The organism is Ruegeria sp. HKCCD7303 (assembly GCF_013111185.1).
GTDB lineage: Bacteria > Pseudomonadota > Alphaproteobacteria > Rhodobacterales > Rhodobacteraceae > Ruegeria.
Map to the genome: position 1 here is coordinate 230,686 of NZ_WVRE01000001.1, position 115,343 is coordinate 346,028.

Consider the following 115,343-nt stretch of genomic DNA (forward strand, 5'->3'; position numbering starts at 1 on the left):
TGCGCGGGAAAGGATGACGGCGTTCTTCAAGTTGGCATTAAACGCGTCGAAGGTGGTGCTTTCTCAAGCTGGGCCAACGCAGAGTTGAGCGTTGGTGACGTTGTTCAAGCGATGCCGCCTATGGGCAGCTTTCACGTGCCAATCGAAGCGGGCGCGGAAAAACAATACCTCGGCTTTGCTGGCGGATCGGGGATTACACCCGTCCTTTCGATTCTGAAAACAACGCTGGCGCGTGAACCCAAGTCCCGCTTCACGCTGATCTACGCCAACAAGGGCATCAACTCAATCATGTTCCGAGAGGAGCTGGAGGACCTGAAAAACCTCTATATGGGTCGCCTGAACGTGATCCATATTCTTGAGACCGACGCGCAGGAGATTGATCTGTTCACCGGGCTTGTAACGCAGGAAAAATGCGGCGAGTTGTTTGAACACTGGATCGACATCAAAAACGTGGATACGGCCTTTATCTGTGGGCCTGAGCCGATGATGCTGGGGATTGCCGCCGCGCTGCGCGAGCATGGGCTTGAGGACAGCCAGATCAAGTTCGAGCTTTTTGCCAGCGCCCAACCTGGCCGGGCAAAGCGCACGGCAAACATGGCAGAGACGGGCACGCAGGCGAACCAGACCAGCGCTTCGATCACGCTTGACGGCTCTACCCAAACCGTGACCCTGCCCAAGGATCAATCCATTTTGGACGCAGCCTTGGAAAACGCCATGGACGCGCCATACGCGTGTAAGGCCGGGGTTTGTTCTACCTGCCGTTGCCGCGTGATCGAGGGGGAGGTCGAGATGCTCGCCAATCATGCGCTCGAAGACTACGAGGTCGAAAAGGGCTATGTGCTGAGCTGTCAGGCTTATCCGGTGACCGACCGTGTGGCCGTGGACTACGACCAGTAAAGGGAGAGGATCAATGACCGAAGCCATGACACTCGACAGCTACCTGGCCGCAGGCGGGGTACTAACCAACCCGACTAATGTGCCGCCACGCTACCGCGCCGAACTGATGAAGCTGATGGCTACCTTTGTGGACAGCGAATTGGCAGGCGCCGCGGGTTTTGCGGATATCATCAATCATGGGCCGGGCATCAAGGAACGGATCGCGGCAGCAAAAATAGTGCTTGAGAAAACCGATCATGCAGATCGCGTTCTTAAAATAATGGGCGAGTTTGGCGCAGATACCGAACGATACGCCACGCACCATCCATGGACCGCGCGACTGGATCGCGATGACGATATCGGCGCAACGCGCAGCGCGCATGACATGCGGCTTGCTGTGTTCAACTATCCGATCTCGGGCTGGACCGACGCTGTGATCATGAACCTTTTGATGAGCCGCGCTGTGGCCGAGCAGCTGGACGAATTTTCGACTGTTTCTTATCAGCCTCTCGCAGAAGTCTTTCGTCAAATCGCCCCTGTCGAAGCGCATCACGGCACCCTGGCGCTAGAAGGTGCCATGAAGCTGGCAGAAGGCGGAGAGGCCAGGCAGATGCAAAGCGCTGTGGATTATTGGTGGCCGCGTGTTGCACTGTCTTTCGGTGGCGATGATCCGAAACGGTTCGCGTTTCTGACATCGATCGGTTTGCGCCACACCCAAAACAGTGCCCTACGCGAGCGCTGGATCAAATCCGCAAGCGCGGTCGTTGAACAACTGGGTCTGTCCACCCCAGCGTAAGACTTGACGAACCTGAATTCGGCCCCTGTTTCAAACGGGGGCTTTTTTTCTTGATATTCATAGCTTTTTTATTTTTTCGAAGTTTCTCAACGGTTTTTGTAACCTTAGGCCGGGCATTTTCGCATAAACCTTTGGCCTAAGCCGGTTGAATTCTGCCAAAAGTCCAATTTTGTTGTTCCTGCAAGCCGCACAGATCAGGGCAACCGCAGTCTCGCGGTGGCTGATATCCATGAAAGGAATGCAAATGAACAAATTTGGTAAACTGGCAGTGTTGGCGGCTTGTGTAACTCCTGGCTTGGCGATGGCGCAGATCAATATAGGCCATGTGCTTGGGTCCTCAGAAGCTGACATTCGTTCGGCGTTGGAGGCCCAAGGATATACCATTTCCGAGGTGGAAACCGAACAGGACGAGATCGAGATCTATGCCTTCCTTAACGGCAAGAACTACGAGATCGAAGTTTCTCCCGAAACCGGTGCGGTTATTGCAATCGAACTAGACGACGAGGACGACAGCTGACATGAAGGGGCGTGTCCGGCTTTGGACGCGCCCCGCATAATCCGAAAGCCAAACTATGACACGTGCCACACTCTTATGGTCCTTATTCGCGGTGCAAGCTCTTTGCAGCGTTTATTTTCTTTTGGATATCGTGTTGGATTTCTGGCCCAATTCCTCGTTCTTTCTGGCGGAAAGTGATCTTGTTGAACTTTTGGTCACGGTTGCACTGATTGGTGGTTTGGCCTTCACTACTATCGAGCTGCGCAGCATGCTGAACCGTCAGTCCAAGCTTGAGGATCAAATGAAAGTCGCCTCGGGCGCGTTCGGTGAGGTGCTTGAGGCGCGGTTTCAGTCATGGTCATTGACGCAGGCAGAGCGGGATGTCGGTATTCTGGCAATCAAGGGATTTGCGATTGCGGAAATCGCCGAAATCCGGGACACGAAACAAGGTACGATCAAGGCACAATGTGCTTCAATTTACCGAAAGGCCGGAGTATCAGGCCGCCTTCAACTTTTGAGCCTTTTTGTTGATGACTTGCTTGCCGACAACCTGATCGCGACTCCAACTCACCAAGCGCGCGAGAAGGATGTAAGCTGACGCCCATGGCGTGGAAATGTTTGTGTCGCTGGCGGTCGCGCATGTCGCAAACTTGCTAGCATGCTCTTCGATGATGCGAGAAAAAACACTATGACTCGGTATTGTATTCCTAATCGACTGGATCGCCGTGCGACCGGGTGTGATCTGGTTACGCCGCGCCAGTAATCGCCCTGTGGGGCGTACTGACGGCATGATTTCAGAAGACAACGGAATACCAAATGACAACCGCGTTACGCCTGGCCATCGATATTGGTGGCACTTTTACTGACACAGTTCTGGTCTCTGGGGATGAGACGATACTTGCGTCAACGAAAACCCTGACCACGCATCAAAATCCCGCCGAAGGCGCCATGGAAGGCGCTGAACGCGTCATGGCGCAGTCGGGTCGGTCACTGATGGAGGTCACCGGGTTTATCCACGGAACCACACTTGCGACAAACGCGCTGATTGAACGGCGTGGGGCGGTTGTGGCCACGATTTGCACCGAAGGGTTCCGAGATATCCTCGATATCGGGTACGAGCGACGCTATTCCCAGTACGACATCAATTTGGAGAAACCTGATCTTCTGGTCCCGCGGGAACGGTCTTTTGTGATCCGCGAACGTATGTCGGCTGAAGGAGAGGTCCTGGTCGCTTTGGATGAGACACAAGTAGAACGCTTGCTGGCTGAACTTGACGCCAGCGGGGCAGAGGCGGTGGCGATCTGCCTTATACACTCTTACGCCAACCCCACGCATGAAAAACGCTTGCGCGATATTCTGGCCGAGCATCGTCCTGATCTTACAATCTCGATTTCGTCCGACGTCAGCCCCGAAGCGCGAGAATTCGACAGGCTCTGCACCACAGTCGCGAACGCGTATATTCAGCCGCTGATGGAGTCATACCTGAGCCGGTTTATTAAGCAGTTTGCAGCTCAGGGTGTGAATTGCCCAATCCTGATGATGACTGCGGGCGGAGGGATGTGCACAGTGGAAACCGCGGCACGCTTCCCCATCCGGCTGGTTGAATCCGGGCCGGCGGGTGGAGCCATTCTGGCTGCTAGGATTGCGGCGCGGTCCGGGTTGGACCAAGTGTTGTCGTTTGACGTAGGCGGTACCACAGCCAAGCTTTGTCTGATCGACAAGGCGCGCCCTCAGACCTCCAGATCCTTTGAAATCGCGCGCGCCGCGCGGTTCATCAAAGGTTCGGGCATGCCTGTGCGTATTCCGGTGATCGAGATGATTGAAATCGGTGCGGGCGGCGGTTCGATTGCAGGCGTCGATCGGCTGGGGCGCCTGACCGTTGGCCCGAAGTCGGCCGGATCGGAACCCGGGCCGGTTGCCTTCATGCGCGGTGGCACAGAACCGACAGTCACCGACAGCGACATCACACTCGGCTACATTGTCCCGGACACATTTGCCGAGGGGCATATCAAGCTCGACCCCAAGGGCTCAAAGGCGGCTCTGAAACGCGTGATTGGTGAGAGGTTGAACCTGGATGCGATTGGGTCCGCAGATGGGGTCAGTCGGATCGTGGATGAGAGCATGGCCAGCGCGGGGCGAATGCATGCCGTAGAAAGTGGCAAAGATCTGGGTCCGCGCACGATGATTGCCTTTGGTGGCAATGGGCCGCTGCACGCCAGCAGGGTTGCGCGCTCTGCCGGTGTGTCGCGTATCGTGATCCCACGCAATCCGGGGGTCGGATCCGCAGTTGGTTTCCTGTTTGCGTCTGTGTCGTTTGAGATCGTCCGCTCTCGCTATTCTTTGCTGGACAGCATGGATATGGACGATGTGAATGCTCTGTTCGACATAATGATTGCCGAGGCAAAAGAGGTTGTCGCCCAAGGCGCAGGTGATGCGCCGACCGAAGTCCTACGCACTGCCTTTATGCGTTACAACGGACAAGGGCACGAGATCGAAATCTCATTACCGGATCGCGCGCTGTCGCCCGAGGATATCGCGCCTTTGACCGCCGCGTTTGAGGAAGAATACCGCAAGCAATTCTCGCGCCCCGTCCCGGGTATGCAGATCGAGATTCTCAATTGGGCTGTTCGTGTCGCCACCCCGGAACGTTCCGTTCCACCAGTTCCGGAAACGCCTGAACCTTCTGTGTTTAAAGTCTCTGAAACGCGACCCGTCACGTGCGACGTAGATGGAACTGCGAAGGACGCGGCTTTTGTCGCCCGCGCTGATTTGAAACCCGGTGACCGCGTTCGGGGACCAGCGCTGATTCATGAACCGCAAACGACGACGCTGGTCTCTGCCGATTTCTCGGCCCATTTGGACGCCATTGGTAATCTTGTCTTGATTCAGGATCAGAAAGGAGGCGCAAAATGAGTGCTGAGCTTTCCCCAAAACTCTCTCCTGCCCGCTTGCAAGTGATGTGGAACCGCCTGCTTGCGGTGGTCGAGGAACAGGGTCAGACTCTGATCCGTGCCGCCTTCTCGCCCATTGTACGCGAATGTGGCGACATTTCCGCCGGTATCTTTGACGTCAATGGCCGTATGCTGGCGCAGGCCGTGACCGGTACGCCTGGCCATATCAACACTATGGCCGAAGCCGTTCTTCACCTGCGCGAGCGATTTTCGGTGCAGGACATGAAACCCGGCGACATCTATATGACCAATGACCCCTGGCTGGCTTCGGGGCACCTGAACGACTTCCTGCTGATGATGCCAGCGTTCAAGGATGGCAAGGTTGTTGGTTTTACCTCCTGCACCTCGCATCTGGTGGATCTGGGCGGTTTGGGTATGGGCCCCGAGGGGTCGGACATCTATGACGAGGGCCTGTTGATCCCGCCCTGCAAACTGGTGGAAGAAGGCACGCCCAACGCGCTGTTGATGGACATCATCCGTGCCAACTCGCGCGAACCCATTGCCAACGAGGGCGACATTTATGCCCTGATCGCTTGTTGTGAGGCCGGGGTGAACCGGTTGGTTGCAATGATGGACGAGTTCGGGATCGACGATCTGGACACTTTGGGCTGCTATGTCATCGACACTTCGCGTAAAGGCGCGCTGGAGGCCATCGCCGAGGTGCCCGAAGGCGTCTATAAGAACGTTCTGCGGATGGATGGGTACGAGAATGAGTTGGAGTTGCACGCCACGCTGACCGTTACCAAGGACGGGATGCACGTGGATTTCACCGGCACATCGGGCTGTTCGAAAAAAGGTATCAACGTTCCTTTGAACTATGCAACGGCTTACACGGTGTTTGCCTTGCGCTGCATCGTTGGCCCGGACATTCCGAACAATGCTGGCTCGCTGGAGCCGTTCACAGTCGATGGACCAAAGGGCTGCATCCTGAATGCGCAACGCCCGGTGCCGGTTGCGATGCGCCATACGCTGGGACAGGTGACACCGGATTTGGTCCTGGGGTGCTTGCACCAGGCACTGCCGGATCAGGTTCCCGCCGAGGGTGCATCGTGCATGTTCGATCTGCCCATGCGTCATGCGCCCGAAGTGGCGGCCAATGGAGGGCGGGAATTTGCGATCGAACCAGTCCACAATGGTGGCACCGGCGCGCGACCCCACGCAGACGGATTGTCTGCAACTGCATATCCTTCTGGTGTGTTCGGTTCGCAAGTCGAGATCACTGAAAGCGTCGCACCAGTCGTGATGTGGCGGCGGGAACTGCTGCCGGATTCAGGTGGAGCGGGTAAATATCGCGGAGGTCTCGGACAAAGGATTGAGATGACCTCGTCCAATAACGCGCCTTTCATCGTTTTCCTCTCGGTCGAGCGTCTGAAGTTCCCAGCCTTGGGCCGAATGGGCGGCCAGCCCGGTGCCCCGGGGCGCATCCGGTTCCGCGATGGCAACGACGATATACCCGGCAAAGGAGAACTGCGGGTGGAGGGCGATGATTACCTGATCTTCGACACGCCGGGCGGTGGAGGCTTTGGCGATCCGTCAGAACGGGATCCAAAGGCCTTGGCGCTGGATCTCAAACGCGGCCTTGTGACCGAAGCAGGCGCGAAAGCCTATGGAGACACGTCATCATGATCCGCGCAGTCGAGCATGTCCGCCAGATGGCAGCTTACGCGCTGGCGGATTTGGGTGGGCCCGAGACCGTGTCTCTGGCCCAAAACGAAAGTGCCTTTCCCGCCAGTCCCGCGGCTGTTGCGGCAGGGCAGGCGGCGTTGGATCAAATGCCACTTTACCCCGACCCAGACTGGCCAGAGCTGCGCAGTGCAATTTCTGAAACCCATGGTGTTGAGGCCGGGAACATCCTGTGCGGCGCGGGATCGATGGAGTTGATCGGATGCCTGATCCGGGCATTCGCCGGGCCGGGCGATCGGGTGCTGGGCACGGATTATGGCTATGCTTACGTTGCTTCTGCAACGGCGCAAGTGCAGGCCGATTACGTGAAAGCGCGCGAGGTGGATTTGACCGTTTCGGTTGATGACATATTGGCCGCTGTCACGCCTCAAACGCGGATTGCTTTTGTCTGTAACCCGGGCAACCCCACCGGGACTCTGATCCCGAATGCCGAAATTCTGCGCCTGCGCAACGCGTTGCCGGCGGACGTGTTGTTGGTGGTCGACCAGGCCTATGCCGAGTTCGCCGATCAGGATCAAAACCCGGACGAAGTCTTCGCGCTGGTAGATCGCGGCGACACTGTGGTCATGCGAACCTTTTCCAAGGCCTACGGATTGGCGGGCGCGCGCGTGGGTTGGGGTCTGTTCCCCGACTCTATCGCCGGTGAGGTGCGGAAGCTGTTGAACCCGAACAATGTCTCGATCCCTTCGCAGGCCATGGCGACCGCAGCGATGCGGGATCAGGATCATATGCTGGATACGGTTTCCAAAACCGCTGCCATTCGGGATCAGTTTGCCAATGGGTGCTGCGCTCTGGGGCTGGCGGTTGCGCTGAGCCATACGAATTTCGTGTTGATCCGTTTTGCCGACGTGGAGATGGCGCAAAAGGCAGATGCTGCCCTGCGTGCCCAAGGGTTACTGATGCGCGGCATGGGGGGCTATGGTCTGGGCGATTGTCTGCGCGCCACCATTTGTGAAGAACCCGTAATGGATCGGTGCCTGACCGTTTTGAAAGAGGTGACGTCATGACCCATGAGACCCGAACACGGGCCAAGATCGGTGTGCTGGTGCCGTTCACCAACACCAACCTTGAGGCAGACATGATGCTGATGCGTTGCCCGGACACGACCGTGCATTTCCAGCGCATGGGCGGGTATGATGTGGATGAAATTCCGGGCTCGGATCAAATGGCGGGTCTTGGGGCTTCGGACATCAGCCATGATCTGAAGATGATAGCAGGTGTGCGGCCTGATGTGGTGCTCTATGGCTGCACGTCTGCCACTCTGACACACGGCCCGTCATTTGATGAGCAATTGGCACAGGACATTAAGGCAGGGTCAGGCGCACTGTCTTTTACCGCCGCCGGATCATTGATCCATGCAATCAAGGCTTTGGGCGTAACCAAAGTGGGGTTCTCGTCACCCTATCTGGGCGAGATTAACTCGCAGGCAGTTGATTTTCTGGCGAAAAACCAGATCACAACAGTCAAATGCGCTGATATTGGTCGTGAGCTTGGGAATTACGGACAGGGTGAACTAACCCCCGACGAGGTGTTCAATCTGGCCTGTCAGGCTGACCACACCGAAGCCGAAGCCATCGTGCTCAGCTGTACCGACATGCGCGCGGTCGAGGCCGTTGACCGGATCGAAGCCACGCTGGGCAAACCCGTGGTGACGTCCAATCAGGCCATGATGTTTGCGCTGATGCGGGCTTTGGGCTTGCCCCGACAAAGAAAACTGCCGGGGCGCTTGTTCGACCTGTTGTAAACAAAGGCCGGGCTGATAACCCGGCCTTTTCTTTAGGGCTCGTCGGAACCGATTTCTTCTTTGCGCTTGGCAATATAAGCGTCCAACTCCTCACGGATCGCGGGGTCCATTACCGGTTCTTCGTATTCGCGCAAAGCCTGCTGCCAGATTTCCGTCGCCCGGTTCAGCGCGGTCTTGGACCCCGCAGCTTCCCACGCGCCATGGTTTTGCCAGTCGGACAGCATGGGAGCATAAAATGCAGTTTCATAGCGTTCCATCGTGTGTTCAGAGCCAAAGAAATGGCCACCAGTGGGCACATCTTTGATCGCGTCCAGCGCGAGTTCGCCTTCGTCAAATTTCAGAGGCTTCAGATACTCCATCATGTTTTGCAGGATTTCCACATCCATGACGAGCTTCTCATAAGATGCCGTCAGCCCACCTTCGAGCCAACCGGCTGCGTGATAGACCAGATTGGCCCCACCTAACACCGCGCCCCAGGTGGCCATCATCGTCTCATAGACCGCCTGCAAATCGACCACGTTCGAGGCGTTGGCGTTCGAAGTTCGATAGGGAATGCCATAACGGCGGGTCAGCTGACCGCTGATCATATTGGCCTTGGTGTTTTCTGGTGTTCCAAAGGCAGGCGCACCCGAGCGCATGTCGACGTTCGACGTGAACGCACCATACATCACCGGGGTTCCCGGATTGACCAGTTGGGTTAGCGTCACCCCGAACAGGGCCTCGGCATTCTGCTGGGCCAAAGCGGCGGGAAGGGTGACGGGGGTCATCGCGCCCATCAAAGTGAAGGGTGTGATCGTCACCGGCTGGCCGTGCTCGGCCATTGCGATCAGGCCGTCGCCCATCGCGTCGTCAAACAGGCGGGGCGAGTTCACGGAAATGATGGTGATCAGTCCCGGGTCGGCGCGCATCTGATCCAACGAGATACCCCGAGCGATGGCCATCATGTTGATGCCATCTATCGCCCGCCCTCGGCCAATCGCTGTGGCGTGAAAACTGAGGTCGCAATAGCTGAGGTTTGCGTTGTAGGTGTCCAGATGTCGATTATTGGCCGGCATTTCCTGCGGAGCCGTAACTTGATTGCCGATCAGGTGTATTGCGTTGAAGTGATGGGCCAACTTGATGAAGTTGCAATAGTCTTCATAGTTGCCCGGACGTCGCCCGTTGATGCAATCGTGAACGTTCGGCGGACCGGCGACGAGGCCAAAATTGACGTTGTTCCCACCCAAAGTGATCCGCTTGTCCGGGTTGCGCCCGGTTAGGGTAAAAGTCTTCGGGACGGTTTTCAGCGCCTCGTTAACGATGCTTTCGTCAATCCGAATGGTTTTGGTGTCTCGGTCTACCAACGCTCCGGCCTGTTCAAAAAGGGCCAAGACGTTTTCACCCATGACACGAATGCCTGCTTCAGAGAGGATACGCATCGAAGTGGCGTGCAGCTGATCCAGTTGATCTTCGCTCAGCAATTCCATCTTGGGCGAGGTGTTGACTACAGCCTGCCAGGGCAGCTGCTGAATTGCCGCGCTGCTGCGATCACTTTTGCCGCGTCGACCGCCTCCCCGCGCGCTGCGTCTTTCTCGTGCCATGTCAGGATCCTCGTTCGGGGTGACGGGCAGCCAGCAGGGCCTTCGAAGCAACGGGATTGTCGGCATGCAAAACGGAAATGGGAGATTTCACAGTGCAGTCTCTTTCTTCAATTCCTAGACCACTTGACGGGCTTTCGGTTCGGCGATGCTAAATCTCGAAACCGCAAAGGCGAAGTTCAACAAATCAACATCCAAACGTCGTGCGCATTCCACCATCAACAGCATACAAAAGCCTCGACTATGTTTTCGGTGCATCATAGAGCAGCTCGGCAAGGTGCGAGAACTTGGACCCCGGCTGGCACAGCCCCCACACGGCATCGCGGATGGTCGATGCGCGGGCGCTGCCCAGCGAGGGGGCAGCAAATTCCATGAACTTTTCGTCCACTTCAGCATCCTCCATGGGCGACTCAGGCCCCCCTCGGGCGTGAACATCGCCCGATTCAAGAATCCGCCCGTCTTTTAGTGTGATGGATACATCTGCCATTCGGTTTTTCGGGAAACGGTTGGAGTGTCGTTCGGTTTCACAAACGGAAATACGATCCACAATCGACGCGACGAGAGGGTCCGACAACCCGGCCCCGGTGATGTGTTCGACGCCTATCCGCCCATAGGCGGCAATGGTGGCGACGGCAAAAGGCAGAGAATACTGCGCTTTTGATGTGTCGTCTGGCATCCCCTGAAACAAGCAGGCGCTTTCATGGAAGGTATTGACCCGGATCGACGCAATATCATTGTGCGACAGACTATGATCCCGCATCAAGGCGCGGGTGGCGTCGATGGGGGCGTGCGCCCATCGGCAGATCGGATAGGGCTTCACATATTGATGCTCCATCTGCCAGAACTGGCCCAGATCCGTCCAATATGGCTCGACATCGTCCGCTTCGATGGTGATGGCGGGTGCGCCGGTAAAGCCTTTTTCGGCTAATACCGCCGAAGAGATCCCGACCAATGCCCCCCAGCCAGAACCGTCATGCAACATAGTAGGATTGGCGATTTCGCGCATCATCTGGCTGCGGGGGCCGTGATATTCTGCGATCCCCATGGCTTGCCGCATCTGGTCCTCACTCAGCCCACGCAAACGTGCAGCGACGGCCACAACGCCCAAGGCGTTCCACGCGCCCGAGGTATGGTAGTCGCTGACGGTGTTGTGCAGCGAAACCCCGGCCCGTCCGGCGATCTCATAGCCGACGGTAATAGCTGCCAGCGCCTCGGGTCCCGTAAAATCTCCTATCGTTTCCGCCACTGCGGCCAGTGCGGGAATGACCACGACACCAATATGGCCCTTTGTTGGGTTGTACCCGTCATGGCCGTCCAAATTGTCTGTCTGAGTTGCAGCGGCATAAGCCGCACCTGCAGCGCTGACCCGACGACCATCAAACATCATGCGCGCGCTGTACGCCGTGTCATCCGCACCGTACAATGCCATCGCAGTTTCGCGCGCAATTACTCCGGCTGACATGGGCCCGGAACCGATTGTGATACCCAATGTGTCCAGCGTCATCCGGGCCGCGGCCCTTAGTGTGCTATCCGGTATATCCTCGGCGCGTGTTTCAAGGGTAAAGTGAGCAATTTTCTGAAATCGGTCCGCCACGGTTCGCCTGCTTGCAATTGAAGTCTGTTACCGGTCTTAGTGGGAATGGTAGGCGCAATTCACTTGTGCGGCACGAAAACAATCTTTGGGCAATGGTACAGGAATTTTTGTGGGTCCAAAGTCAAACATGTCGCTTACGTAACAGTCTTTGTGTCGCAAAAGAACAAGAGGCCGGGTCAGTTACGCCATACTCGACAGGTGGATCGCCCGGGACATTTGCATATGATGAATCTACCGCACCTGTCGTTTCTGCGTTCTTTCGAGGCCGCTGCCCGCCATCTTAGTTTTACAAGTGCTGCGGAAGAGTTGAACTGCACGCAATCAGCCGTCAGCAATCATGTCCGGTCGCTTGAAGAATTTCTGAAGCGCCCGCTCTTTGTGCGCCACCCCCGGTCTCTGTCCCTTACGGATGTTGGCAAAGCGTACTTGCCCTCAGTGCGCCACGCGTTGCAGGAAATTGACGTTGCCACCCAGTCGCTTGTGCTGCGGCCCCATACCAAAACCGTGGTCGTCTCGTGCCCTGTTAGCCTGGCGGGAAATTGGCTGCCCAACGTCATTCAGGGATTTTCAGAAAGCCATCCGGATATTTCCGTGACTGTACACGGTACCATCTGGACGGATGTGGACCCAAATGTTTCGGATATCTCGATTACGATCAATCACATAGATGACGCGTCTGAAGGTCTGGAACGATTATGGGTGGAAAAGCTGACGGTGGTCTGCTCTCCGGGCTATACCGTGGGCAATCAACCATTGAACGATCCCCAACAATTACACGATGCGCAACTGATCCACATTCTGGGTCGCTCGGCATATTGGGACAAGGTGGCCGCTGAGTTCGGGCTTGAAAATCTTGGCCAGAATGAAGGTCCAAGAACCAACGTCTCGAACCTAGCGCTTGAGCTTGCATCAAAATCCTTGGGGTGTGTAGCGATCCCGAAGTCGTTGGCGCAACCTTATGTAGAGCGGGGGCTTCTGATTGAGCCCTTTGATCTGAATCTGGAAAGCCCTTGGGCTTATTATGTCAATCTCCGAGAGGTCAATGCCACGCCTGCGGTTCGACTGTTCCAGAACTGGTTATTGAAAGTGGCAACCGAAACAGAGAGCCCGATGGATTGATTGGCTCACTCTTGGGCCTGTGTTGTCTTTGCCGCCTGCACGTTTCCATGCCAGCCGGGGCTTATGGTTGGCGCAGAAAATTCGACCACAATGGGCCCGTTTTTTTTGCATGTCTTGAGGGGACAACCGTCTTAGGGTCTGTGCGATACCCTGCGCAGTCAACACAAAGCACCATCTGTAATGAGCCAGATATCCGAAGACCGGCCAGATCAAATCCGCATCCGTTTGCGCAGGAAAGATCATTTTTCAGGAAATATTCTTACTCCGTCGGGCTACGTCTCCTGCGTGCGGGTTTCGATGTGCCGACACAACTCAACAGTCGAGGTTGCCAAATTCCTCGCCGCCAGGAAAGAATTCGCCGCCTGAGCCGCGCCGCATCCAGGGAAACCCTTTCATGAAAACCCACGCACAAGCTGTAATCATTGGTGGTGGTCTTGCCGGCACCTCGATTCTGTACCACCTCGCCAAGCTTGGTTGGACCGATGTCATCCTGCTGGAACGGGACGAATTGACCAGTGGTTCAACCTGGCATGCGGCGGCCAACATTCACGGTCTGCACGACAACAACAACATCACCCGTATCCAGCATTACACGATGAACCTGTACAAAGAGCTGGAAAAGGAAACCGGTCAAAGTTGCGGTGTGTTCCAGCCCGGGTCACTATATCTGGCCCAAACTGAAGAACGCGAGCAGCAGTTGCGCCTTCAAGAGGCGAAAGCGCGGTTTTACGGTTTGAACTTCCACGAAGTCAGCCGTGAAAAAGCAAAAGAGCTGCATCCGCTGGCGCAGTTCGATGACATCCGCTGCATCATGTATGAACCCGATGGCGGCAACGTGGATCCTTCTGGTGTACCCCATGCCTATGCCGCCGGAGCGCGTGCCATGGGGGCTACCATTGAACGGTTTTGCCCTGTGACGGGGACCGAACAACAAGCGGACGGCAGCTGGATCGTGCACACGCCCAAAGGCGACATTCACACGCAATGGGTGGTCAACGCGGCGGGCCTTTGGGGTCGTGAAGTGGCAGCACTGGCGGGGTTAACCCTGCCGCTACAACCCACCGAGCACCAGTATTTCGTGACCGAAGCCATTGATGAGGTTGCCAATCTGGGCCGCCGTTTGCCTTCGATCGCGGACCGGGATGGCGAATATTACTTCCGACAGGAGGGCAACGGGCTGCTGATTGGTGCTTATGAAAGAGACATGAAGTTCTGGGCCGAAGACGGCACGCCTCTGGACTTTGCGCATGACCTGTTTCCCGACGATCTGGACCGGATCATGGAAAACGTCATCCGCGCGACAGAGCGTGTGCCGGTCGCAGCAACCGCCGGTGTAAAACGAGTCATCAACGGGCCGATGATCTGGTCGCCTGACTCGAACATGTTGTGGGGGCCGGTGCCCGAGCTGAAGAACTATTTCCTGATTGGCGGTCTGATCCCCGGTTTTTCGCAGTCCGGCGGTTTGGGCCTTTTGGCGGCGCAATGGATGATCGAGGGCGAGCCGCAATATGACATGTTTGCTTGGGATTTAGCCCGTTTTGGCGACTGGGCCGATAAGAAGTTCACCAAAGCGCGCGTGCAGGATTCCTACATCCATCGCTTCAAGATTCACTTTCCCAACGAAGAGCGCAGCGCCGGCCGTCCGGCCCGCGTGCGCCCCGCATACGAGATGCAGAAGCAGATGGGTTGCGTCTTTGGTCTGAACTGCGGCTGGGAACACCCGCTATGGTTTGCCGACGAACCCGACACTGAAGAGACTATCGGCTTTACCCGCCAAAACTGGTTCGATCCGGTTGGGCGCGAGGTAAAGATGCTGCGCAACAGCGTGGGTATCATCGATATCTCGAACTTTGCAAATTACGTGATCAAGGGGCCAGGTGCTTATGACTGGCTGGACCGTCTGGTGGCCAACCGTGTGCCAACCGAAGTTGGGCGCAGTTGCCTGACGCCTCTGATCTCGGTTCGCGGTGGCGTGGCAGGTGATTTTACCATCACCAAGCTAGCTGAAGACGAATACATGATGATCGGGTCAGGAATGGCCGAACGTTACCATCAACGCTTCTTTCAAATGGTCGAAATGCCCGAGGGAACTACACTGGAGGTCGCGACTGATCGTATCGCCGGGTTCAACATAGCAGGCCCGAAATCACGCGAGACACTGGCGCGTCTGACCAATGCGGACTTGTCCAATGAAGCATTCCGTTTCATGCGATCCCAGAAAATCACGGTTGCAGGAATAGATTGCCTGGCCATCCGTGTTAGTTTTACCGGCGATCTGGGCTGGGAACTGCACTGCGCCGAGGCTGATCAGGTCGCACTTTACACCGCGTTGCTGGAAGCTGCCAATGACTGCGGTGGTGGCCCGGTCGGTGGGCGTGCTCTGGGATCATTGCGTATCGAAAAGGGCTATGGGTCCTGGGGGCGGGAGTATTCTCAGGAATATTGGCCGCAAGAAGTTGGATTGGCGGGGTTGATCAAACTGGACAAGGACTTCCTGCACAAGGATGCCTATTTGGCGATCAAGGACAATGCCCCGCGCGAGGTTTTGTCCGTCTTCGAACTGGACGTGGCCGAGGACGCGGACGCGACCGGTAGTGAGCCGATCTTTACACCTGACGGTAGGCCAGTGGGCCGGGTCACGTCTGGGGCGTTTGGCTATTCAGTCGGGAAATCATTGGCTATTGGGTTCCGCAACCCCGAGGTGACGAAACCCGGGGATGAGGTGATCATTCAGGTCATTGGTAAACCGCATACCGGGCGGGTACTGGCCGAAGCCCCGTTCGATCCCAATGGTGGCAGGCTTCGCAACTAGTCCTGGCGCAGGCACAGTCCTAATGGGCCCGCCTAACCCCCGAGGCATGTCAATATTTGAACTCAAAAACAGCGCACTGCGAAAGGCAGCGCGCATTCAAACCGAATTGCGAAGCACATCTGATCAGAGCTTCAACTCTGAGACACCAACCAATCGATGACGTTCTGGACTTCTCGTCTGTCGCGGCTTCCGTCCTGCGCCTCGACAAAATAGCCATGCGTTGGTTTGATGTCTTCGTCGAACAGGCGCAGCACACGCCCCTCTCTTAAGTCCTGATCAATCAACGGCAGCCAGCCCACCACCGCGCCTTGTCCCTCGGCCGCACCTCGCAACAGAATATTTGCATCTTCAAACACAACGCCTATCAGGGGCGATGCGGGCTGCACGTTCATCGCGGCGAACCAGTCCAGCCAACCCCAGTGATTGCGCTGGTGCAGAATAGGCTTGTCCAGCAGATCTGCGGGAGTGTTAATTGGTCCATATTGGTCCAAATATTGCGCGCTGGCGATGGCGACAGGTCGCAGCTCCAGCAACTTGAGCGCTCCTCGTGGCATGTCCACCAATCGATGCCAGCTCAGGACGACATCGGCATGCGTTTGATCCCCCATGCGCGGGCGGTATGAGGGAACAACCTCAAGTTCGATCCCGGGGAAACTCTGCCAAAGATCGCTGATGCGCGGCATTAACCATCGGGCCGTCAAAATGGGTCCGGCTGCTAAACGGACAACCTTGCGTGACGTTCTGCGCAAGCGCCCGACCGTGTCCTCCAGCATTCCAAAGGCGCGCGCTGTTGTCTCGGCTAGACGCTTTCCGTCTTCGGTCAGTTTGACTTCGCGCCCTACGCGTTCAAACAGCAACGTGCCCAGTTGTTCTTCCAATCCTCGGATGTGGTGGCTGATGGCTGTTGGTGTCACAGAAAGGCGCTCGGCCGCAGCACGAAAACTGCCAGTCTTGGCCGCAGCATCGAATGCGCGCAGCGCGGATAGAGATGGAAGCATGGAAGCCTCAATGATGAGTTCAACTCACTAGTTGCTGAGGAAAGACCATTTGTAAATAGGCCACTATGGCTGCAATCATTGTAGGTAGTTAATCTGGACTCATGGAAAATGACCTCTACCGCCCGCAGGCGCGGCCGCAAGCAGCGTCTGAGCCAAACAACCGAACCCGTATCGAACCCGCCCGTTTGGCCGGGTGTCTACGGTGGGCGTTTCAAGCCGCTTTCGCCCGAGGAGGTGGCGCTGGTTGAAGAAACGGCGCTGACGCTGCTGGAAACGCTTGGTCTGAGCCAGGCTATTCCGTCGATGATCGACAAGGTACTTGTAGCGGGCGGCTCGTTGTCCAGCGACAATCGTTTGCTGTTCCCCCGCGCGCTGGTGCAACAATCCATCACTGAAGCAAAGCGAAACTTTTCCCTTTGCGGTCAAACCCCTGAACATGACTTGGACATCAGCCAAGCCCGCGTGCACATGTCCAGTGGCGGTGCGGCCCCCGGCGTGTTTGATCTGGAAACGGGCAACTACCGGGATTCAACCCTGGCCGACCTGTACGATGCAGCCCGCATTGTCGACCAGATGGACAACATCCACCATTTCAGCCGTTCGGTTGTCGCCCGGGATATCGAAGACAATGCGGTGATGGATCTCAACACCGCTTATGCCTGTCTGGCGGGCACGTCCAAACATGTGTCGATCTCGATCAGCGAGCCTGAAAATGTGCCCGCAATTGCCCAGCTGTGTTATGCCGTCGCCGGAAGTGAAGAGGCCTTTCGCGCCCGACCTTTCCTGACCGTGATGGTGTGCCATGTCGTTCCACCCATGCGCTTTGCCGAAGAGGCGTGTGAAGTGCTCGAGGCCGCAATTTTGGCAGGCTTCCCGGTTCAATTGATAAGCGCTGGACAAGCCGGGGCAACCAGTCCTGCCACCATTGCCGGATCGTTGGTGCAAGCTGTGGCCGAAACGCTGGCTGGGCTTGTGTTCGCCCGCCTCGTCGATCCAGAGGTCAAGGCAATCTTTGCCCCAAAACCGCTGGTGGCAGATCTGCGCACCGGATCGATGTGCGGCGGCGGAGGGGAGCAGGCGATCCTGATGGCCGGTGCGGCACAGATGGGGCGGCACTTTGACCTGCCGACCTCTTCCATCGCGGGCATTACCGATGCCAAGTGTCTGGATGCGCAATATGGGGCCGAGAAATCGCTGGCTGTGACCATGGCCGCCCATGCGGGCTCGAACATCGTCACACAAGCTGCGGGAATGCAGGCCAGTTTATTGGGCGTTAGCCACGCGGCCTATGTCAGCGACAATGACATGCTGGGTAACATCCTGCGGACCCTGCGCGGGGTCGAGGCCACGCCAGAGAATATCGCCGCAGATCTGATCGCCGAGGTTTGTCGGGGCGAAGGGCATTATCTGGGCGAACAGCATACATTCAACCGGATGAAATCCGATTACTTTTACCCTGAAATCGGAGATCGCAGAACTCCGCGGGAATGGCACGAAGACGGCAGTCGACCAGTGGGCGACATCGCGCGGGACAAAGCGCGCGAGATTTTGTCCAGCCAGTTCCCACAGCACATTCCTGATGACGTTGACCGGGCGTTGCGCGCGCGCTTCGATATCCGTTTGACTCGAAAGCAAACCGGCAGGTTCTCATGAAAAGTCAAAACCTCAGCGCTCGCGCGCAAGCCGTGATGCCCGGCGGTGTCAGCCACGAGTTGCGCTATAAAACTCCGCATCCGATTTATTTCGAACGGGCCGAAGGGGCCGAGAAATGGGATGTGGACGGCAAGCGCTATATCGATTTCAAACTGGGCGCGGCCAGTCAGATACTAGGTCACGCCCATCCCGAAATCGCGCAAGTTGTCGCCCAACAAATGGCGCGGATGCCCTATACCGCCGACTGCCATCCGCTTGAGGTCGAATGGGCCGAATGGCTGAATCGTTTGTTTCCGTCAGCTGAGCGGGTACGTTTCACTGGGTCCGGTACAGAGTCGACGATGCTAGCCCTGCGGCTGGGCCGTGCGCATTCGGGTCGGGACAAAGTGCTACGCATCGACGGCCATTTCCACGGCTGGCATGACATGCTGATCAAGGGGGCCAAACCAGGCACCAACACAGTGCCGAGTTTGGGCATATCCCACGCCGTCACCGACCTAACAGTGATATCCCCCCCAAATCTGGATACTGTCGCCGAACTGCTGGACAGCGACCTCCAGATCGGAACGGTTTTTGTCGAGGCATCCGGCGCAAATTACGGCTCGGTCCCGCTGCCGGACGGGTTTTTGCAGGGGGTGCGGGCTCTGACCGAAAGAACAGGTCATGTGCTTGTTTTTGATGAGGTGATCACGGGTCTGCGCTGGTCGCCGGGTGGCCGTCAGGCGCGTGATGGGGTGACGCCGGATCTGACAACATTGGCCAAGATCGTCACTGGCGGTTTGCCGGGCGGGGCCGTTGTTGGTCGGGCTGACGTCATGGATCTGCTCAGCCCCGGAAAAACCCGAGACGGGCTTTCACCTCCTGTCAGCCACAAGGGAACTTTCAACGCGGCCCCCTTGGTGGCTGCGGGGGCGGTCAAGGCTATGGAGATCTTGTCGACCGGTGACGTGCAGGCCCATGCCGACGCAATGGCCGTGCGTCTGCGGGATGGCTTCAACGCAGCCTTCCGGGCGCTTGACGTGCAGGCACTGGCCTATGGCGACAGCTCGACCTGTCACCTCTATTTTGGTGGACGATCCATTGAAGGGCTCGATGCCGCGGCAATTCGAAAAACGCCGCCTGCCGTCGTCAAGGGCTTGCGTGACGGGTTGCTGGAGAGAGGCGTGGATTTCATGTCCTTCACTTCCTGCGTCACTGGCCTGCCGCATACGCCTGATCTGATCGACGAGGCGGTCGCACTTTTCAGCGACACTGTTTCAGAATTGGTCCGCGACGGAGTACTGTCATGACATTGCCCACCCATGCCCGCACCGTCATCATTGGCGGCGGCGTCATCGGCTGCTCGATAGCATACCACCTGGCCCGCGAAGGGCGGAAGGACATCGTTGTTCTGGAACGCTCGAAACTGACCAGCGGCACCACATGGCACGCGGCTGGCTTGGTGCGGCGCTTGCGCCCGTCGGCTACCCTTACCAAGCTGATCAACTATTCCATTGACCTTTATGGCGAACTGGAGCGTGAAACCGGGCAAGCCACGGGTTGGGCCCAAACCGGCTCGCTGACGCTGGCCACCAACCAGGACCGGCTGACCAATATCAAGCGCCAGGTCTCGCTTGGCCTTGCCTTTGGGCTTGAGGCCGAGGTTGTGGATGCGGCCCGCGCTAAGGAACTTTGGCCGCTGATCAACGTTAATGATGTGATCGGCGCGGTCTGGTCGCCGTCGGATGGACGGGTCAACCCCTCCGATGTGGCCCTGGCGTTGTCAAAGGGCGCGCGGGCGCGTGGGGTTCAGATCTTTGAAGACACGCGCGTGACTGGCCTGCAAAAGAAAGGTGGACGGATATCGGGCGTTGAGGTCAGCGATCACGTTATTGAAGCCGACGAGGTTGTGATTGCGTGTGGGCTTTGGTCGCGCGAGGTGGCGGCCATGGCCGGGGCGCATATGCCGCTTTATGCCTGTGAACATTTCTACATTCTGACCAAGCCTTTGCCCGAGGTTCAGGCCCTGGGCAAGGGCGCGCACTTGCCAACGCTGAACGATCAGGATGCGTTCCTTTATGCCCGGGACGATGTCGAAGGGCTGTTGGTTGGCTCGTTCGAACCCCATGCCAAAGGCTTGCCGCTAGATCGGTTGCCGGCCGAATTCTCGTTCGATCTGTTGGACGAGGACTGGGACCATTTCATGCCGATGATGGAAAACGCCCTACGCCGCATTCCTGCATTGGAGCAGGCCGAGGTTCGGATGTTGCTGAACGGCCCGGAAAGCTTCACGCTCGACAGTCAATTCATGCTGGGCGAAAGCCCAGAAGTGCCGGGGTTGTTCCTGATGGGTGGGATGAATTCAACCGGCATCGCTTTGGCAGGTGGCGCGGGCAAGGCTATGGCGGAATGGATCATCGCTGGAGAACCCACGATGGAGTTGAACGAGGCCGACATTCGGCGGTTCAGCCCCGAACTGAACGTTTTGGGGGCATTGGAAGCCCGCATACCTGAAGTGCTGGGTCGGCACTATGACAACCCTTTTCCCGGACGCTCGATGCAGTCAGCGCGAGGTCAACGCCGCTCGCCCATTCATGCTGGGTTGGTGGCCGCCGGCGCGCAATTCGAAGCCCGCGGAGGTTGGGAGCGCGCCGTGCACTTTGGCGGTGAGGCCGCCCATCTGCCGCTGACCTTTGGCGTTCCCTCGTGGCGCGAACAGGTCGGGCATGAGGTTGAAGCTTGTCGCACCGGTGCGGCCATTCTGGATCAAAGCGCCTTCGGCAAGATCATGGTGCAGGGGCCGGATGCCTGCGCTTTTCTAAACCGGCTTTGCGCCGCGCAGATGGATGTGCCCGAGGGCCGTATCGCCTACACTCAGATTCTGAATGCGCGCGGTGGTGTAGAAAGCGATTTGACCGTTCAGCGGCATGGGTCCGAAGCTTACCTGTTGGTTGTCGGTGCCAATGAGACCGTCCGTGTGATGCAGCGAATGCGAGGCATGAAGGGCAGCTTCCGCGCTGAGTTCACGGATGTTACCAGCGGGTATGCCATTCTGGGCCTTGCTGGTGCGCGGGCTCGAGACGTGCTTCAGGCCACGACAAACGCAGCTGTCCCGGACCTCAAGCGGTTCTGTTTTGCACCCGTCGAGATTGGTTTGGCCCGAGGTTGGGCAGGTCGGCTGAGCTTTACCGGAGAAGAAGGCTTTGAGCTTTACATCCCTGCCGATATGGCCATGGCCGCCTATGAGGCGCTGGTCGCGGCAGGTGCAAGCCATGCAGGTCTTTACGCAAGTGGATCGTTGCGCATCGAAAGCGGTTTTCGGGCGTTCGGGCACGAACTCACACCGGGCACCACGCCGCTTGAAGCCGGATTAGGTGCGTTTTGCGCTATGGGCACGGGTTTTGTGGGCGCAGACGCCTTGCGGGACCACAAGCCTGAACGGCGCATCGTTTCGATTCTGTTCGACGATCCCGCAGCGATCCCGCTGCACGATGAACCCATTTACTTTGACGGCAAGGTCGTGGGGCAGATCACCTCAGCCGGATGGAGCTACCGGTTTGGTCGTTCCGTGGCGCTTGGCTTGATCAAAGCGCCTTTGGACCTGCTTGAAACGCAAGACTTTTTGGACGGGTTCGAAGTCGAAATCGCGTGCGCCCGTTACACGGCCAAAGCTTCTCTCAAACCCGCAAAGGTAGCTTTTGCATGAGCGATACGATCCAAACGACACGTGTGGCGATCATTGGGGGCGGCATCATGGGCGTGGCCGCGCAGTTTCAGCTGGCGGAAAACGGCTGGACTGACACGATCCTGTTCGAAAAGGCCGAATTGACCAGCGGGTCCACATGGCACGCGGCCGGTCAGATCGCCCATGCGGTGGGCAGCCGCCTTATGGGATGGATCAACAAAACCTCGATCGAAACCTATAAACGGGTCGAGGCCGAAACCGGGCAAAGCATCGGCTGGCACGAAGTCGGTGGCATCCGGATTGCGACCACCGACGATGAAGTCGATTGGATGAAGTCTATCATGGGCGTGGGCAAGCTGTTGGATCTGCCGATGGATCTGATAGGCCCGGAAGAGGTGGCGCAGGTTAATCCCTTCTACAAGGTCGACGACGTTAGAGCTGCGGTGCGCACCTACGAGGATGGTCACATTGACCCCTCAAGCGTGACCATGGCGCTGGCTGCTGCATCCCGGTCGCGCGGCGCCCGGGTTGAACGGCACAACCGGGTACTGGGGGCGTCCCGCAAAGGCGATATGTGGCTGTCGCGCACCGAAAAAGGCGATGTGCTGGCCGAACATGTGGTGATTGCCGCTGGGTCCTACGCCAATCAGGTGGGAGAGTGGTTCGGGTTGAAAATCCCTTCGGTGTCCTGTTTGCATCATTACCTTGTGACCGATACCGTCCCTCAGTTCGCCGACAGGCCCGAGTTGCCAGTGATGCGAGACAATGCTTATGGCGGGTACATCCGGCAGGAGCAGAAATCCGGCTTGATCGGTATTTACGAAGGCCATGTCTGTCCGACGGTCTGGGAAATGCCCGAAGGTGCGCCTTGGGCAGCGGAGAATGAGCTATTTCAAGCCGACTACGACTCGATTGGCGATTTCCTGATGGTTGCTTTCGACAAGATGCCGATCCTGGCCGAGCTTGGTATCAAGCGGGTCGTGCGCGGGGCCATCACGCACACACCTGATGGCGGAATGCTGGTCGGGCCATCGGGCGCGCCGAATGTCTGGCTGTCCTGCGGCTCGTCTATTGGGTTGGCCTGGGGCGGCGGCGCGGGCAAGGTATTGGCCGATTGGATGGTGCACGGAGAGGCCGAGATCAATACGCGTGGTTTCGACCCCCGCCGCTATGGGGACTTTGCGTCGGACAATTTCATAGTTGAGCGCACCAAAGACGAGTTCATGCGCCGTCATGATACGCCTTGCCCGGGTAAGCAGTTCCAAAGCCTTCGACCGCTGAAAAAGCACCCGCTGTATGACCGCCTTGCCGCCAAGGGTGCAGTTTTCGGAGAAGTCGCCGGTTGGGAGCGCCCACGCTATTTCGGAGAAGCAGGCGAGGCTGAACAGATCGGCTGGGGACATCAGCCTTGGCACGCAAACGCGACGGCCGAGGCTAAAGCGACGCGCGATGCCGCGGGTGTCATAGATCTCTGCGCTTTTGCCCAGTTCGAGATCTCGGGCAAGGATGCGGGCGCTTTGCTGGACCGGCTGTCGGCCAACCGAATACCTTCGAAAGACGGGCGGATGAGCCTGAACCATTTGCTGACGGCGCAGGGCAGGTTCGAGACAGAAATCACGATCTGGCGCATGGCCGAAGACCGGTTTTTCACAGGTTCCCCCATTGCCCGCGCCACACCGGATTTCGATTGGATCAAGTCCCATATCCGACCCGGCGAGGATGTGACGATGATCAACCGCTCGGCAGATTGGGGGATGCTGGCGCTGTCAGGCCCCGCGACCCGCCGTATCCTGTCCGAACTGACAGACGTTGATCTGTCCAATCGCGCTTTCCCTTGGTTGTCGGGGCAGGAAATCCGCGTGGCAGGCATTCTTTGCTATGCCCTGCGCGTTTCGTTTGTCGGTGAATTGGGCTGGGAATTGCACGCGCCGCTGGATCAGATTGGCGCAATCTACGACGCGCTTTTCGAAGCCGGGTCCAAACATGGTCTGACCGATCTGGGTTCTTACGCGTTCAACGGGATGCGTATGGAAAAGGCCTATCGCGCCAGCGGGGAACTGACCACGGATGTCGGCCCGCTTGACGTCGGCCTCGAACGCTTTGTCGTGAGCGAAGGACGCGATTTTCTGGGCCGCGATGCGCTGCTCAGCCGAGATCCGGCATGGCAGCTATTCTATGCGGAACTGCATTCAGAAAACATCGACATTCATGGTGGCGAGCCGGTGTTGCTGAAAGGTGAGCCTGTGGGCCTAACCTCATCGGGTGGGTATGGCTATACGATCGGCAAGTCCCTGGGGTGGTTGTTCGTTCGCAAGGGCACCCTGCAAACAGGCCTCAGCGTTCGGATTCTGAATCGTGACATCCCGGTTACGGTACATCAAGATGCGCTCTTCGATCCGCAGAATTTGCGACCGCGATCCGAGGAGTGACACTTGCCGCAACAAAACAATATCATTCAGAAAACGGCGACCGAACTTGCGATTGATCTACGCGCCCGAACCCTTAGCAGTGCCGAAGTTCTGGGCGCGCACCGCGCCCGCATCGAAGACGACAAAGTTGGGGTGAATGCGTTTGTCACGCTGGATTGGGACGCCGCCACTGCCCGCGCCGAAGAATTGGACAAGATGGCCGCGTGCGGGCAGATTGCCGGGCCACTGCACGGGCTGCCCATCGCAATCAAGGATTGCTTTGATACCGCCGGTCTGCGCACCACACACGGGTCAAAAAGCTTTTCTGATCATGTCCCATCCAGTGACGCGCTCCACGTTGCGCGTCTGAGGGCGGCCGGCGCTATTATAATTGGTAAGACAAACACGCCCGAGTTCACGTTTTCTGGCCAGACCACGAACTTTGTATCGGGCACGACGCGCAATCCATTGAACCCCGAAAAGACGGTTGCGGGCAGTTCTGGTGGCGCTGCAGCCGCGCTGGTGACCAACATGGTTGCCCTTGCTGATGGCTCGGATCTTGGTGGCAGTGCCCGCACACCTGCTGCATGGTGTGGCGTTGTCGGTATGCGGCCAACATCGGGATTGGTGCCCATGGATCCAAACCCGGCCCCGTTCGACGGTTTGTCCGTGCCATGCCCGATGGCGCGTACGGTTTCGGACCTCGCTTTGATGCTGAGTGTGATGCAAGGACCGACGCCCAACCAACCTTTGGCATTCACCGGCGCTTACCCGGACCCGGTCGAGCTTGATGCTCCGCTGACTGCCGGACGCGTGGCATTGAGCCTTTCGCCTTTCGGTGCAAGTGTTGACCCATCGGTTCAGGCTGCCTTGGCACCGATCGCTGATCTTTGCCGAGATTTGGGATGGCATGTCGATGAAGACACGGCCCCGGACCTTGTTCCGCTGCTTGCATATGGCGATATCATTCGGGGTCAATGCGCTCTGCAAATTCGCGCGGCGCTCAATCCCGACATGACACAGGCCACCGAAAGCTATCGCACGGCCTGCGCACAGGGCGAAGAGCAAAGCCTTGCCGATCTGATCGCCTATCAGACGATCCGCCGTCATGTCTGGGACTCTGTCGCTACATTCTTCAATCACTACGATTTTGCCCTCTGGCCCACCGCCACCGGCCTGCCGTTCAGCGCCGACCTGCGTGATGGAGAAATCACCGAAGATTGGCGTACAGTGACTCTGACACCGACGATGGAGCTTCCATCGATTTCCATTCCACTGGGCCGTTCTTCGGACGGTATGCCCGTGGGCCTTCACATCACCGGTCCGAAAGGATCGGACGCCCGGCTGCTGCGCTTTGCCCGGCAGATTGAACGTCAAATTTCCGGAGACTGAACATGACCACCATCACTGGCGGAGAAGCCGTCTATCGCGTTCTGAAAGCCAACGGCATCGACACCGTTTTTGGCCTGTTGGGCGGTTCGATGCTCGAACTTTATGACGCCATGTATCAGGGCGGTCAGATCGCTTATGTCGGGGCGCGCGACGAACGTGCCGCGGGCCACATGGCTGATGCCTGGGCGCGGATGACGGGCAAGCCGGGTGTGGTTCTGGGTGCGCAGGCCGGCCCCGGCGTGGTCAACATCGTAACAGCAGTAGCCGAAGCGCAATTGGCCTATTCTCCGCTCGTAGTGATCGCCGGTGCCATCACTCGCGCCGATCAATGCAAAGACACGTTTCAGGAAATCGATCAGGTGGCGCTGTTTGCGCCCATTTCCAAACGCTCGGTGATGGTGACAGACCCAGCGCGGTTGGCGCCGATGCTAGAAGACGCCATCCGGTTGGCCAACACAGGCCGACGGGGGCCGGTGGTTCTGCATGTTCCGCGTGATCTGCTTGCCGCCGATATTCCGGCGATTGAGCCTGCACCGGTGAATATCGCGCGCCCCGGTCCTGCCGCACCCGCCGATATTGCCGCCATTGCCAAGCTGTTGTCAGAGGCCGAAAGACCGGTGATTTTTGCCGGAGGGGGATTCAAATGGGGGGCAGGGCGCGATGCGTTGACGGTACTGGTCGAAAAGCTTGAAATACCGGTCGTCGCCTCTACCGGCCATGCCGACGTCATGCCTCATGGGCATCGTTGGTTTGCCGGGCAGGCCGGCCCACGGGGCAATGTGGTCGCCAGCGGGCTAACCCGTGAAGCGGATGTCATGGTGGTATTGGGTGCTCGGCTTGGGTTCAACTCGACCTTTCATTCCAATGAATATGTGGGTGCTGATACCCGTATCGCCCATGTGGACATCGAAGGCGCGGCGGTTGGGCGGTACTTCCCGGCCGAGATCGCAGCGCAAGGCGATGCCCGCCTGACTGCCGAGGCCCTGATCGATGCCACAATGCGTCCTAATTGCGACCCGTGGCGCGAAGCGTTTCGGTCCGATATGGCCACCCTGGCAGCCGAGCGCGCAGCAGAGGCAGAGCTTGAGAGCTTGCCCATGCACCCACGCCGTGCGCTGGCCGAAATCCGCGCGACGCTGCCGGAAGATGCTATTGTGACATTGGACACCGGTAACACATGTCTTCAGGCGGCAGACCGGTTGGCGCATTACGCGCCGGTGTCTTTGATCACGCCATTGGATTTCGGCCTTGTCGGGTTTGGCCTTGCCGCTGCAATTGGAGCCAAGGCAGCCGCACCGGATCGCCCTGTCGTGGCGATTATGGGCGATGGGGCTGTCGGCTATACGATGATCGAGATACAGACCGCCATTCAACACTATCTGCCGATCACAATCATCGTTCTGGATAACGAAGCTTGGGGGGCTGAAAAAGCCTATCAGCAGGAATTTTACGGAGGCCGTCTGCTTGGAGCCGAAATTCGCTCGCCCCGTTTCGACAAGTTTGCCGAGTTGTGTGGTGGGAAAGGTATATGGGTCGATGGGCCAGGCGGGGTTGGTCCTGCGCTGGAACAAGCAATCGCATCAAATGAAACAACGGTTATTCAAGCCAAAATCGACCCCGGTGCGTTGATGACACTGCGAAAAGATTTGTTCAAATCACCGCGAAACAACTGATCCTGGCACATGCATGCGATGATTGGCACGCGCGGTAGCTGCTCTGAGAGGGGAGGTATCCTGTACCTGACTTACAACTCTGGCGGTTCGCGCCACTTCGTTTTGCCGCCCCATCAAAGTACTTTTTGTGAAAAGTCCCATCAGCCGTGATCATCACCTGAATGTTCCGATTTACAAAAACGGGATTGGCAGAGCACAGTACGAAACAGAGGCACACACAATCAATGATCACGATGGCGCGTTCTTTTGGTAGAGGCGGCGCATTATCATTGGGGTCAGGTACATCGGAATTTGATAGGCTCCGATGAAGGCCATTATCGGGGCAGTGACCTCTGTTGGAAGAGCCACAAAAAAGATCGCGATGTTGCGGTTGCCAGCAATCAATGACACCGCAGTTGCCTGCGCAGCAGGTAGCTTGCCCTGTGTAAAGCGAAACATGACAATCTGTGCGCCAAAGTTGGCCAGACAGGCAAAGGCGATCCAGAATGCAGCCAAAGCTGGGTCCTCCAGCGCCGTTGCGCTGACCGACGGCATCAGGCCGATGACAAATACGGCCAGTGTGAGTGTTCCCATCCCCTCAAGGTTCATCAGCATGGATTGTGAAGGGTTGCGCAAAACCGTGCGCCTTACAAATATGGCTGCGCCAGTTGCGCATAAGATCGTGAGCAACAGTCGCACGCCAGCCCATAAGACAGATTGTACGTCGCCCAACTGCGGCATTACGAGAAAGATGGGTAAGGCGGTCAAAGGTAACAGGGCCGTACCGACAACCATCAGTCGCATCGCATGTTCTGGCGCGTGGCCCATCATCAGGCACATATTCGGACTGCCCGAGATGGACGGCGCTGCCGCCATGATAAGAAGGGACAAAAGCACGGGAGTCCCGATCCATCCGCACACGTATCCGAGCGCAACGATGATCATCGGCGTCACCAGCTGAAATCCAACAACCGTAAACGCAACTTTGTGCAAGTCACTCAGTGATCCCAGAATGGTCCTGGGGTCCATCCTCAGCACAGTCACGAACAGTAAAAGCACCACCAAAGGCGGAAGCAAATCCCGCATTGGCTCCGCCAGAGCTGGTAAAAGTAGACCTGCCGCCAAGCCGCAGATCAGAACATAAGGGCCATGACGCCCGGCCAGATGAAGCGGGTTCAAAACCGCCTTATCCGCCCGGACTTTGTCGCAGGTTTTCGGGCAACCAAGTTGCAAGGTCGGGGAACCAGATCAGGATGAAGACCATCAGAACCATGATCAGGAACATCGGAATGGCGGCCCGCGCAATATAGCTCATCTCGTGGTTGGTCATGCCCTGCATGACGAACAGGTTGAACCCGATCGGGGGCGTGATCTGCGCCATCTCGACAACAACAACGATGAAGATACCGAACCAGATCAGATCGATCCCGGCGTCGCGGATCATGGGTTCGACCACGGCCATGGTCAGCACGACCGAAGAGATACCATCCAGAAAACAGCCCAGAATGATGTAGAAAACCAACAACACCATAAGCAGCTCGAACCGGGTCAGTTCCCAACCGGCGATCAGATCGGCCAAACCGCGCGGCAGGCCGGTAAAGCCCATGGACAGCGATAGGAACGCAGCGCCCGCAAGAATGAGGGCAATCATCGCGCTGGTGCGCGTGGCGCCCATCAGGCTTTCGGTAAAGGTCTTCCAGGTCAGCGACCCTTGTCCCGCCGCCAACAGCAGCCCGCCGATGACCCCAAAGGCCGCGGCCTCGGTTGCGGTGGCATATCCAAGATACATCGACCCAATCACGACCATGATCAAAAGGATTACAGGCAGCAGGAAACGAGAGTTCTTGATCTTTTCTGAGAAACTCAGTTTGGCTTCGGAATTGGGGCTCCAGTCTTTGCTGAGTTTGGAATAGATCGCCACGTAGCCCATGAACATCCCAGCCAGTACCAGACCGGGAAGAATCCCTGCAAAGAACAGCTTGGTGATGGATTCATTGATCGTCACACCGTAGACGATCAAGGTCAGTGAGGGCGGGATCATCAGCCCAAGTGTGGCGGCCCCGGTCAATGTCCCGATGATCATCCGCTCGGGATAGTTGCGCTTGCGCAGTTCGGGGATCGACATCTTTCCAACAGTTGTCAGCGTGGCTGCTGAAGAGCCCGAGACAGCTGCAAAAACCGTACAACCCACGATATTGGTGTGCACCAATCCGCCCGGCAAAGGGGCCATCCACGGGGACAGGCCCTTGAACATGTCTTCCGATAATCGCGTTCGGTACAGAATCTCGCCCATCCAGATGAACATGGGCAGTGCGGTCAGAGTCCACGAAGACGACGCCGACCAGATTGTGGTGATCATTACATCCCCGACGGGACGGGTGGTGAAGAGCTCCATTCCGACCCAGGCAACGCCCATCAAAGCCAAGCCGACCCAAACACCGGTGCCCAGCAAGGTGAAGAGAACAAAAAGAAAGAGAATGATGACAGAGAGGTTTTCCATGATTTACTCTCCGTGACTCTGATCGGCCAGATCGCGGACGATGCGGTGTTCGCCCTTGAAAAGCACGTGGATCAAATGATCAGTCAGAGCAATGGCCAGAATGACCGCGCCTAGCAGCATCGCGGATTGTGGGATCCAAAGGGCGGTTCGGTCCTGCCCTTGACTGACATCGTTGAATTTCCAGCTCCAGTAGACAAAGCGATAAGCGTACCAGCAGAAATACCACATGACGGCAGTGGCGATTGCAAAACACCAGACTTCCAATATGCGGCGGACACCATCAGGCACAGCGTTCAACAGGATTGACACGCGAATGTGGCTGCCCCTGTTTAGCGCATTGGCAAAGGCAAGAAAGGAAGCGGCGGCCATGGCATAGCCAGCATAGTCGGGCGCTCCGGGAAAGACCTCACCGGTCCAGCGGGCCAGCATCTGCACGACGATCAAAAGCAGGATCGCAATGAGGCTGAGAGCCGCAAGCACCCCTGCCGCAAGATATATAAAGTCCAGTACGGACCGAAGCCCTCGCAAAACCGCCATGCTGTCCCCGCTGTGTTTTGATTGGATGCGAAAAGGGCGGCTGGATGACCCGCCGCCCAAATCAAAAAGGTTACTGTGACGCGTTGAACGCGTCGACGATGGCTTTGCCTTCGTCACCGGCAGCTTCCAGCCATTCATTGGTCATGGTCACGCCGATCTCTTTCAGCTCATTCGTCATCTGTTCAGAAGCCGGGCCAACGGTCATCCCGCCATCCCGCAAACCCTGCAGGGTGAATCCGGTGTATTCCTTGGCGCGCCAATTGCCCGCGTATTCTGCCAGTTCAGCGCAGCCCTTGATGACGTTCTTGTTGGCATCAGATACACCAGACCAGACATCAGAATTGACCATCACATAGTTGCGCGGCAACCAGGCATCGACTTCGTAGAAATAGTTCAGGCTTTCCCAAACCTTGCGGTCATATCCGGTCGATCCCGATGACACCATCGAATCCGCCACACCCGTCGCAAAGGCCTGACTGATTTCCGCGGCTTCAATTGTCACCGGCAGCATCCCCGTCAGCTCGGCCAGTCGCGAGGTCGCATTGTTGTATGAGCGGAACTTTATGCCTTTCATGTCAGCGACCGAGTTTACCTCGTTTTTGAAATACAAGCCCTGAGGCGGCCACGGCACAGCGTAAAGCAGTGTTAGGTTCTGTTCAGCCAATACTTTTTCAATAGATGGCTTGGCGGCCTCCCAAAGCTTGGCGCTGTCGTCGAAAGAGGTCGCGAGGAATGGGATTGAGTCAAACCCGAACAGGGCATTTTCATTCTGGTGGCCAGACAATAGACGCTCACCAATCGGGGCCTGCCCGGTCTGGATCGCGCGTTTGATGTCGGCACCTTTGAAAAGCGAGCCGGACGGGTGCGTCACAATCTCGATCTCACCACCTGTACCGGTGGTCACGCATTTGGCGAATTCCGCGCCTGTGGCCGAGTGGAAGTTCGACGCCGAATAAGCCATCGGCATGTCCCATTTTTCGGCCATGGCCGGTGCGGCTGCAGCTGCAGTCAGAGCTGTCGCTGCCAGAAGGTTTGTCAGTTTTTTCATCGTTTTCTCCCTATTGGATTTTGAAACGCCGATGTTTCTCATCAGCTTGTTCTTATGTTGAGTAGCGTGACGGCGCGTAGACGCTGACATCCGCGTTTGGGGTTCTGCCCGCGATCATTTGGGCCAGAAGGCGTCCGGTTTTTGGCCCGCCTGTCAGGCCGATGTGATGGTGCCCAAAGCCCATATAGGCCCCCTTGATGCCGGGTACGTCGCCAATGATCGGGATCGAGTCAGCCGGGGCGGGCCTGTGCCCCATCCATTCCACTTCCTCCTTCCATGTTATGCCCGGGAAAGCCGCCCGGGCATTCTTGCGCATCAATTCAAACGGCGCGCGAGAGGGCGGTGCATCCAGCCCTCCGAACTCTACAATGCCTGCCAAGCGTAAGCGCCCATCCATGGGTGTTGCAACAAACTTACCTGATGCGACCATGACCGGGCTGCGCGGCATGTCAGAAGGTTCCACCAATTCAAGATGATACCCGCGTTCGCTTTCAAGTGGGACAGAAACACCCAATCGCTTCGCTAGAGGTCCTGACCAGACGCCTGCCGTCACGATGGCTGTGTCGCACGCAATGGTTTCGCCACCTGTGCGAACGCCTGTGACGCTTCCGCCTTCGCGCGTGACGTCTTCGACGGTGGCTTGGATGATCCGACCTCCTTGCGCCTCAACATGTGCAGCTAGGTCTTTGACATATCGCCCCGGATCGGTGATGTGACCATGATCTGACAGCTTGGCCGCGAACCCGATATCCTGACTGAATACTGGATCGTAATCGTGGAATGCCTTGCCTTCCAACTCTTCCCACGCAAAGCCATGCTTACGCCGAATGCCCCAACCAAAGGCATCACTTTCGAAATGGGCGCGGTTTTCATAGAGGAACAGATAGTCGCTTGGAACGATCCATTTCTCAGCGCCAGTTCCGGCGGCCAGCGCCTTGTGGTCGTTCAGGCTGTCGCCCACGATGGGCGTCAGGGCCGCAGCGATCCGTTCCACGTCTGCGGCATTTGCGTGGCTTAAGTATTGTCTGAGCCATGGCAACAGCTTTGGTAAGTACCCCCATTTCAGGAACAGCGGCTGAGAGGGGCTTAAAAGCATCTTTGGTGCTTTGCCGAGTAGTCCGGGAACCGTTACAGGCACGATAGAGCATGACGCAAGCACGCCGCCATTGCCGTGAGAGGTTCCTTCGCCAGGCCCGGCCTTATCGATCAAAATCACATCGTGACCGTCGCGCTGCAGCCAGATAGCCGCGGAGACTCCGACAATTCCAGCTCCGATGATGGCTATGGTCTTCTTCTCGCTCACGCCGCCACCGCCTTTGAAACTGCGTAGTGGTTCAGTTTGTCCAAGTCTGGTTTGCCGCCAAGCCCAGGACCATCCGGCACGCAGACTTGCCCGTTCCTGATCTGGAACGGTTCTTCCAATATGTCCTCTTTCAGGAAATATGACGCCTGATAGAACTCACAGCCCAAAGTGATTTCTGGTGTCGCGGCAATCATGTGCGTGCCGGCCAAATGGGCCAGGCCGGCCTCGAACATGTCGCCGCCATAGGCTGTCAGGCCGTGAGCCGCCGCAATACGCGCAACAGTCTGACCGCGTGTCAGGCCGCCGGATTTCATGATTTTGACGGAAACACCGTCGCAAATCCCTTCGCGGGCTGCACGCTCCATGTCTTCGGGGCCAAACACACTCTCGTCTGCCAGCAATGGGACATCGGTCATTTGGCGCAGCTTGGCCATCATGCCGAAGTGATGAGCGCGCACTGGCTGTTCGATGAAATCGGGATCGAACCGGGCGACGTCACGCACCTGTGCCGGTGCATCCTCGATTTTGAGCCCTTGGTTATAATCCACGCGCACCGAAAACTCGGGGCAGTTCTGGGCCAGGTATTCCAGCCGCATGATGTCAAAGGCGTGATCCTTGAACCCGGTCTTGAGTTTCACGATACGGACATCATCGTCCTGCAACCGTGCCAACAGGTCGATGTCTTGCGAAAAATCAGGGTTGGCGATGGAACAGCTCAGGGGGATTGCATCCCGACATTTGCCGCCCAACAAAGACCAAACGGGCACGTTGCTGATCCGGCCTGAAAGATCCAGCAGCGCGGTTTCCAGTGCGGCCTTGGCTTCAGTGCAGTGCGCCACAGCGTAAGCGGCACGCGCCATGATCGCGGATCTATCGCTGACTTTTGCGCCCAAAACAAGTGGGCGCAGATACCGATCGAGCGCAGCAAAGGTTGCCTCTGGCGTGCCGGTAAAAACTGACCAAGGCGATGCTTCGCCAAACCCTTGAGAGCCGTCCTCGGATGTCAGCCGTAGGATAACAATTTCACAAACGCCTTCGACGGATCCAATGCCGTGATCCCGCCGCGAGGTCACTGGCAGCTTGAGGTGCCATAGGTCATAGCCAGTGATTTTTTGTGACAGATCGCTCATTCGGCCCTCTATAGATGTGCGGAAGCCTGCCTTGACCGGCATATCATTTCAAATACTATATCTTCGACAGTTCATCAGAAAAAATGATACTATACCTATGTCATTGCGCTTTCGTCAGCTTCAAGCCTTTCACGCCATCATGGAAACCGGAACCGTGACCGGCGCGGCATCAGTTCTTGGCATCTCGCAACCCGGCATCAGCAACCTTTTGGCGCAATTGGAGCGCGAGGCGCGATTACCTCTGTTCGAACGCAACAAGGGGCGTCTGTTGCCCACGCCCGAAGCCGAGCTGTTGTACCGCGAGGTCGACACGGTTGTGCGCGGGTTGGATCACGTTGCACAGGCGGTGACAGATTTGCAGAACAAGCATCCGGGTCAGTTACAGGTCGCCGCGCCGCATCTGTTGTCCTTCGGTTTCATGCCGCGTGAGATCGCGCGGTTTGCCGAAAGCCGCCCGAACCTGTCCGTTAGCTTTCAGTCGCAATACTCGTCCAAGATTCAAGAATGGGTGACGTCTGGCTTGTTTGAGATCGGCATTGTCGAGATGCCGATCCTGCACGACACGTTGAATTATCAGGTGTTTCAGTTCGAAACTCTAGCAACCTTCCCGGAAGGCAGCCCGTTGGTGGCGTATGACGTTCTGACGCCGGAAACTCTGGAGAACGAGCCTTTTATTGTGATGGGGCCGGAACACCAGACGCATCGTAAAACCCGTGACATCTTTCAGCGTGCCGGGCGCATATGGCGCACACAGATTCACACGCACTTGTCTGAAAACCTACTGAGCTTTGTGAAGCAAGGCATGGGGGTCGCCATGATCGATCCCTTTACCGTTACATTCGATGAAGAGAGCGGATATCAGACCCGCCCTTTCAAGCCAGCGGTCATGTTGGAGCTTGCAATCATCACAGCCAAAGGTCGCCCCTTATCCAGGATCGCTCAGGAGTTTCTGGACCAACTGATCCCGTCAATCGCCTCTTACGCAACCCATTCAGATACTGGCGCAGCAGCTTCGTGAAGTTGTTGGGAATGGATATCGACCAGTGTGGGGCCGTCATGTTCGATAGCTTGCTTCAGGATTTTTGGCAGGTCTTCGGGGTCTTTGACCGTCCATGATTTCACACCAAAGGCTGACGCCACTGCGGCATGATCTGTGCGGTTGAAGTCAACGTTGTAGAATCTTTGACCAAAGCCCGCATCTTGACCTGCTTTGATCCAGCCGAAGACCGCGTTTGAGAAGACAATCGATGTGATGGGCATTTTGTGCCGCACCATCGTTTCAAACTCGCCACATGTGAAGCCGAACGAGCCATCGCCCATGACGGCCAGGGTCTTTACCGACGGACGCCCGACATGTGCCCCCATCGCTGCACCTAATGAATAGCCCAAAGCGCCATGGGCTCGGTTGGTGATGAACTGCCGTCCCGATGTCCGCCACCGGTAATGCGCGCTGAAATAGGGGCATGGGGTGCCGGGGTCAGCCACAACAATTGCGTCGTCATCCAGAATATCCATCAACGCAGCCATGACAGCTTCGGGTCGGATCGGCATTTCACGACTTGCGGCCAGTGGCGCGAAAGCGGCCAGCTTGGCATCCCACGCGGCGCGGGCTTTGTCCGCCCCGCCTTGTGTGTTCAGATCCTTGCGACCTTCTAATGCGCGGGCCAGAGCTTCCAGCGCCAGTCGGGCATCGGCGCAAATAGCCACTTCCGTCTGGTAGTTTGCACCAATCACCATGGGATCGCTGTCGATGTGAATGATCGTGGCATCACGCCCTGGGCTTCTCCACCGTTCGGTTGTGACCGAGCCGGCGCGACAGCCAATGAACAGGACAACATCCGCCTGATCCACGACAGCACGTGTCGCGGGCACACCTCCGTTAGACCCGATAACGCCCAAAGCCAGAGGGTCGGTTTCGGCGATGGAACCCTGGCCGGAAACGGTTGTGGCAACGGGCATGTCCAACAAATTTGCGACCTGTCGCAATGCTTCGGTTGCGCCTGACAGAACCGGCCCGCCGCCACAGACAGCAACAGAGGATTTGGCCCGTGCCAGAATATCCGCCGCCGCTTCGATCGCATCCATGTCCGGGGCTGAGCGTTCGGCAGGATAGCTGCGATGTCTGTCATCCGCCCAGATTTCGGCCTCATCCACCTGCGCTTTTTGCGTGTCGAACGGCAGGGCCAGATGCGTGGCGCCCGGCGTGCCTGATGTCATTGCCCGGAAGGCTGCCCGCACCATGGCCGGAAGCCGCGCGGCGTCGTCCAGCGAGGTATTCCACTTGGCTAAGGGCTTGAAGAGGGCGGGCTGATCCAGTTCAGTTAATGGGTATTTGCCCCGGCTGGTTGTCGCGACGTCCGAGGTGATCGCCAGTATCGGAACAGAACTTTCATTGGCTTCTACAACGCCGGGCAGAATGTAAGTTGCACCTCCGCCCGAGGGACCTTCGCAGACACCGGGCTTCCCAGTCACACGCGCGTAACCGTCCGCCATATAGGCCGCGTGCCGTTCATCCCGTGTCAGAATGTGCTGAATACCGTGATCCATGCGCGCCAGAGCGTCATAGAACGGCAAGGTGGTATCGCCGCACAGGCCGAACATGTGCTTCACGCCGTGCGCCTCGAGCATACGCACCATAGCCTCTGCCCCGGTCAGATAATTCGTCCCTGTCATGATCTACGAGCCTCTCGATTCCACGCTGTACGCAGAACTGTATACAGTTTTGTATATTGATTTCAAGCGCTGCCTATGGCACCTGTGGCAAACAAGAGGAAGGGCAGGTTAATGGCGGGTCCAAGGGTCGACGACATCTATGATCAGGTTAAGGCGATGGCGGTCTCGTTCCGTCTGCGCCCTGGGGATCGCCTGAACGAAGTTGCCCTGTCCAAGGACCTGGGCGTCAGCCGGACCCCTTTACGAGAGGCATTGAACCGGTTGGTTGCAGAACGGTTGTTTGATTTTCGCCCGGGGCAAGGGTTTTTTTGTCGTCCGTTGGATGCGCAAAGCGTGTTTGACCTGTTTGAACTGCGCCAGATTATCGAAACTGCCGCCGCGCGAGCGGCGTGTTCCAAGGCGTCTGATGAAGACCTGCAGAATCTGCGAGATGAGCTGTATTCAACGGGCATCGACATCACCGGCCTGACCGTCGAGGAAGCTGTCAGCCGGGACGAAGCGTTTCACCTTGGGATTGCCAAACTGTCAGGCAATATGGAGCTGTTGCAAACCCTGACGCGGATAAACGAGCGAATCCGCTATATCCGCTGGATTTCCATGAGTATGGACCGGGTGCAACGTTCAAAAGACGAGCATAAGCGAGTTATGCAGGCGTTGATGGAACGGGATGCAGAAGAGGCCGCGCATGTTCTGGGTGCTCATATCACCAAGCGCATGGATCAGGTGCAGGACGCTGTGCGTCACGGGATTTCCAGCATTTATATGGAAGGGTCCGAAGAAATCTCGGCCCGCATAATCGAGGAGGTCGAGGGATGATTGCGCAAGGCGGAAAATCCATCTACGGCGCATCGGTTGGTATTCTGATGCTGGATGCCCAATTCCCCAGAATCCCGGGTGACATGGGCAACGCGCTGACCTGGCCATTCCCGGTGCTCTATCGCATCGTCCGTGATGCCTCGCCGGATCGGGTGGTTCGGCACCGGGCCGAGGGGATGCTGGATTTGTTCATCGACGCGGCGCAGGACCTGGTAAGGGATGGTGTGGATGGCATAACCACCAATTGCGGTTTCCTGTCCCTGTTCCAGAAAGAACTGGCCCAAGCCGTCCCGGTTCCGGTGGCCACATCGTCTTTGATGCAGGTCGAGATGGTGAATCGCATTCTGCCTGCGGGTAAGCGCGCAGGGGTTTTGACCATTTCAGCCTCGACCCTGACGAAAGATCATCTGCGGGCGGCCAACGTGCCGTTGGATACCCCGATTGGCACAACCGAAGGCGGGCAGGAGTTCACCCGTGCGATCCTTGGAAATGAGCTAAGGCTGGATGTTCAGAAAGCGCGTGAAGATAATGTTCAGGCGGCGCATACCTTGGTTGCGGACAACCCTGACTTGGGTGCAATCGTGCTGGAATGCACAAATATGTGCCCCTATGCACGCGATATCCAACAGGCTACTGGGTTGCCCGTGTTTTCCATCGTCTCTTTTATTCAATGGTTTCAGGCCGGTCTGGTTCCGCGGACATATTGATCGAAAATTGGTGCGCGAAGCACTTTGCTCAGTCATGTCAAAGTAGAAAACGCCCGATCCTGAAGGCCGGGCGTTAAAGTGCAGGTTATGTCTGAAAATGGATCAGAGACCCCATTTCTCGCGGTTGGCTTCGAAGAAGCCTTGGGCTTTTTTCACTTCGATCCAGTTGTTCACATAGTTGATCCAGACCTGATCGCCCTGCGGCAGGATCATCGCGATGGGCGATGGCGACCGGGGACCCGCATTCTTGACACGGACCACAGGGAACTTCGCCTCAAGTGTTGAGCCTTCGATGTTCGATGTGATGAACACATCCGCGCGCCCGGCGATCACTTCCTGAAAACCACGGGCCGGGGCTTCCACGACTTTGATCTCAGCGTTCGGGAACCATTCACGCACGCGCTTTTCAAACGTGGTGCCCAGAGTTGTGGCGACCGTCACGCCCGGTTGGTTGATTGAATCATAGCCGTCGAATTTGTCCGCCTTATCCTTGGTCGTGTACGGGAACAATTCCACCGCGATGTAGCTATCCGAGAAACCGGCGACCTTCATGCGCGGCGGAGAGATCGAGGCCGAACCGGTCAGGTGGTACTTGCCCGCCACCACGCCGTTGACCAGCGTTTTCCAATCGGTCGGCACATATTCGACCTCAACCCCCAGATCGGCGGCCAGTTCGTTCATGATGTCGATGTCATAGCCTTTGTAGCTGTTGGTGGCCGGATCGCGCAGCGACATGGGGTTCCAGTCACCGGTCGTGCCCACTTTAAGCACGCCGGAATCCAGAATCTCGTTCAGTGCGGATTGCGCCTGTGCGGCACCTGACAATACCAGACCCAGCGCGGCTGCCGCCGCTGCTTTCAAAAAAGTGTTCATCGCTTTCTCCCGTTGGTGATGTTTATGTCTTGCCGCCGTGTTCATCATTGATTTAACCCGAAAGAGAAAGATAACCTCAAGAAAATATTACAACTTGACTAAAACAGGGGCAGACCAGCTTATGCCAGACGCCGCAATTGAACTTGTGGGCGTGAACAAGTGGTTCGACACGTTTCACGTACTCAAGGATATAAACCTGACGGTCAACAGCGGCGAGAAGGTGGTGATATGCGGGCCCTCGGGGTCAGGTAAGTCAACCGTCGTTCGGTGTATCAACCAGTTGGAAAAACACCAGAAAGGAACCATCCGCGTGGATGGGGTCGAACTGACGGATGACGCAAAATCTGCGGCGACTATCCGGTCCGAGGTTGGAATGGTGTTTCAACAGTTTAACCTGTTTCCGCATCTGACCGTGTTGGAAAACCTGACTCTGGGCCCGATCAAAGCGCGGGGTCTTAGCCGTAAGGAGGCCGAGGAAAAGGCACGTCTCTATCTGGAGCGCGTACACATTCCTGATCAGGCGGACAAAAAACCCATTCAGTTGTCCGGTGGCCAACAACAACGCGTTGCCATTGCGCGGTCCCTGTGCATGGAGCCGCGTGTTCTGTTGTTTGATGAGCCGACCTCGGCGTTGGACCCCGAGATGATCTCGGAAGTGTTGGATGTCATGGTCGAGTTGGCGAACGAGGGCATGACCATGGTGGTTGTGACCCATGAGATGGGGTTTGCGCGCAAGGTGGCCGACAAGATGATCTTCATGGACGCGGGTGAAATCGTCGAAGAAGGCAAGCCCGAACATTTCTTCACCAACCCGCAATCCGAGCGGTGTCGTAAATTCCTGTCGCAAATTCTGCAGCACTGAGAGGGGCTATGAAAAAACTTCTTCTGATAGCGCCCTTGCTGTTGCTTGCGGGTTGTTCCTCGTCCCAGACTTGGGGCTGGTATGTGATTGACCCCACCACGGCATCGGGCTGGACCAACGTAAAATTCCTTGTCTCGGGCATGTGGGCGACGATCCAGATATCGCTGATCGCAGCGGTTCTGTCGATTGTCGTGGGCCTGATGGTGGCATTGCCGGGGCTGTCCGAGAAACGCGGTTGGCGTTTGGTCAACCGGGTCTATGTGGAATTCATCCGCGCCATTCCACTGTTGCCGATGCTGTTTTGGGTTTTTTATGGATTGCCTATCGTGTTCCAGTCGATGGGAATGAACGTCCCAATCGATCCATTCTGGGGCGCGATCATCACCCTTGCGATTTCGGACAGCGCCTTTACCGCCGAAATCTATCGCGCGGGTATTCAATCCATCGCGCGGGGTCAGCGTGAAGCGGCGCAGACCATCGGTCTGAATTACGTGCAGACCATGCGTTACGTGATCCTACCACAGGCGATCCGGCGTATTCTGCCTCCGTTGGCAAACCAGTTCATCTACATCGTCAAGATGAGCGCCTTTGCCAGCGTCATCGGGATGCAGGAACTGACCCGCCGCGCGAATGAATTGGTGGTGACGGAATACCGCCCGCTGGAAATCTACACACTGCTGATCTTTGAATATTTGATCCTCGTGCTGATCATCAGTGCAGGTGTGCGCTGGTTGGAACGCCGCATGGGCGCAGACGAGCGCGGATAAGGAGTAACGACATGAACTGGAAAGACTTCATGGCCGAGACCGAGGCCAATATAGGGACTTTCTCAAAGGAAGTTCCTGAAACCGTTCGGGGCTTTGGTATTATGGGTAAGGCGGCCAAGACCGATGGCGCGCTGAGCGAGAAGAGCAAGGAATTCATCGCGTTGGGCATCGCTGTCGCGACTCGTTGCGACAGCTGCATCGGGTTTCATGTGAAGTCGCTGGTTCGTCTGGGGGCCACGCGCGAAGAAATGTGCGAGGCTTTGGCCATGGCGACCTATATGGGGGGCGGGCCGTCGTATGCGTATAGTGCCAAGGCGCTCAAAGCTTATGATGAGTTTTCCGAATGACATCTTAATGCAATGATCCGGCAATACCTGCCACATCGCGCTTAAAGGTGGGTCACTCGGCTGCCGACTGATCGCTGTGCCCAGTGTTCAAAATGTTCTCTTCCGCAGTTTTGCGGATGATCGCGCCGATCTTGAGCAGGTTTTCACTCAGCGGGTTGGTCTTTCGCCAAACTAGCCCAATTGTTCGCGCCGGCGGGGTGTCCTGGAACCGGGCAATAGCGACATCAGCGGAACGGGTTTCCAACCCAACGGCCATCTCGGGGATCAGGGTGACGCCAATTCCTGCCCCAACCATCTGTACGAGGGTCGAAAGCGAGCTGCCCTCCATAACCTGTTGCGGTTCGATATTGCGGATCGAACAAAAAGACAGGGCCTGGTCACGGAAACAGTGGCCTTCTTCAAGCAGCAATAGCCGCATGGTTCGGAGCTGCGATGAACTTGGCATGGGCAGGCTGGCGTCCCGCGCCGGGCGGACCAGCAAAAAATCTTCGTTGAACAACGAGAACTCTCGAAGACTGGGTTCCGACACCGGCAGGGCAACGACTCCGACATCCAGTCGCGAGTCCAGTATTTCGCGGATCACGGATTCGGTAATGGTCTCTTTGGGCTCAATCGTCAGCTGCGGAAATCGCTGCGACATGGCCTTGATAATCGAGGGCAGAAGATAAGGCGCAACTGTGGGAATTACACCGATCCTTAATCGGCCTGACAGCGGGCCGGACGGGGATTGCACCAGCTTACCCAAGTCCTCGACTCGGGTCAGAATTTCACGGCTGTGCTTCAACACGTCTTCGCCCAAGGCGGTCAAGCGGGTTTCACGCGCCGCCCGTTCGACCAATGGGCCGCCCATGATGGCCTCTAGCTCTTTGATTTGAATGGAAAGTGCTGGCTGCGAGATTGCACTGGCAGCTGCGGCTTTGCCGAAGTGACCATGGGTGGCAAGGGCCTCGAAGTAACGCAGGTGCTTGAGTGTCAGTGCCTTCATTTGAAAAATTAATCACAATGATAGTAATTACAAATTTCCATTTATCGCTTGGGTCGGGTACGAGTCAAGGCATCTGAACCCCTAGGTAAATACTCAGGAGATTTACAATGGACGGTAACCCTCACAATCATCAAACCGGCGGCTGCCCTGTCATGCATGGCGGGAACACAGGTACAGGCAATTCTGTTACCAAATGGTGGCCGGATGCGCTGAACCTGGACATTCTGAGCCAGCACGACACGCGCACCAACCCGATGGATGCGGACTACAACCACCGTGAAGCGGTCAAAGGTCTGGATTTCAAAGCCGTTCGCGCCGATGTCGAAGCATTGCTGACCGATAGCCAAGACTGGTGGCCGGCGGACTGGGGCCACTATGGCGGCCTGATGATCCGTCTGGCGTGGCACTCGGCCGGATCCTATCGCTTGGGCGACGGCCGTGGCGGCGCGGGTTCGGGCAACATCCGATTTGCTCCGCTCAACTCGTGGCCAGACAACGCCAGCCTGGACAAAGCCCGCCGTCTGCTGTGGCCGGTGAAAAAGAAATACGGCAACGCGCTGTCCTGGGCTGACCTGATCGTCCTGTCGGGCACCGTTGCGTATGAATCTATGGGCCTGAAAACGTTTGGCTTTGGTTTTGGTCGCGAAGATATCTGGGGCCCGGAAAAAGACGTGTATTGGGGTTCGGAAAACCAGTGGCTCGCCCCATCCGAAAGCCGCTATGGCGATCTGGAAACACCCGGCACGTTGGAAAACCCCCTAGGCGCGGTGCATATGGGTCTGATCTATGTGAATCCCGAAGGTGTAAACGGTAATCCTGATCCGGCACGTACCGCTTTGCATATCCGTGAAACCTTTGCCCGTATGGCTATGGACGACGAAGAGACCGCAGCGCTGACCTGCGGCGGTCACACGGTTGGTAAGGCGCACGGCGCTATGGCGGGCGACAATATCGGTGCCGAGCCTGAAGCCTGCCCGGTGTCCGGTCAAGGCTTGGGTTGGGACAACCCGGATCAGAACGGCAAGGCAACCAACGCGTTCACTTCAGGCATTGAGGGCGCGTGGACGAAAGAGCCGCTGAAGTTCGACATGGGTTATTTCGATTATCTGTTCGGTTACGAATGGGAACTGGGCAAATCGCCCGCTGGCGCGCATCAATGGCAGCCCATCGACATGCCGGAAGATGAAAAGCCGGTCGATCCGACCGACTCGTCTGTCCGCCGGATGCCGATGATGACAGATGCGGATATGGCGATGAAGGTTGATCCGGCATACAACGCGATCTGTCAGAAATTCATGGCCGATCCGGACTATTTCGCGGACACCTTCGCGCGTGCCTGGTTCAAACTGACCCACCGCGACATGGGGCCACGCGTCAACTATTACGGTCCGGACGTCCCTGCAGAAGATCTGATCTGGCAGGACCCAATCCCGGTCGGTTCGACTGATTATGACGTAGAAGCCGTCAAGGCAAAGATCGCAGACAGTGGCCTGACAGCGATCGAGATGATCAACACCGCTTGGGACAGTGCACGTACCTTCCGAGGCTCGGACAAACGCGGTGGCGCAAATGGTGCGCGCATCCGTCTGGCACCACAGAAAGACTGGGCGGGCAACGAGCCTGAGCGTCTGGCAAAAGTCCTGGGTGTGCTGGAGCCGATTGCCGCGGAAACCGGAGCGTCGGTCGCTGACGTGATCGTTCTGGCAGGTAATGTCGGTCTGGAACAGTCGATCAAGGCAGCAGGCTTTGACGTGGCGGTTCCCTTCTCGGCTGGTCGCGGTGACGCGACGGACGAACAGACTGATGCCGACAGCTTCTCGGTGCTTGAACCACTGGCTGACGGGTTCCGCAACTGGCAGCTTAAGGAATACGCCGTGTCGCCAGAAGCGATGATGCTGGACCGCGCGCAATTGCTGGGTCTGACGGCATCTGAGATGACCGTTCTGGTCGGCGGCCTGCGTGTTCTGGGCGCCAACCATGGCGGATCGGCGCACGGTGTCTTCACCGACCGTGTCGGACAGCTGACCACTGACTTCTTCGTCAACTTGACGGATATGTCGCTCAGCTGGCATCCGGTTGAAGGCGGCACTTATGAGCTGCGCGACCGCGCCTCTGGTGAGGTCAAGTTCACGGCCACCAGTGCTGATCTGGTCTTTGGCTCGAACTCGATCCTGCGCGGCTATGCCGAGGTTTATGCTCAGGACGACAACGCCGAGAAGTTCGTGCGCGACTTCGTGGCAGCATGGACCAAGATCATGAACAACGACCGCTTTGATCTGGTTGCGTAAAGTATGAAGAACCCAGGCGAGGGTGGCCTCGCCTGGATTGCTTTTTCTAGGCCACGCAGTTAGCTTCCCCAAGCAAAGTTGAAGTCGCGGTTACTCCGCGACTTCTTTTGTGGGTGTGTGCTTTTTGAATTGTTGATCAAACAAAGTGCGGAAGCTACCGCTTTTCTTCATCAACTCATCCAGATTGCCTTGCTCAACAATTGCACCATCCTGAACCACGATAATTTTGTCTGCCTCAAGCACAGTCGACAAGCGGTGAGCGATGACGATGACGGTCACGTTCTGCGTCAAGGCATCCAGAGCCTTTTTGACAAGCGATTCCGATTCAGCATCCAAGGCGCTGGTGGCTTCGTCCAACAACAAGATTTCGGCGTTGCGCAGAATAGCGCGCGCGATGGCTATCCTCTGTTTTTGACCTCCTGAAAGGAAGGTTCCGTTTTCACCGACCTGAGTGTCATACCCGTCCTTCAATTCCATGATGAAATCATGGGCGTGCGCTGCTTTGGCCGCTTCAAATACTTCTTCATCGGTTGCTTCCGGCGCTGAACAGCGCAAGTTGTCCATGATCGATGCCGAAAACAGAAACGTGTCCTGACCAACATAAGAAATCTTTCGCCGCAACGAAGCAAAGCTCACGTCTCGCAGATCCTGACCATCGATCTCAACAACTCCTCCATCGGGGTCATAGAATCGCATGATCAGCCCGAACAATGTGGATTTACCGCCACCAGACTGGCCAACAAGGGCGGTGGTTTTGCCTGCCTCGAACGTGACGCTCATGTTTTCTATCACCGGCATCGCGCCTTGATACCCGAAGGTTACGTCGCGCAGGGCAATATGGCCGGGCCCGGCCTTTAAGTCGCGGGCATCTGGGCTTTCCACCATTGTGTCTTGCGAGTCGAGCAAGCTGAACAACAAACCGACACCGATCATGTTGGTTTCGATCTGGACGCGCATGCGTGACAAGCGTTTTGCCGGCTCGTAAGCCATCAGCAATGCTGTGATAAAGGACATAAGCTGCCCGGCGGACGGTTGCTCAGACCCTGCAATACCCATCGTGCTGACAATCAGCACACCCGCAACGGCAAGGCCCGCCAGAAACTCCATCAATGGGCTGGCGATTGCCTGAAGTCTGGCAATGTCGTTCGAACGTTGCTCGACTTTGCGGATGGCGGTTTCCATCCGGTCAATCATTCTGTCTTCAAGCGAAAAGACCTTAATGACTTTGATACCTGCTGAGGTTTCCTGCAATACGCGGATAATTTCGGCCAGCGACTTGAATTCTGCCTGCATGATCGAGCGAACGCTTTTCAGCAAATAGCGAACACCCAGCAAGGCGATGGGGCCGACAACAAAGAACATCACCGACAAAACTGGCTGCTGATAAACCATCACAACCACCAGACCGACCAGAGTCAGGGCATCGCGGACAAAGCTAGTCACCAATACATCAATCAAACTCCGCGCAGCTTGCGCACCATTGGTAGTGCGCATCAGCAGATCTGACGACTCATTTGCACTAAAATATGAAACGCCGTGCCGAAGTAGTTTGCGGTACACCTTTTCTTGTTGCTGCGCCACGATCCGGTTACCCGCGCGCGCCAGAAAAGTAGACTGAACATACGAGGCAACCGCTTTGGTCAGAAACAGCAGCACAACTGCCAACGCAATCACCTGCGCCCATCCCCGCAGTTCCGGGCTTGTCATGGCATCGACGATGTATTCCATCATATAGGCCGACCCGGCCGTCGTGATGGCGACCACGATCATTGCCAAAATCGCGATGCCGTACAATGGGCCTTGAGCATAAAAGCTTTCGCCTACAAGGCGGCCCATATAGCCTGATCGCCATTTTTTCCAGGCGCGCGTTATCATTGCGTTCTCCAAATCGTGAAACGGTGCGCACGTTCAGATACCCTAAAATTTGCCGGGCCAAAAGGGCAGATACCGGGCTGCGTCAGTGAGGCCCATGCCAACTGTTGTTCGTGCGAAGCCGTAGATAGGGATTGCAATGGGATGAGACAAGTACAATGCGCGCTACGAACCAAAAGCAAGTAATCTGGCGCGCGCGATTTTGCGCCTCAAATGGAGAATTTTTCCGCCCTATCATCAGTGCGCGGGCGTCCGCGCGACTGAATCAAGGTCGAAGCTCGGTAAAACTCAGCTTTCGCTCTGCAGATATGCCAACAAGTTAACGATATCTTCGTCTTTTTTCAGACCGCGAAACTGCATCCGATTTCCGGGGAGGAAGCCTTTGGGATCGGCCAGAAATGCAGTCAAGTTTTCCTGTGTCCAAACTATGCCAGAGTTCTGCATAGGAGCGGAATACTTGAAGCCTTCAACCTGGCCCGCTGGCTTGCCAATAACGGCATGCAAGGAAGGGCCGACAGCGTTACTGCCTTCGTTCAGTTTATGGCAAGCGCTGCATTTGCGAAAAACTTTCTTCCCCGCCTTGATGTCTCCTGACGCGGCGGCTGCAACGGCCGCAGTTTCTGCTGCTGGTGTTGCGGCGGCCTGTTTGCTGTCAGAGTGAAAGATCAGCCGGGCCGTGACAGGAACTGTCCGGGTGATGCTCGGTAGGTTTGCCAGTTCCATCAGCTTATCGACACCCGCGTTCACACCAGCATCTTCTGCGCTGAGGAACACTATATCATTGGTGGAAACCAGGACCGAAGATTCGGACAGTTGCGCTACAAACAGTTCTGTGTCGAAAGAAACGTCCGAGCCAACCAGAGACAGAACGGATGCTGCATCTACTGTGGTGGTTTCGCCAATCGACAGCCCGGATACTTCGGCCATGTCGAAGTCAGCCGTCAGCGTTGCCGAGCCGGCTTTTCGAAAAACAAATTCAATCATCCGATCGTTTCGGATATCGATATTGGTCTCGACAGATGACAGGTCGATGGTGATTTCAGCGCGACCATCTTGGGTCACATGCCCGCTGAGTTTGCCAAAGCTGTTAACCTCACCCACAGTGTTTTTCTTTATGGTGCCATAAGCCAAGTGCGAGTTGTCGCTGTCCAAAGTCCACGTGCCGGCAAGAACAGGTGTTGCAACAATCGCCGACGCAATCGTGACTGCTTTCAACAGAAGTTTCATTTCATTCCTCCAAGGTTTATGACAATTTTGCCGAGCGGGCCCGGTCCGTGAAAACCAAACACACACAGGTCGCGATTTATTCGATGAATGCCGAAATGACTTCAGAACAGGCCGTTCGGGATGCGGTGCAGACGCACTCGAAACGCGTCTGGCGGTTTGCGTTGGCATTGTCTGGGGCGTCTGACGTGGCGGATGACCTTTTGCAGGCGACTTGTCTTCGTGCGTTGGAACGTCATCATCAGGTCACGTCGCATAATCGTCTGGACAGCTGGTTGATGACAATCTGTCGGTCTATCTGGCTGAACGAAGTGCGATCACGCTCGGTCCGTCGGGCGCAGGCATTATCGGTAACGCCAGAAGCAGACCTTGTGGCGAGCGGGCCGGACACAGAAACGAATATTTTCGCCACTGAAGTGTTTACACAAGTGATGCAGCTTCCAGAAGCGCAGCGGGAAACGGTTATGCTTGTGTTCGTCGAAGGGTACAGCTACCGCGAAGCTGCCGCCTTGCTGGAGGTTCCCATCGGTACGATCATGAGCCGGCTCTCGAATGCTCGGCAGAAACTGAAAGCGGTGCTGCAGCCCGATGCGGCGCACACCGCGCGACGGAGTGGCAAATGACGTTTTCCGACGAAACGCTGGTGGCGTATCTGGAAGGCACGCTGGATGAGGCGCAGAGCCGCGCCATTGAGGCTGCGGTTGAGACCGACACCGCGCTGGAACATCGCCTGATGGTACTGGATCCGTTCGCGCCACTTGTTCATGATGTTTTTGAGAAACTTCCGGCTGAGGCGCCAAGTGTAGAGATGCCCGATCCGGTGATGCCAGCTGCGCGCGGCAGTGGTCTGCGCCTTGTTGCAGTCGCAGCGAGTGCGGCGATTGCTGCCATTGCCGTGACCTTTTGGGCCACTCGACCGGCAGACCTGGGCTGGGCACAGCAAGCTGCGATCTATCAGTCGCTTTACGTGCCCGAGACCATAGCCTCGCTAGACAGTTCAACCAAATCGCTAGACAAGCAATTTGAAATGGCTGAGGCAGAGCTTGGGCGGTCTTTGAACCGTGAAACGCTGGAATCCTTGCCGGGGTTGGAGCTAAAACGGGCGCAGGTTCTGTCCTTCAAAGGCAAGCCTCTGATTCAGGTTGTTTTTGCAGATGAACAAGGTCAGCCCTTTGCATTCTGCGTTATCCGTCAAGGGCCAGATGCCCCACCGGCTGAGATCAAGCAAGCGGTGCTGAGTGGGTTGGCGACAGCCACATGGGCGCAGGATGGCTACGGGTACATGCTGTTGGGCAATTCGCCGCAGACTGATTTGCAGAATGAGTTGGACGTTCTGACCCGGACCTTTGCAGGCTGATCAGAAACTCTTGGAAAGCCTCTTGTGAACCGGTGCAAATGCCCGAAGAATGCCGGTATGAATTCGAAGAAACCCATGCCGCTTCCGGAGGATGAGGCCGAAGATCTCGGCCCGGCCAGTATTTTTGACGGTGATCCGACCGAAGAAGAGGATTTGTGGTTTTTGCCACCCGATGAGGTGGCGGAGGAGGATTATTTCCCGCCCGGCCCCCGATCTGATCGGCGTTTGTTGTTTGACCCGCGTGATTGGCGGGCGGCGCAGTCAGACTTGTCGGCAGAGCTTGCGGATCTGGCGCTGACTTTTGGGGCGCTGGACGAACGGTTACGTGCTGGACCCAAAGGATGGACTCATCGTCTGGCTTTGATGGAGACGTCTGATCTGGGCTGGTGGACCGGCGATCGGGTCAGTGTGGACCGATTGGCCTTGTGGACTGGTCTGCGCATTGGCGCGACCCACGACGATGTGCAAGCTTTGTTCCGTGCGGGTTGGGCTGTGCGCCGATTAAGCTCGGGCGCTGCTCCTGCAGAAGGGGGATGGGAAAGCGGGCTGACCGCGTTTCTGGACCGTCTGGCACAGGGTTCTGATGCCGCGCCCGAGGCTGTTGTGGATTTGGCGGAAGTTATGCAAAGCGCTGAAGGTTTGCATCCGGTGACGCAATCGGCAATTGCGTTTCATGCATGGCGCGCGATCGCGCAGGGTATTGGACAAGACACAGAGGCCGCCGTGATTGCGGCGCGGCACGCTGCGTCCATGGGACGTGGTGGTGCCCTGTTTATGCCGCTTGCCTTGTCTGGCCCTGGTGCCTTGCGTGGGGCAGGCGAACCGACGGAAAAGTTGGGATCCTGGATACGAGGGGCAGGGCAGGCGGCCCTTGCGGGTCTCTTGCATCTCGACCGGATCAGTGCGTGGGAGGACAAAGCCCGGGACGTCACGCAAGATCTGAGCGGGCGCACGCCACCGCGTTTGATCGAGGTTCTGGCATCGTGGCCGATGGTCTCCGCTCCGTTGGCCGAAGACTTGACCGAAGCGTCCCGCGCGGCGGTTCAGCGCAATTTCGATCTGTTTAGCCGCCGAGGTTTGGTGAGAGAGGTCACGGGGCAAGGGCGTTATCGAGTCTGGACTGCGGCGCTGTAGTCCAGCAGCCAGTCACGAAAGGTGCGGGCGGGTTTGCGCATGGTTGCAAGCGATGGGTAGATCAGGTGGTACGCCTCTTGTCCGGAAACTGCGGTGTCGGGCAAGCACGGCACGAGCCCTGACAATTCTATGATCCGATCTGAAGCAGGCGCGCGGGCAAGCGCAATACCCAACCCGCTTGCTGACAGTTCTGCGGCCATGATCGAGTTGTCAGCGAAAAAGTACTGAGCCTGTCCTGCAGGCAAGCGCAGGGTTTCGAACCAATGCGGCCAACTTGCGCGATGTGTTGAGACCTCGATCAGAGTGTAACTAAGCAAGTCTTGCGGGGTTTTGATCTGTGCAGCGATAGCGGGCGGTGCAACAGGGTAAAGAACTTCTCGAATTAACTCATCACCTTCGGTGCCAAACAGGGCAGGGTTACCAAAAACAATCTGCAAGTCGGTAAATCGATTGGCAAAATCCGAAACGATGTTTCCGGTGGACAGTGACAGGTTGATATCAGGGTGCCGGGCTTGAAATGCTGAAAGGCCCTTGGCCAGGATTCCATGGGCGAAAAGCAATACAGACTGCACGTAGAGACGCTGCTCTCGCGTTTCGCCAAACAGGCCTGTGGTGGCAGTTTCCAGCATCAACAGGGATTGTTGCACCGATGGCAAATACGCCCGCCCTGCCTCGGTCAGAGTAACGGCATGGGCATGGCGGTGGAACAGAGGGGTGCCCAGCCGGGTTTCCAGCGCTTTCACCTGTTGGCTGACGGCCGCGGCGGACATGTTCAGCTGCACCGCCGCACGGGCAAAGCTTTCGGTTCGCGCGGCCGCTTCGAACACACGTAACCAGTTGAGAGAGGGGATGCGGGATGACATTTTAACAGGCTAAGCAAAACTTATCCTGACCTGCAAGACAAACCGTGCTGAACCTTGCTCAAGACGCGTTAGCGTGTTGGCAGCGAACTAAATGAATGAGCCCAGCCATGACCGATCCAGCTCTGCCTCCGCGACCCAAGCGCAAAATCTGGAACTTTACACCGCAATTGCCAATTCAGACGTCTCCGTACTGGGATTGGCCGATGAAACCGTTGGCTGCGCTGCGTTACCTTCTGCAAAGCTGGAACCCGTTGGCGCTGCGCGCGCTGCTGCTGGTTTTTGCCATCATCACCTGGAATTACCTGACCCCGTCACTCGTCCGGATCCAGACGTTCAGCTGGGATTGGGTGGCCGAGATCTGGTTTCGGAATTTCTGTATTCTGATGGTGGTTGCAGGTGGCTTGCATCTGGCACTGTGGAAATTCCGTACGCAACAGGATGAATACCGCTATGACATGCGTCCGATGATGAAGGGCGCAAAGGTTTTCACCTTCAAGAACCAGGTCTGGGACAACATTTTCTGGACCTTAGGCCCGGCGCTGACCTTCTGGACTTTTTGGGAATGCATGATCCTGTATTCCTATGCCAATGGGTGGATCACCATGATCACCTTCGACAGCAATCCGATATGGTTCATCGCGGTTGTAATCTTTGTTCCGATCTGGGCGGGATTTCATTTCTACTGGCTACACCGTTTGCTGCATGTCGGCCCGTTCTATACCAAAGTGCACGCTTGGCATCATCGCAACATCAACACCGGTCCATGGTCTGGCCTAGCCATGCATCCTGTCGAAAGTTTCTTTTTGATGTTCGACACGATGATTTTCTTTCTGCTGCCGTCCCATCCAATCCACGCGATATTTCTGCTGTTTCATCACGGAATTGGTGCACCGACCTCTCATGCCGGTTTCGAACACGTTAAATTCGGCAACAAGGCCAAGTTTCAGGTCGGGGACTTTTTCCATCAGCTGCATCACAGGTTCTTCGATTGCAACTACGGCACGTGGGAAACGCCTTGGGATGAGTGGTTCAACACGTTCCACGATGGCACAGACGAGGGCAACGAAATGGTCAAAGAACGCAGGCGCAAGATCTGGGCGGGCGAGTAAAGCCGCACCAGTCCTTTGCCGAGCCCGAAACGACCCGGCAAAGGACTGGGATTTACATCCAGACGTAACCCCTCATTCTGCTGCGAAGCATCAGGGTAAGTTGGCCAAGCTGGAAGGGGCGTCGCAAAAAGTTCTACAACAAGATCGGGTAAGCTCAGCGCCCGACCCCGACATAGGTTTCGAAACCTGCCTTCAGGGTTTTGCTTTCTGAGTAGATATTTCGCAGATCCACCATTCTGGGGGTGCTCATGGCCGCCGCCAAATCGCTAAGGTTCAAAGCCCTGAATTCGTTCCATTCGGTCAGCAGAACCAGCACATCCGCCCCTTTGGCTGCCGCATAAGGATCATCGCACCAGTCAACACCAGGCAACAAGGCTTCACCCTCAGATTTGCCTTGTGGATCTACGACGCGTACTTTTGCTCCTCCGCCGATCAGGGCAGGGACAATGGACAATGACGGCGCGTCGCGCATGTCATCCGTGTTGGGTTTGAACGTGACACCGAGAACTGCAATGGTTTTGCCGTTGAAGCGATCATCACAAGCTTCGCGGATCTTCTCGATCATGCGCTTTTTGATTTCGTCATTCACGCGAATGACGGTTTCCGTAATCTGCATCGGATGCGCGTGGTCCTGACCGATCCTGGCCAGCGCGGCAGTGTCCTTCGGAAAACACGACCCGCCATAGCCGGGTCCGGCATGCAGGAACTTGTTGCCGATCCGCCCGTCCAGGCCCATGCCTCGGGATACCTCTTTGACATCTGCGCCAACTTTTTCGCACAGGCCCGCGATTTCGTTGATAAAGGTGATCTTGGTCGCCAAGAACGCGTTTGCGGCATATTTGATCATCTCAGCACTTTCCAGATCGGTTGTCAGGATCGGAAAATCTCGTAGGTAGAGAGGGCGGTAGATTTCGGCCATCACTTCGGCGGCGCGGTCGTTTTCAACGCCCACGACAACGCGGTCGGGGCGCATAAAATCGTCAATTGCGGCACCTTCGCGCAGGAATTCTGGGTTGGACGCGACATCAAAATCCGCCTTTGGGTTGGCTGCGGCAACCACCTCTTGTACCTGTCTGTTGGTGCCAACGGGTACGGTCGATTTTGTGACGATCACCGTATAGCCAGTGACGGCATTTGCGATTTCTTCCGCGGCGGCCATGACATAGGTCAGGTCTGCATGGCCATCACCGCGCCGGGTTGGTGTGCCCACCGCAATGAAGACGGCATCTGCTCCATCCACCGCATCTGCCAGATTAGTGGTAAAACTCAGTCGACCAGCAGCCACGTTTTTGGCCATCAAAACATCCAGACCCGGCTCGTAAATCGGAACCCGTCCGGCTTTGAGCATGTCGATCTTTTGGTTTGCCTTGTCGACGCAAATCACATCGTGACCGAAATCCGAAAAGCACACGCCGGACACAAGGCCAACGTAACCGGTTCCGATCATCGCAATACGCATCATTTAATCCTTTTTTACCAATACCTGCCGACAATGTGTGAACAATCGAAGAAATGGACGCCAAATTCAATGGTTCAAAGAGGCCGTAGGCCGTTTCCAATAGAGTCTTGATGTTTTGGAAGCAACAAGGGCATTGAATTAATTGCGGTTTGCGTCAAAGGCAAAGATGCTTTTGGTCACTGATATCCCGGCCTGACAGCGCCTATCTCATCGAGTTCACATCGAATAAGGAATATTTGTTTCATAGGATTAGACGTGCCGCTAAGGCTTCCCATGCCCAAGATCTTAGCCACAAATGCGCCTGGCCCAACAAAGGTCAGCATGTTGCTGCCGGAGCCTTCAAAAGCTGTGAAACCCTTGGTTTTGGTGCGAACCTTCGGCAATCGGGGCACGGTCCCGGAAAGCGGTCGCTTTCGAACCAATAAGGCCAAAAGCGATGCTTTGTTGAACTGAAGCGTTTTAGGTAAATTACAGGGCCGTTGAAATGGCCTTCGTGAACTCCCACGTGATTTCCGGAACAGACCAACCTAGACCAATTCGAAAAACAGCCGCCCGATACAAGGGGCGGGCGGCCGATTCTGTCAGTACCAACGCCCGACCGCGATTACGGTCGCAGACAGTGCCGAGGAATCTGAAAGGACCGACAGCACCTTGCAGTTAACCTGTGTTGTGTCGGGTGTATCCAAACCGATAAACCGATCAACAGCGCCTCCGCTTCCACTCACACAGGGTGTCGCAGCAAAGGCGATGGGAAAATCCCAGGTCAGTGCTGAACTGGCGAACAGAGCACCTTCAGTATTGGTGCAATCAACCGCGGGCAGTGTGAACGTGCAGATCTGGGTCCCATCGGCGAACCGAACGTACTCTCCGTTTGCGTTATGGCCACGTTCGATGACGGCTCCGGTAGGTGTGCCAGTGTTCTCAGAAACCGAGCCCAAAAGGTTACCGGGGCCGTAACCGAAATCTGCTCGCATAAGGCGGCCAGCGGTGGTGTCGGACGCGTCACTTTGGACGGCTGCACCTGTGGCTGCTCCGGTGTTGGGATCAAAGCTCAACGCATCTGTCCAGCTCGCACCGTCGGGGGACACCTTGATGGAAAACCCAGTGCTGCCGGACAGACCCATTTCGGCATGACCTGTCCAGTTCGACTGAAACAGAAGTGATGCAGTATCACCAGAGCTGGCCTTGTTAATTTTTAGCTGATGCCCACTGCCCTCGTGGGTCAGCAAGGTGGCGGGGCTTCGCACTGTGAGGCGGTTTGTTGTGTCCGAAGGTGCCGATACGCCGACGCCATCCAGATTTTGCATGTTAACGGGCACAGGGGCCCAGGCTGTGCCATCCCAAAGTTGAAATTCGCCAGTGCTTTCGTCCCAGGCGCGCCAACCTGAAGACGGGGTCACGAAATGCCACGCATTGTCCAACCAGGCGGCAAGGTCCCCGGCGTGCCCCACCCAGTCACCTGTTGGTGAGGCCCCAACCGCATGAACCTCGCCCTGTTCGGGAACCACTGGCGGTGTATTTGCGTTCGTTGAGCGGACCGTTAATTGCACGATCAGATCAAGTCTTCGCAGAGCCTCGTTGTGAGTGACGTGTTTTTGCGCCTGTGATGGTTGCAGAAAGGGAAGGTTCAGTCGGGGTGAGGTTTGTGACACGAGGGTCCTCCTGTAGCTGTCGGCCCGAAACATCGGTTGCGCGCTACACTGCCGCGAAGCGCGTCAATCCTATGTGACCGGGCCGACCGCCCGGAAAACCTGTTGTTTACTATTGATCGTCAAGCCAGGAGAGCCCAGCCAGATTAGATCAGGAGCTTTCGCCAATTACTCGCGGGAATAAATGTCTTCGTAGCGAATGATGTCGTCTTCACCCAGATAAGCGCCCGTCTGCACTTCGATCAGGACCATAGGAACTTTACCTGGGTTTTCCATCCGATGTGTGGCGCCCAATGGGATGTAGACGGATTGGTTTTCACTCACCAGTTGCTCTTTGTCGTCGATGGTGACTTTGGCGGTGCCCTTGACCACAATCCAATGCTCGGATCGATGGTGATGGGACTGAAGGCTCAACGCGGCACCCGGATGGACGTGGATCCGCTTGACCTGAAACCTGTCACCGACCACCAGGCTTTCGAACCATCCCCACGGGCGGTGATCTACCGGCAGCGTCTCTGCCTGTTTCGCCCCTTTTTCCTTCAACGCGGTTACGGCTTGTTTTACATCCTGTGCCTTGTCCATACTGGCAACAAGAACCGCATCGGGCATCGCAACCGCTATAACGTTCTCAAGCCCCATCGCCACCACTTCTTGTGTGGGCGATTCTGATCGTATCAGAACGTTTCGGCATTCGATCGCGGTGACGTCACCATTTGTCACCACGCCATCTTCATTCACATCCGACAGTTCTTGTACAGCGGTCCAGCTTCCGACATCAGACCATCCGGCGGAGAATGGGACCACACTCAGATTTTCCGCTTTCTCCATGACTGCATAGTCGATTGAGATGTCTGCGCTTTCGGCCCAAGCGGCAGGGTCTAACCTCAGGAAGCCCAAGTCGGTTTTTGCCTCGGCAACGGCTTTTTGCACAGGTGCGATCAAACTTCCTGCATGTTGTTGGAATGCTGCCACGATGTCGCGCACCGCAAACAGAAAAATACCCGAATTCCACAAATAGCTGCCGTCTTCCAACATCGACTGTGCGGTGTCAGCGTCCGGTTTTTCGACAAAACAATCCAGCGGAACCGCGGGTTCACTCGAATCCGGTGCGTGACTGAGTTTGAGGTACCCGTACCCCGTTTCTGGACGTGTGGGCGTAATGCCAAACGTCACCAGATCACCACGTTCGCTGACGGCGCGCGCGCCTTCGGCGACCGCCTTGTGGAACGCGGTCTTGTCTGGAATCACATGATCTGACGGAGCCACAAGCATGATCGCGTCCGGGTTGCGGGATGCAAGATAGAGGGCAGCAGCCAGAATAGCAGGGGCTGTGTTGCGCCCTTCTGGTTCAATCAGAATTGGTCCGGGGTCAATGCCAACTTCGGCCAGTTGTTCCGGGACGATAAAGCGGAAGGCCTCATTCGTCAGAACCAGCGGCTTTGCATATGGCGCTTCTGATGGCCCAAGCATGCGTTCTGCGCAATCTTGTAGAAGTGTGGTTTCTCCCACCAACGGAACAAACTGCTTGGGATAACTCTTGCGCGACAGAGGCCATAAACGTGTCCCTGATCCTCCGCAAAGAATGACAGGATGAACTGTAATCGTCACTGCGTTTGCCTTTGAACTGGTAACCACTGACTGTACTTCATTAATCGTACTCGGTGAAATGGCTTTTAACTACTGGGCTGCTTTTCCGGTGGCGACAATATCATTCAGGTATTGACTCAGGTCATCGCGCAAATCGGCACGGGCAAGCGCAAAAGCTACCGTGGCTTGCAAAAAGCCCGATTTTGAACCGCAATCAAAGCGCTGACCGTCAAATTTGTAACCAAATACAGGGACCCCATCTGCAATGTCCTCGGCTATGGCGTCAGTCAACTGGATTTCGCCGCCACTTCCGGTCTTCATCGCATTCAGGTTGTTCAGCACAGATGGGCGCAGAACGTAGCGGCCTATAACTGCCAGGTTAGAGGGGGCTTCGTTTGGCTCGGGTTTTTCGACCATACCTCTGGCCGGGATGACAGGACCGATGCTGTCGCCAACATCCAAAACCCCGTAAGAGCTGGTTTTTTCCGGCGAAACATCCATAGCCGCGACCATGTTGCCACCGGTTTCCTCGTAGGCTTCAATCATTTGTTGAAGGCACGGCTTGTCTGCAGCGATTACATCGTCAGGCAGCATGACGGCAAAGGGTTCATCCCCAATCAGGCGGCGGGCGCACCAAACGGCGTGTCCAAGACCCAAGGCCTTGTGCTGGCGAATATAGGCAATCGCGCCGCTTTCCATGTTCGTCTTGTCCAGGATTTCAAGCAACTTGTCTTTTTTCTTGGCCCTAAGTTCCTGCTCCAACACCAGGTTGTGGTCGAAATAGTCTTCGAGCGCAGATTTGCCGCGCGAGGTAACAAAAATAAACTCCTTAATGCCTGCCGCACGTGCTTCGTCGATTGCGTACTGCACCAATGGGCGATCCACCAAAGTCATGATCTCTTTTGGGACCGACTTGGTTGCAGGCAAAAACCGCGTTCCCATTCCTGCAACTGGAAAAATCGCTTTGGTGACCTTGCGTGTCATGATGCCTCTCAATTTCAATATTCAGCCGAAAAAACGGATTTAATCCGACATGCTCTCATAGGCTGCGTAACCCGATCAATCAATGATACCCGATGGCCTGGTTGGCAATTGGTCAAATCGTGCCACCTTGTCCGGCGGCTGTCAAAAGCAGGATCTGCAATCTTGGCTGCGTACCCGCATGATGGTTGAAGCCTTTTACAGGATTATAACAGTGATCCGGATTCGCATTCTGTGAAGTGGTTACGGTTGAAATTCAGCCGGTCCATGCCCGAGTTTGGGTTATCTGGCAACAGTTGGGCATCTCTTCAGTCATCTGAAAAAGCTAGGCTCACTGGGGTGTATCTTACTCAAAAATATATGCTTTTTTGTGAACGTTTTCCAGTTTGTTAGTGCGGTGATAAAAACTGTGTGAGCCACATCTTTCCGACGCATCCGGGGATGATGAAAAGAGGTCAAGACAAATCAAGGGTAGGGTTTTGAGACTGTTCTTGAGGAAAAGTGTTTTTTAAGGAGCGGACGCCTGTTCCCACACTTCTGTTCTGAAATCAGCAACAATTCACTCAAAAGACCTCCAATGGACGTGACCCGGGTATGAAACCTGTGCGCGCTGGGGTTTCGCGGGCTGACCGGCGTGGCAGGTTTGGTGTTAGCCCAAGCGACAACTCAAGATTTGAGAACACCCTCAGGGGGTCAGTTGTGCCTTCATCGCAGGTTCCGGAAAGCAAGTTGGCGCAAAGCCTGAAGTCATTTGCCACCGGCCAATCGAGCGGCGTGTTTTGAAGCCCGGCAAACCATCGGCACCGCCAACGTCATGGCCCATTTTCTCGAGGGTCCGCTGCATTGCGGCGATGTCAGAACGGTACAGCCCACCGACCGGACCCCATTGCCCGACAAAATCGTCGACACCGAATTGAATGCGGTCTCCAACATGGCCAACGAACAGAGCGTAAAGATCGCTTTTGTTGTATTCTTTGAGCACATAGAAATTTGGTGTAACCAGAAAGGCCGGTCCATGGCGTCCAGCTGGCATCATCAGATAGCCGAGGCCGTCACGCTCATGGTCCGGAAAGGGCCTGCCTGAAATCCGGCGTATCCCCATTTTTTCCCATTCGTGAATGGGTCGGCCCTGATCGGGCCCTTCCAAAGCGCAGGACACATTCGCGGGAACGGAAACTTCGAAACCCCAGTCTCGACCGCTTAGCCATCCATGTTGGTCCAAATAATGGCCGATGGACGCAATTGTGTCAGCGGGCGATCCCCAGATGTCAGCCCGGCCGTCCCCGTCGCCGTCTCTTGCATAGGTCAAATAATTGGATGGCATGAATTGTGGCTGACCCAATGCACCCGCCCAGCTACTTTTCATGTCTTGGGCAGGTAAATAACCAGCCTCGGCTATTTGAAGGGCCGCAATCAACTCGTTTGTAAAATACTCGGCACGCGTGCTCATGAACGCTTTGGTCGATAGAACGCGAAACGCGTCGTGGCGGATGGGGACCTGTCCGTACCCGCTCTCTCTGCCCCAGATTGCCAGGATTACGCGGCCGGGCACACCGGTTTCGCGCTCGACCGAGGCAAGGATTGCGGAATGCTGTTTTGCCATCTTGCGCCCAACCGAGGTGGCACCCTGAACGGATCCTGAGTTGAAGTACCGCCCAGGCGAGCCGAATTCGGCCTGTTTCTGATTTTTCGGTGTCTTGGCCTTTTGTCCGGGCGGGACCAGATCTGGCAGTTTCCAGTTCAGGGTCACGCCAGAAAACGCCTGTTGCATCGTATCCCGTGAAACCCCTTTGGAACGCGCTTTTGGCCAGACCACCTCTTGCAACCAGGTTTGGAATTGACGTTCAACTTCAGCGCGATCCTGAGCCAGCGCAGCTTGCGAAGTCAAAATAAGACCTATGATTGCAAGTATTTTGTGTATCAAAACCAAGTTGCGTCCCTGTTTTGGCCGGGGCTCGACTGATGCGGTTTTCCATTGATGCCCAAGGTTGAATGAAAGTCTTACCTGGCAATCTGCAGTATGGAAAGGTCTTGAGAAAACTTTCGCATTTGCTGATAGTTGGGTGGAATCTGGATCACGAGAGGGTTGTGTGTTATGGCCGCAGGCAGATTGTCCACCCTATCCTCGCTCGTGGTGGCTGCCGTGTTCATTTTGGCTGTAACTGCGCAAATGGCTGTTGCCAGCGACAGTTTTTTGGATCCGCAAGGTCCGATTGCAGCCATTCAGAAAACTCATCTGTTACGGGCGACCGCCCTGATCATGGTGGCGGTCATACCCGTCCTCGTTCTGGTCCCCTGGATCGCATTTCGATACCGGCGTCGAAGGGGTGGAACCGCTGCCTATAGGCCGGACTGGGATTTTTCAGCCAAACTGGAAATTATCATGTGGGGCGTGCCTGTTTTGATCGTAGCGCTCCTGTCTTTCTATCTTTGGAAGGCGACGCACCGGCTCGACCCGTATTCAGCAAGTTTTGGTGAGGAGCCGGCCGTGCAGGTTCAGGTGGTTGGTCTGGATTGGAAGTGGTTGTTTCTCTATCCCGATCTGGGCATTGCCAGCGTCGGCGAGTTTGGAATCCCAACCAAACGACAGGTGGCCATGACATTAACCACCGATACTGTGATGCAGTCTTTCATGATCCCCGCTCTGGCCGGTCAGATTTACGCGATGCCGGGCATGACAACGCAATTGCATCTGGTCGCGGATACTCCAGAGGTCATGCAGGGCGAAAACACACAGTATAACGGACGTGGGTTCACAAAACAGAAGTTCCGCACTGTTGCGATGGAGCAAGATGCCTTTGATAACTGGGTCGACAAAGTGCGCACCGGCGGCATCCCGCTGAATGCGGCCACCTATCAGACGCTTGCGATGCGAACCGACAGGGATGAGGTTCAAGCAGCTTTGGGGACAGCACAGATGCCTGATGATGCACTGTATTTCACGCTGGAAGAGGATGTGTTCCAAAGCATTCTGCACCGGTATCACACCGGCGAGGGCTTGCCTGCCGATCAACAACCGGGCACGGCATCCTTCGGGCAGGAGGCGCAAAAATGACGTCAACCGAAACTGGCTTTTTGGGCCGCCTCAGTTGGGATGCGCTTCCGATTGCCGGGTTGCTTCAAGACCCCAGTGCCAATGAGATCGTGGCAAATGCGGCTGCGGGAGTCGTGATCGTTGGCGTTATTGCCGTGGTGGGACTACTCAGCTGGTTTCGGCTGTGGACACCGCTGTGGCGCGATTGGCTGACCAGCGTCGATCACAAGAAGATAGGCATCATGTATGTCGTCTTTGCCATCGTAATGCTTGCGCGCGGCGTGTTGGAAGGCGTTGTCATGCGCGCTCAGCAAGCCGCGGGGCCGGGTGATGGATTTCTCGAGGCCGAACACTTTGCCGAGCTTTTCAGCACCCACGGCACGATCATGATTTTCTTTGTTGCCGTGCCCTTCGTCTTTGGTATCGCCAATTATGTTGTGCCGCTGATGATCGGGGCGCGAGATGTCGCGTTTCCCCGATTGAACCAGATCAGTTTGGGTCTGACTGTGTCCGCTGGCATGATGTTGATGGTCTCATTGGTGGTGGGGAGATTCTCAACGGGCGGCTGGACAGCTTACCCGCCATATACGGGCGCCGCGTTTAATCCGGGAGTGGGACCGGATTATTGGATATGGGCCATCGTTGTATCGGGTATTGGGACCACGCTCACAGGCATCAACTTTGCCGTAACGATCTACAAAATGCGCGCGCCGGGAATGACCTTCATGCGGCTGCCGATGTATTGCTGGACGATTATCTGCAGTTCGATCCTGATCGTTTTTGCGATGCCGCCCCTGGGTGTTGCCGCGCTGATGCTGGCCGCAGACCGCTATCTGGATTTCCACTTTTTCACCAACGACCTCGGCGGCAACATGATGAACTACGCCAACCTGTTCTGGCTGTTCGGTCACCCCGAGGTCTATCTGCTGGTTCTGCCTGCCTATGGTATCTATTCCGAGGTGTTCGCGACGTTCTCGGCCAAGCGGCTCTATGGCTACAACTCGCTTGTCATAGCGACGATGTCGATTGCGGTGCTTTCCTTCACGGTCTGGCTGCATCACTTTTTCACCATGGGTCAAAGCGCATTGATCAACGCCGTCTTTGGTATCGCAACCATGCTCATCGCCATTCCTACGGGTGTAAAAGTCTATGACTGGATGGCAACCTTGTGGCGTGGGCGCATCCGATTTTCAGTGCCCATGCTGTATGGGCTGGCATTTCTGATGCTGTTTGTGATTGGTGGCCTTAGCGGAGTGATCCTGGCCAATCCAACGGTCGACTATCAGGTGCACAACACGCTATTTCTGGTAGCGCATTTCCACAACGTGCTGTTGCCGGGTGTGCTGTTTGGTCTGTTGGCAGCTTATAACTATTGGTTTCCCAAGGCGTTTGGTTTCCGCCTGAACGAATTTTGGGGGCGCGCTACGGTCGCTCTTTGGACCATAGGGTTTTTGTTGACCTTCATGCCGCTCTATTTCGTCGGGCTGATGGGGATGCCGCGTCGTTCCTTCAGTTACGACGATCCGTCCTTTCATCCTTTCATGATTGTCGCCATCATCGGGGCATTGGTGATTACGTGCGCCTTGTTTTCGGTTCTCATCCAATTGTGGGTCAGTATCCGGGATCGCGAAAAGACCCGTGTTCCGGTGGGGGATCCATGGGATGGCCGTACATTGGAGTGGTCGATTCCATCGCCACCGCCGCCGTACAATTTTGCAATCATCCCACAGGTAAAGGATCGTGATGACTTCGCTGCCGCCAAAGAACGAGGCATCGCGTATCCAACGCCGGACGCATATGAAGATATCGAATTGCCGCGCAATACCGGTATCGGCTTTATCCTCTGTGTATTCAGCGGAGTCTGGATGTTTGCTTTGGTGTGGTGGATCTGGTGGTTGGCGGCCTTGATGACTGTGCTGATGATCCTGGCCGTGATCATCTGGACCTTTGACGACAGTACCGAATTCACCATCGCTGCTGAAGAAGTGCGCAGAGATCATGAAGCCTGGTTGTCTCTAGTTCACAGTGAAAGGGCTGTGGATCGTGACTACGAAACCTCCCCAGAAAACCGCGGCCTCGCCCGCCCAGATCTGGAGGCAGTCACATGAAACGCGCGCCAACGCATAGTTATCCGGGCATCAACCTTGGGGAACGCCACGCGAGTGCCGACAAGGCGACAGAGGTTGTCACCTTTGGTTTCTGGGTCTTCCTGATGAGCGATCTGGTCTATTTCGGCCTGATGTTTGCAATCTATATCACAATGATTGATGCGCAGGCAGGTGGACCCGGTCCGCACGAACTGTTCGATCTGAAAAGTGTCTTTGCTCAAACCCTGATCTTGTTGACCAGCAGCCTGACTGTCGGTCTTGCCATGCTGGCCTTAAAGTACAACTTGCCGCGCGGGCGCATCATTCTTTGGTTTGGGGTTACGCTTTTGTTGGGACTCAGCTTTCTGGTTCTTGAACTGCGTGACTTCATGGCCATGGCGGAAAAAGGCGGTGTTCCACAACGCAGCGGCTTCCTATCGGCATTCTTCGGTCTGGTCCCGCTGCATGGTTTGCACGTTGCGGCGGGATGTCTGTGGCTGATCGTTCTGGGCATTCAATTGCGCGCGAAAGGAATGACAGACCTGATTATCTCACGCGTGGTGCGTCTGGCGTTGTTCTGGCACTTCCTTGACCTGATCTGGATCGGAATAATCACCATCGTTTATTTCGGAGGTCTGACCTATGGATAAGCGCTCTGAAATGCACCGTCGTGAGCGGCGACGTTATGTGATCGGATATGGCGGGTCGCTGTTGCTTACACTGGCCATGTTTGGCGTGGCGCATCTATTCGGGATCGAAACCACTGGCGTGTATCTGACAATTGGATTGCTTGGTCTGGCACAGCTTGTTTTGCAGCTAGTTTATTTCCTGCATATCGACCGTCGTCGCAGCAGCCGGGAAGACCTGCACCTTGTGCTGTTTTCCACGATGGTTTTGTTGATTATGATTCTGGGTACGGTTTGGGTGTTGGGCAACCTGGCGATCCGAATGCATATGCATGTGATGTAATAGGCAGCGCACAACAAAGGTAAACGGCATGAGACCTCTCAAAACCATAGCCATTGCTGTTATGTTGGCAGTAATCGGTGTGGGTTTGCTGTTGTTTTGGCGGCACGAGGAACGGTACCCATCCACCCAGGATGCTTATATCGGCGCCAACATCATTTATGTGGCAGCCCAGGTGACCGGGCAAGTGGCGGAAGTCCAGATTTCCGATAACCAATCGGTTAAGAATGGCGATCTCCTGTTCACTATTGACGATACGCAGTTCAAAGCCTCCGTCGACGCGGCCAAAGCTGATCTGGACAGTGCCATTCAACAGGCCAAGTCGTACTCGACACAAATTACGGCCGCTGAAGCGTCCGTTCAAAGCGCCCAATCTGCTTATGACACTGCAAATAAGAGCCTAGAGCGCGCGAAAGCCCTGTTTGCTGCAGGTGATGTCGCGCAGGCCTCATTGGACCAGACGACATCAGAATTCGCGCAGGCCTCGGCACGGCTGACGACCAGCCAATCCAGCTTGTTGGCGCTGCAAAGCGGGTTGGAAGCAAAACAGGACGACATCCTGTCATCTCAGGCGCAGCTTGAGATCGCCGAAACAAACCTGGCTTGGACCAAGGTCTATGCGGTCGCAGATGGCTGGATCGCCAATCTGACGTTGCGCCCCGGATCTTCGGTCTCTGCCAACGCGCCTCAATTCTCGATTGTTGAGTCCTCGGATTGGTGGGTAGACGCTAATTTCAAGGAAACGTCGTTGCCTCGTATCCGGCCCGGGCAGCCTGTGACAGTTCACGTCGACATGCTGCCGGGGGTGAAGCTTACCGGCAAGGTGGCCTCAATCGGACGCGGTTCAGGAGACACATTCTCTTTGCTGCCGTCCGAGAATGCCAGTGGAAACTGGGTCAAGGTCACACGGCGTTTTCCGGTTCGTATCGCACTTGATCCGACCGATGCTCCGTTGCGGGTCGGCGGCAGCAGCAAAGTTGTCGTGGACACAACGGGCCCGGCGGACGGAAAATGACTTCGGCGGCGTCCGGCCCTGTCAACCGGGTGATCGTGGTTGCTGTTGTTCTCAGCGCCATATTGGAAGTGCTGGACAGCACGATTGTCAACGTTGCCTTGCCGCATATTCAGGCCGCGTTTGGGGCGACAACCGACCAAGCGACATGGATTCTGACCAGCTATATCGTATCGGCGGTTGTCATAATGCCACTGACTGGCTTTGTGGCCCGCCGTGTTGGTCGGCGACGTTTGATCCTTACAGCAGTGAGCGGCTTTGCAGTTATGTCGATGATGTGCGGCTTGTCTTGGAGCTTGGAAGTTATTGTTGCCTTTCGGCTGGCCCAGGGCATGTTTGGCGCTTTCCTGATCCCATTATCGCAATCGATCCTGTTCGACGCCTTCCCCAGAGAAGAGCGTGGGAAGGCGATGGCGGTTTTCGGCTTGGGGGTCGTAGTGGCACCCGTTCTTGGGCCGACGGTTGGTGCGATCCTGACCGAGTATTTCTCGTGGCGGATGGTGTTTTTCGTCAACTTGCCTGTGGCCGCCCTTGCCCTTTTGTTGCTGGCCGGGGAATTGCCCGAAGACAAGACCGAGGATGTACAGATCGACTGGAAAGGTCTGGCCTTGTTGGCACTTGGCATCGGGTGTCTGCAATTTGTCCTGGATCAGGGCGAAACCATGGATTGGATGTCGTCTCGTGTCATTCAAGTGGCTGTGGTCGCGTCGGTGCTGGGCGCGATCGGGTTTATTGTTCACGCATTGACCGCGCGTAACGCGGTTGTGGATCTGCGTTTGTTTGCGGACCGCAATTTTGCCCTGTGCAATCTGGTCATCGCCGGATTTGCGGTCTCATTGTTTGGCGGTATTGCGGTTCTGCCAACGCTCGTACAAAACCTTCTGGATTTTCCCGTTATCGCTTCAGGCCACCTTTTTATTCCGCGCGGTTTGACAGCAGGATTGTCGATGGTTCTGACCGGCGCCGTACTGGTTCATCGTTTCGATCCACGCTTATTGGCGGGCGCCGGATTGTTGCTGACTGCGATTGGGAACTTCATGATGGGTGCCATCAACCTCAATGCCGGGTTTTGGGAGCTGGCGTGGCCCGGAGCCATCAGTGGGTTAGGGATGGGTTTGGTCTTTGTGCCTATGTCTATTCTGGCGTTTGAAAGTATCAGCCAAAACCGACAAGACGAAGCCTCTGGCCTGTTCAACGTCACTCGCCAGTTGGGCTCATCGGTTGGCATCTCTCTGGTCGGCACATGGATCGTACGTGGACTTCAGACCAACACGGCGGTCCTAAGCCAGAATGTGACGCCCTATAATCCTGCGGCGCAAGCTTACCTGAAGCCGCTTGGCTTGACACCAGACAGCCCACAGGGCGCTGCGATCCTGGGTCAGGAAATCGCGAAGCAGGCAGAACTGATCTCTTACCTGACCGTTTTCAACAATCTTGGCCTGCTGGCCCTGGCGACAATTCCGCTATTGTTTTTCTGTCGTGCGCCAAAGCCGGGAACCCAGACGGCTGTCCACGTGCATTGATCCACGGAAACTTCAATAAATACCTTTTCCCCGACTGTACCAGATCGGGAACAAGGTTTCCCCACGATTTCAAGTGAAGTGACAGTCACAGATCAGTTAGGGTTTGACCTTGGGTTATTCACCACATGTGTGTTGATCCTGCGAATGCTCCATTCGACCGCATCTCGCATCGCGCGGCCCAAGGCCTTGTCAAAGGCTTCGATCAGATCAGGTGTTTGTTCACTAGCGGCCACGACATTTTCCTGGAACGAGCTGGATGCAATAATCTTGTCTTCGTACTCATCAATGACCTTAATATTCATACGCACTTCAATACGGACCGATTTACTGGTCTCTGTTTCTTGGACCACAATGCCCTGAAATTCACGCAGGTCAGGTGCAATCACATAGTCTGCGCGCAGGCCAACGGTAGATCGACCAACCGCCGCAACTTTTCCCGAATTCTCGTAGCTTTCCACCAACAGCGTTTGAACGATCAAAGGAGCACGATCTACCCAACGCGCGCGCGGAAGGTACTGCACCTGCAAGGGCGTCGGCTGAATAGCGATCTGATCTGTGTTCACTGCCGCAGTTGCTGTTGGTTCCTCGACAACGATCTGCTTTTGAATTCGGGGCAGTGCGGACGAAAACGTGCTTTTGGGCGTCAATAAATAAAGGTCGTTGGGCTTGGCCGCCTGTTGCAACGTACCTAGGCCAGCGCAGCCGCCGATCAGGGCAAATGCCAGCAATGCGAGAACAGGCTTGATCATTGGCGGAACTCCGATGCTTGAGTGCCCAACAGGAATCGTGCGGGATCCCGTTCAATCTTATCCACCAGTCGGTCGAGACTGATAACAAGTCGTTGGGATTCTTCGATGAAGCGGATAAATTGCGGAAGGCCGACGCGCAGGAAATCCGAAACTTGGCGACGATTGTTCTGAACGATGCCGTCGATGGTGCCCAGCAGTTCAGACGCAGAATTCGATGCGCTTAGAACGTCGTCCGAGATTTGATCGATCTTTTCGGTCACGTTCGAGACCGTCTCGGTCACTTGATTAGCCGCTTTGCGGATGTCAGCAGCCACAGGCGCGACTTCTTCTTCCATCACCCGATTGGCTGAGTTGAACGCCGTCTCTGCCGAAGACAGCGCCCCCTTCGCCGTGTCCATCGCCGACGTAATCGACCCCAATGTCGTATTGGCGTTCAGAACGGTTTCGTTGACAATTTCCAAGGTGACGCTGCCTTCGTCCGACAACAACGTCAAACGTTCAGCCAGTTGCGCGCCGCGTTCAATGAAAGGTCGAATGTCCTCTTGCAGGATCTGGTCCGCCGTTTGGATCGTAGTTTTTGCTTCGTCCAACGCGGCCTTGGCGGATTCTGATGCGGTTTTGACCGAGTCCAGCGTATCCGTTCCTGTCTCAAGCGTTGTCTGAGCTGTTTCGATCAATGGATCCAGACGCTTAGAGAATTCGCCAATGTCCTTGGCGGCATTACCAATATCGCTGGCGACAGACTCAAAGCTTGTCAAAGTGTTGTCCAACCGTCCTGTAGCCGACGCAAGATTGTCTAGTATACCGCTCACGGCTTCCCTGTTCTTGTCGTCAACGACCTTGTTGAGGCTTTCCAAAAGTGTGACGGCCTCATCCAACACTTTCGGTGCGCCTTCAAACAGTGACTGGATTGTGCTGCGTTTGCTTTTGATCACGCTGTTTTGTGCCAGTCGTTGTGCGCTCGCCGACCCACCGGTCAACTCGACATAGCCAACCCCGGTCACACCTAGGGACTGCAACTGGGCAATCGTTTCCTCGGTGATTGGAATATCTGCATCCACTTCGATGCGAACTCTGACTTTCGAGGGGTCGTCTTCATCCAAATTCAACGAAATAACCTGGCCAACAGGAAGGCCGTTGAAGCTCACACCTCCCGCAGCAGAAAGCCCCGAGACATTGTCGAATAAGACGTCGTAATAAGCGTATTGGCGTGTGACCTCAAATTTCGCAAGCCAAAGGAAAAAACCAAACGCGCCCAGAAGCCCTGCAAGGGTAAACGCGCCGATCAGGATATAATTCGCTCGGGTTTCCATTGCCTCTACCTGTCCTGGCCCTTTTGTTGTGCTGCGCGGGCGCGGGGGCCTGTGAAGTATTCCTGCACCCAAGGATGATCGACCTTGGTCATGTCTTCTATCGGACCTTCGACCAGTACGCGCTGTTCTGCAAGCACAGCAATCCGGTCGCAGATGGCATAAAGGCTATCCAGATCATGGGTGACCATGAACACTGTCAACCCAAGAGCCTGCTGCAATTCGCCAATCAACTCATCATAAGCCGCCGCGCCAATAGGGTCCAATCCGGCGGTCGGTTCATCCAGAAACACGATTTCGGGGTCCAAGGCCAATGCCCGGGCCAGCGCCGCGCGCTTGCGCATACCGCCGGAAAGCTCGGACGGAAACTTGCCGCAACTCAGCTGAGGCAACCCAACCAGGCTGATCTTCAGCGCGCCCAGCGACTCCATCAGCTTTTCGCTCAGACCCGTGTGCTCGCGCAGCGGGGCCATTACGTTTTGCAGGACGGTCAAAGACGAAAACAGAGCGCCGTCCTGGAATGCCACACCCCAATGGCGTTCGATGCTGCGCCGATCTTCCTCGGGGCCGTTCAAGACATCGACACCCAGAACTTCGATGCTGCCCGCCGCCGGCGTGTTCAGCCCTACAATTGTTCTGAGCAATACCGATTTACCAGTGCCGGACCCGCCGACAATTCCCAGAACTTCGCCGCGCCAGACATCGAGGTCCAGATTATCATGCACCACCTGCGATCCGAACTGGTTTCTAAGGCCGCGCACACGGATCACAGCGTCACGTTGTGACGCCGTTGAACTCGTTGCCTCTTGTATTCTGCTGTTCATGTCAGATTCCGACCTCTGAGAAGAAAATCGAAAACAGGGCGTCAATTACTATGACCATGAAGATGGATTGCACAACCGAAGCGGTTGTACGCTGACCCACGCTTTGTGCAGATCCTCTGACCTGCATGGCCTGCCAGCAGGAGATTACTCCAATAACCAACGCAAAAAAGGGCGCTTTGATCAGACCAACGGCCAGTTGCCAGACATCCGTATTCTCCTTCAATCGCGTCAGAAACATGCCGGGGCTTACGCCCAGATCAATCCAGCTCATCAAGGCGCCACCGAATAAACCCGCTATGTCCGAGATAAACCCCAGAATGGGCAACATGATCAAAAGGGCGAGGACACGGGGAATTACCAGCACTTCAATCGGGTCCAGCCCCAAGGTTCGCATGGCATCAATCTCTTCCTGCACTTTCATCGAACCGATCGAGGCAGTGAACGCCGAGCCTGAGCGACCCGCAACAATGATCGCGGTCAACAAAATCCCAAGCTCTCGTAAGACCGAGATTGAGATCAACTCCACTACAAATATCTCTGCGCCAAACTGCTTGAGCTGCGTCGCGCCTTGAAAAGCCAAAACAACACCGATCAGAAACCCCATCAGAGCCACGATGGGAAGGGCTTTGACACCGGTTTCCTCCATATGCGTGACGAGGGCCGCCTTACGCAGCCGCCATGGCATGACCATGGTGCGGAACAGCCGGTGTAGCGTAAGTCCCAAAAATTCAAGGATTGAAAGCGTGTCCTTCCAAGCCCCGAAGGTGCCGCGACCCACATCTGCCACCCAATCCATGAAACTGCGGGGATCTTCGAGCTTGCCGGGTTTGCCCGGGATCGAGCGGGTTACGGTATCAATAAGCGTCGCATGTGCAGGCTTTGCCCCCAGAATTTCCACTGCCCCACCGTTCGAGGTGAAACGCTTACCAAGATCCGCGATCAACCATGCACCTCCGGTGTCGAGGGCCTCGATCTGGGACAAATCAAAAACGACCTTGTCAGCCGAGGGTTGTATAGCTGCAAAATCATGCTCCACTGATGCCAAAGATTGCGTGAGCAATTCACCCGAAATACGGACATGAGTGCCTTCGGTGTCGCGCTCGGATGAGATCATTGGCTTCGTCATAAAGCCATGTGAAGTAAAACGCTCTGAGCCTTCAAGTCTTTGTTCTGAAAGATCGGGTTTTTGCGGTGCAGGATGGCCCTCGCGTCACGCCTTGTTTGGTGCGGCCAGGTTTTCGGGCTCGGGTGTACAAGAAAGTGTTGGCTACTTATTTAATCAGTTGCTTGAGCCCAGGATGCGAGACACAGTCCGCGTGGGAGTCGAGGTTGAAGCGGAGTGTTCAGATGTCTCAGGCCAAAAACGTCTTGTTCATCATCATTGATCAACTTCGGGCTGATTGCCTGAGCGGCGCTTTGGCAGATTATGTGGATCTTCCGAATTTGCGGGCATTCATGCAAGAGGCTGTGACCTTTACGCGGCATTACTCGGTCACCAACCCCTGTGGGCCTTCGCGGGCTTCGCTTTTGACCGGGCAATATGCGATGAACCACCGTTCGGTGCGAAATGGAACGCCACTGCGTCACGATACCCCCAATATCGCCACGGAAATGCGCAAAGCGGGATACATGCCGTTGCTGTTCGGCTATACGGATACATCTGCCGATCCGCGTGTCCATGACGCCAATGATCCGGTACTCAAATCATATGAGCAGTCCATGACCGGGTTTCTTGAGGTGGTCGAAATGCGCCTTGAAGAGTCATATCCCTGGCAAGCACATCTGATGAAAAAGGGATATGAGTTCGATCAGTACTGGGATGTTTACAAACCCACCTCGAAAGACGGTCAGACCCCCAAATTGAACGACCCGGCGCTCTATCGGGCCGAAGACAGTGACACGGCGTTTCTGACGGATGCGTTTCTTGAAGGCATCGCGCCTCATTGTGGCGAGGGTTGGTTTGCTCATTTGACCTATATCCGCCCACATCCGCCTCTGGTCGCACCCGCGCCGTACAACGACATGTACAATCCGGCAGAAATCCCTCTGCCACAACGGTTGCACAGCACGGAAGCCGAGAAGGACCTGCACCCGTTCTTTGGGCCAACACAGAATTCCTATACAGCCAAAGACTTTGTGCACGGCTTTGATGAAGTCGAGCCGACGGACGAGAACATTCGCACTCTGCGCGCTGTCTATCTTGGTCTGGCAACAGAGGTCGATCACCATATCGGTCGTGTGGTGAAACACCTCAAGGACAGCGGGCAATATGACGACACGATGCTTGTGATCACAGCTGATCATGGCGAAATGTTGGGGGATCGCCACAGCTGGGGTAAGATGACCGTCTATGACGCAGCCTATCATACTCCTTTGATGATCCGTTTGCCCGGGAACAATGATCAGGCGGGTGCACGAGTCAGTGTTCCAACTGAATCGGTCGATGTCGCGCCAACGATCCTGCGCTGGATTGGGCAACCGGCTCCGAACGCGATGGATGGTCGATCCTTGATGCCGCTGTTGCGCGATGAAGTTCCAGAGGACTGGCGCAGCTATTCGTTCAGCGAGCTGGATTTCTCGGAACCTGAAAACCCGACTCTGTGGCAACAGCAACTTGAAACGGGCAACAGCGACTCGTGCCTGGGAATTCTGCGAGACGAGCGATTTACTCTGATCGAGTTCGCCGCCGACCTGCCGCCGATCCTGTTTGACCATCAGAGCAAAGGCGAATTTGAGAATGTGGCGCACAAGCCTGAACTGGCGCCGGATTTGGCCCGATTAAGCCGTCAGATGCTGCGGCACCGGATGAAGAACATGGACCATACACTTTCGCTGCATTCGATTACATCTGAAGGTGCAAAATCCCGTTCTCGATACTGATCGCCCTGTGTGTGGCTTAGAACTTTCCCTGAAAAATTGTAGACAAATTCATATCTTACGATATCGTTCTTGTGAAATACGCATCGTTTTACGCTCTGACGGCCAGCGGTAATTGAGCTGCGTTTTTTTCGGTTTTGAATTATTTGTCCAGATCGGCTTGTCAGCGATTTCAAAGTTCCAAACACACCTTTGTGCACACAAGGGGTTCCGGGGAGGACAGGAATGGGCGATTGGTTTGTGAATGTGCTGCGCAGCTATCCCGAACTGGCGGTTTTTCTGTCGATAGGGATAGGGTTCTGGATCGGTCCCAAGAAATTTTTTGGTTTCAGCCTCGGGACCGTTACAGCAACTTTGCTTGCGGCTGTGATCATCGGGCAAACGCATATTCAAATCGACTCGGCGGTCAAATCGACCTTTTTCATCATGTTCATCTTCGCAGTTGGATACGGTGTCGGCCCACAGTTTATCCGCGGTCTCAAGGCAGACGGCGCACGAGAGGTGTTGTTCGCACTCAGTGTTTTGGCTTTGTGCCTGATTGTGCCAGTCTTATCTGCCAAAGTCGCAGGGCTGGAACTGGGCTTCGCGGCTGGCTTGTATGCAGGATCACAGACCATTTCTGCCGCAATTGGTGTGGCGACCGACCAGATCAGTCAACTGGGTCTGTCGTCAGAACAGGCGCAGACCTATGCCAATCAGATACCGATTGCCTACGCAGTCACATATATTTACGGCACGATCGGGTCGGCCATCATTCTGGCCAAACTCGGGCCACGTCTGATCGGTGTGAATCTGGTTGTCGCTTGCAAAGAATATGAGGCCAAGCTTGGTGGTAGCGCTTCTGTTGAGACTGGCGAAGGTATCGTTTCGGCCTATCGCATGATCGAAGCTCGGGCGTTCGAAATCCCCGATGACAGCGATTTGCTGGGCCAGCCGGTGAAGGATTTGATGCCTGGTGTGCGTATTTATGCCGAACGGATCAAGCGCGGTGACGCTGTGATCGAGGTTGAAGACAGCACGGTACTTCAGGCGGGCGACCTCGTCATGTTCTCTGGGCGACGCGCGGATTTGGTTGGCCTTTTGGAAGGGCACCTGAAAGAGGCTGATGCCCCTGAATTGCTGAACACGCCGACCGAGAAGCTGGATGTGCTGATCACCAGCAAAGAGGTTCACGGGAAAACTCTGGAAGAACTAAGCAAGCTTTCGCTGGCGCGCGGTGTCTATGTTTCGAAACTAATGCGAAACATGGTCGAACTGCCACTTTTGCCGGGAACTGTTGTGCATCGCGGCGATATCTTGACGGTTCTTGGATCAAAGCGTCATGTAGAGGCCGCCATTGCCCGGGTTGGGTATGCCGACCGCCCGGTCGAGACAACAGACTTGGCTTTTGTCGGCTGGGGAATATTCGTTGGTGGTCTGGTCGGAACACTGGCAATTACCATGGGTGGTTTCCCAATTAGCCTATCCACAACAGGCGGGGCCCTTTTGGCCGGCTTATTACTGGGCTGGTTGCGAACTGTGCATCCGACATTCGGGCGTATTCCCGGCCCGTCTTTGTGGTTGATGAACACCCTTGGCCTAAACGTTTTCATAGCTGTGATTGGCATAAGCGCCGGTCCCGGTTTTGTGGCGGGCCTGCAACAGGCCGGCGTTGCGCTGCTGCTTTGGGGAATAGTCGCCACCTCTCTGCCGATGATCTTCTCGGTTTACGTTGGCCACTATGTGTTCAAGTTTCACCCGGCCATTCTGTTTGGCGCCTGCGCTGGCGCGAGAACAACAACCGCTGCGCTTGGGATGATCCAGGAGGCCGCGCAAAGTCGAATACCCGCGCTGGGGTATGGGATGCCCTATGCGATTGGGAACACTTTGTTGACGATCTTTGGCATGGTTGTTGTTTTGATCCTTAGTTGATTTGGAAAGGTATGTGTTATGGACCGTCTGAAACTGCACGATTACGAAGCGCTCAGCCCTTTTCAGATCAAAGATGAGCTGATCAAACTAGCCTCGGATGAGGCCAGAAAATCCAACAGCGCGTTTCTGAATGCGGGACGAGGAAATCCCAACTGGATCGCAACCCGTCCGCGTGAAGCGTTCTTTGCACTCGGTCAGTTTGCCGTCACCGAAGCCAAACGCGTCATGGATCATCCGGCGGGTCTGGGTGGCATGCCAGCCGTCAAGGGATGCCATGACAGGCTTCTGAAATGGGCTGAGGTCAATGCGGACATGCCCGGCACGGACACTTTGCTTACCGTTGTCAAACACGCCATTTTTGCGTTTGATTTCAATGCAGATGCGTTTGTTCACGAACTGACGGACTCGATTATTGGCGACAATTACCCGGTGCCGGACCGTATTCTGCATCACAATCAGATCATAGCGCACGAATACTTGATGTGGGCCATGTGTTCTGGTCGACAGCCGGATGCGCGATTTGATCTGTTTGCAGTCGAGGGCGGCACGGCGGCGATGTGTTACATCTTCAAGTCGCTCAAAGCCAACCGATTACTGAACCCAGGTGATACGATTGCGTTGTGTACTCCGATCTTCACGCCGTATCTCGAGATGCCTGAACTTGAGGATTACAGCCTCGAATCCGTGCATGTGGAAACGGACGAAGAAGACGCGTTCCAGCTGACCGATGCAGCGGTCGAGACGTTGAAAGACCCCAAAGTAAAAGCCTTCTTTCTGGTCAATCCGGGCAATCCTTCGTCAGTTGCGCTGAACAAGGCATCTTTGGAGAAGCTGGCAGATGTGGTCGAGAACCATCGCCCCGATCTCATCGTTCTGACAGATGATGTCTATGGAACCTTCGTGCATGATTTCACATCGGTCATGGGGTACATGCCGCGCAACACGATCGGCGTGTATTCGTATTCGAAGTATTTCGGCTGCACCGGCTGGCGTTTGGGTGTCATCGCAGTGGCGCAGGACAATATCTTTGACCTCAAACTGGCTGAGCACAGTGAACAGATCAAACAGGCGCTGGACAAGCGCTATGGCACGCTCAGCCTGACACCGCGTGAGATCAGGTTCATAGACCGTCTGGTTGCAGACAGCCGGGATGTTGCCCTGAACCACACCGCTGGTCTTTCCTTGCCGCAACAGGTCATGATGACCCTGTTTTCGCTTGTTGAACTTGTAGACACCAAGAAAGACTATCAAACGGCTTGTATGGAGCTTGTGCATCGACGGTTCAAATTGTTGACCGAGGCGATGGGGATCGAAGTCAATGCAGGTGAAAACTACGATGCCTATTACGGGATTATCGATTTCGAGTATTGGTTGCGAAAATATGTCGGTGAGGATGTTGTTGCGTGGATCAAGAAGAACGTGCACCCGCTTGATATCGCGTTCAAACTGGCCGAAGATCACGGGATTGTTCTATTGAACGGCAGCGGCTTCGATGCGCCGGGTTGGTCTGCGCGCGTGTCTTTTGCCAACCTGCCGGACGAAGCCTATGCCCAGATCGGCCGCGCCGTACGGTCCGTAGCCAGAGGTTATGTCGAAGCTTATCGTGCCGCCAATAAAATGCCGCTGCATGGCGGGTCATAAATTAGCATTGCCGCAAGAATGAAACCCACTATCCGTACCTGTAATCAGGTGCTACGCAGGTGCTGTGGAAAAGGCAAACTTGGACATAACGGAAAAGCGCATAAAGGCGATGACCACGGCAGGGCTGAACCTTATCGGTCAGGCGCTTTCCATTTATGACAGCAAGTTGCAGCTTGTGCTCAGCAATCGCCGGTTTCAGGAAATGTTCGATTTACCGGACGAGTTGGTTCAACCCGGGGCTCCGTTTCGGGATACAATTCATTTCCTCGCCAGCCGTGGAGAATATGGACATGACGAGAGTGTCGAGGACATGGTCAATCTGCGGGTCAAGCAGGCCCTGGCGTTTGAACCGCATTACATGGAGCGGGTGCGGCCCAACGGGCAGGTTGTCTCAATCGAGGGCGCTCCGTTGCCTCAAGGAGGATGGGTCGCGGTCTATACTGACATCACGGGCACGCGGCGCGCCGAAAACCTGTTGCGGGCGCGATCAGAGGAACTGTCGGAACAGTTGCTCGGGCACGCCGAGGAACTATCAGCGACCAACCGCAAGCTTGCAGCCACGATCGCGGCCTTGGAAGAAGCGAAAAGGGAACTGACCGAAATTGAAGCCCGAACGCGCCTTGTGACCGAAATGATGCCTGCGCATATCGCGCATTTGGACAGTGACGGGCTTTATGACTACTCCAACCGACGTCTGAGTGCGGTCATGCCGGGGCGTCCGTCCGATATTCTTGGCCTGCATATTTCCGAGGCGCTGGGTGAGGTCGCTTTTGAGCGCGTGGAAAGCCATTTGCAAAAGGCTTATGATGGCGCGCCTTCAGTTTTTGAGTTTACCGAAGATCAGGATGCTCGTCGCATCCGAGTTTCGTTCACGCCGGATGGGGCAGGGGGTGTCTATGTGATGTCCGTGGACATTACCGAAGAAACGCAGGCACGGGTCGCCTTGCAGCAGACTCGTCGCCGGGCGATGGCAGCCCAGATGACCAGCGGCCTGGCGCATGACTTTTCCAACTTGCTAACGATTATCCTTGGGATGCAGTCCAGATTGGACAAGATGGACCTTCCGGATGAAGCGCAAGAACTGGTTGCAGCCACTCAACAAACAGCGCGTCGGGGTGGGCAGTTGCTGAATCGTATCGCAGATATGACTGGCAACCGTACGCCCCAGCCGCAGGCCACAGACATGCGCGGTTTGTTGGAAGATCTGCGTATTCTGGCCACCCCATCCCTGCCGCGTGGCATGGGGCTTTCTGTTGTGAACACTCTTCCCGATCAGGCACTAGTGTTGGATCCAGGGATGGTCCAGGACGCGTTGCTGAACCTTGTCCTGAACGCGCGAGATGCGTGCGGAAGCACGGGTCAGATCACCATCAGCGCACATGCGATTGGCAAGATATGGGTCGAAATCACAGTGTCCGACACCGGCCCAGGATTTTCGTCCGAGGCGCTGGAGAAGGCATTGAACCCCTTTTTCACGACTAAAGGCAGTGACGGGTCTGGTTTGGGCTTGCCCATGGTTTATGACACGGTGAAACTTGCCGGTGGTGATCTGAACCTCAGAAACACTCCATCCGGCGCATCGGTCGTGTTGCGATTGCCATATCGTTCCGCTCCACCCTCTCAGGATGGCCTTGTGTTGTTGGTGGAAGACAGCGACGAGTTGCGAGGTCAGTTCCGAGACATGCTGGTTGAGCTTGGTTTTTCAGTCATAGAAGCCAATTCGGTGGATGAAGCCCTAACGCTGCTTTCGAATGTAGAGGATATCGCGATGGTGTTGTCCGACATCCGCTTGGAGGGAGGGGGCTCGGGCCTGGATCTTCTGCGGCAAATAGGCTCTGGAGTGCCGTGCATCCTTATGACCTCTCTACCGAATTCTGATCCGCTGTACCAACAGGCGCTTGCGTTGGCGCCGGTGTTGCGTAAACCGTTTTCACAGGCTCAATTGTCCGCACTGATTCAAGCTAAGGCCGCCTGATGACCCAACCTTTGGTGACCATTCTCGATGACGAACCCGAGATACGACGTATCCTGACCGACGTCTTGGAGGATGCCGGGTTCCGAACACAGAGTTTCTCTCGCGCCCGAGAGTTCGAGGCGGCACTGAACCGCGTGACGCCGGATGTCTGTCTTGTGGATCTTTCCCTGCCGGATACCGATGGGTTGGCGCTGGTTCATCGTCTTGCTTTGGAACAGGGTGCTGCGGTGATCATCATATCTGGTCGGGCACAGGTGCAGGATCGCGTGACTGGGCTGGAACTTGGGGCTGATGACTACATAACCAAACCGTTCGATCCGGCGGAAGTGGTGGCCAGGATCCGGGCCAGGTTGCGTAACCCACGCAGTCAGACTTCGCATTCGGACACCGCTATTTTCAACGGCTGGATTGCACATTTTGACCGCTACGTTCTTGAGGATGGCGCCGGTGCCGAAACGCCTTTCAGCCATGCAGAAGGAGAGGTTCTGAGGCTATTCCTCGAAAGCCCCAAGCGTCTTATCAGCAGAGCGCAAATGCAAGAATCGTTGGGCGGTGCAGCAGGAGACAGTTTTGACCGGGCCATGGACGTGCGAATTTCCAGGCTTCGTACCAAACTTGGCGAAGACCCAAAGAATCCTCGCCTTATAAAAACGATTTATGGCGCTGGTTACATCTTTCTGGGCGATGTGAGTTGGAAATAAACGCTGCCCTGGCCTGCTAACAGCTCGACGCTCAACCACATTTTATCAATTGGGGTTAGCGTCGGATTCAAAAAGCCTCGTTCGTGATTACTCTCTCAAAGCTTGATCCTTGATCTTCACAACAGGATCTAGAATGTAATCCAGAACAGATTTTCGGCCTGACAGAATATCCACTTCCGCAATCATGCCTGGGATGATTTCGACGGCGATGCTGTTCCCGTCCAACATTGTATTGTTCGTACGAATTTCCACGACGAACACTTCCTCTTCATTGCGCTCTGATCTCGTTATCGTGTCAGCACCAATTCGTATGATTTCACCGTCCAAGGCGCCATAACGGGCGAATTCATAAGCTGTGATTTTAACCTTTACCGGTTGCCCGGCGTGCAGAAATGCAATGTCTTCGGGGCTTACGTAAGCCTCCACAAGTAATGTATCGTCAAGCGGCACGACTTCAACAAGGTCCTCTCCGCTTCTTGCATGACCACCGATGGTTGTCTTGTGAATGCGGTTGACGATGCCCCGCACCGGAGAGCGGACTTGTGCGCGCATTGCACGATCGCGCAAGGCCGGCAGAGCCGGTTTTAGGGCCGCCAATTCTGCTGTTGCAATCGCCAGATCGGTCAGCGCGGCACTTCGAAACCGGCTGCGGGCCGCCTGGATCCGATCATCGATTTCTTCAAGCCCCGTTTGCAGCCGATTGGTCACTGCTTCGGCACGCACCTTGCGACCCTGCCATTCTGCTTCACTTCGCCTCAACGCCAACAAGGTTGTTGCTGGCTCCATCTGAGTTTCGACCAAAGGGGCCATAATGGCGCGCTCTTCCGCAAGGACTTTGAGCGTTTCAACAGCTGTAACGTGATCGACTAGGCCCTCTTCATATTCACGATGCTTTTGTTGCCTCTGGCGTTCCAGAATAGCAATTTCTGCTGCCAATTCTGCCTGGCGACCCTGGTACAGCGCAGTTTCCGAGCGTACGACGCTTGGCGCTCCTTTGATCAAAGCCGTGTCGAACTGCAGGTGTGTCCCGTCTATTTCCGCTTGCAGCCTTTGTGCGCGGGCCATCAGACCATACGCCCGTTGTTGTTCCTGACCGAGCTTGCTGTCGATTTGTGTCGCATCAAGTTCCATGAGCAAATTGTCTTTGTCGACCAACTGGCCTTCGCGCACATGCAGCGCACGAAGAACACCGGGCTCGGTGGCATTGATTACTTGGATGTCTCCGGATGGGACAATGCGACCGTCTACGCGTGTCACATCGTCAAGCTCGGTTAAGTGTGCCCAAACAATGGCAGATACCAGGCAGGACAGGATCACCAACAACAGCAGTGAACCGCGAATAGGGGAGCGCCCTTGCATTTCGCGTGCCAGCGCAGCCAGATCAGGATGCTGCGACATTCAGGTGTCTCCTGCTTTGACGCGCGTGTTGTGTCAACAGGCTCTTGGGCCCATCTGCCGCGATTTCACCGTCTTCAAGTATGATGACCCGATCAACCAGCTCCAGCAGGCTGGTCCGGTGTGTCACAATCACCATAGTGGTTTCGGCAGCGGTCTTCTTCAAACGTTGGATCACCTGAGCTTCGGTTTGAACATCCATTGCACTGGTCGGCTCATCCAGCAATAGGACTGGCGGTTGCCCGATTAGGGCCCGGGCAAGTGCAATGGCTTGCCGCTGCCCGCCAGACAGCCCTTCTCCACGCTCAGCCAATTGAAGATCATAACCACTTGGATGCTTGGTGACGAAGTCTTCAACTCCAGATGTACGACCAGCTTCGATAAGGTCTTCGTCTTTCGGCCGGATTGCGCCGCTGGTGATGTTGTCCCTGACTGACCCCGAGAAAAGCCAAACGTCTTGTAAAACCGAGCCGATATTGCGGCGCAGGTCTCCAGGATCGATCTGGCGGATGTCCAACCCGTCAAGCGTGACCGATCCGACGCGGGGCGTGTAGAGCCCCAAAAGCAGACGGGCAATTGTGCTCTTCCCGCATCCGATTTGGCCGAGGATTGCAACCTTTTCGCCCGGCTCGATTGAAAAAGAGATTCCCCTAAGTGTGTCGACACTTTGATCCGGGTACGAGAAATGAACGTTATTGAAAGAGATTGACCCTTTGAACGACAGCCGGTTCACCCACGTACAACCTTCTGGTCGTTCGCTTTCGGCCACCATTAGCGTGTTTAGGTTTCGATATGCACTTCGAGCTTGATTCATGCGCGTAAGCGTTTGTGCCAGTTGACCCAAGGGGGCCAATGCACGACCGGTCAGCATGACAGAGGCTACAAGTGCTCCCATACTGGCCTGACCATCGGTGATTAGAAAAACGCCATAGAAAACGACGAACACCTGGGCCGCTTGCTGCGTAAAACCCGTCAAGTTCAGAGCAAACTGCGTGATGGCCCTGCTTTGCGCTCCATGTGCTGATTGCCGTTCAATCGCCTGTTCCCACCGGGCGCGCATTCGCTGACCTGCCGCCGTTGTTTTCAGGGTCTCGATGCCAGAGACGGCCTCGACCAGAACAGATTGCTTGGACTGCCCGTCAGTAAGGCTTTTTTCAGCTATTCGCGACAAAAAAGGCTGCACAGCCAAACCGGTCAAAAGCACTACTGGAACGGCTAAAGCAGGTACAATTGCGAGTTGCCCTCCGACCAGGTAGACCACAAAGATAAACAGCCCTATGAACGGCAAGTCTACAACCGCGACAAGCGTCGCAGATGTGAAGAACTCACGCAGCGTTTCAAACTCTCGGATGGTGCTTGTCATGGCCCCGGTCGAACCTGTGCGGGACTTCATCTGAATGTTCAGCACCTGATCGAAGATACGCCTTCCCATCAGCAAATCAGCTTTTTGACCGGCCTTGTCGATAAAGCCCGCTCGGAGAAGTTTTAGAACGAAGTCGAAAAACAGAGCCAGGGCGACGCCTCCTGTCAGTGCGATCAGCGACTCGGTTGCCTCGTTTGGCAAAACTCGATCATAGACGACCATAATGAAAATCGAGGTTGTTAGGCCCAGTAGGTTTGCCATGGCAGCCGCCAGAACGACTTGGATATAGCTCCATCGGCTAGCGGCAAGAGCCGCCCGAAACCAGTGCCCGTCGTAAGAAGTATTTTCTGTAGAAATATCGTTGCCGTAGTGGCGTCGAAACAAGATAGCGTAACCAGTATAAGTTTCGCGAAAACTATCTTCAGGAACTTCACTGATCCCTTCGCCGATTTCCGGGTCGAAAATCAGCAACGTGCCGTTGCCTGTGCGACCATGGTAAACAACGGCTTGTTTTCCAGTCAGCAGTAACATCGCCGGAACGAGTCTGCCGTCAAATTCGGACAGGCGTCGCTTGCCGTATCCCGCCTGCAGCTTTGCATGCTGAGCCACTGAAATGATATCGCGTATGGTCAATTCCCCACCTGGCCCGGTTTGCGCGGCGTGAAGAGAGGCTAATGTTATCGGCCGATCGAGGGTACTTGCGATATTAAGCAAGCAAGCCTCATAAGACGACAATTGAGGGATCGAGAATTTTGAATCGGCTATATTCATTTCAAACTGCCCCAGGTCCCAAGTGAAACCCCAAGCAAATCAAGTATATCGCCGGTCAGACTCAGTGCGGCATAGTTGGTCAGAAAAAAGCTCTGTTCAGCCAAAATAAGACGTTCCTGTGCATTTACGTAGTCGCGCTGCGCATCAAGGATTTCGATCAGGCTGCGTCGTCCGATAGAAAACTGTGCGCGTGATGCTGTCACGTTTTCAGCGTTGGCGGTGACTGCTGCCTCAGCAGCGCGTAGTCGATCAGCGCCCGCTTTTTGGTCCGAGCGAATAAAACCCAGTTCCCGCGTGATTTCGCGAATAAGTTGCTCGCGAACGTATTCTGCCTCTTTCACTTGCGCTTCAGCGGCAGCAATCGATGCCCGACGTTGACCGGTGCTGTCCAATTCGTAGTTGACCGAGAGGTCAACGCCGAAATTTGCATCCCTGTTGTCATCTTGATTGGCAAATGCCGCCAAGCGAACGTCCGGCCGGCGGCGGGCTTGTGCCGCGGACCAATCTGCCTTGGCCGCCAAAAGGCTCGCATCTGCTTGGCGAATTTGAGGGCTGGCTAATATGATTTGAGAGTCACTTCTATCCAGGTCAGGTGCTGACACAGGAGGGCTTAGAGCGCCGGGAGCTGATCCAAATACTTCACGGAACCGTGCTTCAGCGCGATCTGTGCGTGCCTGGGCGTCTGCAAGCCGTGTTCGCGCATCTGCCATACGCGACTGCGCCGTCAAAACATCTGCATTGGAACCCGCCCCGCTGGCGGTGCGATCCAAGATTTGGCGCACAAGTTGTTCATGCACCATGACATTTTTCCGCGAAATGTCCTGTATTCTGCGCTGATCAAGGACAACTACATATGTTTCGATCGCAGCCAGAGCGGTCGCCGAGGCTGTTTGAATCTGATTGCCCCGGCTTTCCAAAACTCGGGCTCGCGCTGCTGCCAAGTCTCCCGCCGCTGCGCCGCCATCATACACCATTTGCGACACCCTCAGATAAGGTGAAACATCAGCGATATCGGAATCAACCCTCTCAGAGCGGGCGTTAATCCCTAAGGAAACTTGGGGCAAAAAAGCGCCTTCTGCTGCATCTTGATTGGCTATTGCGATGTCCATCCTCGTATCGCTTTGCGCTAAATTTGGGCTGGATTCCACAGCTGATCGCACCCTTTGCCCAAATGCACTTTGGCCAAGTAACTTAGAAGGTTTTGCGGCGCCCGCTCCGGCCGTTCCTGTTGAAAACGACATCGATACAGGCGTCAAATCTGGTGGAGAGGTACAGGCGGCAATCAGAGTTGCGCATAGAACAAGCATAAGAGGTTTTAGTGTTTTACCATAGGGTCGCATATTGGCCCTCGTGATTGTGATGTTCCAAAGTGCTTTCTGCTTCTTGGGCTGTCACCAAAGCGTCTAAAAAATCCGGAAGCTTCGAAGCCGGGTGTTCCGCTTTTTTGTCTGTCAATAGAACAGCCTGCTTTTGCGCCTGCGACAGCCACGTGAAATGGGTCAGCGAAACCTGATGAGCGTGTATCAGGCGAAGCCCTCCGGTTTTGGCAAGCAACGACATGTTGGCTGCATGAGTTTTTTGCAAAGCGCTCGCGTTGATGCCGAAAAGCCCGTTTGGAAGTGGCATGCCCTGAAAAGAGGAGAGCGGAGCAAAAAGACCCATCTCTGAAAGGACCTTGCACAAATGCAATGTGTCCTGCATCGATTTGGAGAGCGCTTGGAAGAATGCCTGAACTTTTGCCAATTCTGGTCCTAGATTGCCCTCCTGATCGAAAAATAGCTCATCTGCCGGTTCGTTGGTGACAAGGCCCGAGCTTTCGTCGACCAGCAGATCGAAATGCAAAGGGTTGGTTTCATGATTATGTTCAGGCAGTTCATACCGAAACGGGAAGCAACGCAGACCAGATGGGACATACATGGCAAGCCACTTACCTTGTGTTGACACGAAGGGCGTCGGGCAATTGGCTTCCATTGAAAGCATGGCCACGGGATAGTGGCATTGGTCAGATCTTCGAAAAACGATCGGAAAAGAGGCTGCTATTTGGAGGATTTCCGCGTCCACAACGGCACACTCATTTATTTTGCGTGCAAAATCGAACGAGGAAAATCGCTTCCAGAACTTACCCTTATGCCGTTGCCGGGTGACCGGAATTAGGCTATTCTGCACCATAATCACCTCATGATTTTTAAAGTTCTCGCTGCGGCCTGAATGTCGTTCAGGCGGAAGCCCCAGTTGGGTCGGTGTGCAAAACATTGTCTGTGTGCAAGTTGCTCAGATCGTTCAGGCCCTGGAACGAGGCGACGGTTTGAACGCTGGCGTTGTCAGAGGCTACGAAATCGGCCTTAACCAGAACACTGTCCGTCCCGTCGGTGGCCATAACGTATATCTCGTCCCCTACCACCGCGCCGGAAAAGCTTTCCACTGCGTTCTCTATCGTGTTCAAGTTTAGATCAATCAAAACTGAGTCCAGACCAACAAATCCGGTGTTGGCACCGATACTGTCGCCAGCTGACAGCAGCTCGAACCCGGTGCCATCGCCACGCAGAGTGCTGGCGTCTAATCCACTGAACATCAATGCATCAGACATTTCGGCTGCAGGGCCGATCGTAAAGCCAGTTACGGTATCTGAACCGTTGTTAACTGAGTCCGCTTCGAAAACAACGACATCGCGCCCTGAGGCAGAGACATCGATCGTATCATCACCGATGCCGCCTTGAACAAAAGTATCGATTCTTGATGCGGTTAGGCTGTCATCGCCGTTAGTCCCGATTTGCAGAATAGACGGCCCGCCATCAGGTGTTTTTATTGTCAACACTATGGGTTGGTTCGGATCCTGGACCGTCATCGTGAAAGTGACAAGCGGTTGAGACACATCTGAAAAGACAGTCGCGGCGCCGGCAAAATTTATGATATCTCCGGTTCCAGGGCTGGCCAGAAACAAATCAAACGCGTTGTGCTCCACCGCAGATCCATTATCGAATGTGACCACGGAAGAGTCGAATTCCAGTTCTGCCGTAATGGCAAGACCGCTTGAGATATCACGATCTGCATCTGCGTAAATCTCAAAGGTAATGGTTGAACCGGTCCGTCCTGCTTCAGTGATTACATATGCAGCGGGTTCATGGGCCGTGACCTGATCATTAACGGCTAACGGATTAGGTCCCCCAGACACCGTGGCTTGCGCCGAAAACAAAAGGTTGTCTCCGGCATTTATGGCTGAGAATTCAGTTGAAGCGATGGCCGATGACCAAGAGCCATCTGCGGCCACCGTAGCAGATCCTACAGCGTTTCCATTAAGTGTGATGTCTATCGTCTGACCATTTGATAGGCCCACAGATGAGCCGGTGATTGTCAATCCGGACATCTGCGCGTCATTCAACGCCACAGCGTCGTTTACGCCAATGTCGTCCATGGTCAGGATGGGGCGAAAATCGGTTGAGATTGAGCTGCTTGCCGTCGCCGAGTTGTTTCCCGCAAGGTCATCAACTGTTGCGGAAACTGTGTATGTTGACCCGTCTGAAAGAGCGCTCAGATCGCTGGAGGGTATGCTAATCGACCAGGCGCCCGAAGAAACAGTGCCTGCATAAGTCTGCCCCCCAAACGTGACAGAAACTGTTCGCCCGTCTTCAGCTGATGTGGTGCCCGAGACTGTCAGGTCAGCGCCTTGTTCTGTCACATCCAACACTGGTCCTACGGGAAGAGCGTCAATTGTAATCACTGGAACTGTAAAGTCGGTGGCGAAATTCACGGTGGCGAGATTATTGTTCCCTGCAGTATCCGAAATCGACGCGTTGATGCTGTATGTCTCAGCATCTTGAAGAGCAGAAAGCTCAGCGCCTGTTGCGGTATATGTCCAGGTCCCGCCTGTAACGGTTGCGGTTCCGCTAACGTCGGTGGTTCCATCACTACGCGAGATGTTGATGTTCACTATGGTGCCGTCCGGTGCATCGGAAGCTCCTGACACTGTCAGGTCCGTTCCCTGTTCCGCGGCGTTCATGATGACTCCGTCTGACACGTTTGTGATATCCAAACTGGGGGGTGTGAAATCTGTATCAAAACTGCTGCTGGCCTGTGCTGCCGGGTTTCCAGCCGCATCTGAGACATCTGCGGTTACAATTACGGTGACTGCATCTGATAAAGCGGTCAAATCTGAGGCCGTTACCGCGACGCTCCATGCTCCGGCGGAAACCGTGCCCGAATACGATTTCCCGCTCATGTCAACGCTTACAGTCTGCCCGTCTTCAGCCGTAGTTGCACCCGAAATGATAAGGTCAGTTGCCTGCTCAGCCGCATTCATAACTGCGCCATCTGAAAAGCTGTCGATGCTTAGCGTCGGTGCCGTCAGGTCAGTACCCAGAGACACATCTGCCTGAGGTGCGGGCAAACCGTTGGCATCAGAGATATCTGCTGTGACCGAAAAACTGCTTCCGTCAGCAAGCGCGACCAAATTGGCGGTGGGTATGGTTACTGACCACGCGCCACTTGTCACTGTGCCGGTATAAGTTTGCCCGTCCAAGGTGACGGTGACTTGCTGCCCGTCCTCAACGTTCCCGGTCGTGCCGCTGACCGTCAAGTCAGCCCCAGCTTCTGCTGTATTCAGCACCGCGCCGACAGAAAGAGGAGAAATGAAAACGGACGGGCCCGTAAGATCCACCGGGACGGATACGGCGACCGGAACCGCCTGATTGCCTGCTGCATCCTCTACGACGACTGTGATCGTCGCGGGGGTGCCAGTGACAAGACCGCCAAGATCGGCGTTAGGGATTGTCGCATTCCAGCTTCCGCCCGAGGCTACGCCTGTGTAGGGCTGACCATTGAATGTAACGTTGACGGGTTGACCGTCCGCAGCCGTTGTTAAGCCAGTGAGCATCAGATCGCCTGCGACGTCAGCCAACTCAATCGAGCCACTGGCAACGGGGTCAAGGGTTATAGTCGGCGCTGTGAAATCAGTATCAAAGCTCCCACTGGCTTGCGAGGCAGGGTTGCCCGCTGCATCCGTTACGTCAGCGGTTAACGAGACAGTTGCGCCATCAGGCAGGGCTGTCAAAGCCGAAGCTGGTACAGTGACACTCCATTGTCCGCCACTTACCGTTGCAGAATAGGTTTGGCCATTTAGCGAAACGGTTACAACTTGCCCGTCTTCGGCATCTGTTGAACCAAAGACAGTCAGGTCTGTCGCCTGTTCTGCCGAGTTCAGCACAGCACCGTCAGAGAGGCCAGTAATCGCCAAAGTTGGAGGGATCGTATCAATGTCAAACCGGACCGTCTGAACCGATAATTCTGTGCCCGCATCGTCCAAATGCCGCACTGAAACGGCTGTTACCCCTTGGGGCAGAGCTGCGGCTTCTGCTGCGGTCAGAGAGAGGCTCCAGCTACCGTCAGCATTGGGTGTCATGGAATTGACGAGCGATCCGACCGTTACTTCCACAGTCGACGTACCTTCGGGTGCGGCAGAATCAGTGCTGACGTTGTTCAAGGCGGCAGTTTGAAGCTCGGCCAGATTGAGGCTTGTATAGGTCGGTTCAGGTTGGGGCGTATTGTCAACACCTCCAACATCCCCGCTATTTTCAACATCATCGTCACCGCCGCCGCCACCTGCTGCAGCGGCCGCTCCGGCCAGGCCCAACCCGCCAAGAGCAGCTCCCGTGCCACCGATGCCACCGGTGGCAGTTGCACCGGCCTCAGCCGCACTGAATTGAACGATTTCGGCGACAACGTCCTCTGCAATCATGATCGCACCGCTGTCCAGAACCTGAACGTTTTCAGCAGTGACGATCATTGTTCTACCGTCGGCGAGCTTTAGAAGCACATCGCCGTTTTTCATCAGTTTTGCCGAGCGGACACCTGGGATGGTTTCCGCAAACTGAAAAGCGTAAAGTTCTTCTATGGAAGCTTGCGACAGGGCGGGCAGCGCCATTACCGTCGACAAAAGACCACCAGCTGCACCACGACCAGCCCAACGACCGAGTTTTCCGTCGATCCATTGGCGAATGCTTCGCTTGCGGTCCGTATCCGAGGATTCCGCTGTCGGATGGTTGTTGGACTCGGTTGCTTTGGTCATCTTGCCCTCACTTTTGGTGTCCACAGATGTTCGAAGAGGAAAGGACACATTATTTGACGATTTTCTCATCCGTCTTTCCCATCGGTAAATGCTGCGATCGGACCCAAAAAAATTGAGTTAAACTGAAACCGAACTTCACGCTTTCACCACATTTCCGCTTTCGTTTCGGTCTGCGTTCTTTGCCAGTCTGTTGCCATTGCCAGGGGTGGCTCAGGAGGTGATGGCTATGAGGCTTCAATTCGAAAGCGTGGTTGCAACGGGGAGCACGGCGCTCGATTCAGGTATCGGCGATACGGCTTTAAAAACGTTTAACGGGACCACGTATCTCTACACTGTCACCGGTCCGGGTGGAGGGGTCGCGGTTTGGCGGTTAATCGACGGCGCGATACCGCAGCTTGTCGATACGGAATACTACAGCGGCTCAATCACCTTTCTGGTGGGGCGCAGTGGCACGCCGGTGGATTTTTCGGGAACGAGTCAACTTGTGTTGGACGTGAACACAGCCACTGGGCTGGTTGGATATGACTTGAACTCGAACGGAACCATCAGAGCGCTTCAGGAAACAGACACGTTGAGCGGCGGAGGCAACATCGGCGCGGTTGTTCAATTTTCCCTCGGTTCATCGGAACTTGTCGTGTTATCGCATGGTGATACCAGCCAGATCGGGACGTATCATGTTAGCTCAGATGGGTCGCTCAACCTTGCCGGTCTGATCGCGGGTGAGGCAGATTCGATGCAAGCTGTGCGCTCAGGGTCCGGCCAATTCCTTATTGCTAGTGATGCGGTGAACGACAGGATCGCCACATACCAAATTGACGATAGCACCGGACTGCTGACCGAAATAGACAATGGTTCCACTTTAGGGACGCTTGGCGTTGCGACACCAACGGCCGTTGAAACGGTCGAGGCGTATGGAAAATCCTGGGTGGTTGTTGCTGGGTCGGGCAGCAACTCACTGAGCGTTCTTCAGGTGAATCAGGATGGGAGTCTGAAAGCAACGAACCATGTGCTGGATACGCTCGACACCCGCTTTGAATCAGTTCAGGACCTTGCGGTTGCGGAGGTGAACGGGCGTGTATTTGTAGTTGCCGGAGGTGGCGACGACGGCGTTAGTCTTTTCAATCTGACGCCTCAGGGCCAGTTGGTTTACCTCGACAGCTTTGCGGACACACTAGCAAGCGGGTTGCAAAATGTAGAATCGCTCAGCGTTGCGCATGTAGGGGAAGATCTGCAAATTCTCGTTACATCGCAGCAAGAGGCCGGAGTGACGGTTCTCACAGTTCCTGTTGACGAACTGGGGACTATAAGGACGGGCTTTGCCACTGTGACCGGGACCGCATCAGATGACATGCTCAGCGGTAGCATTTTGGATACGACTCTGATTGGCGGCGGTGGGGATGACATCTTGATCGCAGGCGCAGGGGCGACAACCATGTCGGGCGGTGCCGGGGCAGACATTTTTGTGATGCAATCTGGCAGTGGCGTGACCACAATTTCAGATTTTCAACCAGGCATGGATCGGCTGGACATGTTCGATTATCTACTGTTGCGTTCGCCGCAGCAGTTGAACTTTACCAGCACCTCACAGGGTGCTCGGATCGAATATAGGGGCGAAGTGGTGGAGGTGAAGTCAGCCTTCGGCGGACCATTATCAAGTGCCGAGATTTTTGGTGCTGGATTCGCAGGCCCCGACCACATTCCGGTGGACTTCGGAAATTTCGGTGGTTTGACCCCAAACAGTTCTGACGGTCTAGCCGGACTGGTCACAATAGACAGCGAAACGGCAAATCCTGGCCTGACCGATGCAGAGATCAGATTTACCCCTGACGGAGGTGGCACTGTCTCAACAACGGCTGACGCACAGGGGAATTTCGATCTGGAGTTACCAGATGGCACCTACTCTGGCTCCTTGGACGTGATCAAATACTATTCCACGGCCAGCAACGAAATCGATGCCTTGGACGCCTTGCAGGTCCTGCGTATCGCCGTGGGTCTGGATCCGACATGGGGGCCAGCAACAGCTGAGGATCTGATTGCAGCCGATGTTAACCAAAACGGTACGGTGAACGCTCTGGATGCGCTTGAAATCCTTCAGGTGGTTGTTGGGCAACCTTCAGCACCCGATCTGCAATGGGTATTTTTGGATGAAAACTCAGATTTGTCCGGCATCACCAAAGACAACGTCACCTACGACACGGGTACAAACGTCACTGCGGTAGATGGGGTAATTGATGTGGATATGACGTCTATTTTGCTGGGCAATCTGGAAGCCGCGTGAACAGCCCCAAGATCGTCAATGCCGTATTTGACTTTCATGTGCCCTGACCGAAGGTCCGAGCCATGGGCAGGTATCTTAAAGTAAAGAATGCGAATTGAGAGTAAAAAACTGCAAGCTTTGGATGCCTCGAGCGCCATGTCCTTTGAACCCAAACGCCTGTGACTTTCGAAATACGCGGCTACAAATTGGGCTTTCTGGACACTCGAGAGAAACCAACAGAATTACTGTTTCTTGGGTAGCGCATCATGAGTTGCTTGAAGATACGCAAACCCATACCTCTGATCGGGCTCCAGATGCGTTCCTTCCGCCCATTCATTCCAAGCGTTTATGAAAACGATCTTTTCATCAGCGCTGTATTTCTCTTGCGCCAGAACTTGGTTCCCCAAATGTGCTGTCCAGCGTTTGTAGGCTTCAATCGAGAACCTGCCCATTATGCGCGGTGCGTCTTGATTACGAGCTGTATTGTCCCATGAAAGGGTAGAAGACCGGAACAGCTTGTACTCTGGTTCGCTCTTGGCAAGCTCGGCGTCCACTACCGTGTCATAATCTAAAATGGCACCGGTAAACTCGGGATTGTAAACGCCCATTTTATCTGTGATGTCGGTGCGCTTAACCTGATGCGGGGGAAACTCCATAGCCGCATCAAAGCCTAAGTCCTCGGGGTTTCCGATGTCAAAGGTCTGCGCCGCGACGAGGTAGAGGTCCCGCTCACCCCAACTTTGCGCCTCTTGCCGCCAGGCTTTTGTTGTTTCCCGGATGTCTGGAATAATGTTTGCACGATACACAATGAACACGGGCTTTCCGTCTATCCTGATATATCGAGGGTCTTCGATATACTTGCGGATATGTCGAAGAAGATTCACTGAATCTTCGATCGAGTGGTTCTGCCCAATGAGCACGTCATGTTCGCGCCCATCCCATCGCCGGGTCCAGTTCTCGTTGGCCCAGGTCAGGCAGAAGGGCATGTCAACGTCAGGGTTGCCCAACATTTGCTCTAACGGGTCTTCCATCAGGGTCTTCCCGGCAAACCAATAATAGTAGTAGGAAAAGCCGCTGATACCGTATGCTTTTGCTATCCGGGCTTGCTCGACCATGATCTCTGGCACTCGCAAGTCGTAATAGCCCAAATGAATAGGGCAATGTGGCTGGTAGTGGCCCGGGAAGTTCGGGACCGCCTTGCCGACATTGGTCCATTCCGTGAAACCTTTACCCCACCATTCGTCATTTTCCTTGAATGGATGAAACTGAGGCAAATAGTGCGCGATTGCCCGCACCGCTAGTTCAGGCTTGGGCTGAGGATCGAATGGAACAAACTCATCGGCCCGACCAATACCTTCAAACCCCTGTCGGCCCCACTGCTGATTGGGTTTATCTGTTCGTCTTGGGTCTCTTTTCTTCGCCGAATTTCGAAACCGCCGCGCTGTACGTGATGAAAGCGGAGGGCTGAGTTTTGATGCTGCCGACAGCAGATAGAAAAGCAGGGTATCTTTGATAGGCATGGTTATTCTCGTACTGAAGCGCCTTGAGCCGTCTGTGAATGAGAGCGCCATAAGTTTTCGGATTGATCCGATCCAGGCTTTCTCAACAACATGTGCACAGTTGTTGAATTCTTATAACTCATCTCCTGTGTTTGTTATTTTGTACGGACCTCCGCCAACCACTCTTTGAGCAACCGACCGCTGACCGTGTCACGCAAAAGACGAAATGCCCGTTTGGGCAATGATTTATTCGCACCATATGGAAGACGTTTTGCGGATCCCTTGGTGGATTTGTTGCGGCGTGATTTTTCAGGTATGCCCACATGGGTCCAACACGTCATGTTTGACCCACGAAGCGCGGCCTGAGTAGCCTCCAAAAACGCATGCCCATATTCACGATCGGGCTCCAGATGACAGCCTTCTGCCCACTCGTTCCACGCGTTTACAAAAACCAAACGTTCCTGATCGGGAAAGTCCTGAGCCGTTTGGCGCACAGCGCGCGACAGCCAGTATTCATAGTTTTCCGGGGTCCCGTTCATCACAACCATCGCTTTTTCCTTACGTCTGGCTGTATTGTCCCAGGACGGGAAAACCGAGCGATAAACATTGTTTTCCGGCCCATACTTGTGACCAAGGTATTGTTCTGCAATTGCCGAGAAGTCGACGCAGAGCCCTTGGAAATCATCGTGCAAATCCACCTCTACTGAAAAGTTTGGCACGGTGATGCCATGCGGCGGGAACTCTACGCCGGAATCAAACCCGAAAGAGGCATAGTCCCAATTTCGGTGAGTAAGCGCACATGTCAGATGAATCTTAGGAATTCCCACAGACGCGCAGTATTCACGCCAAACCTGCACGGACTTACGCGCATTATTCAGGTGCTGAGGGCAATAAACGATCAGGATCGGAGCGCCGTCTACAGTGATGTAGCGTGGATCACGAAAGTAGGGTTCGATCGATTTGATGAACTTCAGGTCATCCTCAGGTTGGTATTCCTGCGCGATGAGAATCTCGTTCTCGTATCCGTCCCAACGTCGGGTCCAGTTTTCATTTGCCCAGCACAGGCAGAACGGCATATCGCTTTCGGGATCCGCCAGCATGTCGTCGACAGGACGTTCAAGAAGGCGTTTACCCGAGAACCAATAGTAGTGATAGCAGAAACCATCAATCCCGCTGGCTTTGGCCAGTGCGATTTGCTCATGACGCGTTTCACGTACCCGCAGATCATAGTAGCCCAGATCGCTTGGGAAATGCGGTTGGTAGTGCCCGGTAAAAACTGGTTTCGCCTTCGTTACGTTCGTCCACTCGGTGAAGCCTTTGCCCCACCATTGGTCGTTCTCCGGAATTGGATGAAATTGCGGTAAGTAAAAAGCAATCGTTCGGATGTTTTCGAATTCACGATCGAAGGTTTTCGTGGCCATTAATTCATCCAGTCCAAACGCCGTGAAGGCGATTTCTTTTTGGTCAAAGGTCGTGATCTAATTACCGCTCTAGAGGCCGCTTCGACGATTGTAGAATGCAGGTCGATATCTTCAGAAAGGGGAAGATCCGCTTTCATGTTTATCCACGGCTCCTTCGTGTCTTTATCGAGTCGCTGAACGGGTGGAATCATCAAGTAGAGATCGTTTTCGTAGGTGTGTTTTCCGCTCACAACAATACTTCCGTGACGCTAATATCAATTTGAATGTGGCTGCTATATCTTTTGGGTTCATTCGGCAATCCCAGACTCTGAAAGTAAGTGTCCGCCTCCAGTCGGCCATCCAAATCGTCCTTGAAGAACCTCCTACACCTTCGCACAGATATTCAGGAACAACAATGTCTGCACTGCAGCATTCCAAGGTCCTTGTGGCCAACTGCGCGCAATATCGCCAACAGTTTCATCATGACAGCGCGACGCCAGCAATATTTCTTAAACAACGGTTGTAGAAATACGGCTCGACTTCGCTCAAGACCGTTTTGGGTTCTGAAAATAGCGGTTAAAAAGGTGGCAGGACAGAAATGGGGTTGACCAGAGTGGTGTTTAAGATCACGAACCGGACACCTTTTCAGAATAAGGCAGCAGGCGCGTTTGTCACAAATTACGATCATAAGTGTTTGTTTTAACAGCAGCGGTGTTTTGCCCGAAATGCTAAGCTCCATCCCAGATGGCGTACGCACGATCTTGGTGGACAACGCGTCAGATGATGTTGACGCAGTTCAGCACCTGGCACAGTCGCACGGGGCTGTTTTGCTGAAGAATGAGAAAAACACCGGATTTGGCACTGCCTGTAATCTGGGTGCTGAACACGCACAGACCGATCTGCTTTTGTTTTTGAACCCGGATTCGCAACTGTTGCCCGGTGCACTGGAGGCGATGCAGGCAGGAGCGGATCGTTATCCATCAGCGTCGGCCTTTAACCCGAGGATTTTGAGTAAATCCGGCAAGCCAAGTTTCCGCCGTTCCAGCGTCATCACTCCGCGCAGTGAAGCGCTACGCTCCAAAACAGCTGAAGGTGATCTGGAACTTCCCGTTCTTCTTGGCGCAGCTTTATTGGTTCGCCGTTCTGCTTTTGAAGCGATCGGCGGGTTTGATCCGGAAATCTTCCTATACCACGAAGACGACGACCTAAGCCTTCGACTCAAGGCGGATTGTGGGCCCTTGTATTACATTCATGACGCGCAAGTGACGCATGTTCAGGGCACGTCTTCGCCCAGCAGCGCAGCGGTCGCCGGGATAAAGGGTTTGTTTATGGGACAGTCCAGAGTGTACGTGGCCAGAAAACACAAGGTTCCCTTTGCCTTCACCCGAGCGCTTGCCTCCGCTCTTTTGCAAATGCTGTCCCCGGTCGTTTTGTTTTCAGCAAGAAAACGTTCAAAGCAGTGCTCTTTTTTGCGGGGCGTCTGGCAAAGCCGTAACGTTCATCCGGTTCCCTTTGAACCTTCTTAGGCCTGAACACACGCCCGGCAATGCGCTCGCCTACAGCGCGTCGGGATTTCCGTTCTAGTCGAGCAACTTCTTCAGATAGGCCCCATAAGTGGATTTGGCGAAAAGACGCGCGCGTTCTTCAAGGGCTGCATTGTCGATCCAGCCATTCGCCCAGGCGATTTCGTCGAGGCTCCCGGTTTGCATACCCTGACGTGCTTCGATGGTCCGAACAAAGTTGCCTGCATCCAAAAGGGAGCCATGCGTGCCCGTATCCAACCATGCAAATCCGCGCCCCATGGTCTGCACATCCAGTAGTCCTTCCTGTAGGTACATCTCGAGAAGCGATGTGATTTCCAGTTCGCCACGCTCTGACGGCTGAACTTCATGAGCGCGGGCCGGAGCATCTCCATCAAGAAAATAAAGCCCTGTCACCGCATAGCTCGATGGGGGAACTTCGGGTTTCTCGATGATCGCGCGTGCCTTGGTGCCTTCAAAATCCACCACTCCATAGCGTTCGGGATCGGCCACACGATAGGCAAAAACAGTCCCTCCCCGCTTCTGGGCATCCGCTTCCAACAGCAACCTTGGCAGTCCGTGACCAAAGAAAATATTGTCCCCCAAAATCAGGGCGGATGGGGCGCCAGCCAGAAAGTCCTCGGCCAGGGTATATGCTTGTGCCAGACCGTCAGGGGAAGGCTGGACAATCCACGTGATCGACAGCCCGTACTGACTGCCATCTCCCAACATACGTTGGAACTGTTCCTGATCCTGAGGTGTTGTGATGATGGCAATCTCGCGGATTTGCGCCAACATCAGAACGCTCAGCGGATAGAAGATCATCGGCTTGTCATAGATCGGCAGCAACTGTTTGGAAACCGCCATGGTGATCGGATAAAGCCGGGTGCCGGACCCTCCGGCAAGAATAATGCCTTTACGTTGCATGCTCTGTCCTTTCAGGGGTCAGCCAGTTGCTGAATTCAACTCGCGCAAAACGTCACTCAGACCAGTTTTCCAGTCCGGTCTGGGAATTCCAAACACGGTGTTCAGGCGATCGCAGTTCAGGCGCGAATTCAGTGGTCTTGGGGCCGGGGTAGGGTAGTCCGTCGAAGGGATGTCATCGATCTGAGTTGTCAGGCCGGACTGCACAGTGATTTCGCGTGCGAAGTCCGCCCAGCTGGTATCCGGAGTGCCGGAAAAATGAAATAGCCCGCCTTCAGTGCCTGCTTTGCTTTTCGCCATAATAAGAAGAGCATCGGCAATGTCAGCTGCGGGTGTTGGTCCGCCGATCTGGTCGGCAACAATTGTCAATCTGTCGCGGGTTTCGGCAAGTCTGAGAATGGTTTTGACAAAATTATTCCCATGGGCCGAAAACACCCAACTGGTTCGCAGAATGGCGTGCCATCCTCCCGCTTGAGCGATCTGGCGTTCTCCGTCCAACTTGGTTTTGCCGTAAGCGCCTAAAGGTGCTGTCGAGTGATCGGGTGTCCAAGGGGTTGTGCCCGATCCGTCGAATACGTAATCCGTTGAGATATGCAGAAAGGGCAGGCTCCGTGCCGTGGCTGCGCGCGCCATTGCTCCGGGCGAGTCTGCGTTAATAAGTTGCGCAAGATCGAGGTCTTCTTCGGCCTTATCCACTGCTGTGTATGCCGCCGCATTGATAATGACGTCGGCATCAGTGCCTTGGATAGCGTCCGCACATTGCGAAGGGTTCGACAAGTCCGCTTCGGTGCGATCCAGCGCTTCAACCTCTATACCATGGCCATTCGCGCGGCGGCGCAGTTCGGTTGCCACTTGGCCACTATGGCCGAATATCAGCGCCTTCATTTGCCAGTCCCCAAGCGTTCTCCTACACCGCTGCGTGCTTGCAAAGCGTTCAGCCAGTCTGTGTTGTCAAGATACCACTGCACGGTTTGCTCAAGCCCGGTTTCAGGGGTGTATGACGGACGCCAGTTCAGTTCCTCGCGGATACGGGCTGGGTCGATGGCATAACGGCGATCGTGACCCGGACGATCCGTAACAAACGTGATCAGATCGCTGTAGGGCGCAGAGCCCGGTTTCAGCCGATCCAGTATTTTGCACAGCATCCTGACGAGGTCGAGATTGGTCATCTCATTCTCGCCACCAATATTGTAGCTGCGGCCAAGTTTGCCTTTTTCCAGCACCAACAACAGCGCTTCGGCATGATCCTCAACATGCAGCCAGTCGCGAATGTTGTCACCTTTTCCATAAATCGGGATCGGCTGCCCGGACAGGGCGTTCAGGATCACCACGGGGATCAGCTTTTCCGGGAATTGGTAGGGCCCGTAATTGTTAGAGCAATTCGTCAAAACAACAGGCAGGCCATAGGTTTCCCGCCAGGCGCGTACAAGGTGATCCGACCCCGCTTTTGACGCGGAGTAGGGCGAATTTGGTTGATATGGGCTGTCTTCGGTGAAAAAGCCGGTCGCGCCCAGAGACCCAAAGACCTCATCCGTTGAAATATGGTGAAACCTGAAACTTTCCGGGCGGCCTGCGTTTTGCCAATAGGCGCGGGCAGCTTCCAGCAAGACGTAAGTGCCGGTAATATTCGTGTCGATAAAGGCAGCTGGCCCATCAATTGAGCGATCCACATGGCTTTCTGCAGCGAGATGCATGATTGTATCGGGCTGGTGCTTGTCCAGAATAGCGGACATCGCCGCGGCATCGCGGATATCTGCATGTTCAAAAGCATAAGTCAGTGATTGGGCGACCGAAGCAACATTATCCAGGCAGGCAGCATAGGTCAGCGCATCAACATTTACGACGGAATGTCCGTCTGCAATTGCGCGTCGAATAACAGCAGAGCCAATAAACCCAGCCCCACCAGTGACAAGAATTTTCATTGAGCAGCCTCAAATACAAAAGGGGAATCCAATTCACAAAGACGAGGCGCAACCTTGTCTTTCTCGGAAAGCTGGGGGGCTGAGTTACTGCTGGGCCAGCCAATTCCGATTTCAGGATCATCCCAAAGGACAGAACCTTCTGTCTCCGGTGCATAGGTGTCTGAACACTTGTAGACGATCTCGGTATCCGGCTCCAAGGTCACGAAGCCATGTGCAAAACCTGCGGGGACCAACAGCATCCGCCCATTTTCAAAGCTCAACTCTTCTCCGACCCACTGGCCAAACGTTGGTGACCCTTTGCGAATGTCCACCGCCACATCGAAAAGTTTGCCGCGCCCGCAACGCACCAGTTTCGCCTGTGCACGGGGGGGGGCCTGAAAATGCAACCCACGCACCGTGTTCACCGCGCTTGAGAGCGAGTGATTGTCCTGAACAAACTGGGTGGTAATCCCGGCAGCGGCAAAGCTGTCTGCATTATAGGTTTCTTCGAAGAACCCGCGATGATCGCCAAAACGTCTCGGGGTAATCAACTTCACGTCCGGAATGGAAAGCGCGACTATTTCCATCGTTACTAATTTCTTCTCTTTATGCGGTCTTTTCGTCTCAGAAGCTATGTCACATGTGGTCTGGTTTCGCCACATCCCATGTTCAAAAATAGGCAATTTTTGGCTGCAGGCCTTGGTTCCGGCGTTTTTTTCGCCGCTCAAGTTGCTGCTGCTGTTTGCTATATTTAATGGAAAGCAAAAACTCGGTCGTGGGGTTGGCAGTGTTCGGAATTGCGCCGACGACTTAGGCAGAGACTTCACGCAGACCTAGGATCTCGTGCCTCCTGAAGAACCAAACAAACGGGAAGAAATTGCTGAGCATTTAGTGACTGAGCAATTTCAAGTACAGCGGCCAATTACAGAAGGAAGCTGTCCTCTTCCAACAGGGTTGCAAGCAGCGGGTTGAAATCTTCCTCCTCTTCGGTCTTGGGAAGATTAAACCATGTCAACTCGACTTGGCCCTGAAAATCGCGAAGCTCAGGATCTCGGGTATTGTGCATTTCGACCAGCAAGTAAGAGTCTTCAACGTCTTCATCAACGCTCAATTCTGGTGCAAACTTCAGAAGATCGGCGGTCTCGTCCCAATCGGACAAATCCAATGTTTCGTCGGTGGAACCCAGTCTTTGTTCGGGCGCTGCCAGCCTCGGCAGGGCATTGCCGATGCTACCGCTGCCATCAATGTCGGCACCGTAAAAGGCTTCGACATTCGCGACGTTGGAAACAACTCTGCCGCTGACGAATTGTCCGGCCGCGTCCACGGTCCATTCACTATAAGTGCCATCGGTTTTCTGCCAAAGCACCCGGAAGCCACTGCCATCAGCTTCGGCCTGCAGGGCCTGCCATCCGGGATAGCTGTTGGGGCCGGCGTCTGCCCCATTTCGGGTCAGATCGATGGTGCCATCGATCACATAGACACCACGGGTGGAGGAGGCGAGTGTCGTCGCGCCATTTGACTCGATGGCTGTTGTCACGTGACCGATCGTGTTGTCACCGTTCAGATCGATGTTGTAGAACGCCTCGACATCTACAACGTTGGAAACAACTTTGCCGCTGACGAATTGTCCGGCCGCGTCCACGATCCATTCACTATAGGCCCCGTTGGTTTTCTGCCAAAGGACCCGGAAGCCACTGCCATCAGCTTCGGCCTGCAGGGCCTGCCAACCGGGATAGCTGTTGGGGCCGGCGTCTGCCCCATTTCGGGTCAGATCGATGGTGTCGTCGATCACATAGACACCACGTGTGGAGGAGCCGAGGGTCGTGCCATTTGACTCGATGGCTGTTGTCACGTGACCGATCGTGTTGTCACCGTTCAGATCGACGTTGTAGAACGCCTCGACATCTACAACGTTGGAAACAACTTTGCCGCTGACGAATTGTCCGGCCGCGTCCACGGTCCATTCACTATATTTGCCATCGGTTTTCCGCCAAAGCACCCGGAAGCCACTGCCATCAGCTTCCGCCTGCAGGGCCTGCCAACCGGGATAGCTGTTGGGGCCAGCGTCTGCCCCTTTTCGGGTCAGATCGATGGTGCCATCGATCACATAGACACCACGTGTGGTAGAGGCGAGTGTCGAAGCGCCATTTGACTCGATGGCTGTTGTCACGTGACCGATCGTGTTGTCACCGTTCAGATCGACGTTGTAGAACGCCTCGACATCTACAACGTTGGAAACAACTTTGCCGCTGACGTGCTGACCGTTCGCGTCCACGGTCCATTCACTATATTTGCCATCGGTTTTCCGCCAAAGCACCCGGAAGCCACTGCCATCAGCTTCGGCCTGCAGCGCCCGCCATCCCGAAAAGGAAGATTTGCCCACTGCTTGTCCTTGGTAAACCAGGCCCAAGTTCAAACCACCTGCATCCAACACGTAAATACCATGAGCCGCATGCTTGAGTGTTGTCCCCTGAAGATCGATATCTTCAGTCAGTTGCATCGCTGCCTGGATATTGTCCTTGGTGTATTTCTGCTTTCCGCCCAGAAACTGAATAAGTTCAACATCGGTTTCTACGGTAAAGGAAACACGCGCAACGACGTTGAGAAACTCATATGACGTCCCATTGTCGATAAAAAGGTAGCTGCTTATTGCGCTGGCGAACCTGACGGTATCCACTCCGGTTCCACCGGAAAATGAACCACTATTAACCGAGACGACAGCAAGGTCAGCCCCTCCGCCCCCAAACGCTTGGTCAGCCCCCGAGCCCCGGGCCAGATAGAGCGTGTCGTTGCCGCGACCGCCGTAGAGTGTATTGTCGTTGGTCCCATTGGACTTTGATCTGATAACGTCGTTTCCGTTGTTCCCCCACAGAATATTCTGAGCGGCGTTGCCGATAATAATGTCGTCGCCTGATCCTCCGGACGCATTCTCGATGACAACGCCATGCGCAATCGTAAAACCGCCCTTTATTCCGTTCACGTAAGAGACGAGACCGCCACCACTTGCAGTGTAATCCAGCGTAGCGGGCCTTAAGTCGATACGCGCACCCGAGCTGCCAACATGCTGAAGGGTGTCGTTGCCTCCTGCGTCCCAAATCGCCTCGTACCCGGTGCCCGCGACATTGGCTGAGGGCAGAACATACACGTTGTCACCCGTGTTATAGCTCATATTCGCACCATACATTGCCTGTAACGCGGCAATATCAAGTGCGCCAAAACCCGTGGATCCACCAAAAGTAGCGTTGGAATTTAGAACTCCGTTTCGAGACGTCCAGCCATCGTTATACGACATCACGGTGAACACGCCCTGATTGAGATTCCCAGTGCCAAACGAGTTGAACGCTGAGGTGACGCCCCTCATAACTGTTGTGCCCAGTCCGGTGTCATGCGGATGGCCCAACCCCAATGCATGACCCAATTCGTGGATCAGAGTGGTAAAGAAAAACCCGCCCGGATCCCCGTTGCCACCAAGGCCAGAATTGGCCTTCCAATACGCAGTGTTGTAAGCGCCATAAAAGGGGCCGGGGGTATAGATGCTAGTTGGCACAAAATGGTAGCCAAGGGTATTCGCGTTGTCGAAAAAACTCCTTGGCGCGATGACTTCTACTAAGTCAGCATTGGCGCGACTGGTTTCCACGAACCTTATGTTGGCGACCTTCTCTATTTCAGCCAGCGCCACGCGAAACTCGGCTTTGTAAGCTGCTGTCCAAGCTTGCGAACCGGACAGCGTAGAAAAGGAATAATTTATATAAGTGACCGTAGACGGATTCCCGTCACCATGTGCCACTCCGCCTTGAATCGAGCTGACAGGAGAATTGGAAGGGGGTTTCGGTATTGCCGTTAAGGAAGCCATGTCACAGCCTTGAATTTCGCTGACTCTGTTCGCGCTCTAGTTGCTCGACCAAGTTGTTCTTAATGTGGCAAGCTCCAAAGGCGCATAAAGTATTTCAGGAGCCCACGTCGCATCCGATAAGCAGTCCCTGTCTATTAGAAAACCTTTCTATCAGGACACTCGTCGCTACTGAATACCATATGTTCAGCTTCGATGAGATTTTTGCGACTTTGTCTTGTGAAACGGTGAAAATTGTCAACCCGATCGTAGCCACAAGTGCCAAGATAGACTTCTTGCAAGCGGCTCACCTTAAGGCGACGATCATGTCGAATGTTTCAATCCCCGCCCAAAGTCGCGAAAGTCGGGTGCTATCCGACCCTATCGAAATGACATCGCCATGTGAAAGGCGCGTTTCAACACAATCCGCGAGATCCTCGGAGGTGACCAATGTGGCTAGGGTATTAACAACAACCATGGTCGAAAAACCACTATTAGGACGATGTATCTGCAGTCTCCGTATCCAGTCGATTTGCGCTGTCGCAGCATTTGGATATGTGTAACAAGCTACAACTTTCATGAATCACCAAGATTCGACAAATCCGGGCAAGACATAGGTAACCCGACATCGACTAATACAGGAGCGACTGGTGACTAAGGGCATTGCGATTTCAGGATCTCACAGGAGTGGCACGTCTTCGATTGCACAGTATTTCCACTTCAATGGTGTACCTGCAGGGCTCGACCTGATAGATGGCAACGAATTCAACAAACACGGCTACTTCGAAGACTGGGAAGTCGTGAAGTTCCACGACGCCGTATTGGCGCGAAATGGACTGTCTTGGAATTCGGTCGCTCATGAACCTGTTCAGCTGTCGGGGGCCGACGTTGCGTTTTGTCAAGGATATGCAAGCCGACGCGCGTCAGCAGGCACCGCTTGGACCTTTAAGGACCCCCGAGTTTGTAAATTTGTCGAACATTGGGCCGAAGTTTTACCAGACTTGCGGTTTTTGATCGTCTATCGGGCCCCCCACCTGGTTGCGACCTCGCAACTCAACCGGGCAGCTAAGGTAGTAGCTCGCTCAGCTGGCCGGGACGTAGAATACTCAAAGTTCATGGAAGATCCCGATCTCGCCTTGAAAATATGGTTGTCGGATAACTCGGCCCTGTTGAATCTGGCAAAAAGGTTTCCAAATAGATGCGCTGTCATTTCTCATGAGAGTTATCTGTCTGGACTGGATCCGCTCGCGATCGCGCGAGAGCATTTGGGGCTAGAGCACGACTCCAAGAAAGCACCGACCGTAACAATCGACCGGAAACTCATTCGGCGACAACAATCGAAGCTTTATGTTTCATCGGACGTGCTGGTCAAAAGGGCAAGAGCCGTTTACGAGGGTCTTCAAGCCCTTGATGTTTCACCTCAAACTCATTTGTCCACGGACATTGTTCTATCGAATCTTGAGATAGACCCAACGTGCGCGCGTCAAAAGCTCGATTTTATGCAAAAGGTCTGGAATGAAGTGAGCCTGGGCATCAAGTCAACAGAAGTAGACTGGTCTAACGCCGTGGTGACAAATGAAGATGTTGCGCAGAGGCTTCGCGAAAGAGAAGCGCAACTGAAGTCTGTTCTGGAAGATGTAGGCCCAATTGTGAAGAAGTTGCGTAAGTCTCCGTTCAAATTCTATTTTAGAAAACTAAAAAAGCGAAAATACAAAGCTCCGTTGGACAGGCTGCTGAAACAAGTGAATTGAGGCGACGTGTGTTGGTCAAAAATTCCGCACACAATCTAACAAGAGAGCCTGAGCATACTGACCCGACTGGGTTCTGCATTGTCGATATGAGGAGGCCACTGCGTGTTTAAAAAGAAAGCTGCAACTTCGGATTCCTACTTCCCGCTTGGATCAGACATAATGCGCAGGACCGGCAATCGCCTGCGGAAGCATCTAGCCTCCCTTGGCGAGACTGACCTTTTGCGCGCTTTTGAAGAAATTTACTCTCTAAACGAAGGGTACATTAATACCCAATTTCGGATTCGCCCATTCGTAATCGAAGCGCATCAAGAAAACCGTGTGCTCTCGTTTCCGCGACCACTGCCGTTGATCTGCCTCGAGCATATAAGTTTCGGTTACGTCGAATGGCTAAGGCGAAAGTACACCTTGCCGGGATTCGTGGAAGTAGAAAAAGGCGATGTAGTTATCGATTGTGGTGGCTTCGTTGGCGGCTTCACTGTCGCTGTGGCGCCGCTGGCTAAGCGGGTTCTTGTGGTGGAACCGGCGCCGACGAACGCCGCATGTATTCGGCTCAATACTCGCGACAATGCCAACGTGGAAGTTCTGCAGCTTGGTTTGTCCAACCATGACGGCTTAGCAACCTTGCACTTATCTTCGAGCGGGGTTGAGCATTCGATACTTGCCGTAGATGATGGAGAAACCGTCGAAAGTATCGAAATTGCTTCGGCGCGCCTCGACACCCTGTTGCTAGAGCGGGATATCAAGCGCCCCGATTTCCTAAAGCTTGAAGCTGAGGGCTTCGAGCCAGAAATCTTCGAGGGAACAGAACACGCGTTGCCGCGCAAAATGGCGATCGACATCAGCCCAGAACGGGACGGGGAAAGCGCCGGACCGTTGTTCGAGAAAGTCCTGACTGGGCTGGGCTACAGCGTGCGGGTGCGTAGAAACGTTTTGTTTGCGCGAAAAGACTAATGAGCTTTAGAGCCGAGCTGCCAAAAAGGATATATGCATACTGGGACCAAGGTGCTGCAGCGGCACCCCCACTCGTGCAGATGAACTTATGGCGTTGGCAGGCGTTGAACCCAGATTGGGAAATGATTGTTTTTGATGAAGACAGTCTGCACACGGCGATCGCCTCAAAGCACGTGATGCAAAATGTGCCGACGCGACAGGCAATGTCTGATTTCCTTCGCGTTAACCTATTGGCGCAGTTCGGCGGCGTATGGGTGGATGCATCGTTATACCCTTCACGACCATTGGAGGACTGGTTGTATGATTATGTTGACCGTCAACCTTTCTTTGCGTTCAGCCAACCTGCGCATGATAGATTGATCTCATCGTGGTTTCTTGCCTCTGTCGCACCTTGCAGCCTTGTTTCCAGATGGTTGGAAGTGTGCACTGAGTTCTGGTCGCAGCCCAGAAATCTTCACGAAGAACCTTCGCGCGAAACAGGGAAGATGGTCTTGCCTTGCCAGCCATGGTCAGTGATCGCGGCAGATCTTGCTGCCACTTTTAATTCTGGAAAAGCCCCATTACAATTCCCGTATTTCTGGTTCCACTATCTTTTCGAGCACGTAGTCAGGACAGACGAAACAGCAAAAAAGGTTTGGGCGCACTGCGACAGGCTGCCTGCGGAACCGTGTCACACACTACAACTCTCGTTTAAGGCAAGGCCTACAATCGCATCGCCAGAGATAACGCAAATCCTTTGCACCGCACCAGTACACAAGCTGGATTGGAGAATGAACTTAGACAATACTCAGATACTTGAATTGCGCACCCGTTATCCGACCACTACGCACATGCATTCAGGTACTTGAGCAACGGTTTTGAGTACGACGACGTGTCCCATCCCTCGATCACTGCAATCATTCCGAACTACAACCATGAGGCGTTCCTTGCGCAGCGCATCGAATCTGTTCTGTTTCAAACCATTAAAGACATTTCCATTTTAATCCTCGATGACGCATCGACTGATGGAAGCATGGAAGTGGCTTCTTCTTATGCGCGACAATATCCTGGGCGGATCCAGATTATTCGTAACGAGGTGAACACCAATTCAGTTTTTACGCAATGGTCCAAAGGAATCAGTCGCACTGACAGCGACATTATTTGGATCTGCGAAAGCGACGATTATTGCGAACTCGACTTTGCAGAGCGGCTGGTGTCCGCATTTCGAGATCCTGCGGTCGAGCTTGCATTCGGTGATATCACGATGGTCGACGAAGACGGCCGCGAACTGGACAGTGAAAATGCGTATGTCGATGCTGTCTTGCCCGGATATTTCGGGACCCCACTTTCAGCTCCGGCGACCTGGTGGTTTGCGAACGGTTTTTCGATGCGCAACATTATTAAGAACGCCAGCGGAGCAATGTTTCGCAATAACGCCCGCACGCGTACAGCGGTTGCCGAGGTGACCGGGTTCCGTGTGTGCGGAGATTGGGTCTTCTACTCACTTGTGGCGGGCATTGGACGGATAAACTATGTACCTGGTGCGGTTTCTTATTTCCGACGCCACGCGAACGCCACCTCTATAGATTACTCAAAGGCTGTTGAAGATATTCGCCAACTATACGACGGTTACATCAAAATCTGTTTGAAGCGTGACATTCCGTTTGATTGTCGTATGGCCTTTCTGGATCGTTGCCACGAAGTGTTTTCCGAACGAAGCACAGGGTTATGGGAAGATAAACGGTTGATCCAGCTACAAGGCAGGATCTTGGCGCAGGGTCGAGATATAACAAATGTGGCTGTTTTGTTTCCACCGCAGGACGGATTGGCGTGGCGTCGGTCACTTGATATGGTTCGTGCTCTCGCGACTCAAGAGCATTTCGTTTGTGCGCTTTTGCCTTCGGACTCCACACAAATAGCTACGAAGGTAAAGCAGTCCTCTGGAGGGCTTCCGGTTTATCACCTCGGTCCAATACCCGGGATAACCAGATGGCCAAGCGCAAAACTACCAGATCTAGATCGTATCTATGTTGACGAAGAAACCGCGCGCGGACCACTCGGAACGCTTGTAAGGGCGGTCGGTGAACCAGAGTTGAAGTTATTCGGCCCAGCAGGACTTGAGACGTGAATATTGGGCGCTATTCAGCAAACTGTTGCCCCGCGTGCGCATACGAAGATTGAAGAATGCTCGATAAGCAGTCATGAAATGTCATTTAGAAACGCTCTTCGCTGCGAAATGAGACACGACCTTCAATGACAATACAGGCCGAACGGAAGCTGAAAACAAGAATCATGCAAGACTAGAAGGCCTTCGGCAGAGCAGTATTTGAGCACTGAAACATCGTTTAGTACTTGCAAGCACAGAGCTATGCCCCCCAAGCAGTGCCATGATAAGTTTTGCGTCTGAATAAGCCTTCTACAGTTCCGGTTAAGGTTGGCAAAAGGTGATGAATTAGGGCGCGCCGATACATCAGATCGACAAGGCCTTTCGTGCGGGTGTCCAGAGGACCGGTCTTAAGGACGTGACGTCGCACACCCTAAAGCACGCAGCGGGAACAATGGACTGGATGATATCACGTTCTAATTCGGTAGTTGGTGGTTGCCGGTAATGAGCAAACTGAGCTCATCTATCGAACGAAACGTTGCGGATTTCGTTTCGGTCGATCTGCTGAAAAAACAAAAGGCACCCTCAGGCGCCTTGTTTTATTGGTCGGAGTGGCGAGATTCGAACTCACGACCCCTGCCTCCCGAAGACCGGTGCAGAGGGCCAAGCTATTGATTTTTAGTCAAAGGAGCCCTGTTTTTCAGGCGTTATCGCCAATCAAGCCAGCCAAGTTCAGGTTCGGCAGGTTCATTGAACCTAAGAGCACTGTCTACTTGGTCCGCTAGTTACCTTGGTCTATGTTCAGTGCTCGTTTGTTCTCCGCGTTTTTGCCCGGACCCGGCCCACTTATGCACGGTGAAGAGTTCTGCCATGGGTCAGGCCATTCACTTTCTCCAAGATTGCGTCTGTGTCAATGCAGTGATGGCGATAGAGATCGCCGATAGTTCCGGTCTGACCAAAGTGCTCGACACCCATTGGAATAGTCTGATGTCCAAGCACTGCCCCGAGCCAGGATAGAGTTGCAGGATGACCATCTATAACGGTGACAAGCTTGCAGTGTGGCGGAAGGTCGGACATCAGGGTTTCGATGTGGGAGCGTGCCGCTTGGTTACCGCGAGAACGCGCTCGTTGAGCAGCGGTCCATCCGGCATTTAGGCGATCTGCAGATGTCACGGCCAATACACCTATGTCGCGACGGCCTTCACCAATCATACCGGCGGCCTTGATTGCCTCCGGCGCGACCGCTCCTTGATAGGCGACTACAACTTCGCAATTGGGCCCGGGTTTTCGTAACCAATAGGCCCCATCAATGGCACCTTGGCGGAACTCTTGGTCGACACGTTTTCCGGGCTGTTCAATCGGGTTGGTGGTCAAGCGCATATAGACGGAGCCTCCGGTTTCATCGCGCAGCCATGTGCGCTCATCCGGTTGCCCTTCGCCGTCGCGCTGCATGTAATCAAAGGCCCATTCCATGATCACCGCCAGTTCGTCGGCAAAGGCGGGTTCAAATGCGGCCAGCCCGTCTTGGCTCATCCCGATCAGCGGTGTTCCAACGGATTGGTGTGCTCCACCTTCGGGTGCGAGTGTGACACCCGATGGTGTGCCAACCAGCATGAAGCGCGCGTCCTGATAACAGGCGTAGTTCAGCGCATCGAGACCGCGGCTGACGAATGGATCATAGACGGTGCCAATTGGGATCAGCCGCTTACCGAACAGGGAATGCGACAGACCCGCCGCTCCCAGAAGCAACATGAGGTTCATTTCGGCGATACCAAGTTCGATATGCTGCCCCTCCGGCGTGAATTCCCATTTCGCCGTCGAAGGGATCCGGTGTTCTATGAAGGCGTCGGCTTGCTCGGATCGGGCGAACAGTTTGCGCCGGTTCACCCAAGGACCAAGGCTTGTCGTGCCTGTCACATCCGGAGAGGTTGTCACTATGCGTTCAGCCAATGGGCTGTCGCCTTTTGATAGATCGTCTAGGATCTTGCCAAACGCCATCTGGGTCGAGATTTCGCGACTGGTGTCGATTTCGATTGGCGGCACATCCAATTTGTCATCAAAACAGCGGCGCGGACCTTTGGCAAAGAACGGGATGCTGGCCAGAAAATCTTTGAATGCGTCTGGATCTTGCACCGTCGCAAGCGGCTCCCACTCTTCGCCTTCTGGCACGCCCATATGCGACTTCCACGTGGCAAACTGACTATTGTTCATCAGCCCGCCGTGATTGTCCTTGTGGCCTGCAATGGGGGTGCCCCATCCTTTGACTGTGTAGGCCAGGAAACATGTTGGACGATCATGATCGATTTCGGCAAATGTTTGGGCCATGGTCTCGACGCAGTTGCCACCGAGGTTCTCCATAAGTGCTGCGAGCTCTGCATCCGTGCGCCGTTCGATCAGAGCAGTCACATCCCCCTGATCCCCCAGATCGTCCATGAGACGCTGTCGCCAATTCGCACCACCCATGAAAGTCAAAGCGGAGTAATCCTGGTTGGGGCAAGCATCAATCCAGTCGCGCAGTCGGTCGCCGCCGGGCTCGTCGAAGGCAGCGCGTTGCAAGACACCATATTTCACGCGAACGACATCCCAGCTGAAAGCATCGAAGATTTTCTCGATCCGTTCAAAAAGTCCTTCCCGGACAATACCGTCCAGCGACTGTCGGTTGTAATCGATGATCCACCACGTGTTTCGCAGGTCGTTTTTCCAGCCTTCTTGTAATGCCTCATAGACGTTGCCTTCATCCAGTTCGGCGTCGCCCACCAGGGCTACCATACGTCCCATTGGCGCGTCTGAGCCCCAGCTTTTGGCCTTGATGTAGTCTTGAATGATCGAGGCAAACGAGGTGATCGCGACACCTAAACCCACAGACCCGGTCGAGAAATCAACATCATCAATATCCTTTGTCCGGCTGGGATAACTTTGCACACCCCCAAATCCGCGGAAATTCTCCATCTTCTCGCGGGTCTGATTACCCATGAGATACTGCATCGCATGAAACACCGGCGACGCATGGGGTTTGACTGCAACCCGGTCCTCAGGGCGTAAGGCCGAGAAGTAGAGCGCGGTCATGATCGACACCATCGAAGCAGACGAAGCCTGATGGCCACCAATCTTGATCCCATCCACCTTTGGTCGGACATGGTTGGCATGGTGGATCATCCAATGAGACAACCACAGCAGGCGCTGTTCGACTATCTTTAGTTGGGTGGGATCAATGTGCATGGTTGTCTCCGGGTTTAGGCGGCGCTGCGAGCAGGGTAGGGCAAGGCCTGCTCTAGGTCTGCAAGGATATCTTCGACATCCTCTAGCCCGACAGACAGACGGATCAGGCCATCGCTTATCCCATGCTCGGCACGCTCTTCTGGGGTATACGTCGAATGAGTCATGGACGCTGGGTGTTGGATCAGTGTTTCCGCGTCGCCCAACGACACCGCACGCTGGATCATGTTCAAGCGGTTCATGAATTCAATTCCTCCGGACAGACCGGATTTGATCTCGAACGCTATCATAGCGCCCGGTTGGGACATCTGTCGCTGCGCTACATCGTGCTGTGCGAAGCTCTCAAGACCGGGGAAATAAACCTCGTCGACGGCAGGATGCGCTTCGAGGAAGTCCGCGACGACCCTGGCAGAGTCACAATGACGATCCAGACGAAGGTTCAGTGTTTTCAGACCACGCAGGATCAGCATCGCGTTGAAAGGGGCCATTACCGCGCCGGTCATGTCCTTCATCCCAACAAGGCGGATCTCAGCAATCTGTTCGGCGGACCCGACAACCAGACCGGCAACCACATCGCCATGCCCACCGAGGTATTTGGTGGCGGAGTGCAGAACGATATCTGCCCCGTGCTCGATCGGGCGGGTCAAATACGGGCTAGCGTAGGTATTATCGACGACGACCGTTGCACCGACCGAATGCGCAATTTCGGCGCTCGCGGCGATGTCCACCAAGCGCATATTCGGATTGGCCGGAGTTTCGAAATAGACAACGCGGGTTTTGTCAGAAACGGCAGCTTTCAGGTTCTCAGGGTCTGTCATGTCGACGTGCGTGATCGTGACTCCCCATTTTGCCAAACCGTGACGCATGAAGGCGAAAGTGCAGCCATAGAGCGTTTTGTCCACGATGACTTCATCACCTGGCGACAGCAGGGTCCAAAGCACTGCCGTAATCGCGCCCATTCCGCTTGAGAGAGCTAGACCGGCCTCGGCTCCTTCAAGCACTGCAATACGTTGTTCAAGAAGGTCGCATGTGGGGTTTGAAATACGGCTGTAGATATGACCTTCACGCTCTCCAGCGAACATCTCTCCGCCAGCCTCTGCGGTTTCAAAGGTAAACGTGGACGTCAAATGTAGCGGTGGTGTCAGAGCGCCGTCATTCTCTAGAGGGTCATATGCGTGGTGAATAGCGCGCGTGGCAAATCCGGTTGAACGAGTCATTGCAAGCTCCTGATTCATGTTGAAGCCAGTTTGCGCCTTTACTTTGGGCCAATGGTTGCGAATTATACCAAACCGAGCATCTATATTGGCAGATTCTGCTAAGAATGAGGGTGAAATGGACGCTAAGGACAGGCAGATTATACGAGCGCTGCAGCGTGACGGGCGCATGACGAACCAGGATCTTGCCGATGAGGTGAACTTGTCTCCCTCACCGTGTTTGCGCCGGGTCAAAAACCTAGAAGCCAAAGGAGTGATAAAGGGATACAGCGCCGACGTTGACGCTGCCGCGTATGGGATGGCCATTACCGTCTTCGTGCGTATCAGATTGGAGCGACACAACGAAACGGACGTTCAGAACTTCGAGAAACGAGTTCGGATGATCGATGAAGTTCTTGAATGCCACGTGCTGACCGGGGCAATGGACTACCAGTTGCGGGTTTTGGTATCGGATCTCGAGGCCTACGAGGAATTTATTCGCCACCGAATTCATCCGATCGGTGGGATAGCCTCGATCGATACCAGCTTTGTCTATGGAACAGTAAAAAAGACTTCTGTTTTTCCGCCCGGATAGATGGACCCAGTTAGAATGAGTTGTTGCCAATCAGCTAAACATTTTAGTTAATTGATTTTTTCCCTCCGCAATTTCCCATTCTCATCGTCGCTATATCAAAGACATGCAGCGCGTGCTGCATCACTTCTGAGAGGATAGCGATGACAAATAGACCGTATGGAGACACCCGGATGGCGACTTATGTCGAACGGAGGGTGCTCGAACTGAAACCTACCAAGAGCCAAGCCGAGATCGCGGCGCAGGTGGGATACGTCAATCCGAACATGATCACGATGATCAAGCAGGGTAGTTCCAAGGTGGCATTGGATCGCGTCCCGGCTTTGGCGAAAGCTTTGGAATGCGACGCCGCCTACCTTATGCGCCTCGCAATTGAGCAGTCGATCGGCCTGACCGCAGCCGAGGCAGTTGTCGAGGTGTTCGGAGAACCCGTCACGTCGAATGAACTTGGCTGGCTGAAAGCAATTCGCAAGGCCTCTAACAACACAGATCCTCGGCTGACCAGTCGGTCAGCGACGGCGATCAAGACTATCTTCGGGAGGTAGGAGCCATGTGTGACCAGAAAGACGTCCTGACATTGAATGAGCGCGCCTGGTTGCGGTTCCTCCGTGACATAAGCAACGGAAGCGATCCTGAGCCTACGTTGCGGCGGGTGCAGCTTCTACGTCACCTCTGCGTGGCTCGCAGAGCTATGAAGTAGTCAGCATCAGCCCGCGGTTAGTAATGGCTGGTCCGTCCCGCCTCGTCGGATCCCGCGACAACGTCAAAAGGTTGCATAAGGTTGACAAAGGTTTACATCGCGCCGGCCGGGATCGACGGAATGTAAACCTTATACCTCTCAAAACAGCCGATTTCGGGCCAAAAGGTTTACACTAAGTTTACATTAAGTTGACAGATCCGGGCCGAAATCAGGATTTTTCCCAAGATATGTAAACCTTTGAACCATACAAACCCATAAAAACAACGGATCTCGGAGAACACATATCCGAACCAAGGCTAGAAAAGCTCTCACAGCGACGAAGCACTGGCCAGACGACACCAGACACACAACTAAACACGGACGTAACTCAGGCCAGAGCTCAGCGCTCCTGAGAGAGAACCACATAGAGAGCGTAAGCACAGGTCTAGGCCAGGAAAGCTATTGAGCTGCTCCGGAGAGCAGAAACCGACGATTGCTAATAGTGGGGGAATAGTCGTGAATAGTGAGCTGCACTGCGTAGAGGCTGACTGTGCCTTGATATACAAAGTAGTGCTAGTTCCGTCCTAAAAGCTGGTTGTCTAATAATGAGGCTGGTGATTGGGAGATTGTAGAGAGGAGCACTCAGAACCAAAAACTGTTCCCGAGCTCTAGTTCACAGGTGTGATGGATGCTCCGCAAGCAGAATTGAACTGGATCAGCTCAACCTGAAAGAATGTGAGTTTGGGCATGTCATAGACCCGATCTATCGCGTAACACGTCAAAAGCAGCTTTTTCGAAGGGTGATAACTTGGACAAACTGTCAGTCATGCAAGCTTTTCGCCGCATCGTCGAACGCGGTAGCTTTGCCCGTGCGGCGGAAGACCTTGGTGTATCTCCTGCGCTTCTCAGCAGAGAAATCAAGCTTTTGGAGGAAAGTCTGGGAACCGTCCTTCTGACCAGAACGACCCGATCTATGTCGCTGACTGACACCGGCAGTCTCTATTACCAAGATGCAATTGGAATTCTCGACGCGGTCGAAAAAACGGAACAGACCATCAGGGAAGGCTCAAAAGCGATGCGTGGCCATCTTCGGGTGAATGCATCAGGTTCCTTCGGCCAAACCGTTATCGCACCGATGCTTCCAGAGTTCTTGGAAACCTATCCAGATCTGCGATTTACTCTTTCGATGGACGACAAGGTGATCGATATGGTCGAGGGCGGGTTCGATCTGTCGATACGAATCCGAGCCGCGATGCCGGACTCGGCCCTTGTTGCGCGACGGATCGGCGTGATGCGACAGCGGATTTTTGCGTCTCCTGACTATTTGGAGCGATGCGGGACACCGACCCAGCCGGCGGATCTGAAAAACCACGCGATCATTGGCTTTTTGCTTGCTGATCATTTGACGAGCTGGAAGCTCTCGGCCGCCGAAGGTGTCACAACATTAGAGCTTGATCCGCGCGTGCGCGTCGGCAACAGCCTCGTTTTGCGGGATCTACTGATAGCGGGGCAAGGCATCGGAACACTGCCCGAGTTCGTCTCTGATGCTCCCGAAGCCAGCGGGGCCTTGGTGCGAGTTCTTCATGACCACGAACTGCCTGCGCCAGAAGTATTCGCCGTTACAGCATCTCGCTTGGGAATGGACGCCAAGGTCACAGCCTTTCTTGATCATCTGCGCTTGGCTCTCAGGTCCTGACATTATTCAATACAGGTAAAGAGTGATGTCAAAGAGCGCGCCTTAATTAGCGGCGCAACAAATTCCATTCTCTCAGGGAACAAGTCGCAGCCCTGAGAGGTATCCTATGTCACGTATTCTCGTTCTCTACTACTCAAGCTATGGCCACGTCCGCACATTGGCCAATGCCGAAGCTGAAGGCGCCAGAAGTGTTCCCGGCACCGAAGTTGACGTTCGGCGTGTGCCCGAAACCGTCCCTGAAGAAGTCCGCCAGCAGAGTGGCTATTTCGTGGATGATACGCCTGTCGCCTTACCGGCAGATCTGGAAAACTATGATGCAATAATTTTAGGAACACCAACCCGATTTGGCATGATGGCTGGCCAAATGAAGTCCTTCCTTGACCAGGCTGGCGGGCTTTGGGCCAGGAACGCACTGGTTGGTAAAGTCGGGGCGGTCTTTGCATCAACAGGTTCGCAACACGGTGGGCATGAGGCCACCCTTCTGACAACGCAAGTCCCGCTTCAACACTTTGGGATGCTGATTGCCGGAATGCCCTACACATTTGCTGGCCAGACTACATCAGAAGAAATCATTGGCGGCGCACCATATGGTGCCGGAACGATCGCCGGTGCTGATGGTTCCCGCACGCCTACCGAAACTGACTTGGCCGGAGCGCGGTTCCAGGGCGCTCATGTTGCAAGGATTACAGCGTGCCTCGCTGGATCAAACCTGCAAGCGGAAGCAGCGTAACCTGCGCTGCTCTGACGTCTCACTCAAATTCTCAAACGCCTTTGCCCGGAGACATACCATGTCACGCTCAACCGATATTCTTCTCACCTCACTCGCCCCAGCGGTATGGGGAAGCACTTATCTGGTAACTACCGAAGCGCTCCCGGCTGGCTATCCGATTACCCTGGCTGCGTTACGAGCTCTGCCTGCTGGCTTGTTGTTGCTTGCAGTGACGCGCTGCGTTCCACCACGCGAATGGCTTGGTCGAGTTTTCGTCTTAGGCAGCCTCAATTTCGCTCTGTTCTGGGTGCTCCTCTTCGTTGCTGCGTATAGGTTACCCGGTGGTGTGGCCGCCACCCTAGGATCGTTGCAAGCGATGATCGTGATTTTGATGGCGTGGGGATGGCTCGGAACCCCAATCCGACTTGGTGCTCTCGGCGCCGCCGCGACTGGCGTAATGGGTGTGTCTCTGCTGCTGATCGGACCAGAAGCACAACTTGATTGGATCGGTATAGCAGCGGGTTTGGGAGGAGCCGCGTCAATGGCTGCTGGCACTGTTCTCAGCCGGAAATGGCAACCTCCGGTCTCGGCGCTGAGTTTCACAGCGTGGCAATTAACAGCCGGTGGTTTGATACTGCTGCCAGTCGCACTGTTCCTTGAGCCGCCTCTGCCGGCGCTCAGCGCGACAAATGTCGCAGGCCTTATTTGGCTTGGGTTGATTGGTGCTGCAGCTACCTATGCTCTTTGGTTTCGTGGCATTGCGCGCCTGGAGCCCAGTGCAGTCTCGATGCTCGGCATGATGAGTCCTGTAACAGCTGTCGTGCTCGGCTGGGTATACTTGGGACAAACGCTTAGCCTCACTCAGTCTATAGGAGCAGCCATAGTTATCGGCTCTGTTGTGGTCGGCCAGAGCGTGAGTCGAAGGGACAATTCGGGTTTGAAAAAATGGAGACCAGCAACTGCTGGATCTGTCTGATGGGTGCTGAGTTGCAAACAATGGGCCCGATCACGCAAGTGGGCGAGGAATGGCTCAGCGCCTCGCTCAAGCCCGTTCGCCAGATCCCTAGAATATCGAAGTCCTAGGTTTCTCGACGCATGAATAAGGGGAAGGGTTCTGGCGCCGCCGCGTCGCGGTGGTTGGATCCTCCCATAAACACGCTACGTCAAATTTTTTTTGGTTGTCTGGGTTCCCTCGCTCACATCATAAAAATCAAGATACCTCTCTCTGAGTGTCACATTGTCAGCGAAATCAGAAATGCTGCCGGAGTACAGATGCGACCGCTTAGGTGGTTTCCTCTTGTCGTCCCCATTGAAGCGCGGGTGCAACTGCCCATGTCCGGATGAAGTGCACTTTTGAACGGTCGCTGCCCGGTAACAATATCTCGGCCAAAGCCTTCCCGCACCGCAGCAAACACGAAAAGCCTGATTAGAAAGGCGTTTGCGCCGTGTTCAGATTA

General features: G+C 55.1%; 87 protein-coding genes (1 of these 87 running past the window's edge). 49 read left to right on the forward strand and 38 right to left on the reverse strand.

Annotated elements, in window-relative coordinates:
* From GS630_RS01010 to GS630_RS01045, 8 genes are all read left to right on the forward strand, one after another.
* Window positions 1-897: the 3' portion of a 2Fe-2S iron-sulfur cluster-binding protein gene (locus tag GS630_RS01010; RefSeq protein WP_171620845.1), read on the forward strand. 177 nt of this gene lie to the left of the window's left edge; only the last 897 of its 1,074 coding nucleotides appear in the window; the start codon falls outside the window, past its left edge; it ends in the stop codon at window positions 895-897.
* A gap of 13 nt (window positions 898-910) precedes the next feature.
* Entirely contained in the window at window positions 911-1,672 is a 762-nt protein-coding gene (locus GS630_RS01015; RefSeq protein ID WP_171176660.1) for a Phenylacetic acid catabolic protein, read from the forward strand.
* 244 nt (window positions 1,673-1,916) lie between these two features.
* Window positions 1,917-2,189, forward strand: coding sequence for a PepSY domain-containing protein (locus GS630_RS01020; protein ID WP_171620846.1), 273 nt, complete (start codon window positions 1,917-1,919; stop codon window positions 2,187-2,189).
* Between the two features lie 55 nt (window positions 2,190-2,244).
* A complete protein-coding gene (locus GS630_RS01025; RefSeq protein ID WP_171620847.1) occupies window positions 2,245-2,766 on the forward strand; it encodes a LuxR C-terminal-related transcriptional regulator in 522 nt (173 codons plus the stop codon).
* A 218-nt stretch (window positions 2,767-2,984) separates the two neighbouring features.
* Window positions 2,985-5,081: a hydantoinase/oxoprolinase family protein gene (locus GS630_RS01030; RefSeq protein ID WP_171620848.1), complete on the forward strand. Its 2,097-nt coding sequence runs from the start codon at window positions 2,985-2,987 to the stop codon at window positions 5,079-5,081.
* Entirely contained in the window at window positions 5,078-6,745 is a 1,668-nt protein-coding gene (locus GS630_RS01035) for a hydantoinase B/oxoprolinase family protein (protein WP_171620849.1), read from the forward strand. The genes GS630_RS01030 and GS630_RS01035 overlap by 4 nt, the downstream gene beginning before the upstream one ends.
* A complete protein-coding gene (locus GS630_RS01040; RefSeq protein ID WP_171235816.1) occupies window positions 6,742-7,809 on the forward strand; it encodes a histidinol-phosphate transaminase in 1,068 nt (355 codons plus the stop codon). The genes GS630_RS01035 and GS630_RS01040 overlap by 4 nt, the downstream gene beginning before the upstream one ends.
* Complete coding sequence (locus GS630_RS01045; RefSeq protein WP_171235817.1) at window positions 7,806-8,546, forward strand: Asp/Glu racemase; 741 nt, start codon at window positions 7,806-7,808, stop codon at window positions 8,544-8,546. Before GS630_RS01040 ends, GS630_RS01045 begins: the two co-directional genes overlap by 4 nt.
* A 32-nt stretch (window positions 8,547-8,578) precedes the next feature.
* On the opposite strand, the gene GS630_RS01050 is transcribed toward GS630_RS01045, so the two are convergent.
* Both GS630_RS01050 and GS630_RS01055 read right to left on the reverse strand, forming a co-directional pair.
* Window positions 8,579-10,126 carry a trimethylamine methyltransferase family protein gene (locus tag GS630_RS01050; protein ID WP_171620850.1) on the reverse strand — a complete coding sequence of 516 codons (1,548 nt, stop codon included), beginning with the start codon at window positions 10,124-10,126 and terminating at the stop codon, window positions 8,579-8,581.
* Window positions 10,127-10,364: 238 nt separating this feature from the next.
* A complete protein-coding gene (locus tag GS630_RS01055; protein WP_171620851.1) occupies window positions 10,365-11,717 on the reverse strand; it encodes an MmgE/PrpD family protein in 1,353 nt (450 codons plus the stop codon).
* A 222-nt stretch (window positions 11,718-11,939) separates the two neighbouring features.
* On the opposite strand from GS630_RS01055, the gene GS630_RS01060 reads away from it, so the two are divergent.
* Window positions 11,940-12,836 (forward strand): LysR substrate-binding domain-containing protein, encoded by an 897-nt coding sequence (locus GS630_RS01060; RefSeq protein ID WP_171176678.1) that lies wholly within the window; start codon window positions 11,940-11,942, stop codon window positions 12,834-12,836.
* A 394-nt stretch (window positions 12,837-13,230) separates the two neighbouring features.
* A complete protein-coding gene (locus GS630_RS01065; protein ID WP_171176680.1) occupies window positions 13,231-15,648 on the forward strand; it encodes an FAD-dependent oxidoreductase in 2,418 nt (805 codons plus the stop codon).
* 131 nt (window positions 15,649-15,779) lie between these two features.
* Here the strand turns inward: GS630_RS01065 and GS630_RS01070 are convergent, their stop codons facing one another.
* On the reverse strand, window positions 15,780-16,646 hold the full coding sequence (locus GS630_RS01070) for a LysR family transcriptional regulator (protein ID WP_171620852.1): 867 nt from the start codon (window positions 16,644-16,646) through the stop codon (window positions 15,780-15,782).
* A 108-nt stretch (window positions 16,647-16,754) separates the two neighbouring features.
* Between GS630_RS01070 and GS630_RS01075 the strand changes: the two genes are divergently transcribed.
* From GS630_RS01075 to GS630_RS01100, 6 genes are read left to right on the forward strand one after another with little or no spacing between them, the layout of a single operon-like run.
* The gene (locus GS630_RS01075) at window positions 16,755-18,299 is read left to right on the forward strand and encodes a trimethylamine methyltransferase family protein (RefSeq protein ID WP_171620853.1); all 1,545 of its coding nucleotides are present in this window, start codon (window positions 16,755-16,757) and stop codon (window positions 18,297-18,299) included.
* Window positions 18,296-19,588, forward strand: a complete 1,293-nt coding sequence (locus GS630_RS01080; RefSeq protein WP_171238032.1) for an aspartate aminotransferase family protein — start codon at window positions 18,296-18,298, stop codon at window positions 19,586-19,588. Before GS630_RS01075 ends, GS630_RS01080 begins: the two co-directional genes overlap by 4 nt.
* The gene (locus GS630_RS01085; RefSeq protein ID WP_171620854.1) at window positions 19,585-21,984 is read left to right on the forward strand and encodes an FAD-dependent oxidoreductase; all 2,400 of its coding nucleotides are present in this window, start codon (window positions 19,585-19,587) and stop codon (window positions 21,982-21,984) included. Before GS630_RS01080 ends, GS630_RS01085 begins: the two co-directional genes overlap by 4 nt.
* Window positions 21,981-24,392: an FAD-dependent oxidoreductase gene (locus GS630_RS01090; protein WP_171620855.1), complete on the forward strand. Its 2,412-nt coding sequence runs from the start codon at window positions 21,981-21,983 to the stop codon at window positions 24,390-24,392. The genes GS630_RS01085 and GS630_RS01090 overlap by 4 nt, the downstream gene beginning before the upstream one ends.
* A 3-nt stretch (window positions 24,393-24,395) precedes the next feature.
* Window positions 24,396-25,763, forward strand: a complete 1,368-nt coding sequence (locus tag GS630_RS01095; protein ID WP_171620856.1) for an amidase — start codon at window positions 24,396-24,398, stop codon at window positions 25,761-25,763.
* 2 nt (window positions 25,764-25,765) lie between these two features.
* Window positions 25,766-27,436: a thiamine pyrophosphate-binding protein gene (locus GS630_RS01100; RefSeq protein ID WP_171620857.1), complete on the forward strand. Its 1,671-nt coding sequence runs from the start codon at window positions 25,766-25,768 to the stop codon at window positions 27,434-27,436.
* 228 nt (window positions 27,437-27,664) lie between these two features.
* Here GS630_RS01100 and GS630_RS01105 read toward each other — a convergent pair whose 3' ends face one another.
* The 6 genes from GS630_RS01105 to GS630_RS01130 form a co-directional block, all read right to left on the reverse strand.
* Window positions 27,665-28,594 carry a hypothetical protein gene (locus GS630_RS01105; RefSeq protein ID WP_171235840.1) on the reverse strand — a complete coding sequence of 310 codons (930 nt, stop codon included), beginning with the start codon at window positions 28,592-28,594 and terminating at the stop codon, window positions 27,665-27,667.
* Window positions 28,595-28,601: 7 nt separating this feature from the next.
* Window positions 28,602-29,915 carry a TRAP transporter large permease gene (locus tag GS630_RS01110; protein WP_171235841.1) on the reverse strand — a complete coding sequence of 438 codons (1,314 nt, stop codon included), beginning with the start codon at window positions 29,913-29,915 and terminating at the stop codon, window positions 28,602-28,604.
* A 3-nt stretch (window positions 29,916-29,918) separates the two neighbouring features.
* The gene (locus tag GS630_RS01115; RefSeq protein ID WP_171176690.1) at window positions 29,919-30,452 is read right to left on the reverse strand and encodes a TRAP transporter small permease; all 534 of its coding nucleotides are present in this window, start codon (window positions 30,450-30,452) and stop codon (window positions 29,919-29,921) included.
* A gap of 70 nt (window positions 30,453-30,522) precedes the next feature.
* On the reverse strand, window positions 30,523-31,500 hold the full coding sequence (locus GS630_RS01120; RefSeq protein ID WP_171095086.1) for a TRAP transporter substrate-binding protein: 978 nt from the start codon (window positions 31,498-31,500) through the stop codon (window positions 30,523-30,525).
* A 52-nt stretch (window positions 31,501-31,552) separates the two neighbouring features.
* Window positions 31,553-32,803: an FAD-dependent oxidoreductase gene (locus GS630_RS01125; protein ID WP_171620858.1), complete on the reverse strand. Its 1,251-nt coding sequence runs from the start codon at window positions 32,801-32,803 to the stop codon at window positions 31,553-31,555.
* The gene (locus GS630_RS01130) at window positions 32,800-33,933 is read right to left on the reverse strand and encodes an enolase C-terminal domain-like protein (RefSeq protein WP_171620859.1); all 1,134 of its coding nucleotides are present in this window, start codon (window positions 33,931-33,933) and stop codon (window positions 32,800-32,802) included. Before GS630_RS01130 ends, GS630_RS01125 begins: the two co-directional genes overlap by 4 nt.
* A gap of 97 nt (window positions 33,934-34,030) precedes the next feature.
* On the opposite strand from GS630_RS01130, the gene GS630_RS01135 reads away from it, so the two are divergent.
* Complete coding sequence (locus tag GS630_RS01135; protein WP_171238042.1) at window positions 34,031-34,951, forward strand: LysR family transcriptional regulator; 921 nt, start codon at window positions 34,031-34,033, stop codon at window positions 34,949-34,951.
* On the opposite strand, the gene GS630_RS01140 is transcribed toward GS630_RS01135, so the two are convergent.
* On the reverse strand, window positions 34,912-36,606 hold the full coding sequence (locus GS630_RS01140) for a thiamine pyrophosphate-binding protein (RefSeq protein ID WP_171620860.1): 1,695 nt from the start codon (window positions 36,604-36,606) through the stop codon (window positions 34,912-34,914). The two genes, GS630_RS01135 and GS630_RS01140, sit on opposite strands and share 40 nt — an antisense overlap.
* Before the next feature lie 111 nt (window positions 36,607-36,717).
* Here GS630_RS01140 and GS630_RS01145 point away from each other — a divergent pair, with 111 nt between their 5' ends.
* Both GS630_RS01145 and GS630_RS01150 read left to right on the forward strand, forming a co-directional pair.
* The gene (locus tag GS630_RS01145; RefSeq protein ID WP_171620861.1) at window positions 36,718-37,422 is read left to right on the forward strand and encodes a GntR family transcriptional regulator; all 705 of its coding nucleotides are present in this window, start codon (window positions 36,718-36,720) and stop codon (window positions 37,420-37,422) included.
* Window positions 37,419-38,129, forward strand: coding sequence for an aspartate/glutamate racemase family protein (locus tag GS630_RS01150; protein WP_171176704.1), 711 nt, complete (start codon window positions 37,419-37,421; stop codon window positions 38,127-38,129). The genes GS630_RS01145 and GS630_RS01150 overlap by 4 nt, the downstream gene beginning before the upstream one ends.
* Before the next feature lie 102 nt (window positions 38,130-38,231).
* On the opposite strand, the gene GS630_RS01155 is transcribed toward GS630_RS01150, so the two are convergent.
* The gene (locus GS630_RS01155; RefSeq protein WP_171235848.1) at window positions 38,232-39,002 is read right to left on the reverse strand and encodes a transporter substrate-binding domain-containing protein; all 771 of its coding nucleotides are present in this window, start codon (window positions 39,000-39,002) and stop codon (window positions 38,232-38,234) included.
* Between the two features lie 121 nt (window positions 39,003-39,123).
* On the opposite strand from GS630_RS01155, the gene GS630_RS01160 reads away from it, so the two are divergent.
* From GS630_RS01160 to GS630_RS01170, 3 genes are read left to right on the forward strand one after another with little or no spacing between them, the layout of a single operon-like run.
* On the forward strand, window positions 39,124-39,864 hold the full coding sequence (locus tag GS630_RS01160; protein ID WP_171235849.1) for an amino acid ABC transporter ATP-binding protein: 741 nt from the start codon (window positions 39,124-39,126) through the stop codon (window positions 39,862-39,864).
* Between the two features lie 8 nt (window positions 39,865-39,872).
* A complete protein-coding gene (locus tag GS630_RS01165; protein WP_171620862.1) occupies window positions 39,873-40,631 on the forward strand; it encodes an amino acid ABC transporter permease in 759 nt (252 codons plus the stop codon).
* Window positions 40,632-40,642: 11 nt separating this feature from the next.
* Window positions 40,643-40,978, forward strand: a complete 336-nt coding sequence (locus GS630_RS01170) for a carboxymuconolactone decarboxylase family protein (protein WP_171620863.1) — start codon at window positions 40,643-40,645, stop codon at window positions 40,976-40,978.
* Window positions 40,979-41,030: 52 nt separating this feature from the next.
* Here GS630_RS01170 and GS630_RS01175 read toward each other — a convergent pair whose 3' ends face one another.
* A complete protein-coding gene (locus tag GS630_RS01175) occupies window positions 41,031-41,963 on the reverse strand; it encodes a hydrogen peroxide-inducible genes activator (protein WP_171620864.1) in 933 nt (310 codons plus the stop codon).
* Window positions 41,964-42,070: 107 nt separating this feature from the next.
* Between GS630_RS01175 and katG the strand changes: the two genes are divergently transcribed.
* Window positions 42,071-44,251: a catalase/peroxidase HPI gene (katG, locus tag GS630_RS01180; protein ID WP_171620865.1), complete on the forward strand. Its 2,181-nt coding sequence runs from the start codon at window positions 42,071-42,073 to the stop codon at window positions 44,249-44,251.
* A gap of 90 nt (window positions 44,252-44,341) precedes the next feature.
* On the opposite strand, the gene GS630_RS01185 is transcribed toward katG, so the two are convergent.
* Window positions 44,342-46,126 carry an ABC transporter ATP-binding protein gene (locus GS630_RS01185; RefSeq protein WP_171620866.1) on the reverse strand — a complete coding sequence of 595 codons (1,785 nt, stop codon included), beginning with the start codon at window positions 46,124-46,126 and terminating at the stop codon, window positions 44,342-44,344.
* Between the two features lie 285 nt (window positions 46,127-46,411).
* Complete coding sequence (locus GS630_RS01190) at window positions 46,412-47,350, reverse strand: c-type cytochrome (RefSeq protein WP_171620867.1); 939 nt, start codon at window positions 47,348-47,350, stop codon at window positions 46,412-46,414.
* 47 nt (window positions 47,351-47,397) lie between these two features.
* Here GS630_RS01190 and GS630_RS01195 point away from each other — a divergent pair, with 47 nt between their 5' ends.
* The 3 genes from GS630_RS01195 to GS630_RS01205 are packed head-to-tail and all read left to right on the forward strand — an operon-like array spanning window position 47,398 to window position 49,838.
* Window positions 47,398-47,970: an RNA polymerase sigma factor gene (locus GS630_RS01195; protein ID WP_371809095.1), complete on the forward strand. Its 573-nt coding sequence runs from the start codon at window positions 47,398-47,400 to the stop codon at window positions 47,968-47,970.
* Complete coding sequence (locus GS630_RS01200; protein ID WP_171620868.1) at window positions 47,967-48,704, forward strand: hypothetical protein; 738 nt, start codon at window positions 47,967-47,969, stop codon at window positions 48,702-48,704. Before GS630_RS01195 ends, GS630_RS01200 begins: the two co-directional genes overlap by 4 nt.
* Window positions 48,705-48,761: 57 nt before the next feature.
* Window positions 48,762-49,838, forward strand: a complete 1,077-nt coding sequence (locus tag GS630_RS01205; RefSeq protein ID WP_171711815.1) for a helix-turn-helix domain-containing protein — start codon at window positions 48,762-48,764, stop codon at window positions 49,836-49,838.
* Here the strand turns inward: GS630_RS01205 and GS630_RS01210 are convergent.
* Complete coding sequence (locus tag GS630_RS01210; RefSeq protein ID WP_171620870.1) at window positions 49,811-50,701, reverse strand: LysR family transcriptional regulator; 891 nt, start codon at window positions 50,699-50,701, stop codon at window positions 49,811-49,813. The genes GS630_RS01205 and GS630_RS01210 overlap by 28 nt on opposite strands.
* A gap of 107 nt (window positions 50,702-50,808) precedes the next feature.
* Between GS630_RS01210 and GS630_RS01215 the strand changes: the two genes are divergently transcribed.
* Window positions 50,809-51,810 (forward strand): sterol desaturase family protein, encoded by a 1,002-nt coding sequence (locus tag GS630_RS01215; RefSeq protein ID WP_171620871.1) that lies wholly within the window; start codon window positions 50,809-50,811, stop codon window positions 51,808-51,810.
* A gap of 154 nt (window positions 51,811-51,964) precedes the next feature.
* Here the strand turns inward: GS630_RS01215 and GS630_RS01220 are convergent, their stop codons facing one another.
* From GS630_RS01220 to GS630_RS01240, 5 genes are all read right to left on the reverse strand, one after another.
* Window positions 51,965-53,269: a UDP-glucose/GDP-mannose dehydrogenase family protein gene (locus tag GS630_RS01220; protein WP_171620904.1), complete on the reverse strand. Its 1,305-nt coding sequence runs from the start codon at window positions 53,267-53,269 to the stop codon at window positions 51,965-51,967.
* Between the two features lie 581 nt (window positions 53,270-53,850).
* A complete protein-coding gene (locus tag GS630_RS01225; RefSeq protein ID WP_171235860.1) occupies window positions 53,851-54,921 on the reverse strand; it encodes a DUF2793 domain-containing protein in 1,071 nt (356 codons plus the stop codon).
* A 165-nt stretch (window positions 54,922-55,086) separates the two neighbouring features.
* Window positions 55,087-56,526, reverse strand: a complete 1,440-nt coding sequence (locus tag GS630_RS01230) for a mannose-1-phosphate guanylyltransferase/mannose-6-phosphate isomerase (protein WP_171620872.1) — start codon at window positions 56,524-56,526, stop codon at window positions 55,087-55,089.
* A gap of 69 nt (window positions 56,527-56,595) precedes the next feature.
* Window positions 56,596-57,489: a UTP--glucose-1-phosphate uridylyltransferase GalU gene (galU, locus tag GS630_RS01235; RefSeq protein ID WP_171620873.1), complete on the reverse strand. Its 894-nt coding sequence runs from the start codon at window positions 57,487-57,489 to the stop codon at window positions 56,596-56,598.
* 682 nt (window positions 57,490-58,171) lie between these two features.
* Window positions 58,172-59,374 carry a lytic murein transglycosylase gene (locus GS630_RS01240; protein WP_253285911.1) on the reverse strand — a complete coding sequence of 401 codons (1,203 nt, stop codon included), beginning with the start codon at window positions 59,372-59,374 and terminating at the stop codon, window positions 58,172-58,174.
* A 207-nt stretch (window positions 59,375-59,581) separates the two neighbouring features.
* On the opposite strand from GS630_RS01240, the gene GS630_RS01245 reads away from it, so the two are divergent.
* Genes GS630_RS01245 through GS630_RS01270 form a run of 6 tightly spaced genes read left to right on the forward strand, consistent with a single transcriptional unit; the run spans window position 59,582 to window position 66,108 of the window.
* Window positions 59,582-60,541 (forward strand): cytochrome ubiquinol oxidase subunit II, encoded by a 960-nt coding sequence (locus GS630_RS01245; protein WP_171235864.1) that lies wholly within the window; start codon window positions 59,582-59,584, stop codon window positions 60,539-60,541.
* The gene (locus GS630_RS01250) at window positions 60,538-62,628 is read left to right on the forward strand and encodes a cbb3-type cytochrome c oxidase subunit I (RefSeq protein WP_171620875.1); all 2,091 of its coding nucleotides are present in this window, start codon (window positions 60,538-60,540) and stop codon (window positions 62,626-62,628) included. The genes GS630_RS01245 and GS630_RS01250 overlap by 4 nt, the downstream gene beginning before the upstream one ends.
* Window positions 62,625-63,257, forward strand: a complete 633-nt coding sequence (locus GS630_RS01255; RefSeq protein WP_171235866.1) for a cytochrome c oxidase subunit 3 — start codon at window positions 62,625-62,627, stop codon at window positions 63,255-63,257. The genes GS630_RS01250 and GS630_RS01255 overlap by 4 nt, the downstream gene beginning before the upstream one ends.
* Window positions 63,250-63,576 (forward strand): cytochrome o ubiquinol/quinol oxidase subunit IV, encoded by a 327-nt coding sequence (locus GS630_RS01260; RefSeq protein ID WP_245223157.1) that lies wholly within the window; start codon window positions 63,250-63,252, stop codon window positions 63,574-63,576. Before GS630_RS01255 ends, GS630_RS01260 begins: the two co-directional genes overlap by 8 nt.
* Window positions 63,577-63,604: 28 nt before the next feature.
* Entirely contained in the window at window positions 63,605-64,588 is a 984-nt protein-coding gene (locus GS630_RS01265; RefSeq protein WP_171235867.1) for an HlyD family secretion protein, read from the forward strand.
* A complete protein-coding gene (locus GS630_RS01270) occupies window positions 64,585-66,108 on the forward strand; it encodes a DHA2 family efflux MFS transporter permease subunit (RefSeq protein ID WP_171711816.1) in 1,524 nt (507 codons plus the stop codon). Before GS630_RS01265 ends, GS630_RS01270 begins: the two co-directional genes overlap by 4 nt.
* Window positions 66,109-66,200: 92 nt before the next feature.
* Here GS630_RS01270 and GS630_RS01275 read toward each other — a convergent pair whose 3' ends face one another.
* The 4 genes from GS630_RS01275 to GS630_RS01290 are packed head-to-tail and all read right to left on the reverse strand — an operon-like array spanning window position 66,201 to window position 70,105.
* On the reverse strand, window positions 66,201-66,857 hold the full coding sequence (locus GS630_RS01275; protein WP_171620877.1) for an ABC-type transport auxiliary lipoprotein family protein: 657 nt from the start codon (window positions 66,855-66,857) through the stop codon (window positions 66,201-66,203).
* Entirely contained in the window at window positions 66,854-68,170 is a 1,317-nt protein-coding gene (locus tag GS630_RS01280) for an MlaD family protein (RefSeq protein WP_171620878.1), read from the reverse strand. The genes GS630_RS01275 and GS630_RS01280 overlap by 4 nt, the downstream gene beginning before the upstream one ends.
* 5 nt (window positions 68,171-68,175) lie before the next feature.
* Window positions 68,176-68,991, reverse strand: coding sequence for an ABC transporter ATP-binding protein (locus tag GS630_RS01285; protein WP_171620879.1), 816 nt, complete (start codon window positions 68,989-68,991; stop codon window positions 68,176-68,178).
* A 1-nt stretch (window position 68,992) separates the two neighbouring features.
* The gene (locus GS630_RS01290; RefSeq protein WP_253285912.1) at window positions 68,993-70,105 is read right to left on the reverse strand and encodes an MlaE family lipid ABC transporter permease subunit; all 1,113 of its coding nucleotides are present in this window, start codon (window positions 70,103-70,105) and stop codon (window positions 68,993-68,995) included.
* Window positions 70,106-70,338: 233 nt separating this feature from the next.
* Here GS630_RS01290 and GS630_RS01295 point away from each other — a divergent pair, with 233 nt between their 5' ends.
* The 5 genes from GS630_RS01295 to GS630_RS01315 all read left to right on the forward strand — a co-directional run bounded on the left by GS630_RS01295 (window position 70,339) and on the right by GS630_RS01315 (window position 78,096).
* A complete protein-coding gene (locus tag GS630_RS01295; protein ID WP_171620881.1) occupies window positions 70,339-71,871 on the forward strand; it encodes an alkaline phosphatase family protein in 1,533 nt (510 codons plus the stop codon).
* Window positions 71,872-72,093: 222 nt separating this feature from the next.
* A complete protein-coding gene (gene aspT, locus GS630_RS01300; RefSeq protein WP_171620882.1) occupies window positions 72,094-73,779 on the forward strand; it encodes an aspartate-alanine antiporter in 1,686 nt (561 codons plus the stop codon).
* 18 nt (window positions 73,780-73,797) lie between these two features.
* Window positions 73,798-75,420 carry a bifunctional aspartate transaminase/aspartate 4-decarboxylase gene (locus GS630_RS01305; protein WP_171620883.1) on the forward strand — a complete coding sequence of 541 codons (1,623 nt, stop codon included), beginning with the start codon at window positions 73,798-73,800 and terminating at the stop codon, window positions 75,418-75,420.
* Between the two features lie 109 nt (window positions 75,421-75,529).
* Window positions 75,530-77,395 carry a PAS-domain containing protein gene (locus tag GS630_RS01310; protein ID WP_371732319.1) on the forward strand — a complete coding sequence of 622 codons (1,866 nt, stop codon included), beginning with the start codon at window positions 75,530-75,532 and terminating at the stop codon, window positions 77,393-77,395.
* Window positions 77,395-78,096, forward strand: coding sequence for a response regulator transcription factor (locus GS630_RS01315; protein WP_171235876.1), 702 nt, complete (start codon window positions 77,395-77,397; stop codon window positions 78,094-78,096). The genes GS630_RS01310 and GS630_RS01315 overlap by 1 nt, the downstream gene beginning before the upstream one ends.
* An 87-nt stretch (window positions 78,097-78,183) precedes the next feature.
* On the opposite strand, the gene GS630_RS01320 is transcribed toward GS630_RS01315, so the two are convergent.
* The 5 genes from GS630_RS01320 to GS630_RS01340 are packed head-to-tail and all read right to left on the reverse strand — an operon-like array spanning window position 78,184 to window position 87,686.
* Window positions 78,184-79,494 (reverse strand): HlyD family type I secretion periplasmic adaptor subunit, encoded by a 1,311-nt coding sequence (locus GS630_RS01320; RefSeq protein WP_171620884.1) that lies wholly within the window; start codon window positions 79,492-79,494, stop codon window positions 78,184-78,186.
* Entirely contained in the window at window positions 79,478-81,625 is a 2,148-nt protein-coding gene (locus tag GS630_RS01325) for a type I secretion system permease/ATPase (protein WP_171620885.1), read from the reverse strand. Before GS630_RS01325 ends, GS630_RS01320 begins: the two co-directional genes overlap by 17 nt.
* Window positions 81,622-82,965, reverse strand: coding sequence for a TolC family protein (locus tag GS630_RS01330; RefSeq protein ID WP_371809161.1), 1,344 nt, complete (start codon window positions 82,963-82,965; stop codon window positions 81,622-81,624). Before GS630_RS01330 ends, GS630_RS01325 begins: the two co-directional genes overlap by 4 nt.
* Window positions 82,949-83,878 carry a SapC family protein gene (locus GS630_RS01335; protein ID WP_171620887.1) on the reverse strand — a complete coding sequence of 310 codons (930 nt, stop codon included), beginning with the start codon at window positions 83,876-83,878 and terminating at the stop codon, window positions 82,949-82,951. Before GS630_RS01335 ends, GS630_RS01330 begins: the two co-directional genes overlap by 17 nt.
* Window positions 83,841-87,686 carry an Ig-like domain-containing protein gene (locus GS630_RS01340; protein ID WP_171620888.1) on the reverse strand — a complete coding sequence of 1,282 codons (3,846 nt, stop codon included), beginning with the start codon at window positions 87,684-87,686 and terminating at the stop codon, window positions 83,841-83,843. Before GS630_RS01340 ends, GS630_RS01335 begins: the two co-directional genes overlap by 38 nt.
* Window positions 87,687-87,912: 226 nt before the next feature.
* Here GS630_RS01340 and GS630_RS01345 point away from each other — a divergent pair, with 226 nt between their 5' ends.
* Window positions 87,913-89,964, forward strand: coding sequence for a beta-propeller fold lactonase family protein (locus tag GS630_RS01345; RefSeq protein WP_171620889.1), 2,052 nt, complete (start codon window positions 87,913-87,915; stop codon window positions 89,962-89,964).
* A gap of 221 nt (window positions 89,965-90,185) precedes the next feature.
* Here the strand turns inward: GS630_RS01345 and GS630_RS01350 are convergent, their stop codons facing one another.
* Window positions 90,186-91,514 carry a glycoside hydrolase family 99-like domain-containing protein gene (locus GS630_RS01350; protein WP_171620890.1) on the reverse strand — a complete coding sequence of 443 codons (1,329 nt, stop codon included), beginning with the start codon at window positions 91,512-91,514 and terminating at the stop codon, window positions 90,186-90,188.
* An 83-nt stretch (window positions 91,515-91,597) separates the two neighbouring features.
* Complete coding sequence (locus GS630_RS01355) at window positions 91,598-92,863, reverse strand: glycoside hydrolase family 99-like domain-containing protein (RefSeq protein WP_171620891.1); 1,266 nt, start codon at window positions 92,861-92,863, stop codon at window positions 91,598-91,600.
* 647 nt (window positions 92,864-93,510) lie between these two features.
* Between GS630_RS01355 and GS630_RS01360 the strand changes: the two genes are divergently transcribed.
* Window positions 93,511-94,368, forward strand: a complete 858-nt coding sequence (locus tag GS630_RS01360; RefSeq protein WP_171620892.1) for a glycosyltransferase family 2 protein — start codon at window positions 93,511-93,513, stop codon at window positions 94,366-94,368.
* A 54-nt stretch (window positions 94,369-94,422) separates the two neighbouring features.
* On the opposite strand, the gene rfbA is transcribed toward GS630_RS01360, so the two are convergent.
* The 5 genes from rfbA to GS630_RS01385 form a co-directional block, all read right to left on the reverse strand.
* A complete protein-coding gene (gene rfbA / locus GS630_RS01365; RefSeq protein WP_171620893.1) occupies window positions 94,423-95,289 on the reverse strand; it encodes a glucose-1-phosphate thymidylyltransferase RfbA in 867 nt (288 codons plus the stop codon).
* Window positions 95,290-95,307: 18 nt separating this feature from the next.
* The gene (gene rfbD / locus GS630_RS01370; protein WP_171620894.1) at window positions 95,308-96,171 is read right to left on the reverse strand and encodes a dTDP-4-dehydrorhamnose reductase; all 864 of its coding nucleotides are present in this window, start codon (window positions 96,169-96,171) and stop codon (window positions 95,308-95,310) included.
* Window positions 96,168-97,208 carry a dTDP-glucose 4,6-dehydratase gene (rfbB, locus tag GS630_RS01375; RefSeq protein WP_171620895.1) on the reverse strand — a complete coding sequence of 347 codons (1,041 nt, stop codon included), beginning with the start codon at window positions 97,206-97,208 and terminating at the stop codon, window positions 96,168-96,170. The genes rfbD and rfbB overlap by 4 nt, the downstream gene beginning before the upstream one ends.
* A complete protein-coding gene (gene rfbC / locus GS630_RS01380) occupies window positions 97,205-97,774 on the reverse strand; it encodes a dTDP-4-dehydrorhamnose 3,5-epimerase (RefSeq protein ID WP_171620906.1) in 570 nt (189 codons plus the stop codon). Before rfbC ends, rfbB begins: the two co-directional genes overlap by 4 nt.
* Window positions 97,775-98,109: 335 nt before the next feature.
* Window positions 98,110-101,040, reverse strand: coding sequence for a M10 family metallopeptidase C-terminal domain-containing protein (locus tag GS630_RS01385; protein ID WP_171656689.1), 2,931 nt, complete (start codon window positions 101,038-101,040; stop codon window positions 98,110-98,112).
* A gap of 626 nt (window positions 101,041-101,666) precedes the next feature.
* Here GS630_RS01385 and GS630_RS01390 point away from each other — a divergent pair.
* The 4 genes from GS630_RS01390 (at window position 101,667) to GS630_RS01405 (ending at window position 105,825) form a co-directional block, all read left to right on the forward strand.
* Entirely contained in the window at window positions 101,667-102,767 is a 1,101-nt protein-coding gene (locus GS630_RS01390) for a hypothetical protein (RefSeq protein WP_171621006.1), read from the forward strand.
* Window positions 102,768-102,869: 102 nt separating this feature from the next.
* The gene (locus GS630_RS01395; protein ID WP_171621007.1) at window positions 102,870-103,718 is read left to right on the forward strand and encodes an FkbM family methyltransferase; all 849 of its coding nucleotides are present in this window, start codon (window positions 102,870-102,872) and stop codon (window positions 103,716-103,718) included.
* On the forward strand, window positions 103,718-104,566 hold the full coding sequence (locus GS630_RS01400) for a capsular polysaccharide synthesis protein (RefSeq protein WP_171621008.1): 849 nt from the start codon (window positions 103,718-103,720) through the stop codon (window positions 104,564-104,566). Before GS630_RS01395 ends, GS630_RS01400 begins: the two co-directional genes overlap by 1 nt.
* A complete protein-coding gene (locus tag GS630_RS01405; RefSeq protein WP_171621009.1) occupies window positions 104,563-105,825 on the forward strand; it encodes a glycosyltransferase in 1,263 nt (420 codons plus the stop codon). The genes GS630_RS01400 and GS630_RS01405 overlap by 4 nt, the downstream gene beginning before the upstream one ends.
* 822 nt (window positions 105,826-106,647) lie before the next feature.
* Here the strand turns inward: GS630_RS01405 and GS630_RS01410 are convergent.
* A complete protein-coding gene (locus GS630_RS01410; RefSeq protein ID WP_171711817.1) occupies window positions 106,648-109,020 on the reverse strand; it encodes a 1-deoxy-D-xylulose-5-phosphate synthase N-terminal domain-containing protein in 2,373 nt (790 codons plus the stop codon).
* A gap of 14 nt (window positions 109,021-109,034) precedes the next feature.
* Complete coding sequence (locus tag GS630_RS01415; RefSeq protein WP_171711818.1) at window positions 109,035-110,234, reverse strand: methionine gamma-lyase; 1,200 nt, start codon at window positions 110,232-110,234, stop codon at window positions 109,035-109,037.
* Window positions 110,235-110,349: 115 nt separating this feature from the next.
* Here GS630_RS01415 and GS630_RS01420 point away from each other — a divergent pair, with 115 nt between their 5' ends.
* The 5 genes from GS630_RS01420 (at window position 110,350) to GS630_RS01440 (ending at window position 114,862) form a co-directional block, all read left to right on the forward strand.
* The gene (locus GS630_RS01420) at window positions 110,350-110,805 is read left to right on the forward strand and encodes an Lrp/AsnC family transcriptional regulator (protein WP_171711819.1); all 456 of its coding nucleotides are present in this window, start codon (window positions 110,350-110,352) and stop codon (window positions 110,803-110,805) included.
* Window positions 110,806-110,945: 140 nt separating this feature from the next.
* Window positions 110,946-111,347 (forward strand): helix-turn-helix domain-containing protein, encoded by a 402-nt coding sequence (locus GS630_RS01425; protein WP_171711823.1) that lies wholly within the window; start codon window positions 110,946-110,948, stop codon window positions 111,345-111,347.
* Window positions 111,348-112,289: 942 nt separating this feature from the next.
* The gene (locus GS630_RS01430; RefSeq protein WP_171711825.1) at window positions 112,290-113,177 is read left to right on the forward strand and encodes a LysR family transcriptional regulator; all 888 of its coding nucleotides are present in this window, start codon (window positions 112,290-112,292) and stop codon (window positions 113,175-113,177) included.
* A gap of 106 nt (window positions 113,178-113,283) precedes the next feature.
* Window positions 113,284-113,907, forward strand: coding sequence for an NAD(P)H:quinone oxidoreductase (gene wrbA, locus GS630_RS01435; protein WP_171711826.1), 624 nt, complete (start codon window positions 113,284-113,286; stop codon window positions 113,905-113,907).
* A 58-nt stretch (window positions 113,908-113,965) separates the two neighbouring features.
* Complete coding sequence (locus GS630_RS01440; protein ID WP_171711828.1) at window positions 113,966-114,862, forward strand: EamA family transporter; 897 nt, start codon at window positions 113,966-113,968, stop codon at window positions 114,860-114,862.
* Window positions 114,863-115,343 lie beyond the last annotated feature (481 nt).

Bases quoted from the DNA above. Each gene is read 5' to 3' on its own strand.
- GS630_RS01015 (WP_171176660.1), top strand. From the start codon at position 911: ATGACCGAAGCCATGACACTCGACAGCTACCTGGCCGCAGGCGGGGTA.
- GS630_RS01020 (WP_171620846.1), top strand. From the start codon at position 1,917: ATGAACAAATTTGGTAAACTGGCAGTGTTGGCGGCTTGTGTAACTCCT.
- GS630_RS01025 (WP_171620847.1), top strand. From the start codon at position 2,245: ATGACACGTGCCACACTCTTATGGTCCTTATTCGCGGTGCAAGCTCTT.
- GS630_RS01030 (WP_171620848.1), top strand. From the start codon at position 2,985: ATGACAACCGCGTTACGCCTGGCCATCGATATTGGTGGCACTTTTACT.
- GS630_RS01035 (WP_171620849.1), top strand. From the start codon at position 5,078: ATGAGTGCTGAGCTTTCCCCAAAACTCTCTCCTGCCCGCTTGCAAGTG.
- GS630_RS01040 (WP_171235816.1), top strand. From the start codon at position 6,742: ATGATCCGCGCAGTCGAGCATGTCCGCCAGATGGCAGCTTACGCGCTG.
- GS630_RS01045 (WP_171235817.1), top strand. From the start codon at position 7,806: ATGACCCATGAGACCCGAACACGGGCCAAGATCGGTGTGCTGGTGCCG.
- GS630_RS01050 (WP_171620850.1), bottom strand. From the start codon at position 10,126: ATGGCACGAGAAAGACGCAGCGCGCGGGGAGGCGGTCGACGCGGCAAA.
- GS630_RS01060 (WP_171176678.1), top strand. From the start codon at position 11,940: ATGATGAATCTACCGCACCTGTCGTTTCTGCGTTCTTTCGAGGCCGCT.
- GS630_RS01065 (WP_171176680.1), top strand. From the start codon at position 13,231: ATGAAAACCCACGCACAAGCTGTAATCATTGGTGGTGGTCTTGCCGGC.
- GS630_RS01070 (WP_171620852.1), bottom strand. From the start codon at position 16,646: ATGCTTCCATCTCTATCCGCGCTGCGCGCATTCGATGCTGCGGCCAAG.
- GS630_RS01075 (WP_171620853.1), top strand. From the start codon at position 16,755: ATGACCTCTACCGCCCGCAGGCGCGGCCGCAAGCAGCGTCTGAGCCAA.
- GS630_RS01080 (WP_171238032.1), top strand. From the start codon at position 18,296: ATGAAAAGTCAAAACCTCAGCGCTCGCGCGCAAGCCGTGATGCCCGGC.
- GS630_RS01085 (WP_171620854.1), top strand. From the start codon at position 19,585: ATGACATTGCCCACCCATGCCCGCACCGTCATCATTGGCGGCGGCGTC.
- GS630_RS01090 (WP_171620855.1), top strand. From the start codon at position 21,981: ATGAGCGATACGATCCAAACGACACGTGTGGCGATCATTGGGGGCGGC.
- GS630_RS01100 (WP_171620857.1), top strand. From the start codon at position 25,766: ATGACCACCATCACTGGCGGAGAAGCCGTCTATCGCGTTCTGAAAGCC.
- GS630_RS01110 (WP_171235841.1), bottom strand. From the start codon at position 29,915: ATGGAAAACCTCTCTGTCATCATTCTCTTTCTTTTTGTTCTCTTCACC.
- GS630_RS01115 (WP_171176690.1), bottom strand. From the start codon at position 30,452: ATGGCGGTTTTGCGAGGGCTTCGGTCCGTACTGGACTTTATATATCTT.
- GS630_RS01120 (WP_171095086.1), bottom strand. From the start codon at position 31,500: ATGAAAAAACTGACAAACCTTCTGGCAGCGACAGCTCTGACTGCAGCT.
- GS630_RS01130 (WP_171620859.1), bottom strand. From the start codon at position 33,933: ATGAGCGATCTGTCACAAAAAATCACTGGCTATGACCTATGGCACCTC.
- GS630_RS01135 (WP_171238042.1), top strand. From the start codon at position 34,031: ATGTCATTGCGCTTTCGTCAGCTTCAAGCCTTTCACGCCATCATGGAA.
- GS630_RS01140 (WP_171620860.1), bottom strand. From the start codon at position 36,606: ATGACAGGGACGAATTATCTGACCGGGGCAGAGGCTATGGTGCGTATG.
- GS630_RS01145 (WP_171620861.1), top strand. From the start codon at position 36,718: ATGGCGGGTCCAAGGGTCGACGACATCTATGATCAGGTTAAGGCGATG.
- GS630_RS01150 (WP_171176704.1), top strand. From the start codon at position 37,419: ATGATTGCGCAAGGCGGAAAATCCATCTACGGCGCATCGGTTGGTATT.
- GS630_RS01155 (WP_171235848.1), bottom strand. From the start codon at position 39,002: ATGAACACTTTTTTGAAAGCAGCGGCGGCAGCCGCGCTGGGTCTGGTA.
- GS630_RS01160 (WP_171235849.1), top strand. From the start codon at position 39,124: ATGCCAGACGCCGCAATTGAACTTGTGGGCGTGAACAAGTGGTTCGAC.
- GS630_RS01165 (WP_171620862.1), top strand. From the start codon at position 39,873: ATGAAAAAACTTCTTCTGATAGCGCCCTTGCTGTTGCTTGCGGGTTGT.
- GS630_RS01170 (WP_171620863.1), top strand. From the start codon at position 40,643: ATGAACTGGAAAGACTTCATGGCCGAGACCGAGGCCAATATAGGGACT.
- GS630_RS01175 (WP_171620864.1), bottom strand. From the start codon at position 41,963: ATGAAGGCACTGACACTCAAGCACCTGCGTTACTTCGAGGCCCTTGCC.
- katG (WP_171620865.1), top strand. From the start codon at position 42,071: ATGGACGGTAACCCTCACAATCATCAAACCGGCGGCTGCCCTGTCATG.
- GS630_RS01185 (WP_171620866.1), bottom strand. From the start codon at position 46,126: ATGATAACGCGCGCCTGGAAAAAATGGCGATCAGGCTATATGGGCCGC.
- GS630_RS01190 (WP_171620867.1), bottom strand. From the start codon at position 47,350: ATGAAACTTCTGTTGAAAGCAGTCACGATTGCGTCGGCGATTGTTGCA.
- GS630_RS01200 (WP_171620868.1), top strand. From the start codon at position 47,967: ATGACGTTTTCCGACGAAACGCTGGTGGCGTATCTGGAAGGCACGCTG.
- GS630_RS01205 (WP_171711815.1), top strand. From the start codon at position 48,762: ATGAATTCGAAGAAACCCATGCCGCTTCCGGAGGATGAGGCCGAAGAT.
- GS630_RS01210 (WP_171620870.1), bottom strand. From the start codon at position 50,701: ATGTCATCCCGCATCCCCTCTCTCAACTGGTTACGTGTGTTCGAAGCG.
- GS630_RS01215 (WP_171620871.1), top strand. From the start codon at position 50,809: ATGACCGATCCAGCTCTGCCTCCGCGACCCAAGCGCAAAATCTGGAAC.
- GS630_RS01220 (WP_171620904.1), bottom strand. From the start codon at position 53,269: ATGCGTATTGCGATGATCGGAACCGGTTACGTTGGCCTTGTGTCCGGC.
- galU (WP_171620873.1), bottom strand. From the start codon at position 57,489: ATGACACGCAAGGTCACCAAAGCGATTTTTCCAGTTGCAGGAATGGGA.
- GS630_RS01245 (WP_171235864.1), top strand. From the start codon at position 59,582: ATGGCCGCAGGCAGATTGTCCACCCTATCCTCGCTCGTGGTGGCTGCC.
- GS630_RS01250 (WP_171620875.1), top strand. From the start codon at position 60,538: ATGACGTCAACCGAAACTGGCTTTTTGGGCCGCCTCAGTTGGGATGCG.
- GS630_RS01255 (WP_171235866.1), top strand. From the start codon at position 62,625: ATGAAACGCGCGCCAACGCATAGTTATCCGGGCATCAACCTTGGGGAA.
- GS630_RS01260 (WP_245223157.1), top strand. From the start codon at position 63,250: ATGGATAAGCGCTCTGAAATGCACCGTCGTGAGCGGCGACGTTATGTG.
- GS630_RS01265 (WP_171235867.1), top strand. From the start codon at position 63,605: ATGAGACCTCTCAAAACCATAGCCATTGCTGTTATGTTGGCAGTAATC.
- GS630_RS01270 (WP_171711816.1), top strand. From the start codon at position 64,585: ATGACTTCGGCGGCGTCCGGCCCTGTCAACCGGGTGATCGTGGTTGCT.
- GS630_RS01275 (WP_171620877.1), bottom strand. From the start codon at position 66,857: ATGATCAAGCCTGTTCTCGCATTGCTGGCATTTGCCCTGATCGGCGGC.
- GS630_RS01280 (WP_171620878.1), bottom strand. From the start codon at position 68,170: ATGGAAACCCGAGCGAATTATATCCTGATCGGCGCGTTTACCCTTGCA.
- GS630_RS01285 (WP_171620879.1), bottom strand. From the start codon at position 68,991: ATGAACAGCAGAATACAAGAGGCAACGAGTTCAACGGCGTCACAACGT.
- GS630_RS01290 (WP_253285912.1), bottom strand. From the start codon at position 70,105: ATGATCTCATCCGAGCGCGACACCGAAGGCACTCATGTCCGTATTTCG.
- GS630_RS01295 (WP_171620881.1), top strand. From the start codon at position 70,339: ATGTCTCAGGCCAAAAACGTCTTGTTCATCATCATTGATCAACTTCGG.
- aspT (WP_171620882.1), top strand. From the start codon at position 72,094: ATGGGCGATTGGTTTGTGAATGTGCTGCGCAGCTATCCCGAACTGGCG.
- GS630_RS01305 (WP_171620883.1), top strand. From the start codon at position 73,798: ATGGACCGTCTGAAACTGCACGATTACGAAGCGCTCAGCCCTTTTCAG.
- GS630_RS01310 (WP_371732319.1), top strand. From the start codon at position 75,530: ATGACCACGGCAGGGCTGAACCTTATCGGTCAGGCGCTTTCCATTTAT.
- GS630_RS01315 (WP_171235876.1), top strand. From the start codon at position 77,395: ATGACCCAACCTTTGGTGACCATTCTCGATGACGAACCCGAGATACGA.
- GS630_RS01320 (WP_171620884.1), bottom strand. From the start codon at position 79,494: ATGTCGCAGCATCCTGATCTGGCTGCGCTGGCACGCGAAATGCAAGGG.
- GS630_RS01325 (WP_171620885.1), bottom strand. From the start codon at position 81,625: ATGAATATAGCCGATTCAAAATTCTCGATCCCTCAATTGTCGTCTTAT.
- GS630_RS01330 (WP_371809161.1), bottom strand. From the start codon at position 82,965: ATGCGACCCTATGGTAAAACACTAAAACCTCTTATGCTTGTTCTATGC.
- GS630_RS01335 (WP_171620887.1), bottom strand. From the start codon at position 83,878: ATGTTTTGCACACCGACCCAACTGGGGCTTCCGCCTGAACGACATTCA.
- GS630_RS01340 (WP_171620888.1), bottom strand. From the start codon at position 87,686: ATGACCAAAGCAACCGAGTCCAACAACCATCCGACAGCGGAATCCTCG.
- GS630_RS01345 (WP_171620889.1), top strand. From the start codon at position 87,913: ATGAGGCTTCAATTCGAAAGCGTGGTTGCAACGGGGAGCACGGCGCTC.
- GS630_RS01350 (WP_171620890.1), bottom strand. From the start codon at position 91,514: ATGGCGCTCTCATTCACAGACGGCTCAAGGCGCTTCAGTACGAGAATA.
- GS630_RS01355 (WP_171620891.1), bottom strand. From the start codon at position 92,863: ATGGCCACGAAAACCTTCGATCGTGAATTCGAAAACATCCGAACGATT.
- rfbA (WP_171620893.1), bottom strand. From the start codon at position 95,289: ATGCAACGTAAAGGCATTATTCTTGCCGGAGGGTCCGGCACCCGGCTT.
- rfbD (WP_171620894.1), bottom strand. From the start codon at position 96,171: ATGAAGGCGCTGATATTCGGCCATAGTGGCCAAGTGGCAACCGAACTG.
- rfbB (WP_171620895.1), bottom strand. From the start codon at position 97,208: ATGAAAATTCTTGTCACTGGTGGGGCTGGGTTTATTGGCTCTGCTGTT.
- rfbC (WP_171620906.1), bottom strand. From the start codon at position 97,774: ATGGAAATAGTCGCGCTTTCCATTCCGGACGTGAAGTTGATTACCCCG.
- GS630_RS01385 (WP_171656689.1), bottom strand. From the start codon at position 101,040: ATGGCTTCCTTAACGGCAATACCGAAACCCCCTTCCAATTCTCCTGTC.
- GS630_RS01400 (WP_171621008.1), top strand. From the start codon at position 103,718: ATGAGCTTTAGAGCCGAGCTGCCAAAAAGGATATATGCATACTGGGAC.
- GS630_RS01410 (WP_171711817.1), bottom strand. From the start codon at position 109,020: ATGCACATTGATCCCACCCAACTAAAGATAGTCGAACAGCGCCTGCTG.
- GS630_RS01415 (WP_171711818.1), bottom strand. From the start codon at position 110,234: ATGACTCGTTCAACCGGATTTGCCACGCGCGCTATTCACCACGCATAT.
- GS630_RS01420 (WP_171711819.1), top strand. From the start codon at position 110,350: ATGGACGCTAAGGACAGGCAGATTATACGAGCGCTGCAGCGTGACGGG.
- GS630_RS01425 (WP_171711823.1), top strand. From the start codon at position 110,946: ATGACAAATAGACCGTATGGAGACACCCGGATGGCGACTTATGTCGAA.
- wrbA (WP_171711826.1), top strand. From the start codon at position 113,284: ATGTCACGTATTCTCGTTCTCTACTACTCAAGCTATGGCCACGTCCGC.
- GS630_RS01440 (WP_171711828.1), top strand. From the start codon at position 113,966: ATGTCACGCTCAACCGATATTCTTCTCACCTCACTCGCCCCAGCGGTA.